At 55.0% G+C, this 115,343-nt stretch carries 98 protein-coding genes, 3 tRNA genes, 1 pseudogene and 1 riboswitch (1 of these 103 only partly in view); of the genes and pseudogenes, 63 read left to right on the plus strand and 39 right to left on the minus strand.

What is annotated here, in order from left to right; genetic code table 11:
* Positions 1-6: 6 nt before the first annotated feature.
* The 12 genes from ADN00_RS18535 to ADN00_RS18590 all read left to right on the plus strand — a co-directional run bounded on the left by ADN00_RS18535 (position 7) and on the right by ADN00_RS18590 (position 14,540).
* Positions 7-687: a formyltransferase family protein gene (locus ADN00_RS18535; RefSeq protein ID WP_075064497.1), complete on the plus strand. Its 681-nt coding sequence runs from the start codon at positions 7-9 to the stop codon at positions 685-687.
* Between the two features lie 129 nt (positions 688-816).
* A complete protein-coding gene (locus tag ADN00_RS18540) occupies positions 817-2,751 on the plus strand; it encodes an O-antigen ligase family protein (RefSeq protein WP_075064498.1) in 1,935 nt (644 codons plus the stop codon).
* Between the two features lie 64 nt (positions 2,752-2,815).
* Complete coding sequence (locus ADN00_RS18545; protein WP_075064499.1) at positions 2,816-4,111, plus strand: lipopolysaccharide biosynthesis protein; 1,296 nt, start codon at positions 2,816-2,818, stop codon at positions 4,109-4,111.
* Positions 4,104-5,270 (plus strand): glycosyltransferase family 4 protein, encoded by a 1,167-nt coding sequence (locus tag ADN00_RS18550; RefSeq protein ID WP_075064500.1) that lies wholly within the window; start codon positions 4,104-4,106, stop codon positions 5,268-5,270. The genes ADN00_RS18545 and ADN00_RS18550 overlap by 8 nt, the downstream gene beginning before the upstream one ends.
* Positions 5,260-6,057 carry a class I SAM-dependent methyltransferase gene (locus ADN00_RS18555; protein WP_082390426.1) on the plus strand — a complete coding sequence of 266 codons (798 nt, stop codon included), beginning with the start codon at positions 5,260-5,262 and terminating at the stop codon, positions 6,055-6,057. The genes ADN00_RS18550 and ADN00_RS18555 overlap by 11 nt, the downstream gene beginning before the upstream one ends.
* Complete coding sequence (locus tag ADN00_RS18560) at positions 6,054-7,238, plus strand: glycosyltransferase family 4 protein (protein ID WP_075064502.1); 1,185 nt, start codon at positions 6,054-6,056, stop codon at positions 7,236-7,238. Before ADN00_RS18555 ends, ADN00_RS18560 begins: the two co-directional genes overlap by 4 nt.
* Before the next feature lie 5 nt (positions 7,239-7,243).
* Entirely contained in the window at positions 7,244-8,026 is a 783-nt protein-coding gene (locus tag ADN00_RS18565) for a WecB/TagA/CpsF family glycosyltransferase (protein WP_236691543.1), read from the plus strand.
* Between the two features lie 9 nt (positions 8,027-8,035).
* Positions 8,036-9,445, plus strand: a complete 1,410-nt coding sequence (locus ADN00_RS18570; RefSeq protein ID WP_075064504.1) for a sugar transferase — start codon at positions 8,036-8,038, stop codon at positions 9,443-9,445.
* Positions 9,445-10,083: a hypothetical protein gene (locus ADN00_RS18575; protein WP_075064505.1), complete on the plus strand. Its 639-nt coding sequence runs from the start codon at positions 9,445-9,447 to the stop codon at positions 10,081-10,083. Before ADN00_RS18570 ends, ADN00_RS18575 begins: the two co-directional genes overlap by 1 nt.
* A gap of 143 nt (positions 10,084-10,226) precedes the next feature.
* Positions 10,227-11,033 (plus strand): hypothetical protein, encoded by an 807-nt coding sequence (locus ADN00_RS18580; protein ID WP_075064506.1) that lies wholly within the window; start codon positions 10,227-10,229, stop codon positions 11,031-11,033.
* Complete coding sequence (locus ADN00_RS18585; RefSeq protein ID WP_075064507.1) at positions 11,030-12,541, plus strand: O-antigen ligase family protein; 1,512 nt, start codon at positions 11,030-11,032, stop codon at positions 12,539-12,541. The genes ADN00_RS18580 and ADN00_RS18585 overlap by 4 nt, the downstream gene beginning before the upstream one ends.
* Entirely contained in the window at positions 12,534-14,540 is a 2,007-nt protein-coding gene (locus ADN00_RS18590) for a M6 family metallopeptidase (RefSeq protein ID WP_075064508.1), read from the plus strand. The genes ADN00_RS18585 and ADN00_RS18590 overlap by 8 nt, the downstream gene beginning before the upstream one ends.
* 70 nt (positions 14,541-14,610) lie before the next feature.
* On the opposite strand, the gene ADN00_RS18595 is transcribed toward ADN00_RS18590, so the two are convergent.
* Positions 14,611-14,829 carry a YtxH domain-containing protein gene (locus ADN00_RS18595; protein WP_075064509.1) on the minus strand — a complete coding sequence of 73 codons (219 nt, stop codon included), beginning with the start codon at positions 14,827-14,829 and terminating at the stop codon, positions 14,611-14,613.
* On the minus strand, positions 14,816-15,841 hold the full coding sequence (locus tag ADN00_RS18600; RefSeq protein WP_075064510.1) for a phosphatase PAP2 family protein: 1,026 nt from the start codon (positions 15,839-15,841) through the stop codon (positions 14,816-14,818). Before ADN00_RS18600 ends, ADN00_RS18595 begins: the two co-directional genes overlap by 14 nt.
* Positions 15,842-15,885: 44 nt before the next feature.
* Between ADN00_RS18600 and ADN00_RS18605 the strand changes: the two genes are divergently transcribed.
* On the plus strand, positions 15,886-18,228 hold the full coding sequence (locus tag ADN00_RS18605; RefSeq protein ID WP_152966421.1) for a transglutaminase family protein: 2,343 nt from the start codon (positions 15,886-15,888) through the stop codon (positions 18,226-18,228).
* Between the two features lie 45 nt (positions 18,229-18,273).
* The gene (locus ADN00_RS18610) at positions 18,274-19,995 is read left to right on the plus strand and encodes an adenylate/guanylate cyclase domain-containing protein (protein WP_075064512.1); all 1,722 of its coding nucleotides are present in this window, start codon (positions 18,274-18,276) and stop codon (positions 19,993-19,995) included.
* An 11-nt stretch (positions 19,996-20,006) separates the two neighbouring features.
* Here the strand turns inward: ADN00_RS18610 and ADN00_RS18615 are convergent, their stop codons facing one another.
* From ADN00_RS18615 to ADN00_RS19615, 5 genes are all read right to left on the minus strand, one after another.
* A complete protein-coding gene (locus ADN00_RS18615; protein WP_075064513.1) occupies positions 20,007-21,032 on the minus strand; it encodes a carbohydrate kinase family protein in 1,026 nt (341 codons plus the stop codon).
* Between the two features lie 84 nt (positions 21,033-21,116).
* Positions 21,117-21,314, minus strand: coding sequence for a hypothetical protein (locus tag ADN00_RS18620; protein ID WP_075064514.1), 198 nt, complete (start codon positions 21,312-21,314; stop codon positions 21,117-21,119).
* A gap of 17 nt (positions 21,315-21,331) precedes the next feature.
* Complete coding sequence (locus tag ADN00_RS18625; RefSeq protein ID WP_075064515.1) at positions 21,332-21,805, minus strand: hypothetical protein; 474 nt, start codon at positions 21,803-21,805, stop codon at positions 21,332-21,334.
* Positions 21,806-21,916: 111 nt separating this feature from the next.
* Positions 21,917-23,212 (minus strand): malic enzyme-like NAD(P)-binding protein, encoded by a 1,296-nt coding sequence (locus ADN00_RS18630; protein WP_075064516.1) that lies wholly within the window; start codon positions 23,210-23,212, stop codon positions 21,917-21,919.
* Between the two features lie 25 nt (positions 23,213-23,237).
* The gene (locus ADN00_RS19615) at positions 23,238-24,602 is read right to left on the minus strand and encodes a DUF389 domain-containing protein (RefSeq protein ID WP_082390430.1); all 1,365 of its coding nucleotides are present in this window, start codon (positions 24,600-24,602) and stop codon (positions 23,238-23,240) included.
* 298 nt (positions 24,603-24,900) lie between these two features.
* On the opposite strand from ADN00_RS19615, the gene ADN00_RS18645 reads away from it, so the two are divergent.
* From ADN00_RS18645 to rny, 4 genes are all read left to right on the plus strand, one after another.
* Positions 24,901-26,241 (plus strand): MFS transporter, encoded by a 1,341-nt coding sequence (locus ADN00_RS18645; protein WP_082390432.1) that lies wholly within the window; start codon positions 24,901-24,903, stop codon positions 26,239-26,241.
* Position 26,242: 1 nt separating this feature from the next.
* Positions 26,243-26,983 (plus strand): lysophospholipid acyltransferase family protein, encoded by a 741-nt coding sequence (locus ADN00_RS18650; protein ID WP_075064517.1) that lies wholly within the window; start codon positions 26,243-26,245, stop codon positions 26,981-26,983.
* 517 nt (positions 26,984-27,500) lie between these two features.
* Positions 27,501-28,148, plus strand: a complete 648-nt coding sequence (locus ADN00_RS18655) for a RecX family transcriptional regulator (RefSeq protein ID WP_075064518.1) — start codon at positions 27,501-27,503, stop codon at positions 28,146-28,148.
* A 20-nt stretch (positions 28,149-28,168) separates the two neighbouring features.
* Positions 28,169-29,704 carry a ribonuclease Y gene (rny, locus tag ADN00_RS18660; RefSeq protein WP_075064519.1) on the plus strand — a complete coding sequence of 512 codons (1,536 nt, stop codon included), beginning with the start codon at positions 28,169-28,171 and terminating at the stop codon, positions 29,702-29,704.
* A gap of 119 nt (positions 29,705-29,823) precedes the next feature.
* Here rny and ADN00_RS18665 read toward each other — a convergent pair whose 3' ends face one another.
* The 3 genes from ADN00_RS18665 to ADN00_RS18675 are packed head-to-tail and all read right to left on the minus strand — an operon-like array spanning position 29,824 to position 32,398.
* Positions 29,824-30,471: an MBL fold metallo-hydrolase gene (locus tag ADN00_RS18665; protein WP_075064520.1), complete on the minus strand. Its 648-nt coding sequence runs from the start codon at positions 30,469-30,471 to the stop codon at positions 29,824-29,826.
* Positions 30,472-30,498: 27 nt separating this feature from the next.
* Entirely contained in the window at positions 30,499-31,278 is a 780-nt protein-coding gene (locus tag ADN00_RS18670; RefSeq protein WP_075064521.1) for an alpha/beta hydrolase, read from the minus strand.
* A 13-nt stretch (positions 31,279-31,291) separates the two neighbouring features.
* Positions 31,292-32,398 carry a M24 family metallopeptidase gene (locus ADN00_RS18675; RefSeq protein ID WP_075064522.1) on the minus strand — a complete coding sequence of 369 codons (1,107 nt, stop codon included), beginning with the start codon at positions 32,396-32,398 and terminating at the stop codon, positions 31,292-31,294.
* Positions 32,399-32,662: 264 nt separating this feature from the next.
* Here ADN00_RS18675 and ADN00_RS18680 point away from each other — a divergent pair.
* The 6 genes from ADN00_RS18680 (at position 32,663) to ADN00_RS18705 (ending at position 39,468) form a co-directional block, all read left to right on the plus strand.
* Positions 32,663-32,735, plus strand: a tRNA-Ala gene (locus ADN00_RS18680).
* Positions 32,736-32,800: 65 nt separating this feature from the next.
* Positions 32,801-32,873, plus strand: a tRNA-Ala gene (locus ADN00_RS18685).
* Between the two features lie 348 nt (positions 32,874-33,221).
* Positions 33,222-35,678, plus strand: a complete 2,457-nt coding sequence (gene leuS, locus ADN00_RS18690) for a leucine--tRNA ligase (protein WP_075064523.1) — start codon at positions 33,222-33,224, stop codon at positions 35,676-35,678.
* A 152-nt stretch (positions 35,679-35,830) separates the two neighbouring features.
* Entirely contained in the window at positions 35,831-36,478 is a 648-nt protein-coding gene (locus tag ADN00_RS18695; protein ID WP_082390434.1) for an MgtC/SapB family protein, read from the plus strand.
* Between the two features lie 2 nt (positions 36,479-36,480).
* Positions 36,481-36,903 carry a GNAT family N-acetyltransferase gene (locus ADN00_RS18700; RefSeq protein ID WP_075064524.1) on the plus strand — a complete coding sequence of 141 codons (423 nt, stop codon included), beginning with the start codon at positions 36,481-36,483 and terminating at the stop codon, positions 36,901-36,903.
* Positions 36,904-37,065: 162 nt separating this feature from the next.
* Complete coding sequence (locus tag ADN00_RS18705) at positions 37,066-39,468, plus strand: VIT domain-containing protein (protein ID WP_075064525.1); 2,403 nt, start codon at positions 37,066-37,068, stop codon at positions 39,466-39,468.
* Positions 39,469-39,597: 129 nt separating this feature from the next.
* Here the strand turns inward: ADN00_RS18705 and prmC are convergent, their stop codons facing one another.
* Both prmC and prfA read right to left on the minus strand, forming a co-directional pair.
* A complete protein-coding gene (prmC, locus tag ADN00_RS18710) occupies positions 39,598-40,500 on the minus strand; it encodes a peptide chain release factor N(5)-glutamine methyltransferase (RefSeq protein ID WP_160317570.1) in 903 nt (300 codons plus the stop codon).
* Positions 40,442-41,509 carry a peptide chain release factor 1 gene (prfA, locus tag ADN00_RS18715; protein WP_075064526.1) on the minus strand — a complete coding sequence of 356 codons (1,068 nt, stop codon included), beginning with the start codon at positions 41,507-41,509 and terminating at the stop codon, positions 40,442-40,444. Before prfA ends, prmC begins: the two co-directional genes overlap by 59 nt.
* 188 nt (positions 41,510-41,697) lie before the next feature.
* Between prfA and ADN00_RS18720 the strand changes: the two genes are divergently transcribed.
* From ADN00_RS18720 to ADN00_RS18755, 8 genes are all read left to right on the plus strand, one after another.
* A complete protein-coding gene (locus ADN00_RS18720) occupies positions 41,698-42,093 on the plus strand; it encodes a RidA family protein (protein ID WP_075064527.1) in 396 nt (131 codons plus the stop codon).
* Positions 42,094-42,101: 8 nt separating this feature from the next.
* Positions 42,102-42,791 (plus strand): response regulator transcription factor, encoded by a 690-nt coding sequence (locus ADN00_RS18725; RefSeq protein WP_075064528.1) that lies wholly within the window; start codon positions 42,102-42,104, stop codon positions 42,789-42,791.
* Positions 42,792-42,937: 146 nt separating this feature from the next.
* Positions 42,938-43,945 (plus strand): glycosyltransferase family 2 protein, encoded by a 1,008-nt coding sequence (locus ADN00_RS18730; protein WP_075064529.1) that lies wholly within the window; start codon positions 42,938-42,940, stop codon positions 43,943-43,945.
* A 5-nt stretch (positions 43,946-43,950) separates the two neighbouring features.
* The gene (locus tag ADN00_RS18735; RefSeq protein WP_075064665.1) at positions 43,951-45,375 is read left to right on the plus strand and encodes a sugar transferase; all 1,425 of its coding nucleotides are present in this window, start codon (positions 43,951-43,953) and stop codon (positions 45,373-45,375) included.
* Positions 45,375-47,267 carry a polysaccharide biosynthesis protein gene (locus ADN00_RS18740; RefSeq protein ID WP_075064530.1) on the plus strand — a complete coding sequence of 631 codons (1,893 nt, stop codon included), beginning with the start codon at positions 45,375-45,377 and terminating at the stop codon, positions 47,265-47,267. The genes ADN00_RS18735 and ADN00_RS18740 overlap by 1 nt, the downstream gene beginning before the upstream one ends.
* Positions 47,267-48,262 (plus strand): lipid II:glycine glycyltransferase FemX, encoded by a 996-nt coding sequence (locus ADN00_RS18745; RefSeq protein WP_075064531.1) that lies wholly within the window; start codon positions 47,267-47,269, stop codon positions 48,260-48,262. Before ADN00_RS18740 ends, ADN00_RS18745 begins: the two co-directional genes overlap by 1 nt.
* Positions 48,263-48,266: 4 nt before the next feature.
* Entirely contained in the window at positions 48,267-48,773 is a 507-nt protein-coding gene (locus ADN00_RS18750) for an NUDIX hydrolase (RefSeq protein WP_075064532.1), read from the plus strand.
* A 10-nt stretch (positions 48,774-48,783) separates the two neighbouring features.
* Entirely contained in the window at positions 48,784-49,887 is a 1,104-nt protein-coding gene (locus ADN00_RS18755) for a lipid II:glycine glycyltransferase FemX (RefSeq protein WP_075064533.1), read from the plus strand.
* Positions 49,888-49,901: 14 nt separating this feature from the next.
* Here ADN00_RS18755 and ADN00_RS18760 read toward each other — a convergent pair whose 3' ends face one another.
* Positions 49,902-51,938 carry a protein kinase domain-containing protein gene (locus ADN00_RS18760; protein ID WP_075064534.1) on the minus strand — a complete coding sequence of 679 codons (2,037 nt, stop codon included), beginning with the start codon at positions 51,936-51,938 and terminating at the stop codon, positions 49,902-49,904.
* 30 nt (positions 51,939-51,968) lie between these two features.
* On the minus strand, positions 51,969-54,095 hold the full coding sequence (locus tag ADN00_RS18765) for a WD40 repeat domain-containing serine/threonine protein kinase (protein WP_075064535.1): 2,127 nt from the start codon (positions 54,093-54,095) through the stop codon (positions 51,969-51,971).
* Between the two features lie 248 nt (positions 54,096-54,343).
* Between ADN00_RS18765 and ADN00_RS18770 the strand changes: the two genes are divergently transcribed.
* Complete coding sequence (locus ADN00_RS18770) at positions 54,344-55,372, plus strand: hypothetical protein (RefSeq protein ID WP_075064536.1); 1,029 nt, start codon at positions 54,344-54,346, stop codon at positions 55,370-55,372.
* A 62-nt stretch (positions 55,373-55,434) separates the two neighbouring features.
* Here ADN00_RS18770 and ADN00_RS18775 read toward each other — a convergent pair whose 3' ends face one another.
* Both ADN00_RS18775 and ADN00_RS18780 read right to left on the minus strand, forming a co-directional pair.
* Positions 55,435-56,367 (minus strand): pseudouridine-5'-phosphate glycosidase, encoded by a 933-nt coding sequence (locus ADN00_RS18775; RefSeq protein ID WP_075064537.1) that lies wholly within the window; start codon positions 56,365-56,367, stop codon positions 55,435-55,437.
* A 7-nt stretch (positions 56,368-56,374) separates the two neighbouring features.
* Positions 56,375-57,328 (minus strand): carbohydrate kinase family protein, encoded by a 954-nt coding sequence (locus tag ADN00_RS18780; RefSeq protein WP_075064538.1) that lies wholly within the window; start codon positions 57,326-57,328, stop codon positions 56,375-56,377.
* A 185-nt stretch (positions 57,329-57,513) separates the two neighbouring features.
* Between ADN00_RS18780 and ADN00_RS18785 the strand changes: the two genes are divergently transcribed.
* Positions 57,514-58,221, plus strand: a complete 708-nt coding sequence (locus tag ADN00_RS18785) for a PHP domain-containing protein (RefSeq protein ID WP_075064539.1) — start codon at positions 57,514-57,516, stop codon at positions 58,219-58,221.
* On the opposite strand, the pseudogene corA reads toward ADN00_RS18785, so the two are convergent.
* Positions 58,216-59,226, minus strand: a pseudogene (gene corA / locus ADN00_RS20365) (magnesium/cobalt transporter CorA). The gene ADN00_RS18785 and the pseudogene corA overlap by 6 nt on opposite strands.
* 131 nt (positions 59,227-59,357) lie before the next feature.
* On the opposite strand from corA, the gene ADN00_RS18795 reads away from it, so the two are divergent.
* The 3 genes from ADN00_RS18795 to lysA all read left to right on the plus strand — a co-directional run bounded on the left by ADN00_RS18795 (position 59,358) and on the right by lysA (position 63,048).
* Positions 59,358-59,441 (plus strand) — tRNA-Leu (locus ADN00_RS18795).
* 196 nt (positions 59,442-59,637) lie between these two features.
* The gene (locus tag ADN00_RS18800; protein ID WP_082390442.1) at positions 59,638-61,566 is read left to right on the plus strand and encodes a formate--tetrahydrofolate ligase; all 1,929 of its coding nucleotides are present in this window, start codon (positions 59,638-59,640) and stop codon (positions 61,564-61,566) included.
* Positions 61,567-61,743: 177 nt separating this feature from the next.
* Positions 61,744-63,048 carry a diaminopimelate decarboxylase gene (gene lysA, locus ADN00_RS18805; protein WP_075064540.1) on the plus strand — a complete coding sequence of 435 codons (1,305 nt, stop codon included), beginning with the start codon at positions 61,744-61,746 and terminating at the stop codon, positions 63,046-63,048.
* A gap of 13 nt (positions 63,049-63,061) precedes the next feature.
* Here the strand turns inward: lysA and ADN00_RS18810 are convergent, their stop codons facing one another.
* Complete coding sequence (locus ADN00_RS18810) at positions 63,062-65,857, minus strand: helicase C-terminal domain-containing protein (protein WP_075064541.1); 2,796 nt, start codon at positions 65,855-65,857, stop codon at positions 63,062-63,064.
* Between the two features lie 179 nt (positions 65,858-66,036).
* Here ADN00_RS18810 and ADN00_RS18815 point away from each other — a divergent pair, with 179 nt between their 5' ends.
* On the plus strand, positions 66,037-68,421 hold the full coding sequence (locus tag ADN00_RS18815) for a glycoside hydrolase family 36 protein (RefSeq protein WP_075064542.1): 2,385 nt from the start codon (positions 66,037-66,039) through the stop codon (positions 68,419-68,421).
* Here ADN00_RS18815 and ADN00_RS20450 read toward each other — a convergent pair whose 3' ends face one another.
* From ADN00_RS20450 to metH, 8 genes are all read right to left on the minus strand, one after another.
* Complete coding sequence (locus ADN00_RS20450) at positions 68,422-70,350, minus strand: ABC transporter ATP-binding protein (protein WP_330218355.1); 1,929 nt, start codon at positions 70,348-70,350, stop codon at positions 68,422-68,424.
* Positions 70,351-70,477: 127 nt separating this feature from the next.
* Positions 70,478-71,455, minus strand: a complete 978-nt coding sequence (locus tag ADN00_RS18825; protein WP_075064543.1) for a DUF4349 domain-containing protein — start codon at positions 71,453-71,455, stop codon at positions 70,478-70,480.
* Between the two features lie 70 nt (positions 71,456-71,525).
* Positions 71,526-72,254, minus strand: a complete 729-nt coding sequence (locus tag ADN00_RS18830) for a metallophosphoesterase family protein (protein WP_075064544.1) — start codon at positions 72,252-72,254, stop codon at positions 71,526-71,528.
* A gap of 6 nt (positions 72,255-72,260) precedes the next feature.
* Positions 72,261-73,466: a DUF3048 domain-containing protein gene (locus ADN00_RS18835; RefSeq protein WP_075064545.1), complete on the minus strand. Its 1,206-nt coding sequence runs from the start codon at positions 73,464-73,466 to the stop codon at positions 72,261-72,263.
* Positions 73,467-73,492: 26 nt separating this feature from the next.
* Positions 73,493-74,638 (minus strand): DUF3048 domain-containing protein, encoded by a 1,146-nt coding sequence (locus ADN00_RS18840; protein ID WP_075064546.1) that lies wholly within the window; start codon positions 74,636-74,638, stop codon positions 73,493-73,495.
* The gene (gene coaBC / locus ADN00_RS18845; protein WP_075064547.1) at positions 74,610-75,821 is read right to left on the minus strand and encodes a bifunctional phosphopantothenoylcysteine decarboxylase/phosphopantothenate--cysteine ligase CoaBC; all 1,212 of its coding nucleotides are present in this window, start codon (positions 75,819-75,821) and stop codon (positions 74,610-74,612) included. Before coaBC ends, ADN00_RS18840 begins: the two co-directional genes overlap by 29 nt.
* Entirely contained in the window at positions 75,814-76,584 is a 771-nt protein-coding gene (locus ADN00_RS18850) for a type III pantothenate kinase (RefSeq protein WP_075064548.1), read from the minus strand. The genes coaBC and ADN00_RS18850 overlap by 8 nt, the downstream gene beginning before the upstream one ends.
* Before the next feature lie 666 nt (positions 76,585-77,250).
* On the minus strand, positions 77,251-80,775 hold the full coding sequence (gene metH, locus ADN00_RS18855; protein ID WP_075064549.1) for a methionine synthase: 3,525 nt from the start codon (positions 80,773-80,775) through the stop codon (positions 77,251-77,253).
* 88 nt (positions 80,776-80,863) lie between these two features.
* Positions 80,864-80,975, minus strand: a riboswitch (SAM riboswitch).
* A 200-nt stretch (positions 80,976-81,175) separates the two neighbouring features.
* Here metH and ADN00_RS18865 point away from each other — a divergent pair.
* The 9 genes from ADN00_RS18865 to ADN00_RS18905 all read left to right on the plus strand — a co-directional run bounded on the left by ADN00_RS18865 (position 81,176) and on the right by ADN00_RS18905 (position 87,606).
* Entirely contained in the window at positions 81,176-81,586 is a 411-nt protein-coding gene (locus ADN00_RS18865) for a hypothetical protein (protein ID WP_152966424.1), read from the plus strand.
* Positions 81,570-82,964, plus strand: a complete 1,395-nt coding sequence (gene selA, locus ADN00_RS18870) for an L-seryl-tRNA(Sec) selenium transferase (protein ID WP_075064552.1) — start codon at positions 81,570-81,572, stop codon at positions 82,962-82,964. Before ADN00_RS18865 ends, selA begins: the two co-directional genes overlap by 17 nt.
* Complete coding sequence (locus tag ADN00_RS18875) at positions 82,961-84,199, plus strand: M24 family metallopeptidase (protein WP_075064553.1); 1,239 nt, start codon at positions 82,961-82,963, stop codon at positions 84,197-84,199. The genes selA and ADN00_RS18875 overlap by 4 nt, the downstream gene beginning before the upstream one ends.
* Positions 84,200-84,221: 22 nt before the next feature.
* Positions 84,222-85,262 carry a tRNA (adenosine(37)-N6)-threonylcarbamoyltransferase complex transferase subunit TsaD gene (tsaD, locus tag ADN00_RS18880; protein WP_407944726.1) on the plus strand — a complete coding sequence of 347 codons (1,041 nt, stop codon included), beginning with the start codon at positions 84,222-84,224 and terminating at the stop codon, positions 85,260-85,262.
* Between the two features lie 53 nt (positions 85,263-85,315).
* The gene (locus tag ADN00_RS18885; protein WP_075064555.1) at positions 85,316-85,924 is read left to right on the plus strand and encodes an RNA polymerase sigma factor; all 609 of its coding nucleotides are present in this window, start codon (positions 85,316-85,318) and stop codon (positions 85,922-85,924) included.
* On the plus strand, positions 85,921-86,175 hold the full coding sequence (locus ADN00_RS18890) for an anti-sigma factor family protein (protein WP_075064556.1): 255 nt from the start codon (positions 85,921-85,923) through the stop codon (positions 86,173-86,175). The genes ADN00_RS18885 and ADN00_RS18890 overlap by 4 nt, the downstream gene beginning before the upstream one ends.
* Positions 86,176-86,213: 38 nt before the next feature.
* Positions 86,214-86,414 carry a hypothetical protein gene (locus ADN00_RS18895; RefSeq protein ID WP_075064557.1) on the plus strand — a complete coding sequence of 67 codons (201 nt, stop codon included), beginning with the start codon at positions 86,214-86,216 and terminating at the stop codon, positions 86,412-86,414.
* A gap of 61 nt (positions 86,415-86,475) precedes the next feature.
* A complete protein-coding gene (pdo, locus tag ADN00_RS18900) occupies positions 86,476-87,147 on the plus strand; it encodes a protein disulfide oxidoreductase (RefSeq protein WP_082390450.1) in 672 nt (223 codons plus the stop codon).
* Between the two features lie 42 nt (positions 87,148-87,189).
* On the plus strand, positions 87,190-87,606 hold the full coding sequence (locus ADN00_RS18905; protein WP_075064558.1) for an OsmC family protein: 417 nt from the start codon (positions 87,190-87,192) through the stop codon (positions 87,604-87,606).
* A 63-nt stretch (positions 87,607-87,669) separates the two neighbouring features.
* Here ADN00_RS18905 and ADN00_RS18910 read toward each other — a convergent pair whose 3' ends face one another.
* Positions 87,670-88,692 carry a LysM peptidoglycan-binding domain-containing protein gene (locus ADN00_RS18910; protein ID WP_075064559.1) on the minus strand — a complete coding sequence of 341 codons (1,023 nt, stop codon included), beginning with the start codon at positions 88,690-88,692 and terminating at the stop codon, positions 87,670-87,672.
* 232 nt (positions 88,693-88,924) lie between these two features.
* On the opposite strand from ADN00_RS18910, the gene hemW reads away from it, so the two are divergent.
* A complete protein-coding gene (hemW, locus tag ADN00_RS18915) occupies positions 88,925-90,124 on the plus strand; it encodes a radical SAM family heme chaperone HemW (RefSeq protein WP_075064560.1) in 1,200 nt (399 codons plus the stop codon).
* Here the strand turns inward: hemW and ADN00_RS18920 are convergent.
* From ADN00_RS18920 to ADN00_RS18955, 8 genes are all read right to left on the minus strand, one after another.
* Positions 90,121-91,197: a L,D-transpeptidase gene (locus tag ADN00_RS18920; RefSeq protein WP_075064561.1), complete on the minus strand. Its 1,077-nt coding sequence runs from the start codon at positions 91,195-91,197 to the stop codon at positions 90,121-90,123. The two genes, hemW and ADN00_RS18920, sit on opposite strands and share 4 nt — an antisense overlap.
* A gap of 132 nt (positions 91,198-91,329) precedes the next feature.
* On the minus strand, positions 91,330-92,799 hold the full coding sequence (locus tag ADN00_RS18925; RefSeq protein ID WP_075064562.1) for an HD domain-containing phosphohydrolase: 1,470 nt from the start codon (positions 92,797-92,799) through the stop codon (positions 91,330-91,332).
* Between the two features lie 162 nt (positions 92,800-92,961).
* Positions 92,962-94,461: a hypothetical protein gene (locus ADN00_RS18930; RefSeq protein WP_082390454.1), complete on the minus strand. Its 1,500-nt coding sequence runs from the start codon at positions 94,459-94,461 to the stop codon at positions 92,962-92,964.
* Positions 94,462-94,694: 233 nt separating this feature from the next.
* Positions 94,695-97,889, minus strand: a complete 3,195-nt coding sequence (locus ADN00_RS18935; protein ID WP_075064563.1) for a ligand-binding sensor domain-containing diguanylate cyclase — start codon at positions 97,887-97,889, stop codon at positions 94,695-94,697.
* Positions 97,890-98,107: 218 nt separating this feature from the next.
* Positions 98,108-98,464 carry a HepT-like ribonuclease domain-containing protein gene (locus ADN00_RS18940; RefSeq protein ID WP_075064564.1) on the minus strand — a complete coding sequence of 119 codons (357 nt, stop codon included), beginning with the start codon at positions 98,462-98,464 and terminating at the stop codon, positions 98,108-98,110.
* The gene (locus ADN00_RS18945; protein ID WP_075064565.1) at positions 98,454-98,744 is read right to left on the minus strand and encodes a nucleotidyltransferase family protein; all 291 of its coding nucleotides are present in this window, start codon (positions 98,742-98,744) and stop codon (positions 98,454-98,456) included. Before ADN00_RS18945 ends, ADN00_RS18940 begins: the two co-directional genes overlap by 11 nt.
* A gap of 467 nt (positions 98,745-99,211) precedes the next feature.
* Positions 99,212-99,757 carry a hypothetical protein gene (locus tag ADN00_RS18950; protein WP_075064566.1) on the minus strand — a complete coding sequence of 182 codons (546 nt, stop codon included), beginning with the start codon at positions 99,755-99,757 and terminating at the stop codon, positions 99,212-99,214.
* A gap of 1 nt (position 99,758) precedes the next feature.
* Positions 99,759-102,539, minus strand: coding sequence for a restriction endonuclease (locus ADN00_RS18955; protein WP_075064567.1), 2,781 nt, complete (start codon positions 102,537-102,539; stop codon positions 99,759-99,761).
* Between the two features lie 105 nt (positions 102,540-102,644).
* On the opposite strand from ADN00_RS18955, the gene ADN00_RS18960 reads away from it, so the two are divergent.
* Complete coding sequence (locus ADN00_RS18960; protein WP_075064568.1) at positions 102,645-103,142, plus strand: DUF488 domain-containing protein; 498 nt, start codon at positions 102,645-102,647, stop codon at positions 103,140-103,142.
* Here ADN00_RS18960 and ADN00_RS18965 read toward each other — a convergent pair.
* The 4 genes from ADN00_RS18965 to ADN00_RS18975 form a co-directional block, all read right to left on the minus strand.
* On the minus strand, positions 103,066-103,890 hold the full coding sequence (locus ADN00_RS18965; protein WP_075064569.1) for a hypothetical protein: 825 nt from the start codon (positions 103,888-103,890) through the stop codon (positions 103,066-103,068). The two genes, ADN00_RS18960 and ADN00_RS18965, sit on opposite strands and share 77 nt — an antisense overlap.
* A 15-nt stretch (positions 103,891-103,905) precedes the next feature.
* Complete coding sequence (locus ADN00_RS18970) at positions 103,906-105,759, minus strand: site-specific DNA-methyltransferase (RefSeq protein WP_075064570.1); 1,854 nt, start codon at positions 105,757-105,759, stop codon at positions 103,906-103,908.
* Between the two features lie 136 nt (positions 105,760-105,895).
* Entirely contained in the window at positions 105,896-106,411 is a 516-nt protein-coding gene (locus tag ADN00_RS19915) for a hypothetical protein (RefSeq protein ID WP_152966425.1), read from the minus strand.
* Positions 106,412-106,658: 247 nt separating this feature from the next.
* A complete protein-coding gene (locus ADN00_RS18975) occupies positions 106,659-107,039 on the minus strand; it encodes a helix-turn-helix transcriptional regulator (protein ID WP_075064571.1) in 381 nt (126 codons plus the stop codon).
* Between the two features lie 347 nt (positions 107,040-107,386).
* On the opposite strand from ADN00_RS18975, the gene ADN00_RS18985 reads away from it, so the two are divergent.
* The 14 genes from ADN00_RS18985 to ADN00_RS19055 all read left to right on the plus strand — a co-directional run.
* Complete coding sequence (locus ADN00_RS18985; protein WP_075064573.1) at positions 107,387-107,632, plus strand: CHC2 zinc finger domain-containing protein; 246 nt, start codon at positions 107,387-107,389, stop codon at positions 107,630-107,632.
* Positions 107,633-107,648: 16 nt separating this feature from the next.
* A complete protein-coding gene (locus tag ADN00_RS18990) occupies positions 107,649-107,846 on the plus strand; it encodes a hypothetical protein (protein WP_075064574.1) in 198 nt (65 codons plus the stop codon).
* Entirely contained in the window at positions 107,846-108,136 is a 291-nt protein-coding gene (locus ADN00_RS18995) for a hypothetical protein (protein WP_075064575.1), read from the plus strand. The genes ADN00_RS18990 and ADN00_RS18995 overlap by 1 nt, the downstream gene beginning before the upstream one ends.
* A 412-nt stretch (positions 108,137-108,548) precedes the next feature.
* Complete coding sequence (locus tag ADN00_RS19005; protein ID WP_075064577.1) at positions 108,549-109,040, plus strand: hypothetical protein; 492 nt, start codon at positions 108,549-108,551, stop codon at positions 109,038-109,040.
* Positions 109,037-109,300, plus strand: coding sequence for a hypothetical protein (locus ADN00_RS19010; RefSeq protein WP_075064578.1), 264 nt, complete (start codon positions 109,037-109,039; stop codon positions 109,298-109,300). The genes ADN00_RS19005 and ADN00_RS19010 overlap by 4 nt, the downstream gene beginning before the upstream one ends.
* Before the next feature lie 18 nt (positions 109,301-109,318).
* Positions 109,319-110,077, plus strand: coding sequence for a hypothetical protein (locus ADN00_RS19015; protein WP_075064579.1), 759 nt, complete (start codon positions 109,319-109,321; stop codon positions 110,075-110,077).
* Positions 110,074-110,301: a hypothetical protein gene (locus tag ADN00_RS19020; protein WP_075064580.1), complete on the plus strand. Its 228-nt coding sequence runs from the start codon at positions 110,074-110,076 to the stop codon at positions 110,299-110,301. Before ADN00_RS19015 ends, ADN00_RS19020 begins: the two co-directional genes overlap by 4 nt.
* Positions 110,302-110,821: 520 nt before the next feature.
* A complete protein-coding gene (locus ADN00_RS19025; RefSeq protein ID WP_075064581.1) occupies positions 110,822-111,568 on the plus strand; it encodes an ERCC4 domain-containing protein in 747 nt (248 codons plus the stop codon).
* 2 nt (positions 111,569-111,570) lie between these two features.
* Entirely contained in the window at positions 111,571-112,347 is a 777-nt protein-coding gene (locus ADN00_RS19030) for a hypothetical protein (protein WP_075064582.1), read from the plus strand.
* Positions 112,344-113,141 (plus strand): RecB family exonuclease, encoded by a 798-nt coding sequence (locus tag ADN00_RS19035; protein ID WP_075064583.1) that lies wholly within the window; start codon positions 112,344-112,346, stop codon positions 113,139-113,141. The genes ADN00_RS19030 and ADN00_RS19035 overlap by 4 nt, the downstream gene beginning before the upstream one ends.
* Before the next feature lie 166 nt (positions 113,142-113,307).
* A complete protein-coding gene (locus tag ADN00_RS19040) occupies positions 113,308-114,138 on the plus strand; it encodes a J domain-containing protein (RefSeq protein WP_075064584.1) in 831 nt (276 codons plus the stop codon).
* Positions 114,139-114,146: 8 nt separating this feature from the next.
* Positions 114,147-114,392, plus strand: a complete 246-nt coding sequence (locus ADN00_RS19045) for a hypothetical protein (protein WP_075064585.1) — start codon at positions 114,147-114,149, stop codon at positions 114,390-114,392.
* A complete protein-coding gene (locus ADN00_RS19050; protein WP_075064586.1) occupies positions 114,392-114,946 on the plus strand; it encodes a vWA domain-containing protein in 555 nt (184 codons plus the stop codon). Before ADN00_RS19045 ends, ADN00_RS19050 begins: the two co-directional genes overlap by 1 nt.
* Before the next feature lie 23 nt (positions 114,947-114,969).
* A protein-coding gene (locus tag ADN00_RS19055; RefSeq protein ID WP_075064587.1) for a VapE domain-containing protein crosses the window boundary here: on the plus strand, positions 114,970-115,343 show its 5' portion. Its footprint extends 1,117 nt past the window's final position; the window shows 374 of its 1,491 coding nt (coding positions 1-374); it begins with the start codon at positions 114,970-114,972; its stop codon lies beyond the right edge, outside the window.

Here is a 115,343-nt window from a genome sequence, read left to right on the forward strand (position 1 = left end):
GTTGGTATGGAAGAACGCAAAATTTTATTCTTGAGCAAACGGCGCGAAGATTTTTATGTGGAGCGAGCCCTTGATTTTACGCGGCAGTTGTTCCCCAACACACAGGTGCTGCTGGGGCTGCCGCGTGAACCTTTCCCGGCGGAAGGGCTGGCCTGGCAGGGGGATTATGTGATCTCTTACCTTTGCCCGTGGGTGGTGCCGGCCAGTGTTTTGGAAAGCGCCAGCCAGGCGGCGATAAATTTTCACCCGGCGCCGCCGCAGTACCCCGGCACGGGCTGCACGAACTTCGCGATTTACCACGGTGTGAAAGAATTTGGCGCGACCTGCCATCACATGGCTTCGAAAGTCGATTCGGGCAAGGTGATCGCGGTGAGCCGCTTCGCGGTGTTTGAAGAAGACACCGTCTATAGCCTGACACAGCGTTGTTACGGGTATATGCTGGCGCTGTTTTATAACATCGTCACCAAGATCGCGCTCGGTGAAGCCCTGCCTGAGTCGGATGAGAAATGGACCCGCGAGCCTTACCGGCTGAAGGATTTGAATGAATTGAAGCGCATCACGCCGGATATGACGGAGGATGAAATTCAGCGGCGGATCAAGGCGGTAACATACCCAGGCTACCCCGGCGCGTATGTGGAAATCGCGGGGGAACGCTTCACGCATACCGATAAAAATGCTCCCAAGTAGGGAGCTTTTTCTTTTGTGCCGAAGACACGCGCGGTTTGGCCGCCGCGCCTTGCGGTTTTGTAAAACATGGCGCTCACCATTCTTCGTATAATGGAAGTATTATCCATCCCCTGAAGGCACTGGAAGCGTATGGGCGATCCCGTAAGTGAAAGTAAATGGAAAGCCACGCGCGGCGCGCTGCTGGACGCGGCGCTGGCGGTAGTGCTGGTGTACCTGTATTTCTGGGGCTCCACGCAGTACAGCCTGTTTGACACGCGCCTGCTGGTGATCAGCGGGGTGGTGATCGCGGCGCTGGTCGCGGCCTGGGCACTGGCTGGCAGACACCTGCCGGCGCGGGAAGTGATGCTTCCGCTGCTGGTTTTTCTGGCGGCGCAGGGGTTGGCGGCGGCGCTGTCGATAGACGCGCGGCGCTCGCTGGTTGAGGTGTGGCTGTATGTGGTGGAAGCCAGCCTATTTCTGCTGTTCTCCGGTCTGGCGCGAGGGCTCTTCACGCCGGGGAGGATCGTGCGGTTGGTGCTGGCGGTAGGGGCGGTCTTCATGGCGCTGAGCTGGTCTGAGGCGGCGCAGTGGTATCTCAAATGGATTCAGTCGCACCCTGGTGAGTGGCTGCCCGCGGAGAGCTACCGCCTGCCGGCGCCGAATTTTGTGTGCGTAATTTTGAATGTGTGGCTGATGTTCGCGCTGGCGCGCCTGTGGTGGGCGAAAAGCAGCCTGGAACGGGCCACGCTGGGGCTGTTCGCGCTTTCGGCGCTGGGTTTGATCTACCTGACCTCTTCGCGCGGGGGATGGATTGGCACCGCGGCCGGGTTGGGCGGCCTGTTTTTGGCGAGCCTGACGCTGGCACCCGATTTCTGGAAGGTGCGCTGGCAGCAGGTTCGCGGGTCACGGTGGGGCCTGGCGGCAGTGATTGGGGGCGCGCTGGCGCTGGCGGGCGGGTTTGTCGCTCTGCTGCTGCTGCAAGAGCTGCGCCCGGGGCATTCGCCGTTTTTACAGGCGCGCGGTTATTTATGGCAGCCGGCCTGGAACGCTTTTCTGCGCTCGCCGCTGTGGGGCAGCGGACCATTTACTTTTATCAGTTTTTATTTGCAGGTCAATTCGGTGCCGCCTAGCCTGTTTTTTGATTACGCCCACAACATCTATCTGGATTTGCTGGGGGGCAGCGGGCTGCTGGGATTAGCCAGTTTCGGCTGGCTGGCCTGGGAACTGATCCGCCGCATTCTGAAAGGATTGAAAGGCGCGCAGGGCACGGAGCGCGCGGTGCTGACCGGCGCGCTGGCAGCCTGCGCGGCGTTTCTGGCGCACGGACTGTTTGACAGCGTGCATCACACCGTGCCGACCAGCGCGTGGAATCTGGCGATTCTGCTGGGGGCAGCCAGCGCGGCCGGCGGGGAGGACGAAAAGAGGCGGGGTTGGCATCCCATTGTCACGGCGGCTCTGGGACTGCTGGCGGCGGCGGGATTCTTTGTCAACGCCTGGCTGGGGCTGCCAATGGCACGCGGCGTGCGCTCCGCGGAGGAGGGTGACTGGCCGGAGGCGGCGCGCCAGTTTGAGCTGGCTGCCCATCGAGATCCGCGGCTGGCGGTAATGCACCAGCAGTTGGGTCTGGCCTATTCAAAATTATATCTGTTGGGTGAGACAGGCGCGCTGGAGAAAGCCGAAAGCGCGTTCGAGCAGGCTGCCGCGCTGGACCCGTACTGGCTGCTGAATTGGATCAATTTGGGGCTGGCGCGCGAAGCGCGGGGCGATGCGACTGGCGCGCTGCTGGCTTACCAGCAGGCGGTTACGGCCGCGCCGCAGGCCTATGAAAGTCACTGGCTGCTGGGGCGGGCGCTGGAGACCAGCGGTGAGGAACAGCAAGCCAGGCTGCATTACCAATCCGCGTTAAAAAGCTGCCCGAAATGCGCCTGCGCGCCGTTTTGGACCGAGACGGATTTGAGAAAGGACTTGAGCGCGTCTGTGGATTGCAGCGAAGTGCTGCCGGGCGCGGCGTGGAATCCCGGCTATGTGGCGTTCATGTTCCGGCGGCCCAGTTTGAATATGGATTGGGTGTTGGTGGGGAAGTAGGACCAAATCTAGATTCTTTATTGGGGTGTTACGAGGAGAGGACCCCTTATCCAAGTTGGGATTAATGAGTGATCAAGATTTCAAACATGTTGTTAATCTGCTAAAAAAACTGGGGTTGAGTATAGGCGACCAGGGCCTATATTCTGCTACGAATTTCCTACTCAATATTTTGATGGTCAGATGGCTTTCGATAGAAGAGTATGGTTTTTTTGCATTAAGTTTTTCTTTGTTTTTGTTTTTTTCGAGTATTCATAATTCGGTTATCCTAGAGCCTATCACTGTTTTGGCGACTGCGAACCATAAAGACCATTTGGGAGATTACCTGAGGACTGAAACAAGGTTAAATCTTTATACAGTGACCGCGATTGGTATAGTTTGTATCGTCTCTTCTTTTGTTGCAGGGATCTTTTCAAGCCGAATGGGAACAAGCTTAATGGTGGTGGGCTTGTCGACACCTTTCTTATTAAGTTATTGGTTTTTTCGTCGAATTTGTTATATTGAAAATCTCCCACATGTTGCGGTTTTCGGGAGTGGAGTTTACTCCGTCCTCGTTTTGACGGGTATTTTCCTCATGAGAAATTCGAATTTCTTAGGGTCAATCGCTGCGTTTGCATTAATGTCCCTGGCCAGTCTCATTTCCAGCCTGGTTATATGGGTGGGTTTCCGACGATTAAGAACTGATCGACCCGAAGAAAAAAGTGCTGCTATCCATGAAGTTATGAAAGAGCAATGGCATTATGGAAAGTGGGTAATTGGAGTTTCAATCCTTTATTGGATTAATTCCTCTATATCCATACCCTTTCTGGCACTTGACACAGGTTTTGGGGAATCGGGTGTTTATCGCAGTTTGCAAAATCTTATCCTGCCTTTGCAGCAAATTGGTGTTGCAATCGGAAATCTATTTTTGCCCTGGTTTGCAGCAATCCGGTTTTCTAACAGAAAACAAGCTAATCGACTCATATTGCAAGTGATTGCTGGTTTCTTCGTGAGTGGGATCATTTTCATCCTGCCGATTCTGATCTTCCCTGAAGTGGTTTTGTCTGCGTTATATGGAACAGGTAACTTCGAGTCTTACTTATTGGAAGCACGGGTAATAAGTATTGTCGGATTGGTGTTGATGATTAATGCAGTCCTCACATTCATTTTGCAAGCCAGAAAAAAACCGAACAGTGTATTATTCGCAAATTTATGCGGCTCCATTATCTCGATCTTCCTGGTCATTCCAATCATTCAGCAGCTTGGACTATTTGGAGCTGTGATTGGATTATTAATGACTTCAATCGCTATCCTTATCCCTCTACTTATTTTGGTCAAGAATCAATTTCAACATTACGAGAATTACATGGTGTCCAATGAGTAACGTGAAAATAAACAAGCCAAGCATTGCGATATTAACAACATACATTGCTCCCTATCGGGTCAGCTTGTTTGAGGAATTACAAAAGCGGGTAGGTAAACTACGAATATTCATTTCAACCAAGATGGAACCAAACCGTCGTTGGGGAATTGATTGGGGCAGGCTTGATGTGGTTGTGCAAAATACAATCACGATTCCGAAAAAGTGGAAACATCCACATGGGTTTATAGAAACCACCTATACCCAAATTCCAATGGATACACTCTCTTTATTAATTGATTATCAACCAGACGTGATCGTCTCAGTAGAATTTGGATTGCGTACCCTCTTTTCAGTATTTTATAAGATATTTCATTGGAGGTGTAAATTAATCATTTGGGCGGCCATTTCTAGCGTCACAGAAAAAGGGAGAAGCCGCTTTCGGGTGCTAGTCAGAAAAATACTCTTACAGTTTTGTGACGGTGTATATGTGAATGGCAAGAGTGGACGAGCTTATCTAAACTCTTTGGGTATGGATGATCAACGAATTTTTGACGCTCCTTACGCAACCGATGTTGATGTGTTCAAAGACATTTCGATTTTTAGAACTCAAGAAAATGCCTATAGACTTTTGTTTATAGGGCAATTAATTGAGCGGAAGGGATTATCTTATTTATTAAGAGGATTGTCTTGTTGGCTCGAAAAAAACCAGAATAAAAGAATTGAGATGTGGATTGCAGGATATGGTAATCAAGCTGGCCTGTTGGAATCAGAGAACAAAGCACCAAACTTTGAAATCAAATTGCTGGGAGAAGTTCCGTATGATCGTTTGGCTGAAATTTATTGCCAGTGTGGAGCTTTGGTTTTTCCAACTCTTGCTGATGAATGGGGGATGGTAGTCAATGAGGCAATGGCGTCAGGATGTATTGTGTTAGGGAGTTTGTACAGTCAGGCCGTTGAAGAAATGGTTGTTGAAGGGCAGAATGGCTGGGCTTTCCATCCTGAGAATACGGATGAAATTGAAAATGTGCTTGACAAGTTCTTCTCAAAAAGCGTTGAGCAATTGAATGAGATGAGAGTAAACGCAAAGGCAAGGTCTTTGGAGTACTCTCCCGATAAAATTGCGGATATGATGAATATCGCGATTCAGAGTGTTTTGTGCGTGGATAACGATGAGAAATAACAGATTTCACCATTTGGATCAGTGCCCGATCTGTGGAAATTATCAAGAAGGAACTACTGTTGGATCATTCTTGGAATGCCACGTTTGTGGTTTGCTTCGCAAAAAGGAAGTTGATTTCGATGAGATCGACACACAATACAAAGCGGGATGGGAATCTCCTTCGGCGCATATTCAGCAGACGGGCGCGACCGACATGGAGTTGTCTGAGAGTTATATTGCACACCTCCTCAAAGAATTGCGAATTAATAGTTTTTTGGGTTTGCGTATCCTGGATTTTGGCGCAGGCAGGGGTAATATGGCGGCAGCCCTGCGGCATGCGGGCGCAGAGGTTGTCTGTATAGAACCGTATGGGATGGAAGAATTAGAAAGGAAAGGTTTTAAGGTTTTCAGTTCAATCCCTGATCTGCCGGAAGACTTGTTGTTTGATGGCGTTGTGTGCCTCGACGTGATTGAGCATTTATTTGACCCGTGGGAAGATTTCAAACACCTCACCAACGATTTGGCCCCCAATGGATGGATTTTTGTCTCCACACCAAACAGCGCGAGCCTTAATTCAAAGTTATCGGGAGAAAACTGGCGGGAAAGAAAAAACCCAGGCCATATTTTCCTTTTTAACCCCAATAATTTGTCTCAAACCCTGGAAATTGCCGGTTATAGCGGTATTCACCGCTTGAAGTGGAATATTGTTTATCATCGAAATTTGTTAATTCAGCTGAAAGATTTTGTTTTGTTGCAATCAGGTTTGGATGGAGAATTGCGGTTTTTGGCTTATAGGGGAAGTAAATGAACATCCTGTACACCCTAACGGCTTATCCCCCCTCAACCGGCGGGGCGCAGATTCACACTCACCAGCTTGCCCAAAGAATGAACGAAGAGCATGCGGTGAGCGTCATTTGCCAATGGTCCCAAAACCGCACGGACTGGCTGCTGGGCACGACGCTGCGAGCGCCAGGCGAGCCTCATTCCTATGAGATGGATGGAATTCCGGTGCGGCAAATTGGAATTTCTCAGGCAGAAAAAATAAAGCTGGCGCCCTGGGTGCTGGCGTATCCGGTTTTTCAGGGGGCGGCAATTGAGCGAATCTCCGAAACGATCTTGAAGGAGATGAATGCGGCCGCGCCTCAATTTGACCTGGCGCACAACGTCCGCATTGGCCGGGAGGGAATCAGCGCGGCGACGAATAAACTGGCGAAGCAAAGAAATGTACCGTTTGTGATGACGCCGGTGCATCACCCGGCCTGGTCGGGTTGGTTTCACCGCTATTACCACGAGCTGTACCGCGCGGCGGACGCGCTGATCGCGCTGACGGAGGCGGAGAAGCAAACGCTGGCAGGATTAGGGGTGAACGAAACGAAGATTCATGTTACCGGGATTGGCCCGATCTTAAGTGAGGAGTATGATCCCCATCGTTTCATGGAAAAGTACGGATTGAGGCAAGCGCCGGCAGTTTTATTCCTGGGTCAAAAATATGCTTACAAGGGAATCGCTAGTCTTTTGGAAGCAACGGAAATGGTATGGAAGAAATACCCGGAAACACAGTTCTGGTTTATTGGCCCGCGGACCGATTTCTCAAGGAAATTGTTCCAGCAGGTCGCAGATCCACGGATTCTTGAGCTTGACGCGGTTCCCTTGCAGGAAAAAACGGACGCGCTGGCGGCCTGCACGCTGCTGTGCGTGCCCTCGGCGCAGGAAAGCTTTGGCGGGGTGTATACCGAAGCCTGGAGCCTGGGCAAACCGGTGATAGGCTGCCCGATCCCGGCGGTATCGGAAGTGGTGAATGCGGGTGAAAACGGTCTGCTGGCCGAGCAAAGTGGCGAGGCCATTGCGAAGGCGATCTTGCAGCTGCTGGGCGAACCGCGCGGCGCAGAGAAGATGGGGCAGCGAGGTAAAATGAAGGTGGATATGAATTTCACCTGGGAGCAGATTGTTCGCAAGACATGCCGGGTTTATGAAAGCCTGATGAGGTAATGGGTGTGAAAAAGCCGTCAGAGTCTCCGCCCTTGTTTCCCCGCCACAACATTCTGGGTGTGGCGATCTCTGCCATCAACATGCAAGACGCTCTCACCACCATTCGCGGCTGGGTGGAACGCGAGGAACCGAATTACGTTTGCGTTACCCCGGCGCACGCGGTGATGGAGTGCGTGAAAGATGGCGGGCTGCGGCCGGTTTACAACCAGGCCGGGTTGGTAACGCCGGACGGCATGGCGATTGTGTGGCTGTTGAAGCTGGCAGGTTTCTCGCGGGTGAACCGGGTGTACGGGCCGGACCTGCTGCGGGCGGTGTGCGCCGAGTCTCTTTCACGCGGCTGGCGGCATTATTTCTTTGGGGGCGCGCCGCAGGTGACCGAGAGGCTGGTGGCGCGTCTGCGGGGCGGCTTCCCTGGCCTGCAAGTGGCTGGTTGGGACTGCCCGGCGTTTGAGGGGTTTGACGCCGCGCAAGAAGCTGCGGCCATTGAACGGATTCGCGAGTCAAAGGCGGATATTGTTTGGGTGGCGTTGGGGTCTCCGCGGCAAGAGCGCTGGATGGCAGAAAATTACCGGCGCTGCGGCGGTGTGCTGGTTGGGGTGGGGGCGGCGTTTGACTTCTTATCCGGCAACAAGCCGCAGGCGCCGCGCTGGATGCAGCGCGCGGGGCTGGAATGGCTTTTCCGGCTGGCGAGCGAACCGCGGCGCTTGTGGCGGCGGTATCTTCAATACCCCAGGTTTGTGTGGCTGGTCTTCTTGCAACGGCTGGGGTTGAGAAAATTCCCGGTGTAGCGGGGTACTATGTTCAGACGATTTTCGGCAAATTTCGCGGTCTTCTCCATTTTTTTTGACATGCTTCTGGTGGCGCTGGCGCTGCATGTGGCGGTGTTGTTGCGCGTGCCGCTCAACCAGCTGCCTTTTTTGCAGTTCATCTCCGAGCCGATCACGCTTCCGCTTGAGCTGTATATTACCTTTCCGTTGCTGTGGGTGGGGGTGTTTATCCTTTTCTCGGTTTACGACGGGCGCAAGAACATGCGGGTATGGATGGAATTAGCCAGCCTGACGCTGGGCAGTCTGCTGGCGACCATCTCGATGGCGGGTATTCTCTTTCTCACCTATCGTGATGTTTCTCGTTTCTTATTTGTGTTCTTCGCGGTAACGGCTTTTTTGGGCATGGTGGGTTGGCGAATGGCTTACCGTCTGATCATCCGCTGCGGCATGCGCCCGCAGCATGAAGTGCGCCGGGTGTTGATTCTGGGCGCGGGCAAGGTGGGAAGAACGCTGCACGGCTTTGTGAAGGAAAATGTGGAAGCGGGGCTGCGCTTCGTGGGCTTTTTGGATGACGACCCGTATAAGCAAGGCCGCGAAGATGTGCTGGGGCCTTTGGACCACGCGCGGCAGGTGATTGAGCAGCAAGGTGTGGATGATGTGGTGATCGCGCTGCCGCGCTCGGCGCACGACCGCTTGAACAAGGTGGTGAGCGAGCTGCACGATCTCCCGGTGCGGGTGTGGGTGATCCCGGATTATTTTTCGCTGACCCTGCATCAGGCGACAATTGAGACGTTTGCCGGCATTCCGCTGATGGACCTGCGCGCGCCGGCGCTGAGCGAATATCAGCGCATGATGAAACGGGCGTTTGATCTGGCGATTACCCTGGCAAGCCTGCCAGTAGTGCTGCCGTTGATGGCTGGAATCGCGCTGGCGGTCCGGCTGGACAGCCCGGGGCCTGTATTCTACTGTCCAACGCGGGTGGGCGAGAATGGGCGCATGTTCAAGATGTACAAGTTCCGCACGATGGTGCAGAACGCGGAAATGCTGCAGGCCAGCGTTGAGACGCGCGATGAAAACGGCAATTTGATCAACAAACGGCGCGACGATCCGCGGGTAACGCGAGTGGGGCGATTTTTGCGGCGCACCAGCCTGGACGAGCTGCCGCAGTTGTTCAATGTGCTGCAAGGGACGATGAGCCTGATCGGCCCACGGCCAGAGCAGCCGTACCTGGTGAAGATGTATGATTTGTGGCAGCGCAAGCGCTTCGCGGTGCCGCAGGGAATGACGGGTTGGTGGCAGGTGAATGGCCGCAGCGATAAGCCGATGCACTTGCACACGGATGAAGATCTGTTTTATGTTCAGCACTACTCCATCTGGTTGGATTTGCAGATTTTACTGAAAACGATTTGGACTGTGCTGCGCGGAAAAGGCGCGTATTGATGGAACTGAAAAGGAAGATAACCATCATCAGTTTTTGTTTGGCCGGGTTGGTTCTGTCTTCAAGCGGATGCAGCCTGCTGCCAGCAGCCAACACCGCGGCAGAAGCGTCTCCAACCGCGACTGCAACCCCACAGGCGGACGCCACCATGACCATCCCGCCTACCGTGACCAGAGCGCCTACCAGCACGGCAACCGTTACGCCGGTGGTGGTGTCGGCAACCAATACACCCCAGCCCGCGCTCACGCTGGCGATTGAGAATGCGACCTTTACGCTGGCCGGGGGATCACCGGTGTATACCGTCAATTTTGCGCGTCCAGAGGCGGGCTGTGGCTGGCTGGGATTGGCCGGTCAGGTGTTCGACGCGCAGGCGGTGCCGCTGCCCAACCTGCTGGTGGTTGTGGAAGGATACCTGGGCGAGACGCCTGTGGAAGGGCTGGCGCTGACGGGCAGCAGTCCCGCGTATGGGCCAGGGGGGTATGAGGTTGTGCTGGGCAGACTGCCGGTGGAGAGCAGCAAGGCGCTGACGGTTTCTCTTTTTGACCTGGAGGGAAACCTGCTGGCTTCGCGGGTGGCGCTGGATACCTACGCGGACTGCGGGAAAAACCTGATTCTGGTCAATTTTGAAGCGGTCAGGTAATCGAGCAGCGGAGTCAATTGCGTCAACTTCCGGCTGATTTCAACAGCGGAAAGAGAGAAATGCGCGCATGGTCCAGAGGCCGGATCGGCGGGCTTACGGTATAATTTTGAAATTGTATTTGGATACTTGACCATCGAGGAAGCATGAGCCAAAGGAAACCAGTCGATTTTTCTCCGTGGCACGAACTGCAGCGCATGTCGCGATCTGCATGGTTTTTGGTGCTGACCATCCTATTGGGGGCGATTGGCGGCGGCCTCGTCCATCAATTTATCCCACCGTTCTATGAAGCTCGCTCGGTGATGACGGTGCTGATTGATTACACCCGCACCGGCTATCTTGAAGATTACCAGCAGGACCAGATCATGGAGGCGGTGGGAGACCTGGTGGCGGCCACGGATGTGAAGCAGCAGGCGGCGGAACTGGCCGGGTGGCCACAGGAAGAGATTCAAAGCGGAGCGTATCTGGAGCATTTCTTTGTGGAGCGGCAGTATTTCAAATGGATTATGCGCGTGCGCAGCGCGAACGCGGAACTGGCTGCCGCGGCGGCCAACGCGTGGGCAGACGAGACCGCTCGATCCATTAATGAGGGTCTTGAACACGCCATTCTGGCTGGCGGTTTGGAGCGCTACCAATACGCGCTGGAGAAATGCCTGGAGCAAATCGCGCTGGTCGAACCGGTGCAGGCTTATTGTTCTGTGAATAATCTGGCCGAACTTCAAAGCGAATTGGAATCATCCGCTAAAGTGCTGCGCGATGAGCGGGTATTGAGCAAGGGACTGATCCCGGCCATTACCTATGAAGTAAATGAAAAAGCTGTGGTCCCCAATGCGCCGGTGGCGCGGGGGCGCAACACGTTGATCCTGGCTGGCATGGCGGTTGGGCTGGGGCTGGGCGTTCTTGGCCTGGCGGTTGATCTGCCGGCGCGATTACTGCGGCGGAGAGAACCATGATTCAGCGCCTCTGGTCTGGTTTTCGGGAGTGGGGCTGGACGCTGTTCGTGGTCAGTATGCCCATCACCAGCATGCCGCTGGTGATTCGGCTGGTCGGCTCGGACACGGTGGCCTCACCGGCAGTGCCTTTGATGGCCGTGCTGCTGGCGGGTTGGGCGCTGCCGCTGTGGCTGAAAGGGGCAAAACTGCCCAGTCTCACGCTGCCGTTGTTGGGTTTTGCCTTGTCCGCGTTTATCTCCTGCGCGGCAGCGTTTTTCTTATTGATCCCCCCCAATAATGATATCAGCGTGCTGCGCAGCGAAATGGTGGCATTGGCGACTCTGCTGGTTGGAATGGGGTTTTACTTCTTAACCGTGATGATGGCGGCCGGGGAAGGTAAGATTATCAAAAGCCTGCGGTTGTTGAATCTGGCTGGTTTTCTGGTGATTGTGTGGTGCGTCGCCCAGGCTGTGGCATGGAGAGTTTTCGACGGGTATCCGCAGTGGATGCGCGATTTTCATGATTTGTATTCCCGCGCGCCGCTCTTCAATAACCGCGTAACCGGCTTTGCCCTGGAACCGTCGTGGCTGGCCAACCAGTTGAATTTATTGTTTTTGCCGTTCTGGCTGGCTGCCAGCGTTAAGCGCTGGTCCGCGTTTCCGTGGAAGTTCTTGCGCTGGTTTCATGTGGAAGATGGTTTGCTGGCCGGGGGGCTGATATGTCTGCTGCTTTCGCTCTCGCGGGTGGGCTTGCTGGCGTTTATGTTGATGACCGCGTTTCTGGCGCTGCGCTTGAACCTGTGGCTGACGCGCTGGATTGAAGGCAAGCTGAGCGCGCGGAACATTTTTCGAGGGTCGAATGAAGCCCGCCGCAAACGCCTCTTGCAAATATTGATCGGCGGCGGGCTGGTATTGTTTTATCTGATCGCTATTGTTGGGCTGGGTGTGGTGTTAAGCCGCACAGATCCGCGCATGGAGGATCTGTTCAACTTTTCGCTGGGAGCGCGCAATCCCATTTTGGAATACGCCAACAGCCTCAACTTTTCTACGCGGATTGTCTACTGGCAGGCTGGCTGGGGAACGTTTAACGATTTTCCCTGGTTGGGGGTGGGGCTGGGAAATGCCGGCTATTACTTTCAGCAAAAGCTGGACCCCTTTGCATGGGAATTGGTCGAAGTGCGAAATCTGGTTTACCGCTCGGGCCAACTGCTGAATACAAAGTGTTTGTGGGTGCGAATATTGGCAGAGACCGGTGTGGTGGGCTTTGCGCTCTTTGCCGCCTGGTTGGCGGTGATGTGGAAAGCCGCCGACGCGCTTGAAAGGACACCACAGCCGCTTGATTCAATCATTGGATTAATGGGAAAATTATTAATCGTTGCGTTGATTATGGAGGGATTCAGCGTGGATTCATTTGCGCTGCCCTATATCTGGTTTTCGCTGGGTCTGGTGACCGCGGCGGCGTGGTTGAACCTGAAAAAGTTGAATGTTGGAATCGCAGGACAAAGAGAGGATTTTACAGCACATGGATAAGAAAACAATCATCATTCTTGTCGTGGCGGGTATATTGGTATGCTGCTGCCTGGGGGCGTTGGCGGCAGGAGTGGCGGGCAGCCTGTGGATGATTTCGGATGACGATACGATTTTTTCCTCAGACGAGACATTCGACGTTTTCGAGCCAGAAGCGACACCAGTGGCGGCAACCTTTACAGAGATTCCCCTGCAAGATGGTGCGTACGAAACCCTCAACACCTTGCTAACAGAAGTGGTACCCAATAACGATTTGCGCGAGCTGGCCAGCCGCCTGGGTGGCAGTGGTGATATTCCCGAGACGATGGGGGGCAGCCCTACAATCTTTCGCATAGGCGACCAGAAAAGCTTTTTTATCACCAATGGCGATACCAATGAAACTGTGCCAGTGAATGCCATTCTGGAATATGAGACGGAACATGTTTATTTCTGGGTGGAAGAAGGGGTTGAGTTCGATGCCGATGATTTGAAGGCGCTGGTGGATGAGTTTGAGACCAAAATTTACCCCACCAACCGCGCGTTTTTTGGCAGTGAGTGGACGCCCGGCATTGATAACGACCCGCATCTGTTTATCCTGTACGCGAATGGGATTGGATCGAGCATTGCCGGTTATTTCTCCTCGGCCGACTCAGTTCACCCGCTGGCGCACAAGTATTCCAACGCGCATGAAATGTTCCTGCTGAGTGCTGAGAATGTGTCTTTGGAAGAGGAATTCACGTACGGGGTGTTGGCGCACGAATTTCAGCACATGATTCACTGGTACCGCGATCGCAACGAAGATACCTGGTTGAACGAAGGGTTCTCGGAGCTGGCGTCCTTTTTGAATGGCTATGACGCGGGTGGTTTTGATTACTTGTACGCCAGCCAGCCCGATTTGCAGTTGAATGATTGGCCCAATGACAGCGACGCCACGACTCCACACTACGGCTCATCCTTCTTGTTTGTTACCTACTTCCTGGACCGGTTTGGCGAAGATGCCACCAAAGCGCTGGTGGCGCACCCCGATAATGGTATGGACAGTATTGACGCGGTGCTGGCTGAACTGGGCGCAGTGGACAGCCGCAACGGCGAGTTGATCAGCGCTGACGCGCTCTTTGCCGATTGGGTAGTGGCGAATTATCTGCAAGATGCGAGCGTGGAAGACGGGCGGTTTACCTATACGATATACGATTACGCGCCCACGTTTAATAAGACTGAAACCGTTTCAGACTGTGATGGCAGCTGGCAGAACCGCAACGTTTCTCAATACGGCGTGGATTATGTGGAAATTGCCTGCGCTGGCAGCCAGGAAATTCGCTTTGAGGGTGAGGTTTCTGTGCCGGTTTTACCGCAAGACGCCTACCAGGGTAAGTATGCTTTCTGGTCAAATAAAGGCGATGAATCGGATATGACTCTGACGCAGCAGTTCGATTTCAGCAATGCTCAGGGAACACTGACGCTCAATTACTGGACGTGGTATGACCTGGAAGAGGATTATGATTACCTTTATCTGGTCGCCTCGGAAGATGGCGAGAATTGGAAAATATTGAAAACCCCCAGCGGAACGGACCAGGATCTTTCGGGTAACAGTTACGGCTGGGGCTACAATGGAACGACCGATGGCTGGATTCAAGAAAGCGTAGACATCAGCCAGTTCGCGGGCAAGAAGGTGTTTCTGCGGTTTGAATACGTCACCGACGCGGCGGTCAATGGTGAAGGTCTGTTGCTGGACATGGTGGAGATACCCGAGATTGGTTACCAGACCGATTTTGAGACGGATGAAGGCGGTTGGAATGGCGAGGGTTTTGTGCGGATTGAAAACGTACTGCCGCAGACATTCCGTGTGTCTTTGATCCAAAATGGAAACGCGACCAGTGTGGGCCAGTACGTAGTTTTCCCTGGTGATGTATTGAGCATCCCGGTGGAGATTGAAAGAGAAGGTGCTGTGCTGGTGGTCAGCGGAACGACACGTTTCACCCGCCAGGAGGCCATCTACCGCTTCGCGGTTGGGCCGCAAGAGTAAACCATCGAAACGAGAAAGAAAGGGCGGGGAACGGGTTCCTCGCCCTTTTTGGTTGGTTTGAATTGATTAGTTATGAGGACTTGGGTTCGCGCAGGCGGGTTAATTCGATTTCCAATTCCTGGCGTCGCTGAATGCCCGCGTTGCGAACTTCGCTTACGGTGTTGTCAATGTAGCCTTGAACTTCATCGCGCAGGGATTTTCCCGACGTAGGTGCCAGCAAAATGGCCAGGCCAGCGCCGATCAAACCGCCCAGCATCGCGCCAAAAATAAAATTCTCAATTTTCTTCATACGTACCTCCAGTGATAGATGGAATTATATCCGGTGATGACAGCCCAAGCTGGATGAAAAGCCACGGCGCTGCCGCGGACATCCAAAACGTGACCAGGCTGTAACGAAAAAGCCGAAAAATGGCGGGGAGCCAGGTTTCTCCACGTGGGAGCAGTTCCCCCAGCCCAAACCATAAAACCAGAATACCTGCCAGACCAACCAGAAACCGCAAAGCGCGGCGGAAAATGGAGCCAGAAACGTCGTAGCGCCGGTATTTGGAGAGGTAACAGGCCGTGCCAATCGCCATCCCCAGAAATGTGCCGGTGATGGTGAAAAGCCCGGCTGTTGATGTGGGGTGGGGCAGATGATCGGGTGAGGTGATGGCAATATTTTCCAGCCAATCGGCGGGCATCTGCCAGTTGACGAGCAGGGCGTGCGGCACAAGACCAATCACAATCATCAGCAGGGCTATCAGGCAGGCCAGAGCAATCTGGCGGGCAAGCGTAAGGGTTTTCAACCACCGGCTGAGAGAGGGTTCCACGCGCAGATACAGGATTAAAAGCAAGCCCCCCAGCAGCCATCCAAGAACGACATCGCTGGTGAAATGCACGCCGAGAAAAATGCGCGAGAAGCCAATCAGAAACACCACGCTCAGCAGGGCCGCCGTGGCCCAGGGTTTGCGGATCAGCGCGGCGGCAAGCCCCCATAAGCTGGCCGCGTTTTGGGCGTGGCCAGAGGGAGCGCCAAACGATTTCTCGCTGATGAAGGCGCGCACGGCGGGGTCGAACCAATAGGGGCGAGAGGCATGCAGCGCCAGCTTGGTGATGCTGTTGACCCAATTGCTGAGAATCAACATGACGCCAATCCGCAGGCCAAACATGGGATCAATGCACCAGAAGAGCAGGGGCATAACCAGCATGTAAAACTCTTCGTTTCCCAGCGTGGTAACAGCCTTCATGAAGGGGACGATTGAATCTCCCAGAGACTGTGCCCAAAAGGTGATGGCAATTTCTATGGCGTGAAGGGCTTCCATCGGCCTGCCTTTGGTGAAAACGATTGACGATGAAGTAAGGTTAATTGTACACTCATTCTATGAAAAATGACCATCCACGCTGGTGGGACTTATCAACCACGCTGCTGCTCTTGCTCACAATCTGGGTGAGCGTCATTCGATTAACCGCGACTCACTGGGCCGATGGTCTGGAACGGGTCGAATCTTTGGTGCTGGCCGGTCTGCTGGTAGGGGGATTAGCCGGGGCCAGCCGCCTGAGAAAGACAATCAGCACCCCGCTGCTGCTGGTTTTGACGCCGGCCGCGCTGCTGCTGGCGTTGATGGCCACGCTGCCGGGCTACCTTACATTGGAGACGCGCCTGACAGCGGTGCTTGCCCGCCTGTGGGAGACCCTGGTTCTCTTCTGGCGGAATGAAGCCATTCAGGACCCGATTTTGTTTATCGCCAGTATGGGGCTGGCGTTTTGGGGAATCAGCGTGCTGGCTGGATTTTCCATGCTGCGCAATGGACAACCGTGGGCGGCTGTGCTGCTGGCGGCGGTTGCGCTGGCTCTGGTGGACTATTATGATCCCAATCTGGAACACCGCGAGCGGTATCACGCAGTGTTTTTGCTGGCAGTGCTGCTGCTGGCGGCACGGGTCAACTTTTTGCACTCCAAGCGAGAATGGGCGCGGAAGCATATCAGTGTAGATACGGAAACTGGTGTGGGGATCACCCGCAGCGCGTTGATCAGCGCGCTGCTGCTGGTAACGGTTGCCTGGAACCTGCCCAGCCTGGGCAATTTCCTTGCTGAAACTTCGGAAACCCGCGCGGAGAATGCCCGCTCGTGGTTTGGACTGAAGGACCGCATCTCCAACCTGGTGGCTGGATTGCAGGGCAGTTCCATGTCGGTGGTGGATTACTATGGAAATTTCCTCTCGCTTGGAACGGGGAATCCGCTGGGGGATGAGACGGTTTTTCGCGTGCAGGCTTCAGAAAGCCGGGCGGGTGGGACGCGCTTCTACTGGCGGGGCAACACCTATGATCATTATGAAGACGGCGGCTGGAACAACACACTGCGGATGAGAAGAGGGATTGCCCCAGAGGATTGGCCGCCTGCCGCGGATGCCGAGCCGCCCGCGCGGGTGATTGATTTCACCTACCAGGCAGAAGTCTCTGGCATGCGTACGATTTATCTGCCCGCCTCGCCGGATTGGCTTTCGATCGCGGCGGTGGTGCAGGGCGCCGGTTTCGATGGGCAAGGGTTTGAGGTGGCTGGCGTCCAGTCCGCGGATGCGCTGAAATCGGGAGATACCTTTCAGCTGCAGGCGCGGGTGGTTTCACCTTCCGAGGTGATGCTGCGCCAGGCTGGTGAAGAATACCCCCAGTGGATCCGTGATCGCTATTTGCAGATGCCGGACGACATCCCGCAGCGGGTGAAAGACCTGGCGGCGCAGATCACCGCCGGGTTGGATACGCCCTACGATCAGGCCAAAGCGATCACCAGTTTTTTGCGCGATGAGATTGAATACCGCGCCACAATCGAACGCCCGCCAGCCGGCCAGGAGGCAGTGGATTGGTTTTTGTTTGAGACCCAACAAGGCTTTTGTAATTACTACGCAACGGCAGAAGTGTTGCTGCTGCGCTCGCTTGGTATTCCGGCGCGTTTAGCGGTGGGGTATGCCCAGGGAGCGAATCTGCAGGAAGCCTTCGCGTACCGGGTGCGGGTGATGGACACCCACGCCTGGCCGGAAGTTTACTTTCCGGGGATCGGTTGGATTGAATTTGAGCCGACCAGTTCGCAGCCAGCACTGGTCCGCCCGACCGGCGCGACGCAGGAAGCGCTGCCAGAGAACTTCAGCAGCGGGCTAGAAGGAGCAGAAACCAGGCGGCCTGAGCGCCCTGATCCTGAAGAGGACCCAATGGCGGTGGAATTGATTGAAGAAACTACCCCCGCGCCAGGTTTTTTTGAAACGCTCTGGCGGCGGTTTGGCGCGCTGCTGATTATCATTACCTTGCTGGCCGGGCTGGCTGTGTGGGCGCGGCAGCGCAGAGCGCAGGGTGCGGAGCCCATTCCGGTGCTGGTGGAGGGTGTATTGGCGCGGCGGGGATGGGATGTGCCGGAGTGGCTGAGCCGGCTGTCGGGCTGGTCAAAGCGGTCTGAGATTGAAAAGCAGTATGTGTCGTTGGGCTGGCTGATGTGGCTGATGGGAAAGCGCGCGGAAGCCGGGCAAACCCCCGCGGAGCGCGTGGCGGCGCTGCAGGAACTTCTGCCGGCTGTCAGCGATGACGCGGCGCTGTTTCTGGAAATTTATCACCTCGCAATTTACAGCCCACACTCCGCGGACCTGGACAAGGCGGCACAGGCGGTTCGCAAAGTTTGGACCAGCGGCGTTCGAGGGCGGATAAAGCAGTGGTTAGGGATATAATCGGGCACAATTCATAAGAACCCCGCAATTGATGGATGAAAAACGATGAACGATAGCCAGCAAGAGACAACCTTCGAAGATCTTTGCCAGAGAATAGACGCGCTGCTGGTGTACGCAGAGCGAATGCAACAGTTTTTAAGGGACAACCGCCCGGCATCCATGCCGTCTGTGATTTTCGAGGGGGTAGAAAGCATGGCGCTTCAATTACCCAAAATCAAAAAGAAGGCCGGGCTGCTGGCCGCCGAACAAAACCGCCTGCACGCCTTGGCTGGGATCGGGCAGGTGGTCAATTCTTCGCTGGAACTGGATGTGGTGCTGGAAATGGTGATGGATACCATCATCGGCTTGTTGGGGGCGGAGCGCGGTTTCTTGATGCTGAAAAATGATGCGGGCAGCCTGACGATGCAGGTGGCGCGCAATTGGGAACGCGAGACCCTGGAAGCCAGCGAATTTGAAATCAGCCACACGATTATTCAGCGGGTTGAGGCAGAGGGCCGCGCTGTGCTTACGACCAACGCTCAGGAAGACCCGCGCTTCACCGGGCAGCAAAGTGTAATGGCCTATAACTTGCGTTCCATTCTGGCTGTGCCGATGAACGTGAAGAACGAAATGATCGGGGTGATCTATGCCGATAACCGCATTCGCAGCGGGCTTTTCACCCAAAAAGAAAGGGACATTCTGGAGGCGTTTGCCAACCAGGCGGCGGTGGCCATTGAAAACGCGCGCTTGTTTGAGTCGGTACGGCGCACGCTGGCAGAGGTAACCGAATTAAAGAACTTGATGGATCAGGTGTTTGCGTCCATCACCAGCGGCGTTTTGACAGCGGATGTGCAAGAGCGGATATTGCTGTGCAACCGCGCGGCGGAAAGAATTATGGGCATAGCCGCACAGGAGATGATCGGCATGAATCTGGGAGATCTGTTTGCCCCCATGAACCTGTGCCTAGAAGATCCGCTGATCCAGGTCTTGAAAGAGGACGAGATGGTGGTGGGGTTGGAAACCAGTTCCGATCTTCCTGAGCGAGGCCGGGTAGATTTGCGGATGAGTTTTTCGCCGCTCAAGGATTTTCAGGAAACGACGCGCGGAGTGGCAATTGTTGTAGAGGACCTGACCGAGAAGAAACGCCTGGAGTCGCAGCGCCAGTTGTTTGAGCGGATGGTTTCTCCGCGGGTGATTGCGCAGCTCGACCCCAACCGGCTGCGGCTGGGCGGGCAGAAAGCAGAAATCACCACGCTCTTCGCTGATATCCGCGGATTCACGCAGTTCAGCGAATCGGTGGACGCGCAGGAGCTGGTGGCTGTGCTCAACCAGTACCTTGCTGCGGCCGCCGAGGCGGTGCTGTGCGAGGAAGGCACAGTTGATAAATTTTTGGGGGATGGCGTGATGGCCTGGTTTAACGCGCCCATAGCCCAGGCAGACCATACTCTGCGCGCGCTGCGCGCTGCGCTGGGCATCCGTGAGGGGATTAGTCGGCTGCACGCGAAGATGCCCTGTGAGCAATGGCTGGGATTCGGGATTGGCATTCATGTGGGCGAGGCAGTGCTGGGGCTGGTTGGCACCGAACAGCGATTGGATTACACCGCGATTGGCGATTCGGTGAACACGGCCAAGCGCATTCAGGAATATGCCAGCCTGGGACAAATCCTTGTCAGCCAGGATGTGTATGAGCGCGTTCGCGGTTCGGTGGAGGCAAGGCCGTTAGAGGCCGTGCTGCTCAAAGGCAAGCGCGATCCGCTGCGGGTGTATGAGATCACTGGACTCTGCTGAGTTTTGGGAGATTAGAGCTTGCGCACCGAAGAGCGCAGCGATTCCAGACGCGCCTGAGCCAGACCAGGAAGGGCGTCCAGCGCGTAGAGGGGGCCGCTGCCTTCGATGACGAAGGAGGCCGAAATATTGCCGCACAGCGCCGCTTCCACCGGGTCGTAGAAGGACCGGTAGCCCGCCAGAAAACCGCCGCAGAAGGCGTCGCCTGCGCCGGTGGGGTCTGTTACTCGTGCCGGGTAGGCGGGAATGATCCAGCGGGTTTTGCGGGTAGCGTCGTAGAGGTATTGCCCGGCAGCTTTGCGTTTGATGACGACAAACTCACAGCCGTAGGAGGCGATTTTCTCGGCCATTTCCCACAGGTCAGTGGAGCGTCCATGAAAGAGCGCGCGGATTTTCTCTTCATTGGTGTGAAAGGCGGTAATCCCTTTCACCAGGTTGGGAATATCATCCCAGAAGGTGGCGTCCATGCTGCCGCGGGAAGGCTCGATGGTGATGGTGGACGCATTGCCTTGCTGCACGCGCGGCAGTAAGATGCTGTGGCTGAGGAAGTCGAGGGGGGCCAGATGGACGGCGGTCGCATCGAGGTAATGCATGGGCAGGTCGGTCAGTCGGAGGGTGTGATCGTTGGAGACGGTTTTGGAATCGGGCTGGTGAACGGGGTTCTGGTAACCCAGCAGGGTTTTGGGGAAAGGCAGCCCTCGTTGGGAAAAATGGGAAATCGGGTTGTCTTGCTGCGGGGTATCAACGCCAGCGTATTGAATGAAGCGGCGCAGGTCGAGGGCCTGATCCAATATTTTCACGCCAGAGGTGTCGAAACCACGCTCCTTCCATTTTTCCAGCCAGTGCTGTGGAAAATCTTCTCCGATCCTGCCAAGCAGGCCAACGCCCTGTTCCCATAGTGCCAGGCCAACCGCGGAATAAATTCCGCCGCCCCCCGGAATATCCATGTGGGGCTGGCCTTCCAAATCAATGATAAAGTCTCTGGTGAATCGCCCGGCGATCACAAAACGCAGGGCGGATCGGCTTTCAAAGTCAAACATCACGGCTCCAGAATCAACAATTTCAGCAGCCTTGTGGTCCTGCCGCTGAAATTGTGGTGGTTATCATCCAATGATCAATCCGGTCTATTTTCCGCTGTCGGTGAGCAGGCGTAAGACTCCTAATAGCCCTAACCCCACTTTAACACCGTCGCCAGCGGAAAGATGGGGTTTGTCATTTTTCTTTTCAGCATCATTAATCAGGATCATGGCGGCGGCCAGGCCTACCAATGCGCCGGCCAAAGCGCCCAAGACAAGGGTGCGTGTCTTATCATTTTGTTCCATAATCAAATCCTTTATGCTTATATATCTACTTTTTCCGATGAAGGTTGGCCTGCTTTTCGCGGGTGGAAGACGCGCCCGGCGAGGGTCTGCCCCTGCCTGGCCCAGGCGTTGGCGCTGACAATGGGGCGGGTAACCTGGTCAGAGGCGAGACGGACGTAATTTTTGGCAATCTCAAAATAGGACCACACTTTCAGAGAGGCGGCGGGGATCACTTTCAATAGTCTGGCCAGACCGTAAATGAGCAGCGCCAGGATAATGAGGGTAATAAAGCTGAAGGTGAGGATGGGGGTGATGATGAAGATGGCGGATATGTTGGCCCAATGCAAGCCGGCTTCAAAATCGGTGCTGCTTCGGATAACGCTCAATACAGCCAGTGCCAGGATGCCCAGAATGAAAACCCCTAAAGGCACGGCAATTTGCCACAGCACCTGGCTGCGGTGGCGGGGGCTGGGTGAGGGCGGACGAGATTGAGTGAATTGAGTATCCATCATACGTTAATTTTAGCATGAATCAAGGCACGGCAAGCTGTTTTTTGAACCGAAATACTGGTCATTGGCTAAGATTTGCTTTCAAAGGCGCGACCACGCTGTGCGAGGATGCGGCTAGGCGGGCGCGGAAAGTCCTTTCTCGGCCAGGGTTTGCAGTCGGGCGCGGTAAGCAGGCATGTTGAGGGCCAGGCGGGCGGCGCCAGAATCAATGGCGGCCTGGGCCACGGCAGAAGCTTCCCATTCACACACGCGGAGATCGAGAGGTTTGGGAACAAAATACGCGCGCCCAAATTCAAGGTGGTCCACGTTGTATGCGCGCAGCACTTCAGTGGGAACAGGCTGCCTGGCCAGGGCCGCCAGGGCGTGTGAGGCGGCAATTTTCATCGAATCGTTGATGGCGCGGGCGCGCACGTCCAATGCCCCGCGGAAAATGAAGGGAAAACCCAGGACGTTGTTTATCTGGTTGGGATAGTCGGAGCGGCCGGTGGCCACAATCGCGTCTGGGCGGGCAGCTACGGCCAGGTCGTAAGAAATTTCGGGGTCGGGATTGGCCATCGCAAAGATGATCGGATTGGCAGCCATTGTTTTTAACATTTCGGGGGCCAGCACGTTGGCAACCGACAGGCCAATAAACACGTCCGCGCCTTGCAGCACCTCGGTCAGACTGGCCGGACGGCTGCCGTTGGCAAAGGCCTGTTTCTCGGGGAACATTTGCTCTTTGCGGCCTTCGTACACCAGTCCAACAATATCCGTCATCCAAATATGCTGGCGGGGGACGCCAATTTTTACGAGGTGGGTGGCGCAGGCAATGGCGGCCGCGCCGGCGCCGGAAAAGACAATTTTGACCCCGTCGAGGCGGCGGTTGGTCAGTTCCAACGTGTTGAGCAGCGCCGCTGCCAGAATAATGGCCGTGCCGTGCTGGTCGTCGTGGAAAACGGGAATATCGAGCATGGATTGCAGAGTCTGCTCAATCTGAAAGCATTCCGGGGAGCGAATATCTTCAAGGTTGATCCCGCCAAAGGTGGGCGCGAGGGCAGCGACAATCTGGATGATTTGTTGGGGGTCGAGGGCGTTGATTTCCAGGTCGTAGGTGTCGATGGCGGCGAATTTCTTAAACAAGACGCCTTTACCTTCCATTACAGGCTTGGAAGCCAGCGCGCCGCGGTTGCCCAACCCTAAAATGGCTGTGCCGTTCGAGATGACCGCTACCAGATTGCCTTTATTGGTATATTCGTAGGCCAGATCGGGGTCTTTTTCGATTTCAAGGACGGGATAAGCGACACCCGGTGTATAAGCCAGGGAGAGGTCGCGCTGAGTGAGAAGTGGTTTGGTAGGCACAACGGCCAATTTGCCGGGGATGCCATCTTGCTGGTGGTAAGCGAGCGCGTCTTCGCGAGTTATTTTGATCATGGTTTTCTCCTTATAAGCAAAGCGGTTAATCAACCACTCTTAAGGTGTTAAAGGGCAGCCAGCCTTCACGCGCGAACAGATCACGAACTTTTACCCACAGGATGCCGCGAGCCATTTGAGTTTCATTGAGCATTTCAACGGGGGCGCCTTCGGGAAGCAGGTAAAGGATGTTGCCATCGGGAGCCGAGAGCAGGTACAATCCACGGCCGTTGACGCCTATGACCACAGCCAGGGCCGGAGTTGGCGTGGCGGTTGGTGTGTGGGTGGGGGTAAGAGTAATGGTAGGCGTTAGCGTGGGAGATGGTGAAGGCGTATACGTTAGGGTGGGGGTGAGGCTGGGGCCAGGTGTGGCCGTGAGCGTGGGGGTGGGCGGGATTAACGGATCGAGGCGGGTGGCCGGTACCGCAATCAATTGAAGCTGAACGGCTTCATTCAACCGGGCAGCGACACCAGCCTGCAGGGCGACCACTTCGTGATGAAGCGGCTGGCGGGATGTGCGGGCGGTGATCTCCAGCAGAATAGTTTCAACACCGTCGATTTCTTTCTCAGTGGATTGAATTTCCAGTAACTGCTCGCCCTGGATAGTTGCCAATTCAGCCTGAACAGCGCTGCGGACGGCGCGTTGAAAACGGCCTTCGGATACAAAGCGCAATGAAACCAGAACGAGAAGAACGGTCATTACCAGTACCAGAAGCGCGCTGATAATCACACTTCTGGGGAGACCGTTTCTTTTTTTGCCGGTGAAGCCTGGGTGAAAGCCCAGCATGAAAAAAACGACAATTCCGGCGAAAGAGATGGATACCAGGTTGGTGAGAAATAGCAGGAACGCGCCGAGGAAGATGGTCTGGTCGCCCAGGGCTATTCCAATGCCCACCGTGCAAAGCGGGGGCATGAGAGCGGTGGAGATGGCCACGCCCGGCAAAGCAGCCGAGAGTTGGGGCTGGGCCAGGGCGTAGGCAGCGGCAGCGCCGCCAGCGATGGCAATCCCCAGGTCAAAGGGTGAGGGACGCGTGCGGGCGAGCACTTCTGAGGGCAGGGTGCGCAAAACTTCAAATGGCGAGTTATAGGCCAGCCTACCGACAATCGCAGAGAGGATGATGGCCAGAACAACACCCTGAACCAGCGCAATGACCGAATCGCGGTACATTTTTTGCTGGCCTGCAACCGACGCAATGGAAATTCCCAGAATGGGGGACATGAGCGGGGCTACCAGCATCGCACCGATAATGACGGCAGTGGAGTTGGTAATCAGTCCCAGCGTGGCGATAGAGCAAGACAGGACAATCAGAAGGAAAAAATCAAACCCAGGCGAAGCGGCCTTCGATAGGTTTTGTAACACTTCTTCACGGCGTTCGGGTGAAATTGGCGCAGGCCAAAAGTGGTCTGGCATAAGGGTTCCTTTGTATACGGCAGGATGATTTGCGCAGCCTTTCTTATTATACCCACGTGAAGACCAATTCTGCCGTCTGGGCTGAGGTAAAATGAGTGCAATAACTTGTGAAGCTTGATGTTAAAAAAGAATTATAATTCCGTATCTATTTCGCGTTAGTGGTGTTGTTAAGTTGGTTAATGCAACTATTTTAACCTGTAAAGGTGCCGCAGGAAGATAGGCGCGTATGATCTGGATGATCACACTTCGTCCCTGACCCGCACCTGGCCGAAACCTACTTTTTTCAGGAGCCCTTATTATGGAATTATCCTCTCCGATTCAATCTGCAAAAAAGATCAAAGAGACGCCCGAAATGGCAAAACGCGCCCGGTGGGCGTGGTATCTGTATGATTTTGGCAACTCGGCCTACGCGGCGGTGATTTTGCTGGCGGTCTACTCGGCGTATTTTAAGGGTACCGTGGTTGGTGGAGCGCGGGGATCGTGGCTGTGGGGTCTCTCGATTGGGATCGCGATGCTGATTGTTACCGTGCTTTCTCCTATTTTGGGGACGATCGCGGATTTTGTAGCAGCCAAGAAACGTTTTCTGTTTGTCTTCACGGCCCTTTCTGTAACCGCAACCTCGCTGCTCTTCTTTGTGGAAGCCGGGGACATTCTCAGCGGGATGATTTTCTTCATCATTGCCGAGGTGGGATACCGCGCGGCGCAGGTGTTCTATGACGCGCTGCTGCCAGAGATCAGCAGCCAGGAAGATATGGCCAAGGTCTCGGGGAACGGCTGGGCGATTGGGTCGGCAGGCGGTGTGGTTTGCCTGTTGATCGTTCTGCCGCTGATCATCCTCTTCAAAGGCGCGCTGATGGTGCGCGTTTCGATGATCATCACGGCGGTGTTCTACGCGCTTTCCAGCATTCCGCTGTTTCTGTGGGTGAAAGAGAAGGCAGAACCGCAGGCGCTGCCGGCGGGTGAGAATTACCTGTCGCTGGCCTACAAACGCCTGAGCACAACCATCAAGTCCACCCGGCAGTTCCGCCAGTTTATCCGCTTCATCATTGCGTTTCTGGTCTACAACGATGGCATTTTAATGATCCTGGACTTCGCGGCGATCATTGGCGCGGTGCTGTTTGGAATGAATCAGCAGCAGTTGATCATCCTGATGATCATTGTGCAGGTAACCAGCATTGGAGGAGCGTTCCTGTTCGGAATTATTGCCGATCGTCTTGGCAGCAAGCGGGCGATTGTCTACTCGCTGGTGATGATGTTGGTAACCGTTTGCAGCCTGGTGTTCATTCAGAGCCTAGTAGGCTTTTATCTGCTGGCGGCTGTGGCCGGCTTTGCGCTGACGGGTGTTCAGTCGGTATCGCGCACAATGGTGGGGCAAATCAGCCCGGAGGGCAAATCGGGCGAGTTCTACGGTTTGTTCTCGGTGGCCGGGCGCACATCTTCCTTTATTGGCCCAACCGTGTACGGATGGGTGGCAGTAGGCGCCGCGAACTATTTCCACTCGGTGGGACAAACACTGCATGTGGCCGAGCAAAGCGGGCAGCGTGCGGCTGTGCTTTCGGCAGCGGCATTCCTGGTGGTGGGTCTGATTTTGCTCTTTTTTGTCAAAGACGCTTCTCGAAATAAAAAGGAAACGGCATAAGATGGCATCTGCGCCCGTAGACATGATTCAACCTCGCAACAGGTTAGGCCGGACGGTGCTCAAATGGTTCATCCATGTGGCGCTGAATGGCCTTGGTGATATTCGCGTGATTGGTCGAGAAAACATGCCCGCCAGCGGTCCGCTGTTGGTCGTGGGGAATCATTTCAGTTTTCTAGACCCGCTGGCGGTGATTCATGTTGTGCCGTGGCAGTTAGAATTTATTGCCGGGGCGCAGGCGCCCAACGCACCAAAAGCGTTGGGCTGGATCCGCAACCTGTGGCATACCATTCCAGTGAACCGCGGAACGGTATCGCGTGAAGCGCTGCTGCACGCCCAGAGTGTGCTCAAGCGGGGCGGTGTGTTAGGCATCTTCCCCGAGGGGGGCAGTTGGGCCAACGTGCTGCGCCCGCCTCGTCCGGGAGCCGCATTCCTGGCGGCGCGGTCTGATGCGGCGATTCTGCCCATCGGCATCGATGGGCTGGACCGGTTTTTCAAGAATGTGCGTTTTGGAAAACGAGCGCCGGTAACGCTGCGTATCGGAAAACCATTTGGCCCGTACCGGCTGGACCGCAAAAGCAGCAATCCACGCGAGCAGATCAACCAGGTAGGGCATGAGATTATGCAGCATATTGCTGATCTGCTGCCGGAAGAACAACGCGGGTTCTATTCTTCTGACCCGTTGATTCGCGAAGCAGCCAAAGGCACAGAGATCTATCCGTGGGATGGCGTTGTGGAAGTGTAATACGGCTGAGAATATCTGGTTTGCGGGTCTGATCCGGCCATGTTTTTGGGTTGTATAACACAAAACAAAACAAAAATATATACGATTTGCTTTTGTTAATGTATAATATACAATTAAGTATTAAGAAACTCTGCCACTTTCTGATGAGTGAAGATCAGGTTGTGGGCTTGAAAAATACGAGAATATAGCTGGATTCAGTTACCTCCTGATGGAGTTTACGCGCCGCGAGGCGTTTGAACATGGGTTATTAGAATGATCACAAACATGCATCACCCACCCAATAAACGATTGACGGTTCAAAGGATTACATCCTCTGGTTGTTGGGGTGCGTGTGTTTGTGAAATTTTATGCCAAACCCAACCTCAAGCCGTTGGAGAGCCAGGGCAGCCAGTCTGAGGCTGGTTTCATCTGGGCTTCTTCAATGATGTCTGCCGGGTAGGGTGTTGTTTTACACCAGCTATCTCTCATATTCGTATTTTCAGCCGTGACCTGAATACCAGATCAACGGCTTTTTTTTATGATGGAGCGAAAGGTTACCAAAATTCAGGTTCAAAAAAAGAATCCCAACCGGGTGAATATTTTTTTGGACGAAGAATTTGCCTTTGGCCTTTCACGGGTGGTAGCGGCATGGCTAAAGGTTGGGGATTTGATCAGTGATGAGAAGATCGCCCGGCTGAAGCAGGAAGATGAATATGAAACCGCCATGCAAAGAGCGCTGCACTTCCTGGGCTACCGGCCGAGATCTGAGCATGAGGTGCGCGCCAGGCTCGCGGAAAACGAATACGACGCGGCGGTGATTGAAAAAGTGATTGAACGGTTGCGAGAGTTGAAATATGTGGGCGATTTGGATTTTGCCCGCCAATGGATCGAAAACCGTTCCACATTTCGCCCACGCGGCAGCCGGGCCCTGGCGGCTGAATTAAAACAAAAAGGAGTGGAAGAGAAGACCATTGAGCAAGCTCTGATGGAAATGCCCGAAGAAGAACAACTGGCTCTGGAGGCTGCCCGACGCTACAGCGCGCGGCTTCATGGGCTGGACAGGAAAGCCTTTCGAATGCGATTGGGAGGATTCCTGGGGCGGCGAGGTTTTGGCTACGAGATTATTTACAAAGTTGTGGATGAAATCTGGCAAGACCTGCAATCAGAAGACGCTCAGTATTCTTAAGGGGAACCGAAGGTGAATTTATGAACTTAACAACTGGACAATTAATCATATTCTTGCTGGCAGATGTAGTAATCATCGGAGTGGTGATCTATTTTGTCACCCGCTTATTAGTGGAGCGCTTCAAGCGCGATCAGGCATCACGGGCTGACAACGTGATCACTGAGGCGAAAGAAAAAGCGCGGTCAATGGAATTGGAAGCGAAGGACAAATCGCTGAAAATTCTGGAGGCCGCCGAGAATGACATCGCCCGGCGGAGGAACGAACTGTCGCGAGAGGAGGAGCGCCTGCAGAAACGGCGGGCAGAGCTGGATAACCGGGTAGACCGCCTGGAGCAGCGTGAAGCTACCCTTAACAAACGGCAGAGCACAATTGATCGGCGAGCCAATGAAGTGGAAAAGAAATATCAGGAGCAGGCGGAAGAGCTGCAGCGCATCGCGCAGATGACGATGGATGAAGCGCACACCGAGCTGCTGGCGCTGGCAGAAAAGGAAGCGCAGGCTGATGTGGCGCGAATCATTCGCCAGATTGAGGCGGAAGCGCGCATGGAAGGTGAAAAACGAGCCCGGCAGTTGATCGCGGACGCGATTCAACGGGTGGCTTCTGATCACGTCTCGGAAGTGTGCACATCCGTAGTTCCGCTGCCGAATGAAGAGATGAAAGGCCGCATTGTGGGCCGTAATGGCCGTAACATCCGCGCATTTGAGCAGGCGGCCGGAGTGGACGTGATTGTGGATGACACCCCCGAAGCGGTAACTGTCTCTTGTTTTGACTCGGTGCGGCGTGAAATTGCCCGGCGCGCGTTAGAGCGTCTGATTGTGGATGGCCGCATCCACCCGGCGCATATTGAGAAAATTCTCAATGAAGAACAGCGCGAAATGCAGCGCGACCTGATTGAAGCTGGCGAGCAGGCAGCTTATGACGCTGGTGTGGCGGGTCTGCACCCGGAAATTATCAAAGTGTTGGGCCGGTTAAAATACCGCACTTCTTACGGCCAGAACCAATTGGCACACGCGGTTGAGTCGGCCAAACTGGCAGCGGTGATCGCGGCTGAGTTGGGCGCCAATGTGGAAGTGGCCCGCGCGGGCGGGTTGCTGCACGATCTTGGCAAGGCGATGGATCATAACATTGAAGGCACGCACGCGCAGATCGGCGCAGATTATGCCAAACGCTATGGGGTGAGCCCGGCGGTGGTTAATGTGATTGCTTCGCACCACCATGAGGTGGAACAAGAGAGCGTGGAAGCCGTGATTGTGGAAGCGGCGGATGCCATCTCTGGCGCGCGGCCAGGGGCGCGGCGTGAAGACCTGGAACAATATATCAAGCGCTTAAAAGCGTTGGAAGATATTGCCAATTCCTTCAAAGGTGTTTCGCAAAGTTACGCCATTCAGGCCGGGCGCGAAGTGCGTATTATGGTGAAACCAGACGATCTGGATGACCTGGCGGCGACGCGGCTGGCGCGGGACATTGCGCGCAATATCGAAGAGACGATGCAGTACCCTGGCCAGATCAAGGTAACTGTGATCCGCGAGACGCGCGCCGTGGATTACGCGAAATAGATCAGCGAATATCGAATATGGAAAAGCCGCCTGATGAGGGCGGTTTTTTTCATGGTGGGAGAGTTGTTTTCACCTTTTTCGCTACGCCGGAGGCGCAAAGAAAAACGCGAAGGTAAACGCTAAAAGGCAAACCCGTTCAGATAGGGATTCGAGTCGCGTTCCAGCTCCACGGTAGTAGAGGGGCCGTGACCGGGAAGCAAAACGGTTTCATCTGGCAGGGTGAGAATTTTTTCCTGGATGGACTTGATCAGAGTGTACGAATCTCCACCGGGCAGGTCGGTGCGCCCCACGCCGCCGCGAAAAATGAGGTCTCCAACGATGGCGGTGCTGAGTGATGGGATGTAAAAGATGACGTGGCCGGGGCTGTGGCCGGGCGTGTGCAAGACCTTCACCGGGTACTCGCCTACATAGAGCTCTTGCCCGTCTGTCAGGAGCAGGTCAGGCTCGACGTTCATGGAAAATGGCTGCCCAAAAAGGCCGGCCCCGGCATCGGACTGCCACAGAGGCAGATCGGCAGGGTGAAGGCCAACCTGAACCGGCGGCGGGTTTTCTGCCAAAAGAGCTTCGACGCCTCCGAGGTGGTCAAAATGGGCGTGGGTAAGCCAGATGGCGTCAAGGTGCAGACCGTGGTTTTCCAGGTCGGCCTGGAGCATAACCGGGCGAAAAGTGGGGTCAATGATTACGGCACGTTTTTGGCCGGTGTCGGCCAGCAGATAGGTGTTATTCTGAACGGGCCCGAAGGTGCGTTCAATAATTTCTAAAGGCATACTGTTCTCGCTATTTTTGTCAATGACTTAACCAGTAAGTGCGCTATGCGCCCGTATGAAGGTGTACGCGGCATCGAAAAGCTGCTCGCGTTCTGGCTCGCGGTTGATGACATGGCCGCTGCGCTCGAGCCATAAGTGAGTTTGCGGGGCATTTTTCAAATGCTCAGCGAGATAGGGCAGCGACCGCGGACCGGCGATGGCATCCAGGCGGGATTGGGCAAGGAATACCGGAACGCGGACACGCTCCAGTTCGGCGCGCATCACCGCCATCAAGTCGCGCAATTCGGCCAGGGAGCGGGTGGGGTAGCGCGGATAGCAGATATGGTTTGCGGCAGCGTCCGCGTTGCGGAAGTCGCCAGGAGCCTGTTGCTGGTACGGCTGCAGCAGGCTGAGCGGACGAATGAAGCTTACCCGCCAGTCGGAGGGCAGGTTGACCACGCAGGAGAGGGAAATGACACCCCGGATGGGGTAAAGACCGTCCCAGCGTGCGGCCGCGACCAGAGAGAGGATGGCTCCCAGGCTGAGTCCAGCCAAAAAGACCTCGTCGCTGGCATTCTTCAGATAATTCAGGCCGTCTTCCACGTTGGCCAGCCAGTCGCCCCAACGCACGCTGCGCATATCCGCGGGGGTAGAGGCGTGGCCAGCCAGGCGGATTCCCAACACAGTCAGCCCGCGAGCGGCCAGGTTTTGCCCCATTTCGCGCATTTCAAAGGGCGTGCCGGTGAAGCCGTGCACCAGCAGCACGCCGGTGCGGTTTCCGGGGTAAAAAAAGGGCTCGGCTCCAGGGATGAGCGGGTGAAGGGCCAAATTGCGCTCCTATTTATTCCAGTTGGAATATTTCGCGTGGAAGATCGCTAAGGCATTCGGCGCCGTCGGGGGTGATGACCACATCATCTTCAATGCGCACGCCGCCAAAGCCAGGCAGGTAGATACCGGGTTCAATGGTAAAGGCTGCGCCGCGCATTAAAATCTGCTGGTTTTCCGTGAACATATAGGGATGCTCATGGGCTTCGAGACCAATGCCGTGCCCCACGCGGTGGTTAAACTGCGCTCCGTAGCCGCCTTTTTCGATCACCTGGCGGGCGGCCTGGTCTACTTTACCGGCGGGGACGCCAGGACGGGCGGCTGCCAGGGCGGCGCGGTTGGCGCGATGCACCAACCCGTGGATGGTTTGCAGTTCATCCGGCAGCGGGCCGAAGGCCATCACGCGGGTCAGATCGGAGATGTATCCGCCAGAGGAGGCGCCCCAGTCGATGAGCAGCAGCTCACCGGCCTGTAAGGTGCGGTCGGTGGGCGTGGCATGCGGATTGGCGCTGTTTGGGCCGGTGGAGACAATTGGCTGGAAGGGCAGCTCCGGGTCGGAGCCGTGCCGGAGAAGCTGGGAGACAAGCTCTGCGGCGATTTGGCGCTCGGTGATGCCCAGACGCACCTGGTTGAGGGTGGCAAGCAGCGCGTCCTGGGCGATTTTGACCGCCTTTTTCATCGCGGCGATTTCCTCCAGGTCTTTGTGCATGCGCAGCTCGCTGAGCAGCGTGTCGGCCGCGGTGATTTTGGCGTGGGGAGCGGCGGTTTGCAGGAACTGGGTTTCCAGGAAGCGGAAATGGATGGATTCCACGCCGATGACGGAGCTTTCCAGTTTGAGGTGAGCGGCAGCCTGCTCGAAGGCGGTGTGCCAGAGAGCGGGATTGTCTCCATAGGTGAAGGGGGTTACGGAGAAGGACAGTCCGGCCAGGCGGCCAGCTTCGAGAGCAGGGAGAACCATCGCGGCCTGTCCATCTGCGCGGATCAGCAGCACGACCGGGCGTTCCATTAAATGAAATTCCAAGCCAGTAAGATAGCGCAGCGAGGGGCTGGGAATGATGGCTATCGCGTCCAGCGAGCTGGACGAGAGGATTGTTTTCAGTCGGTTAAAGCGGTGAATCGTCATAGAATTATTCTCCTTCCACCAAAATTATACGCCAGAAAGCGCGACGCAAGTGAATCCGCCTGGTTTTCAAATGCGTTTTTTCCCCGGCGTTGTACGGCCTTCGGGTAAACTAATGAGCGCTGCCTGCCGGGCAAGCCTGATTAAATTGCGCGTGAAATTGAAAATTTCTGAACAGGAGCTAAACGAAATTGGGACGATTTTTAAGTCCGCCAGTTCCTTGACAGGTTCAGGGGCATCGAGTAAAATCTTGCTTACCTGAAATCGGGGCCTGTAGCGCAGTTGGGAGCGCGCTTCAATCGCACTGAAGAGGTCGAGGGTTCGAATCCCTCCAGGTCCACTTCGGAGTCACGCCCGGCAGGCCTCGATTGGAGACAAAAAGAGGCATACTCATCGAAAACATAGGGGCCCATAGCGCAGTTGGGAGCGCGTCTCAATGGCATTGAGAAGGTCGGGGGTTCGAATCCCCCTGGGTCCACAAAACGGATAATCACTCAGGGCGACATCGCAAGACCCTGAGTGTTTATTCATAAAGCAGGATATGGATTGGCGTGCAGGAGTAGTAAGCCATCTTTCAGCGAGCCGGGGAGCGTGAAAGCCCGGTAATGCGCCCAAAGAGCGCGAAAGGCTGAACTCGCCTGTTGATACGCTGTGCTGGTGAACGATCAGTAGCTGGCACCGGTCTCACCCGTTATCGTGACCCAAGCGGCCTGATGTTTCGGGCAAGCAGGGTGGTACCGCGGAGCAACCCTTCGTCCCTGATTATGGGCGAGGGGATGTTTATTTTTTCAGACAAATTTTCTGATTGACCTTCAGGGAGAAATTCATGACGGACGTAACCAACAAAAACTTTAACCCGGCAGAGATTGAACCCAAATGGCAAGCACGCTGGGAAGAGGACGGTCTGTATCATTCGGATATTGATCCGGCCAGGCCCAAGTATTATGCGCTCACGATGCTGCCGTATCCGTCGGGCGATTTGCATATCGGTCACTGGTACGCAATGACGCCAGCCGACGCGCGCGCCCGCTACATGAGGATGCGCGGTTACAATGTGTTGTTTCCAATGGGGTTTGATTCGTTTGGCCTGCCGGCAGAGAACGCCGCGATTAAGCGCAATATTCATCCCAAAGAGTGGACTTATCGCAATATTGACCGCATGCGCGCTCAACTCAAGTCGATGGGATCCATGTTTGACTGGCGGCGCGAGGCGATCAGCTCTGACCCGGAATACTATCGCTGGACGCAGTGGTTTTTCATCCAACTCTATAAGAATGGCCTGGCTTACCGCAAGAAATCGCCGGTGGATTGGTGCCCGAATTGTAATACCACCCTGGCGCGCGAGCAGGTGTGGGGCGAAGACAGGCACTGCGAGCGCTGCAACACGCCGGTGATCAAGAAGAACCTGGAACAGTGGTTCTTCAAGACCACCAATTATGCTGAAGAACTGTTGAAATTCGATACGATTGACTGGCCTGAGCGCGTGCAACTGCTGCAAACCAATTGGATCGGTCGTTCAGAAGGCGCTTCGGTTACGTTTAAGACCGAGCAGGGCGACGACCTGGTCGTCTTCACCACCCGCCCGGATACCCTGTGGGGGGCGACCTTCATGGTGCTGGCCCCAGAGCATCCGCTGGTGCGAAAGCTGACCACGCCAGAGCGCCAGGCCGAGGTGGAGGCATACACGCAGGCGGCGCTGCGGCAGAGCGAAATCCAACGCGAAGCGGCGGACAAAGAAAAAACCGGCGTGTTCACTGGAGGGTACGCGATTAACCCGGTCAACGACGAGCGCATTCCGATCTGGATTGCCGATTATGTTTTGATGACCTATGGAACCGGGGCAATTATGGCGGTGCCGGCGCACGACCAGCGCGACTTTGATTTCGCGCGCAAATTTGGGATTGAAATCCGTGTGGTGATCCAACCCGAAGACATGGCGCCGCTTAAATCCGAAGAAATGACAGAAGCGGTTCCGGCTTCGGGAAAAATGATCAATTCTGGGCCGCTGACTGGCACGCCCGGCGATCAGGCATTTGAGCAGATCATCACCTACCTGGAAGCCAAGGGCCTGGGCCACCGAGAGGTCAATTACCGGCTGCGCGACTGGTTAATTTCGCGGCAGCGCTATTGGGGAGCGCCAATTCCGATGGTCTACTGCGAAAAGTGCGGTGTGGTGCCGGAATCGGACGATCATCTTCCGGTTGAGCTGCCGGATGACGTGGAATGGAAACCCACTGGCGAAAGTCCATTGAAACTGCACCCAACCTGGAAGAAAACCACCTGTCCGGTGTGCGGCAGCCCGGCAGAGCGCGAGACGGACACAATGGATACCTTTATGTGCTCGTCTTGGTACCACTTGCGTTATTTGAGCCCGTGGTACAACGAGGGTCCGTTTGACCCCAAAGAATACGATTATTGGATGCCGGTGGATACCTATACCGGCGGCATTGAACATGCCAACATGCACCTGATCTACACGCGCTTCTTCCATAAGGCACTGCGTGATATGGGCATCACCAAAGGCCCAGAACCGATGACGCAATTGCGCAACCAGGGGATTGTGCTGGGCGAAGATTCAGAGAAAATGTCGAAGAGCCGTGGAAACGTGGTGGCGCCGGATAATCTGGTGAAGAAGTACGGCGCGGATACGGTGCGGGCATACCTGATGTTCTTTGCGCGCTGGGAGTTGGGCGCCCCGTGGAACAGCAGCGGCATCGATGGCACTTCGCGCTGGCTGCGCCGTTTGTGGTCGACGGTGTTGGACCCGGCTGGGAATGGCTCGGCTGACGAAGAGACCCTTCGACAGCTGCGCCGCAAAGTGCATCAGACCCTGCGCTCGGTGACCAACGATTTTGAGAATTTCCAGTTCAACACCATTATCTCGGCCTTGATGGAACTGCTGAATGAGATGGTTAAGGCGCGCCAGAATGGCGCGTGGGGAACTCCCGCCTGGAAAGAAGCGGTGGACATTTATCTGCGCATGCTGGCTCCGGTCGCACCACACACAGCTGAAGAACTGTGGATGCTGATCGGGAAGCCGTATTCCATTCACAATCAGGAATGGCCCAAAGTGGATGAGGAAGCCGCCGCCGAAGACCTGGTAACCCTGGTGGTGCAGGTCAATGGCAAGCTGCGTGACCGCATTTCGATGCCGGTGGGGATGGGCGAAGAAGAAGCCAAAACCCTGGCGCTGGCCAGCGAGAACGTTCAGCGGCACCTGGAAGGTAAGACGCCGCGCAAAATTATCGTTGTGCCGGATAAGCTGATCAATATCGTGATGTAAACGGTTCCAAAACCAATCGAAACCGGAAGCCGCCGCTGGCCTCCGGTTTTTGTGTTAACCGGGTTTTGCGGGCGCGCGGTAAAAAGCAACTTGCATGGGTAGAAGGCTTGCATCTATAATGGAAAAACGACTTCAAGCCAAGGAGGTGAGCAATGGCATCCTGGTTGGCATTTTCCATGCAAGACCTGACAAAAATTGGCCTGGCTTTATTGATTGGCGGGCTGATCGGGTCTGAGCGGGAATTACGCGATAAGGCCGCTGGCCTGCGGACAATGATGCTGGTGTGCGTGGGATCAACAATTTTCACGCTCTTTTCCTTTCGTTTCGCGCCGAACGGTGATGTAACCCGAATCTCGGCAGCCGTGGTAACCGGGATTGGTTTTTTGGGCGCCGGGGTAATTATGCGCGAAGGCGGGCAGATCAAAGGGCTGACAACGGCATCAACGGTGTGGTTGGTCTCGGCGCTGGGGATGGGGATTGGCGGAGGCGAATATGGATTTGTGATCGCGGTTACCTTGATCATCCTGTTCGTGCTGTGGGCGTTTCCACGCCTGGAAGCGGCGATGGGCAAATTAAACGAAACGCGCACCTACGAAGTTTTAAGTGACCGCGATGTTGAATTCTTCCACGATCTGGAAAACATGTGGAAAGAACATCGTTTGCGGATTCATTTTCGCCGGCAGGCTAAAAGCCCCAAAGGACGTTTGACGGTGTGGGTGGTCTCTGGCCCGCCATCGCAGCACGACCACGCGACAGAATGGTTGTTTTCCAATAAAAAAGTAATCCGTTTCCGGCATTAACTATGACGCCGATAGCCTATTCGATTTTTCAGACTGAAGATTATGATGAAGCGGCGGCCTTCTGGCAGCGCACGCCGTACATTGGCCTGAGCAGCGCGGACAAGTGCGAGGCTATCAGCATCTTTTTGGCGCGCAACCCCGGGTTCAGCTTTACCGCCAGGGATGGAGATACCCTGGTTGGGACGGTGTTGCTTGGGCACGATGGACGGCGGGGGTATATGTATCACCTGGCGGTGGCCGCCGAGTACCGCGGGCAGGGAATCGCGCGCGAGCTGATTCGCCTGGGGCTGGAAGCGCTGCGCGGTGCCGGGATAGAAAAGTGCCACCTGTTCGTTTACACCGATAACCAGAACGCGCTGGAATTTTACCGGCACGAGGGCTGGCAGCAGCGGGAAGAACTGGTGATCTTCTCCATGAATGTATAACCAAGAAGGCTTTATCGCTTGTCGGCAGGGCGGGAACTTCTTTCCCGCCCTGTTCGTCCTTAATTCAAACAAGCCGCTAACGATATATCCACCGCCAGCGCAGGGAATTTGCTAAGCAAGGTGGGTGGTAGAGGTTGTTTGAGGAGGAGAGCGATGAAGAGGATGAATCAATTTTTCGGTCTTTTGTTGGCGCTGGTGATGCTGCTGGCGGGCAGCTTGCAGCCTGTAAAAGCGGATGGAATTATCATCCCACACCCGCCGCTGCCCTGCCCGAATTGGGGCTGCGAGGAAATTCGCCCGATGCACCAGTTGGTGATCCGCTATCACGATGTAGAGGTGGAAATTGTCAATCAGATCGCGCGGGTGCGGGTGGACCAGGTTTTTTATAACCCGAATGATTGGGAAATTGAGGGCGTTTATCTGTTCCCGCTGCCGGTGGACGCCACGGTAACCAACTTTGTGCTGTGGGTGGACGGCAAGCCGGTGAGCGGAAAGGTTTTGGAGGCCGGGGAAGCCCGGCAGACCTACGAGACGATTGTATCTCAGATGCGCGACCCGGCTTTGCTGGAATATGTAAACCGCGGGGCGTTTCAAGCCTCTATTTACCCCATCCCGCCAGAGGGAGAGCGGCGAGTTGAGTTGGAGTACAGCCAGCCGCTGACCGCGGAAGAGGGCCTGGTGAAATTTGTGTACCCGCTGAATACCGAAAAGTTTTCAGGCTGGCCGCTGGAGAACGTGAGGGTCAGCGTGAAAATTGAATCGGCGCAGCCCATCCGCGCGGTGTATTCGCCCAGCCACCCGCTGGCCACTTTTTGGGAAGGGGAGAATGAGGTGAGCGCCAGCTACGAAGAAACTGAGGTGCTTCCGGACAAGGACTTTACCCTGTACTATTCGATTGGCGAGGAGCAGGCTTTTCATCTGCTGAGCTACCGCGATCCTTCCAACGCGGGGGACACTGATGGAACGTTTCTGCTGCTGCTGGCCCCTGCCCAGGCCGAAAACCAGGAGGCGGTGGCGAAAGATGTGATTGTGGTGCTGGACCGCTCAGGCAGCATGGACGGCGAGAAGTTTGTCCAGGCGCAAACAGCGGCGCGCTATGTGCTGGAACATCTCAACCCGCAGGACCGGTTTTATCTATCCACATTCAGCTCTGGAGTGGAGAATTTCTCCTCATCGCTGCAGCCGGCTGAACGGGCGGGCGAGGCGGTGCGCTGGTTGGAGCAGATGGGCGCGTCTGGCAGCACAGATATCAACCGCGCGCTGCTGGAAGCCGCCCGCGTGGCAGACAAAGAGCGCCCGACCTATTTGATTTTCCTCACCGATGGCCTGCCCACCGAAGGGGAAACCAACAGCAACGCGATTTTGACCAATTTTTTGAAAGACGCTCCGGCAAATTTGCGTCTGTTCAGCTTTGGAGTTGGCTGGGATGTGGACACGCTGCTGCTGGACAGCCTGGCGCAGGAGCATCACGGATTGAGCCAATACATCCAGCCGGGGGAGGACCTGGATGAGAAGGTATCGGCGTTTTATGCCAGGATCAACTCACCTGTGCTGACGGATGTGAAACTAGACTTTGGAAATCTGCGCGTAACCGATGTTTTCCCCGCGCCGCTCCCTGACCTGTTTGCCGGGACGCAGTTGGTGATCACCGGGCGCTACGCAGAGGGCGGCACCACGAACGTGCGCTTGACGGGAAAAGGCAGCGACGGTAGGCCGATGAGTATCACCTTTGAGGCGCAGCGGTTTGAAACAGACTCACGGGAGAAGGCAGCCGCGCCCGCCGATCTGCCGCGCATTTGGGCGACGCGGAAGATTGGGTATCTGCTGAACCAGGTCCGCCTGCAGGGTCCCAATAAGGAAACAATTGAGCAAATTGTGCGCCTTTCGGTGCGGTACGGCATTTTAACGCCGTATACGTCTTATCTGGTCACCGAACCCGCGCCGGTGGGCGAAGCCAACATGCAGCGCATCGCCGAAGAGGTGTTTGAATCGCTGCAGGCCATGCCTACCCAGGCGAGTTTTGGGCAGGACGCGGTGGAGAAAGCCGCCGGGCAGGGCGCCATGTCGCAGGCCGAGGTGGCCCCGTCGGTGATTGTGCAAGGTGAAGACGTTCAGCGCGTGCAGGTGGCGGGCACCAAGACCTTTGTGCTGACAGACGGTGTGTGGGTGGATACGCAGTTCGATCCGCAGAAGACGCAAACCATAAAAGTCAGTTTTCTCTCTGCAGATTATTTCGCTTTGGCGGCGCAGTCTGATGAGCTGGCAAGCGCGCTGGCACTGGGAGAGCGGGTGATTGTAGTTTCAGGTGGGAAGGTGTATGAGACAATCACGAGCGGCGAAGCGGATGAGATGAAGCCATTCTTGCAAAGCACCACGACGCCATTGCCAGATGTATCATCCACGCTGCCGCAGAGCAGAACGCCCAATCCACAGCCGGTGGTGAACCCGGTGGTGACCGCAGCACCGGAAACACCCATCTCGACAGTGCTGATCAGTTTTCTGCCGTGGGTGGGCCTGATTGGCGCGTTGTTCCTGGCGGCGTTGATTGCGTTGAAGAAGCGGTAATCCGAGCTGAAAACTTGCCGTGAAAATCTAATCATCCCCCCCATTTTTTGTCATCATCATGAAAATTGGGGGAGAAGTTTTTCTTGCGTTGGTTTCTCTCTGATGGAAGGGAATATTTCTGGTAATCCGCTATTCAAACTTGATGCTGACCAGGCGCGGTAGACCGGCCAGGTCTCGCAGCATGGTGGTATTGGCTTGCGGGAAGATTTGACACGCCAGCTCGGGCGCGGCCTGGCCGTGATCCGCTTCAACTTCCAGCAAGATCAAAAACCGGTCTGCCATGCGGCTGCGCGCCTGCAGCAAGAGTTCCTGCACCAGCACCAACCCATCTGGCCCGCCATCCAGGGCCAGGGAAGGCTCGTGGGTAGTTACATCCAGGTGGGGGAGTTTTGCCGAGGGGATATACGGCAGATTGGCGCAAAGCAGGTCGAAGGGGCCGCTGAGGGATGAGAGCAGGTCAGATTGAAGGGCAGACACCTGCCCGGCTACGTTGAGCTGGATGAAATTCTGCTTCGCCACGCGCAAAGCCTGCAGCGAAATATCCACGGCGGTGATGTGCATTTGCGGGGCATGGCGAGCCAGGGCGGCGGCAATGCAGCCGGAACCCGTGCCCACGTCCGCGGCGCGCAGGGGGCCGGGATGCTGCTTGACCCAGTTGAGCGCGGTCTCGACCAGCAGTTCGGTCTCTGGGCGGGGAATGAGAACGCTTTCATTGACCTGGAAGGACAGCCCGTAAAACTCCCACGCGCCCAGCACATAGGGTAATGGAACGCCCCGGACCAGCCGGTCTAGATCGGCTTCCAGGGCGGGTATCAGGTCCGCGGGGAGGGGATCATGGTTATGAGCGATGATCCAGGCGCGGTCTTTATTGAGGTGATGCGCGGTCAGCAGCCGGGCAGACAGGGCGGGCTCGTCCTGGCGGCCATTCAGCCGCTGGCGGGCTGTTTCCAGCCATTGGCGAATAGTGATGAGATCAGTCTTCTTCACCGATACTGGCAAGGCGGTCTGATTCTTCGCGCAGGGATAGTTCATCGATGAATTCGTCAATGGCGCCATTCATCACCGCGGGAAGGTTGTAGGAAGAAATATTGACGCGGTGATCGGTAACGCGCGACTGCGGATAGTTGTAGGTGCGAATTTTCTCGGAGCGCTCACCAGTGCCAACCTGGCTGCGGCGGGCGTCTTCGCGTTCTTTTTGCTGCTTTTCCAGTTCCATATCATAGAGGCGCGCGCGCAAAATAGACAAGGCGCGCAGACGGTTTTGGAGCTGCGAACGCTCATCCTGGCAAGCAACTACCAGGCCAGTGGGAAAGTGAGTGATGCGCACGGCTGTAGAGTTCTTTTGCACGTTCTGGCCACCTGCGCCTGCCGATTTATAGACATCAATTTTGATGTCGTTTTCGGGAATGTCAATTTCCACGTCTTCCACTTCGGCCAGAACGGCGACGGTAACAGTGGAGGTGTGCACGCGCCCCTGGGTTTCGGTGGCGGGGATGCGCTGCACGCGGTGCACACCGGATTCAAATTTGAGGCGCGAATAGGCTCCCCGGCCTTTGACGAGGAAGATCACCTCTTTCAACCCACCGATGCCGGTCTCGTTTTCGGAGATGATTTCAATTTTCCAGCGGCGGTTCTCGGCGTAGTAACTGTACATGCGGAAAAGGTCCGCGGCGAAAAGGGCGGCTTCGTCGCCGCCGGTGCCGGCGCGGATTTCCATAATGACGTTGCGGTCATCACGCGGGTCTTTGGGAACCAGCATGCCTTTAATCTCTTTTTCTAATTGCTCTGCTTTGGGAGACAGCTCTTCCAGGTCAAGAAGCGCCAGATCACGCATCTCGCCATCCTCACTTTGAGCCAGCTCGCGGGCCTCTTCGATGTGTTTGATGGTCTGGCGGTACTCCCGGGCTTTGTTGACAACCGGCTCCAGGTCTGCGCGCTCTTTGGCGTATTCCACCATCACCTGATAGTCTTCGGCCGATTCACCCATTAAGCGAGTCAGCTCTTCGTAGCGATTTTCAATACCCTGTAACTTTTCTAACATAATCCAGAAAACCTTCTGTGTTTAATTTATTTTGAAAATTGACCAATGAGACCCTTTATTATACCAGCCCTTGCGCTGCGGTTAAAGAAAGAAATTCAAATTTGTGGGATAATAAACATCGAAACGGTCGTTAATTCCCAATATCCTGAATATTAATAAGCAGGAAATCTTATAAAGGAGAAATAAACATGACTGAATCTATCGTTAAAAAGGTAATCACCACTGAGTTGGCTCCCAAAGCGATTGGGCCATATTCGGCTGGCATTGAAGCGGGTGAATTCGTATTCACCTCAGGCCAGCTTGGGCTGGACCCGGCTTCGGGTGATCTGGTGGCGGGAGGTGTGGAAGCGGAGACGCAGCAAGCGCTGACGAATTTGAAGAATGTCCTTGAGGCGGGCGGATCGGGTTTGGAGCGGGTGGTTAAGACAACAGTTTTCCTGCGCGATATTGCTGATTTCGCGAAAATGAACGCGGTTTACGCTACCTTTTTCACCAGCCAACCGCCGGCGCGCTCGGCTTTTCAGGTTGGCGCACTGCCGAAAGGCGCGGCTGTTGAGATTGAAGCGGTTGCCTTAAAAAAATAGGGATCAGAATGCCCAAGGGTCTGATTTTGCTGGTTGGCGAGGAAAAGAATACCTCAAACCTGGGGCGTCTGTACCTGGATCGCGAAAACTTTTCGGTTTTAACCGCAGAAGAAGATTCTAAGGCATTTGAACTCATTACAACTCGCCGTCCAGACCTGGTGGTGGTGGATGCATCTCAACCAGGTTTGGATGGATTGGATTTGTGCCGCAGGCTGCGTCGAAATGATGACCAACCGCCGATTGTTCTTATAACAGAAGTGAATCAACCTCAGCAAATGACAGCGGCGCTGGAGGCTGGAGCAAATGAGGTTGTCTCAGCGCCGGTTGACCCTCGCGAGCTGCTGGCGCGCGTCAAAGCTGTGTTGCGAAATCGAGCGGACCTGGCTGAGACCAGAAATGGTTCCAGCGACGTACTGCGGGTGGGTGATCTGGAGTTCGATTGCGCGCGGCGAGAAGTGATGTGTGGGCACACTCTTTTAGATATCAGACCGCTGGAATTTGAACTGCTCTGGCAGTTGGCGCTACACCGCGGGCTGGTGGTTTCACGGGAGACACTGATTCGTCTGGTATGGGGCCCGCAGCTGTCCGTTCAGACACGCACGGTAGATATGCATATTGTGCGCCTGCGCCGGTTATTAAAACAATCACGCGCGCATATCGAAACTGTCACCGGTGTTGGATATAAACTGGTGACATGAATTCTTTGGAGATCTGGTACCCCCACCAACCCAAACGGAAGATTCTGTGAATGAATTTGTATTGGACATAGGCCCAAATCTGTGGTGAAATTACCTGCCGCAACGCGGGTAAATACTCCCAACTACACAAATGAACAGGTGGATGGATGGTTTTCGTCTCAGTAATCGTTCCATGTTACAATGAACAAACGACTATTCGACTGTTGTTAGACGCGGTTTACCAGCAATCGTACCAGCGCGATCAAATGGAAGTGATCATTGCGGATGGAATGTCTACGGATGGAACGCGCGCGCAGATTCAAGCCTTCCAGGCGCAGCACCCCGATCTGCTGGTGAAGGTGGTGGACAACACCCGGCGCATCATCCCCGCCGCGTTGAACCGGGCGATTGAGGCGGCCAGCGGTAGCGTGATTGTGCGGCTGGACGCTCACTCCCGGCCAGATCGCGAGTATGTTGCCCGCAGCGTGGCAGACCTGGAAGCCGGGCTGGGAGACAATGTGGGCGGGGTATGGATGATCCAACCCGGCGCGGACACCTGGGTTGCCCGCTCGATTGCCGTGGCGGCCAGTCACCCCCTGGGAGTGGGAGACGCGCTGTACCGTTTCACGGATACAGCCAGTGAGGTGGACACCGCACCGTTTGGCGCGTTCCGCCGCGAACTGGTGGAGCGGATTGGCTTTTTCGATGAAACATTGCTGACCAACGAAGATTATGAATTTAATACGCGCATTCGCCTGAGCGGCGGGCGCGTTTGGTTGGACCCGCAGATCCGCTCGGAGTATTTCGCGCGGAAGAATTATGGCGACCTGGCGAAACAATATTGGCGCTATGGATATTGGAAGCTGCGCATGCTGCGGCGGTATCCCAAAACGCTGCGCTGGAGGCAGGCTCTGCCACCGTTGTTTGTTTTAAGTCTGGTGGGACTGGCAATTCTGGCATTATTTTGGCATGTGGCGTTACAATTGTTAATCTTGGAGGCCGGTTTTTATCTCGGCGTATTGCTGACTGCCAGTGTTCCGCTGGCCGCGCGCCATCGAGACCCGCGCTTTTTAATCGGCGTTCCCGCTGCCGTAGCGGTGATGCATCTTTGCTGGGGAGCCGGTTTCTTGTGGAGCGGAATCCAATCCATTTTTAGCCAACAGGTTGTGTCTTGATCGATATGGAAAGCGGAAAAGGAAAACCCAAACCCATCTTCTGGCGGCTGCGCCCCTCGGAGCGCCAGGCGATTTTATTGATTGGCGATATGTTGGTGGGCTTTCTCGCGCTGGCGATCTCTATCGTGATCTGGTCGCAGGAAGACTGGCTGCGCTTGAGCTTTTCCTTCCTCACCGAAAGGACACCTGCCTGGTTTTTCCTGGCGCCGTTCATCTGGATGCTTTTGACCATTGAGCTGTATGACGTGCGGCGCGCCAGCCGGCGCAGTGAGACGCTGAAAGGCGTGGCGATTGCTGCCGGGGTCAGCCTGGGATTGTACCTGCTCTTTTACTTCACCTCTGAGCCGAATTCCCTGCCGCGCCGCGGGGTCTCTGTGTTTATTCTGGCCGTGTCGTTGTTGATCCTGATGTGGCGGTTTATCTATATTCGCGTGTTCACCGCGCCGGTTTTCATGCGCCGCGTGCTGATCATTGGCGCGGGCCGATCGGGAGAAAATCTGGTACAGGTGATTGATTCCATCTGGCCGCTGCCGTTTTACCTGGTGGGGTTAATCGATGATGATCCGGCCAAACAGAACATGAAATATGGCAACCATCCCGTGTTGGGATCCAGCCAGCAATTGTTGGAGATTATCGAGCGGGAAAGAATTACCGACCTGGTGTTCGCGATCTCTGGCGAGATGAACCCGGCGATGTTTCAGGCGGTGTTGACGGCGGAAGAACGCGGCGTTGAAGTAACCACGATGCCGCTGGTTTATGAAGAGCTGCTGGGCAGGGTCCCGATCCTGCTGCTGCAGTCGGATTGGATTTTACGCTCGTTTGTTGACCAGGCACACACCAACAACTTCTTTGAGATGGCCAAACGCCTGATGGATATTATCGGCGGCCTGATTGGATGTATTGGGCTGGCTCTGCTTTACCCATTCATCGCGGTGCTGATTTTGCTGGATGATGGCGCGCCGGTTTTATATTCACAAGAGCGCCTGGGAAAGAACGGCAAACCCTATCAGATCATCAAATTCCGCACGATGGTCAAGGACGCCGAAAAAGACGGCAAAGCGCGCGTGGCGGTGAAGAACGACAGCCGGGTAACCCGCGTTGGACGGCTGCTGCGAAAAAGTCATCTGGATGAGCTGCCGCAGTTCTGGAGCGTGCTGCGCGGCGAAATGAGCCTGGTGGGGCCGCGCGCCGAGCGGGTGGAACTGGTCAACTCTTTACAAACCAAAGTGCCTTTTTACCGGGCGCGATTGTTTGTGAAACCTGGGCTCACCGGTTGGGCGCAGGTCAATTACGGGTACGCCGAAACGGTGGAAGACACGATTGTGAAACTGGAATATGATTTGTATTACATCAAACACCGCAATTTAATGCTGGATTTGTTGATTATCTTCCGCACGGCTGGAACCGTGTTTGGATTGAGAGGTCAGTGATGAAAGCGCAACCCACCATTCGAAACCGGTATATTTTTATCGGCGATCTGGCATTGATGGTTGTCTCGGTGATGGGCAGTTACGCGCTGCGCCTGGAGCTGAGTTCAGCCTTCTTTTTGTACATGTCATCCGCCTATTGGATGATGCTGGTTGTGTTTGCCGTTAAACCGCTGATCTACCATTATTTTGGTCTCTACCGGCGCATGTGGTTATATGCCAGCGTGCAGGAATTGAAATTGATCGTCGCGGCAGTCACTTCAGCATCGGTGCTGGTCAGCCTGGTGATGGTTAGCCTGTTCACGCTGGGCGCCTTCCGCGCCTTCCCGCGCTCGGCGCTCATCATCGATTGGCTGCTGTCGCTGATTCTGGTTGGCGGATTGCGCTTCTCGATGCGTCTGCTGGCTGAAAACAAAATCATGGCCTCCATCCCCAATTTGACGATCAAAGCCCATCGGGTGTTGATTGTGGGAGCCGGGGATGCGGGGGCGCTGGTGGTGCGGGAACTTCAAAAGAATCCGCAGTTGAACCTGGTTCCGGTCGGTTTTTTGGATGATAACCCCACCAAGCAGAAGCAATCCATCTACGGCGTGCCGGTGGTGGGTTCCATCTCGGATCTTTCCAAGACGATTGATAACCGCAAAGTGGATGAAGTGATTATCGCCATTCCCAGCGCGCCGGGGCGGGTGGTGAGAATTGTGGCGGATGTGTGCCGCCTGAAGAACACGCCTTTCCGCACCATGCCGGGCATTTATGAGCTGCTGGGTGGCAAAGTCAGCATCAGCCGCCTGCGCGAGGTAAACATTAACGACTTGCTGCGGCGCGAACCGCGGCAAACCGATGATGAGAAGGTAGGCATTATCCTGGGCGGCAAAACGGTGCTGGTAACCGGCGCTGGCGGCTCAATTGGCCGGGAAATTTGCCGTCAGGTGGCGCGCTGGGGCCCATCGGAGCTGGTGCTGCTGGGGCACGGTGAAAACAGCATTTTCGAAGCGCTGATAGAACTGCAAGAGAATTTCCCATCGCTGCCGCTGCGGCCGGTGATTTGCGACATTCGTGACCGGCGGCGCCTGCAAGCGGTTTATGAGCGGGTGCGCCCGCAGGTGGTCTTCCACGCCGCCGCGCACAAGCATGTGCCGATGATGGAAATTAACGTGGAAGAGGCAGTCACCAACAATATCCTCGGCACGCGCAATGTGGTTGATATGGCGTTGGATTTTGGCGTGGAAAGGCTGGTGATGATCAGCACCGATAAGGCAGTACGCCCGATCAACGTGATGGGCGCGACCAAGCGGATCGCCGAGTTGAACGTTTTGGACGCCGCGCAGCGCTCTGGGCGGCCTTTCTGCGTGGTGCGCTTTGGCAATGTGCTGGGCAGCCGCGGCAGCGTGGTGCCGCTGTTTCAGCGGCAGATCGCGCGCGGTGGACCGGTGACGGTAACGCACCCGGATATGAAACGCTATTTTATGACGATTCCTGAGGCGGTTCACCTGGTGCTGCAAGCGGCCAGCCTGACCGACGGCGGAGAGACCTATATGCTCAATATGGGCCAGCAGGTACGCATTCTCAACCTGGCTGAAGACCTGATTCGCCTTTCGGGTCTGGAACCCGGCCGCGATGTGGAAATTGTATTCAGCGGCATTCGCCCTGGCGAAAAATTAAGCGAAGACCTGTGGGATGAAGGCAATGTTTTCCAACCCACCCGGCACCCCGACATATTCCAGGTGGCGGGCGGCAACGAACTGGCGGGTTCCGCCTTGAGAACGTCTGTTGACGAATTAATTCACCTCGCGCGCGACGCAGAAAGCCAATCGATTGTCAGCCTGCTGGATGAGCTGATTCCTGGCTCGGCCGTGCGCCTGACACCACCCCCTGAAATGACCTCCATCGACTGATGCCTGAACTGACTTTTTCTGAGTGGGACCAATTCCTGACCCAATATCCACAAGCGCATGTCTTGCAAACCTCCGCCTGGGGGATTTTGAAATCGAAATTCTCCTGGCAGGCGGTGCCGGTAGTGAGCGGTTTGGCGGGCGCGCTGGTTTTGTTTCGCCGGCTGCCGCTAGGCTTTTCGATTGCATATATCCCTAAGGGGCCGCTGGGCGACAATTGGAATGATCTTTGGCCGGAGATTGACCGCGCCTGCCGGCGGCGCAGGGCCATTTTCTTGCAGGTAGAGCCAGACGCCTTTGAACCAGCCAGCGCGAGCCTGCTGGAGCGCTTGAGCGGGTTCAAGCAGGTGGAGAAGACCATCCAGCCGCGCCAGACGATTGTGGTCTCGCTGGAAGGCGGTGAAGAAGATTGGTTACAGCGCATGAAGCAGAAGACGCGCTATAACGTGCGCCTGGCGGCTAAAAAAGAAGTGGTGGTGCGCGAGACGAATGACGTGGCGCAGTTCCATGCTCTCATGTCTACTACCGGCGAGCGCGACCAGTTCGGCGTGCACAGCCTGGCGTATTATCAGGCGGCTTACGATCTCTTTTCCGCGCGCGGGGAATGCGCGCTGCTGCAGGCCGAGTATGCCGGAAAACCCCTGGCGGCGGTGATGGTCTTTGCCCGCGGAAAGCGTAGCTGGTATTTCTATGGCGCGTCGAGCAATGAGGAACGCAACCGCATGCCGGCTTACCTGGTGCAGTGGGAAGCCATGCGCTGGGCCAGCGCGCGCGGCTGCAGCGAGTATGATTTGTGGGGCATTCCCGACCTGCCTGAGGAGACCCTGGAAGCCGATTTTACCCAGCGGGAAGACGGATTATGGAGTGTATACCGATTTAAGCGCGGGTTTGGCGGCCAAATTCACCGCTCAACTGGCGCGTGGGACCGCGTGTACATGCCTTTGTTGTACCGCGCGTACCAGATCGCGGCGCGGGCGCGGTCAGGGGGCGAGAATTAAAAAGATGGACGCCTGTCATTACTGCTGCCTTTGCGGCGCAGAGCTGGAATTGAAGTGGCTGGAAGAACGCGCGCGGGAAGTGTGCCCACGCTGCGGTTGGGTGCATTATCCGCAGTTGAAGGTGAGCGCGGCGGCGCTGGTGGAAAGCCACGGCAAGCTGCTGCTGGTGCAGCGCGCCGAAGAGCCGTGGAAGGGCTGCTGGTACCTGCCGGCTGGTTATGTGGAGGCGGATGAGTCTCCAATGGCGGCGGCGGAGCGCGAGGCATTCGAAGAAACTGGTTTGCGCGTAGCCGTTACGAATCTCTTTAATATATACTATTTTGATGATGATCCGCGCGGGAATGGCATCTTGATCGTCTACCGTTGTGAAATCATTGGCGGGACTTTGGCGGGAAACGCGGAAGTGATGATGTGCGGCTATTTCTCGCCAGAGGACTTGCCAGAGCCGCTCACGGGAGCGGGGCACCTGCACGCGGTTCACGATTGGCTGGCGCACCAGAACTTGAATTGATGGAAGGCCAATGACGCAAGCAACAGATTGGAACGCCCGGATTGCCGCGCTGCCGGGGGCGAATATTTTGCAAACCAGCCAATGGGCGCAGCTCAAGCGCATCACCGGCTGGGAGGCGATTTACCGCACCTGGGAAAGCCCGGATGGAAAGCTGGAAGCGGCAGCGCTGATTTTGCTGCGCGATCTACGCCTGGCTGGCGGCCTTGTGCGCCTGCGGGTGATGTACGTGCCGCGCGGTCCGCTGCTCGATTGGGGGAATGAGAACCTGCGCAAGCGTGTGTTGGACGATTTGCAGCACCTGGCAGCAGAGAAGAAAGCGATTTTCATCAAGCTGGACGCGGATGTCGAAATTGCTTCTGGCGTGCCGGGCGAAGCCGATGAGCGTGAAAACCTGGTTGGGGCATCAACCGTGACCGAGCTGAGGCAGCGCGGCTGGCTCTTCTCTCAGGAGCAAATCCAGTTTCGCAATACGGTTTTGATTGATTTGCGCGCCGCGGAGGAAGAGCTGCTGGCGCGAATGAAGCAAAAAACACGTTATAACATTCGCCTTGCGGCCAAAAAGGGTGTGGTGGTGCGCAAAGGGGGAGTGGAAGATCTACCTGGATTGTATCGCATGTACGCGGAGACCTCGCTGCGGGACGGGTTTGTGATTCGTGATGAGTCGTATTACCGGGCGCTGTGGGAAATCTTTTTGCAAGCGGGCATGCTGACGCCGCTCATCGCCGAGGTGGAGGGTGAAGCCGTGGCGGCTTTAATGTTGTTCCACTTTGCCGGCAAGGCCTGGTACATTCACGGCATGTCGCGGGAGGCGCACCGCGAAAAGATGCCCAACTATCTGCTGCAGTGGGAAGCCATGCGGCGCGCAAAGGCTGCCGGCTGCCAGGAATACGACTTGTGGGGTGCGCCGGACGAATTCCATGAATCAGACGGGATGTGGGGGGTGTTTCGTTTCAAAGAAGGCCTGGGGGGCAGGGTGTCGCGCACGTTGGGAGCGTGGGATTACCCGGCGAAGGCTGTGATCTACCCGCTTTACACGCGCGTGCTGCCGCGTTTGCTGGATGTAATGCGCCGGCGCGGGAAAGAAAAAACCCGGCAGCAAGCCGGGCTGGGGTAGAGCGAGAATTTGCCTTACGGCTGGAGCGGCTGCCAGACCGGGTCAAAATCCTGAGCGGGGTCGTCGGTGAGGCGGGTGAGATTGGCTCCATTGCGCGTCATGCGGTAGATATCCAGATTTCCATCTTGAGTGCTTTCCAACAACAACCAGTAGCCGTCAGGCGAAAATTCGGCGTTCCCGGCCGGGCGCAGATCAGCGAGGCGTACTTCCGGCGCGTTGGCTGCCCCTACCTGGCGCGCGACAAGCACCGGTAAATTGGAACCCTGGCTGTATACCAGCACGCTGCCGGCCGCGTCCCAGGTGGGCATCGAGGCGGCTCCGTTGGACAGGATGGAAAATTCTTTGGGTGACTCTCCGCTGGCTGAAATGGTCCAGATTTGGGGCAGGCCGAGGCGGGTGCTCTGGAAGGCCAGGGTTGAACCGTCGGGAGACCAGGCGGCCTGACGGTCAAAGCTGGACTGGCTGGAAATGCGGGCGGCGGCGTTGGTAGCCAGATTGTAGACGTAGAGGTGCAAAATGCCGTCACGCAGGCTGGAGAAAGCGATGCGGCTGCCGTCGGGAGACCAGGCTGGCTCAAAATCGCCTCCGGGCACGGAAATGAGGGGGGTGAGACCGGTGCCATCCAGATTGATGATGAACAAACCAGAGCCAGGGTAGGTGTCCTGTCGCTCGCGGCATGGAGAGACAAACACCAGGCGGGTCCCATCGGGTGACCAGGAGGGCTGGCAGGCACCATCGGGGTTTTCAAAAATCTGCGCTGTCTCACCGCTGGCAGGTTCGAGACGGTAGATTTGCGGCAACCCAGACCGGTTGGAGACAAAGGCGATTGCCCCTGTGCCGCCTACCGGGGTAGCCGCCAGGGTGGGTGTGGCCTGCGGCAGAGCGGTGGCTGTGTTGATCAGCGTTGGCTCGACCGCTACGGGCAGTTCAGTGGCAGGCAATGGCTCGGTGGTGGCGGTGTTCTGGGGGGGCGGCGTCTCTGAAGGCGCGACGGCCGTGGGTGAGCCTGGCTGGCCAGCTGTGTTTCTCAGGAAGCGGGGAAGCACCACAGCCGCGGCCGCGATTCCCAGTAAACCAACAACCACAAAAATCCACAGCACCGGAAATTTCTTGCGGGGGACAGGCCGGGCCGCCAGAACGGTATTGGGCTGGTTAAGCCCTGCCACGGCGGGGCTGCTTCCCAGGCGGGTAGGCTGGCTGGCAGCTTCCTGCGACTCCTGGTTTTGTTTCAGGATTTGCCGCGCCTCTGGCGAGGCATTGAGCAGCGCGTTGCGAAACTCCAGGGCAGTCTGATAGCGGTCTGCGGCGTTGATCGACATCGCCTTTTCAATCACGCGTGCCAGTTCTTCACTGACGCGGGGATTAAGATCTCGCAGGGGAGAGAGGTGTGCCGTTTCGAGCTTGCGCGCCAGGCCATCTTCGGGCAGGCGGTTGGCCAGAATGGAATACAGGGTGGCGCCGAGGGAGTAGATATCGGAGCGGGGATCGGTGCCGCTGCCGTAATGTTCTGGGGAGGCATAACCGGGGGTAAGGGCGCGTGCGCCGGTGGTTGTTTCTGCGCCTTGTTCGGCGATTTTTGCCAGGCCAAAATCGACCAGGAAAACCTGTCCTGTTGGGCTGATTTTGATATTGCCCTGCTTGATGTCGCGATGGACAACGGGAGGTGTGCGGCTGTGAAGGAAACTGAGCGCGTTGCAAACCTCCGCGCCAACTAAAACGGCTTCGGTGGGCGTGTAGGAGCCCATCTGCTTCAGGCGGGCGCGTAAATCCTCACCCTCGATGTAATCCATCACCAGGTACTGCCCCTGCCCAGCAAGCAGGAAGTGATCGGTTACGCGCGGAAGGTTGGGATGGCGCAGGGCGGCTAGCAGAGTGGCTTCACGATGGAATTGGCGCGCGGCTTCTTCGGAAATGACCAGGTTCTCTTTGACGGCTACCTGCACTCCGAGAGTTTCATCAAGTGCGCGGTAAACAGCCCCCATTCCGCCTTTGGCAATCACTTCCAGAATCCGGTAGCGGCCATTCAAAAGACTGTCGGGTGCGATGGCCATATTGGCCCTCCTGGTGGATGGTGTGTGGGGTTATTGGGTATTAGCGATGGGGAGCGGACGCCAATCTGGATCAAAGTCGAAAGCCGGGTCGGTAGTCAGCCGTTTCTGGTTGTAGCCGTCGCGGTCCATGATGTAAATATCATGATTGCGTCCATCCGGCCAGCTCTCATAGATAATCCATTTCGCATCGGGAGAGAGAGAAGCGCTGGCTTTGGGGTCGGTATCCCCGGAGGTGAGGATTGGAATGCGGCGCTCTTCGCTGCCGCGGTCTTCATAATTCAACCCCAGCAGCCAGGGGTAGAACTGGCTTTCTTTTGAGCGGCTGAAGATGATCAATTGGTTGTCGAAGGCCCACTCCGGCCAGAGATCATTCACATTGCCGTTGGTGCTGAACTGCATGCGGTCTTCACCGGTGATGGACATGATGAAAATGTGATTATAGTTTTTCTTGCTAACAAAGGCCAGCCGTTTGCCGTCTGGGGCCCAGGAAGGCTGAAAGTCGGCGCTGGGGGAATTGGAGACTTCTGAGAGCGTGCCTTCGACCAGGTCATAATAAAAAATGTGGGCAGTGCCGTTGCGCAGAGACGTGAAGGCGATTTTTGTGCCGTCCCAAGACCAGGAGGGGTCAAAATCACCGCCGGGGGAATTTTTCATCATCGGGCGGAAATTGGTGCCGTCCGCGTCGAGCAGGTAAATTTGCGTGCCCTCGTAAAACTGGTTGCGTTTCTGCTTGCAGGGAGAAATGACTGCCAGGGTCATGCCGTCGGGCGACCAGGCTGGCTGGCAGACACCATCCGTGACGGTGGTGAGCTGGCGCTGGTTGCTGCCGTCTGAGTTCATGCTCCAAATTTGCATGCTGCCGGTGCGGTCCGAAGCAAAGGCGATTTCTCCGGTTCCTCCACCCAACTGCGGAGTGATAGGAATCGGGGTGTTGGTCGGTTGGGTTTCGGAAGTGGGTTCGGGGGTGAGAATTTCGGTAGGCTCTACCACCACGGGCAGCGCCGTGGGTTCGGGCGGGGTCTGGGTGGCCGTGTTTTGCGCTGTGGGTTTGACCGCATCAAGGGTTGGCTCGGGTGTGGAGGTTACAAATACGCTGGCCATGACGGCGTTGGCCCAATCCGGGCGCAGGATGAAGGTCGCAGCCAGCCCGCCCGCGAGGATTAAAAGCGCCAGCGGCAGCCAGCGGATTCTCTTTTTGGGTTGCCGGTGGGGTGAATTGACTTTCTTCGCGGCGGAGGGAACTTTCGGTCCGGTGCCACGCTTCATGGGCTGCTGTTCGCCTTCTTCTGCCGAACCGTTGCCGGGCGGCGGGGCAACGACATAATGCGGCCGGGAAAGCTCAGCCAGATTTTCCACTTCGATGAGCAGTTGTTCTTTGAATTCCTCTGCAGATTGGAAGCGGTCTTCCGGTTCCACCTCAAGCGATTTCTCAATGGTATCAGCGAGGTGACGGCTGACCTTCTGGTCCAATTCGCGCAGAGGGGTTAATTCGGTTTTACCGGTGGCGCGGGCGAGACTGTCTTCGGGGATGATGCCGGTGAGCGCCGCGTAAAGGGTTGCCCCCAGTGAGTAGATATCAGAGCGCACATCGGTGCGGGCGGTGCCATATTGCTCTGGGGGGGAATAACCGGGGGTCATGGCGCGCGCGCCGGTGGTGGTGTTTTGGTTACCTTCCATCACTTTTGCCAGGCCAAAGTCAACCAGCACCGCGTCGCCTGAGGGGGTGATTTTGATATTGCCGGGTTTGATATCGCGGTGTACCACGGGGGGCTGGCGGTTGTGAAGGTAGGTGAGGGCGTCGCAGATCGCCGCGCCGATCAGAACCACGTCACGTGCTGGGATGACACCCAGACGCTCGATGCGCTTGCGCAGGTCTTCGCCTTCAATGAAGTCCATGATGAGGTACTGCCCCTGGCCTTCAATGGTGAAATAATCGACCACCCGCGGCAGGTTGTTTTGGCGAAATGAGGCCATGATGTTGGCTTCGCGCTGAAACTGGCGGGCATATTCTTCGGACAGGAATAAGTTTTCTTTTACAGCTACGGGGATGGCCAGGTTTACGTCCAGGGCGCGATAAACAGCACCCATCCCGCCCTGGCCTAGAATGGATTCAATCTGGTAACGCTTATTCAGAAGTGTACCGGGTGTGAGTGCCATGAAATATTATTTTTCTAAAAACCTGTTATTCATTTTACTCAACTATGCCATAATCCGCAATGATATGGCTTTTCTGTAAAGAATTCGTAAGGATGTGGTTTGGCAAATTGAAAAACCGATTGTGCCACCTCAGCGGGTTTTTTCGGCTGGCCTGGTCTCTGGAGGGGTAGAAACCATTCTCAGATGAAATGGCGTGCTATAATACATTGGTTGTTGGTCAGAAAACTTGCTCACCCTATCGATGAATCATGAACCTGGATATTCAAACTGGCGTTAAAACAGCATTTTTCCTGGCGATTGGCGGCATCTTCCTGTTTCTCTATTTAGGAATACGCTCAATCAGCGAGGGTTCAAAATTGCTTTTCTTTCGCAAGCGGCGGGACCTGATGATGCGCGGCTGGCGCTTGATTCTGGGTGCGGTGGGGTTAGTGGGGTTGGCTTTCTTGCTCAATCAATACGCGGAACCGGTCGCGTACCGTTTCTTCCCGCCTTCTCCGACGGTAACCTTGACGCCCACCATTACCTTAACACCCACCATCACCCAGACGCCTACCATCACGGTGACGCCATCCATCACGGTAACACCGTTATACACCAACACCCCCGAATTGCCGCCCGAAATTCTACGTGAATTTTCCAGTGAAGTAACCCCAATCCCCGGAACGCTATTCAGCCCCATTACCGTGGCGCTGGAGCTGGATGAAAACTTCTTGCCGGTGAACCCGACAACGGAATATGAAAACCCGGTGCCAATGTTGTATGGCGCTTTCAGTTATGACCAAATGGCCTCAGGCGCGCAGTGGACGGCAGTGTGGGTGCGCCTGTTGGATAATGCGGTCATCTGTTACGAAACCAAGCCGTGGGATGGCAGCACCGGCGGTTACGGATACACCGACTGCGCTCCCGATTCCAACATCTGGCAGCCCGGCGAATATGACGTGCGCATCTTTATCGGTCAGCAGTTCATCACCTCCGGTCGTTTCGTTATCGCGGGCGAGGTTCCCACACTGACCTTCACGCCCACTGCGTCTCGCACGCCAACCGTATCGCCAACGCCCACCAATACACGCACCCCTACCCAGACCTCCGCGCCCACCCGCACAGCCACCCCTCGCCCAAGCGCGACCATCACGCGGACACCCACGGCAACCTTGACGCGCACAGCAACCTCCACGCCGACGAAAACGCGCACGCTGCCACCCACGTCCACCATGCGGCCAACGCTGACGCCGCGCCCCACCGATACCCAGTGGCCAACGCTGACCCCGGAAAACTAACCAAAAAGCAACCAACCGCCTGATGTTTCGGGCGGTTGGTTGCTTTTCTGAAGGATAGGGCTTTAGATGGCACGATGAGTGGGCTGCAGGCGGGAAAGCTCGATGGAAATTTGCGCGGCGACCCGCGCGTTGTTTTTTAACAAGGCCAGGTTGGCGCGCATGCTCGCCCCTTTACTCAGATCGTTGACGCGCCCCAGTAAGTAGGGGGTTACGGCGGCGCCGCGAATGCCCTTTTCTTCGGCTTCGGCAACGGCGGTTTGGATGATTGCTTCGATCTGTTCGGCGGGGATGGCGCTATCTTCGGGCGGCGGAACCACGGCCAATATCGCGCCAGGCAGCCCCATTTGCCATTGGCGCCAGGCGATCTGCGCCAGTTCTGCTGGGGTGGACACCGAGGCGTTGACTGGCAGCCCGCTGCTGCGCGAGAAGAAAGCCGGGAATTCGTCCGTCTGATAACCAATCACAGGCACCCCCTGCGTTTCCAGGATTTCGAGAGTGGCGGGAAGGTCGAGGATGGATTTTGCCCCCGCGCAAACCACCACCAGCGGATGCAGGCTCAATTCATGCAGATCGGCTGAGACGTCAAAAGGGGCGCCGCGATGGACGCCGCCAATGCCGCCGGTGGCAAAAACGCGAATACCGGCCAGGTGCGCCGCGATTAGAGTGCCGGCCACGGTGGTGCCGCCGTTTTCGCCTCTGGCCAGCGCGATGCCAAAATCGCGGCGGCTGATTTTTCGGGCGGCCTGCTGCGGGTCAGCAAGGCGCGCTACTTCGTCGCCCGTAAGGCCAACGCGTACTTTGCGGTCTAGAATGGCGATGGTTGCCGGAAGAGCGCCCGCTTGCCGTACTTCCTGTTCCATATCGAGCGCCAATTGAAGGTTATGCGGGTACGGCAAGCCGTGTGTAATCACGGCGCTCTCAAGGGCAACCAGCGGCGTGCCGTTTTTCAGGGCGGCGGCAACGGCGGGTTGGATGACAAGAGGTGTCGTTTCCATAGTCTCCTTAAAACATGAGATGGTCGTAAAGTTTTTCCAGAGAAAGTTCTGGAACAACCGCGCCCGGATAGCGCAAGGTCAACGAAGCGGCCGCGATGCCAAGCTGAATAGCGTCATCCAGGGGAATCTGGTTGATGAGACCAAAAATGAGGGTCGCGGTGAGCGCGTCGCCCGCGCCAGTAGGGTCGAGGATGGACGTGCGAATGGCTGGGATGTGACCGCTGATATCTGAATTGGCGTAGCACACGCCAAACTCCGCCATTTGGATCAGGGCATAATCGGCGCCCTTGGAGATGAAATGCCGGGCGGCCTGAATAGCCGATTGGCGCCCGGTTACCTGGCAAGCGCCATCACATAGAATAGAGGCTTCATCCATGTTGGCGGTAACCAGGTGCAGTTTGGGCAGGAAGGGAATCAGGCGCGGTGCCAGTTTTTTCGAGGTGGCGTCTGCGGCAATTGGCACTTTGGCGAGGCGCGCCTGGCGAAAAATGGAACGCAAGGTAGCCGGAGAAAGGTTCATATCCACAAAAACCATACCGGCGTCTTTGAAAAGATGGGCGTTTTGCTCGATATGTTCCGGTTTTAGGGTGGAAATCGCGCGCATATCGTCCAAACCAAATTGAAGCTGGCCGGATGGGTTCACCACCGCCAGGTAGGTAGACGTGCGGTATTCTTCGGTGTGGATGGTTGCGCTGACGTCCACACCGGCCGCCGCGGTTTGCTGGAGAAGTTGTTCTCCAAAAATGCTGGGGCCAACAACGGTGATCAGGCTGACCTTTTGACCAAGACGGGCCAGGTTTTCGGCAACATTGCGAGCGACCCCGCCAAACGTGGGCCGAATTTTCGCGGGGGTTGATGTGCCCGGCTCAGGGATGACGTTGAGACGGCCGACGATATCCAGGGTGGACGCGCCGATGACCAGGATGCGTTTATCGGAATACGAAGGTTCTTCGAATGTCATAGCAAGCAGCCTTTAGTTGGAATTAGGAAGGGTAGGACGCGCAGAAAATATGATCCAATTCGATTATAAACGAAAAACACTCCCGCGCCGGTTTTCCCTGCCAACCAAATGAGAGTCGAGTATAATCGTCGGTACGCCGGTTCAAAAGACCGGGCGGGCACACTATTAATCAACGGACATTGACCATGACACCCCCCCTCTGGAAAGTCGAATTTCACTGCCATACCGTATATTCTCCAGACAGCCTGAACTGGATTCCCGCTTTGATCAAAACGGCGCGGCAGCGCGGTCTGGATCGCGTGATGATCACCGACCACAACACAATCCGCGGCGGCCTGGCAGCCCGCAAAGCCGACCCTGACTTGTTTGTGGTGGGTGAAGAAATCAAAGTCCGCGGCGGGGCTGAAATTTTGGGCTATTTTGTGCAGGAAGAAATCCCCGCGGGGCTGCCTTTTGAAGAGGTGGTCGCCCGGCTGAGAGAACAGGGAGCGGTGATTGGTCTGCCGCACCCGCTGGACCGCTATCGGGGGAGATGGAAAGCGGAAGAGCTGCAGGCAGTCCTTGCCCTGGTGGATGCCGTGGAAGGGTTTAATGCCCGCTGCCTGGTGAACGAAGACAATACCGCGGCAGAGACGATGGCGCTGCGCCGGGGATTGGCAGTCTTTTCGGGATCAGACGCGCATCTGCCCTGCGAGGTGGGGGCTGCCTACACGGTATTGCCATCTTTTTCCACGCCAGAAGAGTTGAAGGTGGCCTTGCGAAGCGCGCAGCTCGTGCGCCGGCAGTCTTCCAACCTGGTGCATCTGGGATCGCGATACGCGGTACTGTATAAACGCCTGTTCAAAGGATCGCCGCAATTGCAAGACTCGAATGAGCCGGACGCCAGGCTATAACCAATCCCGGCGCTTGAAAAACATAACCATTCCAATGGTGATGGCAACAAAAAGAACCCAGGCCAGGGGATAGCCCCAGGGCCAGTTCAGTTCGGGCATGTATTTGAAATTCATACCAAATACACCGGCAACAAAGGAAAGCGGCAGAAATAGCGTGGAGACAATGGTGAGGGCTTTCATCACCTCATTCAGGCGGTTGGAGGTAACTGAAAGGTAGGTGTCGAGGGTGCCGGAGACAATGTCGCGAATGCTTTCTGAAAGGTCCTGAATGCGGACAACGTGATCATAAATATCTCTGAAGTAGATGCGGTTGGATTTCTTGATTAACTCCAGATCGTCCCGGCTTAGGCGGTTGAGAATTTCGCGCTGGGGATTCAGGAAGCGGCGCAAAGTAACGATATTGTGCTTCAAGGCAAGAATCCGCTCCAGAGTGTCTTTGTGGGGGTCTTCGATTACTTAATCTTCGAGAAGATCAATTTCATTATCCAATTCGTCCAGGTACGGCATATATTCATCGACAAGGTGGTCCAGCAAGGCATGGCATAAGAAATCTGCGCCGTTCTGCAGCAAGCGTTGGTCACGCTTGATTCGTTCCCAAACGAAGGAGACCGGAGACATAAATGCGCCATGATATGAGGTAACAAGAAAATTGCGCCCCAGAAAGCAGTCTAGCTCGCACGTCTCAAGGTCTCCATCCAAACGGGTATACGACAGTGCGTGAAAAATCATGAAGAGATAATCTCCGAAATCATCCACTTTGGGGGGCTGGTAACCCTCGGATTGGCAGTCTTCAATGGTGAGCGGATGAAAGTGGAATATGTCTTGCATGATGGTCTGAAAATCGTCGGGCTGCGCATCTTCCATGCTGACCCATAAGAGCCCATCCTGAACAGCCAGGCAGGCCTGAATATCGGCTGGAGATTGGATATATTGGATGGGAGACTGGGGAGCAAAGAATACGGCTCGAATCATGGCGGCGTTCTCCAAGTAAGGAAAGATTTGCATAATTGTAGCCCATATCAGTGAGATGCGCTGGTTTTATGATTCACAGAACGGCCTGCAACCGGAAGAAAAATGAATGCTCGTTAATATCCTTGACGAATTTGGCAGATGGGATAAAATGGTAATGTCTGCGCGGGGCGGTGGCGGAATCGGCAGACGCAGTGGACTTAAAATCCACCGGTGGTGACACCTTGTGGGTTCGACCCCCACCCGCCCCACAGATCGAAAATCGTCAGTTTGTCTGGCGATTTTTTTGTTTTTCACGGTTTGACAATCTTCTTGCAATTGTCAGACAAATTGTACTATACTACTATTATGCGAAAAATTGGCTGCCCGAATGATTGCTGGCAATTCATCAGGCGCGGTGATTTTTGATACTTTCCGATTGATTATTTTTTGAAAGGAGTGGTAAAGATGACGGTAAAAACATCTCCATCTGGAAAGGGTATTCCCGAAGCGGTTCAGCTCAAAAGAAGAAACCCGGTGCCGAGCGATATTGAAGTCGCGCAAGCGGCAGAAATCAAACCCATTTCTGCGATTGCTGAAGCGCTGGGCTTGCTGCCGGAAGAAATTGAGTTTTATGGCCCCACCAAGGCGAAGGTGAAGCTGGAAGTGTTGGATCGGCTGAAGGATGTGCCCGATGGAAAGTACGTTGATGTTACCGCCATTACCCCAACTCCTTTGGGGGAGGGAAAAACCACCACAACGGTTGGCTTAAGCCAGGCGTTGGGGGCGCACCTGGGTAAAAGCGTGATCACCTGCATTCGCCAGCCCAGCCAGGGTCCTACCTTTGGGATTAAAGGCGGGGCAGCCGGCGGCGGCTACAGCCAGGTGATCCCGATGGAGGATTTTAACCTGCACCTGACCGGCGACATTCACGCCATTACCGCGGCCAACAACCTGCTGGCGGCGGCAATTGATGTGCGCATGCTGCACGAATCGACGCAAACCGATGAGCAGTTATTCGACCGCCTGTGCCCGAAAGATAAGCAAGGCAAGCGTCATTTCTCGATTAATATGTACCCGCGCCTGAAAAAACTGGGCATTGACAAAACCGACCCGGAAGAGCTGACCGAAGAAGAGCGCGGCCGCTTCGCGCGGTTGGATATTGACCCGAACAGCATCACCTGGCGGCGGGGCATCGATACCAGCGACCGTATGCTGCGCTCGATCACGATTGGCGAAGGGCCGAAAGAAAAGGGCAACTCGCGCAAAACCGGTTTCGACATCACCGTTGCCAGTGAGGTGATGGCCATTCTGGCGCTGACGACCAGCCTGCAGGATATGCGCGAGCGGTTTGGGCGGATTGTGATTGGGGTGAGCCGCAATGGCGAACCGGTCACCGCGGACGATCTGGGTGCGGCCGGGGCGATGACCGTGCTGATGAAAGACGCTATCAAACCGACTCTGATGCAAACCCTGGAAGGCACGCCGGTGTTTGTGCACGCCGGGCCGTTTGCCAATATTGCCCACGGCAACAGCTCCATTCTGGCGGATTTGATCGGCCTGAAACTGGCCGATTACGTGGTGACAGAGTCCGGCTTCGGCGCGGACATGGGCATGGAAAAGTTTTTTGACATCAAGTGCCGCTATTCGGGGCGAATTCCGAATGTGGTGGTGCTGGTAGCGACGGTGCGCGCGCTGAAAATGCACGGCGGCGGCCCGGCGGTGGTGGCGGGCAAGCCGTTGGATAAAGAGTACACGGAAGAAAACCTGGAACTGCTGCGGGCGGGGATTGAAAACATGCTGCACCATATTAAGACGGCGCGCAAGTTTGGCATCCCGGTGGTGGTGGCGGTGAACCAGTTCTTCACCGATACCGAAGCAGAGCTGGAGCTGGTGCGCAAAGCGGCCGTGGAAGAGGGCGGTGCGGAAGCGGCGGTGGTGTGCAAGCATTGGGAGCTGGGTGGCGAAGGCGCGATTGACCTGGCCAAGGCCGTGGTAGAAGCCGCCGAGAAGCCTTCTCATTTCCAATTCCTGTATGATCTGAACCTCTCGATTAAAGAAAAAATTGAGATCATCGCGCGGGAAGTTTACGGCGCCGACGGCGTGGATTACCTGCCGGAAGCCGAAGCGCGCATCGAAGACTACACCCGCCTGGGTTTTGACAAGCTGCCGATTTGCATGGCGAAAACGCACCTGAGCCTGAGCCATGATCCCTCGCTGAAGGGTGTGCCAAAGGGCTACCGCATTCCGATCCGCGACATTCGCGCCTCGGTGGGGGCGGGCTTTATTTATCCGCTGCTGGGGGCGATGAGCACCATGCCCGGTCTGCCGACGCGCCCGGCGTTCTACGATGTGGATATTGATATGGAAACCGGCCGCGTGGTGGGACTGTTCTAAACCCAATCTGAAGGACTGCCAGACCGGCCTGCGTTCAATCGCGGGCCGGTTTTTTATTGTGCATAAGGTGCTGGAAAAAGAGCATCTGAAATATTGAAAATCATGGAATTTCCGGCCCTCAAAAAGAGGATTTGTGGTACATTGGAGGCATTCCACCTGCCAGGAGACCAGACAACGATGAATACGAACGCTGATATTTTCCCGATGAGCTATCAACGAGACAGCGCGGGCAGGATGCAGATCGCCGGTTGTGATGTCAACGCGCTCTGCGACCAGTGGGGAACGCCGCTGTATTTACTGGACGGCCGTACGGTACGCGAACAGGCCGCGAGCCTGGCGCGCTGGGGCGCAGCGCACTATGCAGGGAAGTTCACGGTCGCGTACGCCTCGAAGGCGTATTTGTCGCTGAAATTTGCCGAAAAACTGGCGGCTATGCCGGTAGGAATTGACACCGTGAGCCTGGGCGAGATGAAAATCGCGCGCAAGGCGGGTTTTGATGGCGAGCGCGTGCATTTGCATGGCAACGGTAAAACGGAAGCTGAGCTGCGCTTCGCGTTGGAATGGGGCATCGACGCGATTGTCGTGGATAGCCCGGAAGAATTGCAGTTTCTGGCCCGCCTGGCCGAAAATCGGCAGACCCAGGCGCGCATCTGGCTGCGGATTACCCCAGGGGTGGATGTGGATACGCACCCGCACGTGCAAACCGGGCAAACGGGTAGTAAATTTGGCATTTCAATCCCTGACGGGCAAGCCGAAGCGCTGATCCGACAGGCGCTGGGCGAGCCGTGGCTGGCGCTGACCGGGCTGCATATTCACCTGGGTTCGCAAATTTTTGACGCCGCGCCGTACCAGAAGGCTGTGGAGCAGTTATGTCTTCTGGCGGAGCGGGCGGGATATATCCCGCAGAAGATCAGCACCGGTGGGGGCTGGGGCGTGCGCTATGTGCCGCAACATGCCGAGAATGATGGCGAGCGCTGGATCCGCGCGGTGAGTGAGACGCTGATGATGGAAAGCGGCAAGCGCGGCTGGCCGCTGCCAGAGCTGGTGTTGGAACCCGGCCGCTGGATGGCAGCGCGCGCGGGCGTGGCGGTGTATTCGGTAACCACATCCAAGACCAATGGTGAGGGCGTGTATGTCATCGCGCTGGATGGCGGCATGGCCGATAATCCCCGGCCGGCGATGTATTCGGCCAGTTACATAGCCGAACTGGCAGCGCGCGAAATGCCGGAGGCGCGGCGCGAAAGCATGCTGGTGGGAAAGTTCTGTGAGACGGGGGATATTCTCATCCCTTCGATTCAAATGCCGGAAGTGCGGCGCGGAGAGCGGATCGCCATGCCGGCGGCAGGGGCGTACCAGATCAGCATGGCGTCCAATTACAACCTGGCAGCACGCCCGGCAGTTTTGTGGCTGGAGGACGGCAAGGCGGAAGTTCTACAGCAGCGCGAAGACCCCGGCGAGCGGGGCTATTGGATGGGGGAATAAAGAAAGCGGAAAATTAGATGTTCAACCAGCGCTGCGCCTGGCCGGGCAGGTCGCTCATTTTGCCCACGCGGCGGGTGCATTCGGGCAGCGATTCGATGAACATGCGCCCGTAGCGTTTGGTGAGGATGCGCTTATCGAGCACTACGGCAATGCCGCGGTCCGATTCGGTGCGGATGAGTCGGCCAAATCCCTGGCGGAAGCGCAGAATGGCTTCGGGCAGGCTGTATTCGTTGAAGGGGTCTTCAAAGGTCTCTGAACGGGCGGCGATGATCGGGTCGGAGGGCACGTCGAACGGCAGGCGTGTGATCACCAGCACGGAAAGAGCCTCGCCGGGGATGTCCACGCCTTCCCAGAAGGAGCGCGTTCCTAATAAAACCGCTTTTTCCGAGGCTTTGAAATTTTCCAGCAGGCTGCTGGCCGACGCGCCTTCGCCCTGCTCGTAAACCTGAATCCCGTGGTCGGCCAGGAAAGGCCCGATGCTGGCAGAGGTTTTTTTGAGTTGGGCGTATGAGGTAAACAGAACCAGCATGCGCCCGCTGGTGGCCACGGCAAGGCTGCGAACGGTGTGTTCCAGGCTGCGCTGATAAGCGCTGGCATTGGCCGGTTCGGGAATGTCGTCGGTGATATAAAGCAGGGCGGCGGTTTCGTAATCGAAAGGTGAGCCTAAAGCAAGCTCATCGGCGTCGGAGGCGAAGAGGCGGTTGCGCAGGTAGTCGAACTCGCCGTTGGCGGTGAGCGTGGCCGAGGTAACGATCACGCTGGTTTTCTCCAGCCATAAGTATTTCTCCATCAGCGGGCCGATGTGCAGCGGGGCAATGTTGAGCGAAAGCTGGTTGCGGTTGGGCTTGACCTCGACCCAATAAATGGAGTCGGTGTTGGAATCAGTCACCATCGAAGCCATCTGCTGGTGCGTTTCACTCAAGCGCCGAAAAACGTTGGACAGGTTGCCCAGGCTGTCTTCCAGATCGTTATCCGAGGAGTCGGAATATGTTCCCAGCGATTTGATCAATTGGGTCAGCAGGTTGAGGAGCAGCTTGAAGGTCTCGCTGGCGGCGTCCCAGGCGATTTCCACTTCCGTCCAGGCAGGCTGGGTGCGGGTAGCCGGAGTAATGCGTTCCTGTTGGCCGTAGGCGCCCACCGGGCGACCTTCGCGCTGTTCTTGCAGGAAGAGATCGAGCGATTTGAAGAAGCTGGTGATGTCGTGCTCGAGGCGGAAGTTGAGATCGGTCTGGCGCACAACGGCCTGATTCAAGGCCGCGCCTTCGGCCGGGTTGATTTTGCCCATCAGCAGGCGCTCGATGTGGCCGAGGACGCCGGTGTTGGTGCCGCCCAGCTCTTTGAGCATGCGGAAAAGATCGGCCTGATTGACTTCAAAGCTCAACGAGCTGGTTACCGCCGATTCGAGATGGTGGCCTTCGTCGATAATGAGGTATTCGTATTCGGGCAGCACGCGGTTGCCGGTAGCTACATCGGCCAGCAGCAGGGCGTGGTTGACAATGACGATGTGAGAGCTTTCGGCCGCGCGGCGCGACTGGTAGAAGGGGCAGACCCCGCCCAGCTTGCTCAGGCACTTTTCCTGCTTGCAGCCTTCGTTTTCGGCGGAGAGGCGCATCCACACTTCGCGCTCAATCGGTCCGTTCAGATTAATCTGGTTGCGGTCACCGTTGCCGCCTTCATCCAACCAGACCAGAATCTTGGCCAAGACGCGCATCTCTTCCACCGTGTCGGGACCGCGCTGACGCATGGCTAACAGGCGCTGCGGGCAAAGATAATTGGAGCGGCCTTTCAATACCGTGGCGCGCAGATCCAGGTTGAGGGCGGCGGCCAGGTCGGGAACATCTTTGTTGATCAACTGGTCTTGCAGGTTAATGGTGTTGGTTGAGATCACCACGCGCATACCATTTTGAATCGACCACAAGGCAGCCGGAATGAGATAGGCAAAAGATTTGCCGGTGCCGGTGCCCGCCTCAACCATGAGATGGCGGCCATCGGAAATGGCCTTTGTAACGGCGCGCAGCATTTCTACCTGCTGCTGGCGCTGCTCGTAGCCCGCGAAGTAGGCCGAGAATGGCCCGCCGTATTCCAACAATGCCGAGACCTCTTCTGGGTCGAGGGGCGTGATCTGCCCGGCTGGCTCCAGGGGAATGCCATTATCAAATGGATGCAGCACCTGACTGGTGAGGATATGGCTTTTCTCGCCGGCTTTGACCGGTTCATAAGCGCGGTTTTTAAGAATACTTTGGAAAACATAAGACGCGCCCCAATCAAAAGGCTCGCTCAGGCGCACAAACTCCGCGATGCGCTCGAGGGGCAGCTGCATGGCGCGCTGCACCAGCGCCTGGTAGACGGCAGTGGTTAGCTGAGCGTCGTAGAGGGCGCGGTGCGCGTCGCCGGGAAGAATGATGCCCAGCGCCTGCCCCAGCGCCGATAGATTGTAACGCCCGGCGGTGGGCATCAGCACAGAAGCCAGCTCGTAGGTGTCGATCACCTGGTTGTTTTGCAGAATGCGGTTTCGCTGCAAAAAGGAAAGGTCAAACTGGATGTTCTGCCCAAGAATGGGTGAATTACCCACAAAATCGGCAAATTCCTGGATGACCTCTTGAATTTCGGGTGCCTTATAGACCATCTCATTGGAAATGCCAGTGAGTTGGGTGATGAAGGGCGGGATGGGCTGGCGGGGTTTGATGAGCGTGGTCCACTCATCTTCGACGCGCTTGCCGTTAAATCGGACAGCGCCGATCTCGATGATTTCGTCCCGATAGGGATCCAGACCGGTGGTTTCAATATCCAGGGCAACAATGGAAGGCATGCGAGGATTATACCACTCCAAAAGAGAGAAAATCGACGGATTTCAGAACAGATTTTCTGAACTAGCCAGGCGGCAGCGGCGATCTTGATTGTGATATGATATTGGCAGTGGACTGCCTGGCGCGGTCCTGGTTTTCTTCCCTTTTTTCAACTGAATCCACTTCACAGGAGCAGACAGGTATGCCAGATTACCAGACAGAAACGATGCGTTTGGCGTGCAATCCCGAATCAGGTTGTTTTGATATTTTCCCCCTGGGAAGTGGTAGAGAAGATCTGCCGCAAGTGGAAGACGCGCACATGCGGGTGGTCTATTGGCGAGAAAAGAAGCGGGTGGAATGGCTGAGCCGGAGCTGGACGCCAGTGAGCCGCTATGCCAACCAGGTAGAAGAGACCGCTCACGGGGAGACTGAACTGATTTTACTGGATGTGGGCGCGGATGAGGCGGGGTTGGCCGCCCAGATAACCTTTGGTTTGCCGCTGGAGCAGCCTTTTGTGATGTGGAAGATTAAAGTGACCAACCAGGGCGAAACGCCGCTGCGGATGGAACAGATGGATTTGCTGCGCATTGGGCAGGCAAGAGGGGGGAAAAAAAAGGGCAGCGTGTTGTTCCCCGGCGGGGGAAAGGCGCAGAACCTGGCGTTTTATTCGCATGGCTGGCAGTCGTGGTCGTGGACGGCGGCTTATGGACACGACGAAGCGGAAAAACGCAGCCGGCTGAAGTGGATTCAAAGCCCGCTGTTTATCAACGCGGGCACGCCCCAGCCGCGTCGGGCGGGCGATTACGCGGGCGATTTTTTTGGCGTGCTGGGCGACCGACAGCGGCGCGCGGCACTTTGGGTGGGCTTTTTGTCGCAGCGCGAGCAGTTTGGAACGGTAAAAGTTGAGCTAAACGATGAAATTAATTTGCGGGTATGGGCGAACTGCGACGGCGTGCTTTTAGACCCTGGAGAAAGCCTGGAAACCGACTGGGTGATGCTGCTGCCGCTGCATGTGGACTGCCCGGAAGAAGCGGCTGTCTACTTTGACGCGGCCGCGCGGGAGAACGGCGTTGGCGCGTTGAAGGAAATCCCGGCCGGGTGGTGCTCGTGGTATGAGTTTTACCAGAACATCAGCGAGGAGAAAATCCGCGCCAACCTGACGGTGATTGAAGCGATGAAACCCCGCCTGCCACTGGGGCTGGTGCAGATTGACGACGGTTTTGAGCACGAAGTGGGTGATTGGCTGACCTTTCGCGCGGGTTTTCCTGACGGTGTGGCGGGTCTGGCGGCGGATATTTCGCGGGCGGGCTGCCAGGCGGGGCTGTGGCTGGCGCCATTTATTGTGCATCCCAGGTCGGATGTTTACCGAGACCACCCGGATTGGCTGCTGCGTCAGCGTAACGGCCGCCCGGTGAATGCCGGATTTATCTGGAATGTGTTTACCAGCGCGCTGGATCTGACTCACCCACAGGCGCAGGCGTATGTGCGCGAGGTGGTTCAAACCGCCGTTCGGGAATGGGGCTTTGATTATTTGAAGCTGGATTTCTTATACGCAGCGGTGGTGAAGGGCGGTTGTTACCACGACCCGAAAAAAACGCGCGCTCAGGTATTGCGGGACGCGCTGAAACTGATTCGCGAGGCGGCCGGCCCGCAGACGACTTTGCTGGCCTGCGGCTGCCCGATCGGCTCGGCGCTGGGGCTGTTCGACGCGATGCGCGTGGGCGCAGACGTGAGCGGAAGCTGGCGCCCGGCCTACGGCGGACTGGATTTTCTGTTCCGCGAAGAGCCCAATATGCCCAGCGCACGCAACGCGATTCAAAATGTGCTGACGCGCGCGCCGATGCACCGGCGCTGGTTTATCAACGACCCGGACTGCCTGGTGGTGCGGGAGCGCAGCCAGTTGAGCCTGGCAGAGGTGCAGTCGCTGGCAACGGTGATCGGTTTGAGCGGCGGGTCGCTGCTGCTGTCTGATGATCTGCCGGGGCTGCCGGTTGAGCGGCTGGAAATCGCGCGGGCGCTGCTGCCGACCCTGCGTGAATCGATGGTGGTGACGGATTGGTTTGACCGGGTAAGCCCGGAGCGCGCGCGGGTAGATTTGCGCGGCGCGGCCGGGGAATGGTGGGTGGCCGGGGTGTTCAACTGGAGTGATCAGGCAAAAATGATGGAGGTGCAGCGCAGTGAACTGGCTTGCCAGCCCGGCCGCGTACTGGTGCGCTCGTTTTGGGATGGGAAAAGCTGGGTGAGCGAGGCGGATGACGCGCTGTTCCGCGGGTGGCTTGAGGCGCACGGCTGCGCTCTGTTGGCGGTGCGCCCTCTGCCGGAAGCCGCGCCCGCGTACGCGGGCAGCAGCCTGCATTTTTCCCAGGGAATGGAAGTGCAGGAGTGGCTTGTTCATAAGCAGAGCCTGTCCGCGCGGCTGGGTCTGGGGCGCAGCCTGGGCGGCGTGGTGGACCTTCACCTGCCGGGGCGCTTGACCAGCGCCGAGTGGAACGGACAGCACCTGCACGCTGAGCAGATGCCGGGCGGCGTTATGCGGTTTTCCGTCCCTGAAAGCGATGGCGGCTGGCTGACCGTTGCCTGGGAATGATTACTGGCCGTTCGCAGCGGGTTTGTGACCTTCGGCGAACTGGGTCTGGTAGAGGTGCGCGTACAGCCCGCCAGCCGCCAACAGACTGGTGTGATTGCCGCGCTCGACAATGCGCCCGCGATCTATCACCAGAATCTGATCGGCAGCCAGAATGGTGCTGAGACGGTGAGCGATGACGATGCTGGTGCGGCCAGCCATCACGCGGCGCAGAGCTTCTTGAATCAGGGACTCCGATTCGCTGTCGAGATGGCTGGTGGCTTCATCGAGGACGAGGATGCGCGGATTTTTGAGGATGACGCGCGCCAGGGCAAGTCGCTGTTTCTCGCCGCCGCTCAAGCGGTAGCCGCGCTCACCGACGATGGTGTTGTAGCCATCCGGCAGGGCGGCGATAAAATTGTGAATGTTGGCCGCGCGGGCGGCGTCTTCAATTTCCTGGTCGCTGGCGTCCAACTTCGCGTAGATTAAGTTGGTGCGGATAGTGTCGTGAAAGAGGTGCGTCTCCTGGGTGACCATGCCGATCATTGAGGAGAGAAAGTCCAATGACAGCTCGCGAATGTCCACCCCGTCCAGGCGCACGCAGCCAGCGCCAGGGTCGTAGAGGCGGGGAATCAGATAGGTGAGGGTGGTTTTGCCGGCCCCGGATGGGCCAACCAGGGCTACCAACTGGCCGGGATGGGCAGAAAAGCTGATATCTTCCAGGGCGGTTTCCCTCGCTTGCGAGAGCGCTGGGGCTGTCTGCGGCGCGTCTCCGGAGAGGACAGCCGAAACCTGGTCTACCTGGCCATATCGGCGCACGTCTTTAAGCAGGTTTTTTTCATCGATGCCGTAATGAAAAGTTACGTTCTCAAATGAAAGCTCTCCGCGCGGTTGGGTGATCGTTACCGGATGCGGGCTTTCCTGAATTTCCAGGGGGAGATCGATGACTTCAAACACGCGCTCAAAGCTGACCACTGAGGTGGCAAATTCCACGGGTGCGGTGGCTAATCCCTGCAGCGAACCGTACAGTGAAGAGAGATACGAACCAAAAGCCACAATCGTGCCGACGGTGAACGCTTTCTGGATGACGAAATACCCACCCAAACCGTACACCAGGGCGGTGCCCACCGCGCTGAGCAATCCGATGATGACGAAAAACGAATTGCCCACCACGGCGCGGCGAATACCCAGGTCGCGCACGCGGCTGGCGCGTTCGGTGAAACGCTCGTCTTCCAGGGTGGTGCGGCCAAAGAGCTTGACCAGCAGCGCGCCGCCGATGCTCAAGGTCTCGTTGATCATGGCGTTCATGCGCGCGTTGTGATCCATCTGCTCGCGGGCCAGGTCGCGCAGGCGGCTGCCCAGAGCGCGGGCGGCCAGCAGAAAGAGGGGCAAAATGACGATCGAGACGAGGGTGAGTCGCCATTCGAGGGTGAGCATCACCGCCAGCACCCCCACCACTTCAATCAGATCGGTGATGATGTTGACAATCGTGTTGCTGATGGCGTTCTGCGCGCCGACCACATCGTTGTTGAGGCGGCTCATGATTTCGCCGATGCGGGTGTGGGTAAAGAAGTTCAGCGACATGCGCTGGATATGGGAAAACAGCGCGACGCGCAAGTCAAAGATGACGCCTTCCCCGACTTGGGCGTTGAGCTTGCGGCGAATAACGTTGACCCCGCCGCCAATAGCCGGAATGAGGAGCAGTCCCAGAGAAAGGAGTACAAGCCGGTTCAGGTCTCCGGCGGGGATGGCGCGGTCAATCAGCTCGCGGATGATCAAGGGGGTAAGCAGGGTGAAGCCGGTGCCGACCAGAATCAGCAGGAGCATGCCCAGTATCTTCCAGCCGTAGGGACGGGCGTACGCGAGAACGCGCTTCATCAAAGCCCAGGTAACTTTGGTTGGTTCCGATTCCGAGCGGAAATAGTGCATCAATCCCATGCCGTGTGTGCCCATGTTTGCTTCCTTTCTATCCGTGGGTTGATTGTAACCGAATCAACCAAATGCGTCAGGTGAAATGTCCAAAGAAAACCGCCCGTTTCTGGCGTTGAAACGGGCGGAGAAATTCTTATTTCAGGGCTTCTTATTCAACTGGCTGCTTGGGTTCTTCCTGCGGGGCAGCAGCAACCTTGCGGGCTTTCCGCCGGCGCACCAGGGCGCGAATGGCGAGGAAGACCAGGTAAATGGGCAGTAAGATGAGCAGCAGCACCGGCAGGATGAAGAGCACTATCCAGATCAGGGCGTTGACAATGAACTGGAAGGCGTCGACCAGGGCCTGCAGGGCGTCGCGCGCCACACCCACGGGCTGCCAGCCGGCGACGGTGAGGGGTTCGACGGAGGCCTTGCTGATGATGCTGACGCTGATCGAAGACAGGCGCGAGGCTTCGTTGTAATAGTTGATCTGGCCTTGCAGCACTTCAATATCCTGGCGAACGCGAGTCAGCTCATTGAAGATTTGGAGAACGTCGTCGGTCTTGGTGGCAGAGGCCATGATTTCACGCAGTTGGGCTTCGGCTTCTTCCAGATTGCGCAGGCGGGACTGCAGGTCGGTGTATTCCTGGGTAACGTCCTGGCCGGATACGTTCTCATTGCGAATGTCGGTTTTGGGGTCTTCCACCAAACCTTTGACCCGATCGAGGGCGGAGGTCAGCCCATCAGCGGGCACGCGGATGGTGATGTCTCCGGCGGGGACTTCGACTCCCTGGCTGGTGTAGGACTTATACAGGTTGGAGCTGACGATGAAGCCGCCCATTGACTCGGCCATCTTGCCAATGGTATCCATCGCCACGGCGGGGTCGACCACCACAATCGACAGGCTGGCATTCTTGATGACGATGCGTTCCACGGCCTGGGCCTGAACGGTATCGCCGCTGTAGCTGTTAGCGGTAAAACCGGAATCCATTTCCATTGCAGGCGCGGCAGCAGCCGGGGCTTCCATCGGCATACTCTCGTAGCCTTTTTCTTCGGCGACCGCGTTTAAGGACCGCGTGGACGCGGCCGGAGAGCAGGCAGCCAGGGTCATGGCCAGGATAACAAGGGCGATCAGGGTTTTCTTTTTCATCTAATTTCCTCCTTTATTCCGCATGGGCGTTGTTTCTACTGTGTAGACGGTCAACCCGTAAAAAAGTTCCCTACCAGCCATAAGAAAGGCGCAGCGCGTGCCGGTCTGGCAGCCCGGCGCGGCGGATGCGTTCTTGCACCGTGGATACAGCGTATGAAGCCCTGCGGAATTCCCAACGTTGAGATGTGGTGTCATAAATGGCGTACGAAGAGCGGGGGTCGTGATCGCGGGGTTGGCCCACCGAGCCGGGGTTGATAATGGCGCGCGGTTTGAGGGTGATGGTCTGGTCTTCGTGGAAAATCTGCATCATCACCTCCGATTGGTCTTCTTTTTGAAAGAAAGCCAGTGGAAGGTGCGAATGGCCCACAAAGCAGAACGGTGTGGAAAAGAATTGAAAATTGGCGCGGGCGGTGTAGGTGTCCAATACATATTCCCACACCGGGTTGCGCGGGCTGCCGTGCGCCAGCGTTACCTGGTCCAGCGTTTGCGCCTCTGGGAGTTTGAGCAGAAAGCGCCGGTTTGTTTCGGTCAGTGTTTGCTGAGTCCAGAGGGTGGAAAGCTGGGCGTCATAATTGAACGATTCCAGTTCCAGTTCACCCAAAGCAGCGGCGTCGTGATTGCCGAGGATGCAAACCAGGTTGGGTAGCGAGCGCACCAATTCAACGCATTCATTGGGATCGGGACCGTACCCCACAACATCTCCCAGACACCAGACGGCGTCAAACGAGCCGCAGTCGGCGAGCACAGCCTCCAGGGCGGTCAGGTTGGCGTGGATATCGGAGATGATCAGTACTTTCATAAAGGATCAGGGCAGGCGGAACTGAAGCTCGTATTGGGCGGTATCTTGCTCTGCCAGAAGGGAATTTTCTCCGGCGATCATGATCCACGAAGTGCCCGGCTTCAGCGGCAGCGGATTGCCGTCGCTGGTGAAGAACTGGATGGGCTGGTCGGTGCCGGGGGTTTTCCAGATGGCCTCGATCATTTGTCCATCGCGGAAGAGCACGGCGCGTTTGCCTTGGGCGTTGTTCCACAGGGCGATCTCGTGCAGCGTGGGGGCCAGTTCGTTGTAAGGCGCAAAGAGGATGATGACGTTGTCGCGGGTGAGCTGCTGGCCGGTGTTGCGGTCCGTCAGCTCTACGGTGGAAATATTATTGTTGACGTCAGCAGTCTCCATCCAGGCCAGGTACTGCCCGCGTTCGGCGTCGTAGCGCCACTGGCTGAAGTTATAGGCGTTATATTTGAGGGTAACTTGCTGGCCGGGCTGGCCGCTGGGCGCTACCGAGTAGAAATACATCCCGTCCAGATTCTGGCGGGCCACATCCACGCCGCGGTTGGCGGCATATTGGCTGAAGGCGGCCGAATTGGCGAAGACGCTGATGACGGTGTGCTGGCCGTCGTCGCAAATCGCCGGGCAGCTATCGCCCATCTGGGTGATGGCGCGCAGGCCGAGATTGTTGTACAGCACCGGAAATACTTTGTTGGGGTCGGCGCTGACAAAGCCAAGCACGCCCTGGTAAAGGCGGGTGAGCTGGGCATCGACCAGACGGCCGGAGCGCATCGGGCCGATCTTCTCCGCGTCTTGCCCGTAGTAAACGGCCATGAAGCGGTTGGTGCCTTCACCGATATAGTAATCAAAGACAATATCGGCCGAGGAGAGACCGGCGTGCGGGCGGCCTTCGCGCGGGAAGTTGGCGACTTTAATCATCAACGGCCGCCGATTGAGGATGGCGGGGTCTTCCACTTGCAGGCCGGTGAGCGGGTTGGTGTTTTCGGAGAAACCAGAAGGCCCAACCTGAATGGGTGTGGCGGTGGGGGTGGGAATGGGTGTGGACGTGGGCACCGGTGTGTTGGTTGCTGCCGGGGTTACCGGCTGGAAGGGTGTTGAAGAAGCGTTGACCGAAGCGTCCTGGTCGCTGCCGGAGGCGTCGGTTTTGGGGCCAACACCGGCGGCCTGACAGGCGCTGAGCAGAAGGAGGATCAATACGGCTGCGATAGTTGTTTTCTTGAACATAAATTCCTGCCTGTATTCGGGTCCTTTCAGGGAATGTCAAACAAGCATTGCCATTGACCTGGTGAGGATTGGTTGAACTCTGAACTCTTTCCGGCCACCACAACCCATGTGTTACCGGGTTTGAGCTGCATGGGGAGCCCTTGCTGGTTGAAGAACTGAATGGGATGGTCGCGCAGGGGGGCTCGCCAAAACCCATCGACCATCAATCCGTCGCGAAAGAAAACCGCACGCTGCATTTCTGTATTATCCCAGATTTCCACATCGTGCAGACGATAATTGTACTCAATATAGTTGGCAAAGAGAATAACCACATTGGAAAATGCCAACTGCTCGCCGGTGAGTTGGTCTACCAGCGGGATGAGGGGGTATTCATCGCCCTGATCCCAGGACTCAATCCAGCGCAGGTATTTGCCGCTCTGGTCATCGTAGCGCCACTCGCCGCGATTCCAGCGGATGTACTGCACCAGCACCGACGCGCCGTACTGGCTGGTTTGGGGCGGGGTTTCGCTGAAGAGCATGCCGCGCAGGTCGGGGCGGGTGTTCTCGACGCCGTGGCGCGAGGTGAATTCGGTTACGGAGGCCGAATCGACATAGACGCCGGTGGCGCTGTGGGTCAGCTCGCCGCAGATGGGCGGGCAGGGGGCGTTGAGGTTGGAGATGGCGCGCATGCCCAGTTCGGTGAGGATCTTTTCGTCCACGCGCTCATCGGCCGAGCCATAAACGAGGACGCCGTGGTACATATTGACCAATTGCGGGTCGATCAGGCGGCCCGAACGCAGCGGCCAGGCTTTGGGGGTGTCTTGTCCATAAAAGACTGCCAGAAAGCGGTTCATGTATTCGCCGATGTAATATTCAAAAACCAGATCAGCGTACGAAAGCCCGGCGTGCGGGCGGCCAGGCCCAGCCGGGAAGTTGGAGACTTTGATCATCACCGGCAGGCGGTTCAGGTTTTCGGGGTTCTCGACCGGAAGGCCGGTGAGGGGGTTGACCTCAGGAGACAGGTGGGCGGCGGGAGCGTGGCAGCCGGCGCCTGGGGGGTTTCCAGGGGAGAGGAGCCGAGCAGCGCGGGCAGCCCGGCCTGGCAGCCAGCCGCTGAGACCAGCGTGGGAAGGAGGAGGAGTGTCAGCAGCAGGCGGGGCAGCTTTACAGCCATTCCACCAGCCTTTGCACAATGCGACCGGCGACTTCGCTTTTGGATAAGAGCGGCAGGCTTTCGGGCTCTGCCGTGGGGGTGAGGAACACAACGCGGTTGGTGTTGACCTCGAAACCGGCATCGGCAGCCGAGATGTCATTGGCGACAATCATCTCCAGGCGCTTGGCTTGCAGCTTGGCGCGCGCGTTTTCCAGCAGATTCTGGCTTTCGGCGGCAAATCCGATGACAACCCGCGGGCGCTGCAGCGTCTGCCTTTGGGCGGCAACCGCGGAAAGAATGTCGGTGGTGGGGCGCAGCTCAATGGCGGGCGGCGCGCCGGATTTTTTGATCTTCTGCGGCGCGGCCTGCACGGGTTGAAAATCGGCAACGGCGGCGGACATGATCAGCGCGTCGGCCTGGGCTGAGGCAGAAAGCACCGCGTCGCCCATCTGCGCGGCGGTTTCCACCGAAAGGACCTCTGCGCCGTACGGCAGCGGCAGTTGGGTGGGCGTGGTGATGAGGGTTACCTGCGCGCCCGCGTCGAGGGCGGCCTGGGCGACGGCGTATCCCTGGCGGCCGGAGGAGCGGTTGGTGATGACGCGCACGGGGTCAATCGGCTCGCGGGTGCCGCCGGCGGTGATCACAACCTTTTTGCCCTGGAGCGGACCGCCGCGGCTGAGGGTAAAGCGGATGAGGCCGAGAATCTCCTGCGGATCTGCCAGACGGCCAACCCCCACCAGACCAGAGGCGAGATGCCCGGCCGCCGGGCCGACAAAGAGCGCGCCGCGCTGCTGCAGCGTTTCCACATTAGCCTGGGTGGCGGGGTGGCTGTACATGCCGGCGTCCATCGCCGGGGCGATGATCAACGGGCAGGACGCTGCCAGATGCGTAACGGAGAGGAGATTGTCGCCAATGCCATTGGCCAGTTTGGCCAGGGTATTGGCCGAAGCGGGGACGATGACCAGCAGGTCGGCGCCGCGGGCGATGCCAATGTGGGTCACATGCGCCTGCCCGCCCCACAGGTCGGCCTCGGTGTAGGCGGGGCGGCCGGTAACCGAGGAAAAGGTGAGCGGGGTAACAAATTTCTGCGCCGATTCGGTGAGCACCACGTCCACCTGCGCGCCCCATTGGGTGAGGCGCGAGGCGATCTCAGCGGCTTTGTAGGCGGCGATGGAGCCGGTAACACCCAGGACGATTTTTTTGCCTTGAACGGGATTATTCATGCTGGTTCATTTCCCATAAAATGCGCAGCCCGTCCAGGGTGAGCCAGGGGGCGATGATATTAATCACGTCTGTTTCTTTGGCCACAATTTCCGCCAGGCCGCCGGTGGCGATGACCTTCATTTCTGGCCCCAGCTCGGCACGAAAACGAGCCACCATGCCTTCCACCAGGGCGACATAGCCAAACAGCAGGCCGGATTGAATGGCGTGCACGGTGTTATAGCCGATCACCGAAGGCGGGCGCTGCAATTCCACGCGGGGCAGCTTGGCGGCGCGCATGAAGAGCGCGTCCGCGGCGATGCCAATGCCTGGGGCGATGGCCCCGCCCAGGTACTCGCCCTGCGCGTTGATCGCGTCGAAGGTGGTGGCGGTGCCAAAGTCGACCACGCAGGCCGGGCCGCCATAAAAGGCGTTCACCGCGACCGCGTCCACAATGCGGTCTGCGCCGACGGCTTTGGGGTCGTCGTAGCGGATGGTGATGCCAGTATTGATTTTGTCATCCACGGTGAGAATGGGAACCTGCAGATAAATTTCGCAAGCCTTGACGATGCGGCCGGTCAGCGGGGGCACGACCGAAGCCAGGCAGATGCCGTCCAGTTGTTTGGGGGAGCAGCCGCTGTGCTGCAGCATGCCGAGGATTTGCAGGCCGTATTCGTCCGGCATGCGGTCATGATCGGTGGCGAGACGCCAGCGGTTGCCCAGTTTGGAGCCTTCGTATAAACCCAGGGTCAGGTTCGTGTTACCAATATCGATGGTCAGCAGCATGGGTGTCCTCATTCGTTTGTATTGGATTACGTTCTTAATTCTAACCCAAAATGAGGTTTATACAATTGTGGGAAGAAGAGGAAAGTAAGTTGCGAGGTCTGTATCCCCATATCAACAGGATTTTCAGAAAGATATGAAGCCCTCGCAAGATTGAAAGGGATGGTCTTGCGCTGCGGTAGACATTCATGTTGCCTGCGCGCCATTGGCAATTCATGGATGGTGGGTTACGGGCGGAAGTAACGTGATTTTTGACTCACGGTAGATTTTCCGCCCTCCACACCACCCTACGCAGGCGATATTTGGTTTTATCCGTCGGGTTTCGGACGTTGTGTCCTCAACCCGACCTACAAGAATCGCGACTTCCATATTACCTGAGCCCCATAGGCAATTCATTGCTGGTGGGTGTCGGGCGGAAGCAAAGTATGTTTTTGACTCACAGGAAATTGTCCGCCCTTCACGCCACCCTGCGCAGGCGTGATATCGTTTCGATATGAATTTCCCCGCCTTCTCGTTCATTTACGAGTTTCATCAATCTGGATTCATCTGCATTATACAAGAGCTATTCGATCAGCGAAAGCCGGGGATGCCCAAACAGAAATAAAAAAATCAGTCCTCCCCGGACAATCAGGAAGGACTGAGTCTCAAATCAGCAAAAGCTGGATGCGGTTATTGGTTTTTCATTAATTGCTCGATGCGGGTCTCACCGGTGTTGTAATATTTGGCCTGCGGGTGATGGATGACAATCGCGGCGGTGGACTGCTCCGGCACAAGCTGGAAGGCTTCGGTGAGGGTCATACCCAGTTCTTTTTCGGCTGGCAGCAGGGCGAATACCTTTTGGTGATCGTCCAGGTCGGGGATGGCCGGGTAGCCCCAGGAGTAGCGCTTGCCGCGTTCCGGCTCGAGCGCCAGTTCGCTGCGGATGTGGCGGTGCAGATATTCGGCGGCGGCTTCGGCCACCTGCACGCCCAGGCCGTGAACGAAGTAGGCTTCGGCGTAATCGCCTTTGGATTGCAGCCGCTCAAAGCGCTCGGTGGCCTGCTGGCCCACCGTCACCACCTGGAAGGCGGCCACGTCCATTTGTGATGAGCCCACCGGCAGGAAGTAGTCGGCCAGGCAGAGCTGTTCGCCGCTCTCCTGGCGCGGGAAGGCGAAACGCAGCAGCTCTTCGGGCGTGGATTCCAGGTCCGACTGCGGGTCGTAAATCACCAGCTCGTCGCCGTCCGATTGGGCTGGCCAGTAGCCGTAGATGCCCTGCGGGCGCAGCCAGGGGTCTTGCAGGGCTTCGCGGCGCATGCGGTTGAGGCGGGCTTCAAATTCGGCTTCCAGGCGGGTCCATTCTTCGCCGTGGGTGTTTTTGGCGCCCCACGAGAGGCGGTAAAGCTCGTTCTTTGAAATGCACTGGAAGACGGCATCCAGGGGCATATCGCGCACCACGCGCACGCCCCATTGGGCAATCTGTGGTACGCTGGGGGCTGGCTGCACGGAAACAGAGCGCCGTCCGGCGCCCGAAGCGTTTCGCGGGCGCTCCACGCGGTTCAATTCCATCTGCGATTCGCGCTGAATTTTTTGCACCAGACCGGCGCGTTTCTGCGGGTGGATGAGATCATCCATTGTGGAGAGGCCCTCAAAGGCGTCTTTGCAGTAGAAAACGCCCGGCTGGTAAACCTGGTTGTCTTCCGTAACGAGGATGCGGCGGCCAAATTTGCGGTTGATGGCCGCGCCGCCAATCAGGACGGGGAATTCCAGTGAACGGCGGTGCAGTTCGTTGACGATCAGCGGCATTTGTTTGCTGGTGTTGACCAGCAGGGCGCTGAGGCCAATGGCAGTGGCATTCACTTCCACCGCTTTGGAAATGATGGTTTCGGCGGGAACCTGCTTGCCCAGGTCAATGACGGTATAACCGTTGTTGGCAAGGATGGTTTTCACCAGGTTCTTGCCAATGTCGTGCACGTCGCCGTAGACAGTGGCGAGGACGATGGTGCCTTTGGTAACGCCTTCCACTTTCTCCAGATAGTTCTCCAGGTGAGAGACGGCTTTCTTCATCACCTCGGCCGATTGGAGCACGAAGGGCAGGATCAATTCCCCCGCGCCAAAGCGGTCGCCCACTTCTTTCATGCCGGGGAGCAAAACATTGTTGAGAATCTCCACGGCGGTTTCGTGGCGGGTGGCGCTGGTGGGCCGGGCAATGATTTCGTCAATGTCCTGCTCGATATTGTCTTTATCGCGGTGCAGGATGCGCCACTGCAGGCGTTCTTCGGGCGTGAGCGCGGCCAGAATGGCTGCCCGCGATCCGCTGGCCTGATCGCTGCTCACGCTGACCGACTCAAAGTGCTGGATGAGGGCCTGCAGGGCGTCGGGACGGCGGTTGAAGATGAGGTCTTCGGCCAGAGCGCGCTCTTCGGCAGAAATTTCTGCGTAGGGGCGAATGGATGCCGGGTTGACGATGGCCATATCCAGGCCGGCCTGCACGCAGTGATAGAGAAAAACGCTGTTCAGCACGCCGCGCGCGGACGCGGAAAGTCCAAAGGAAACGTTGCTGACCCCCAGCGAGGTGAGCACGCCGGGGAGCTCCTGCTTAATCAGGCGGATGCCCTCAATCGTCTCCATCGCGGACTGGCTGAACTCGGCGTCGCCGGTGGCGAGGGTGAAGGTGAGGTCATCGTAGACCAGGTCGGCGGGCTGCAGGCCGTGCTCATTCACGGCGATGTCGTAAATGCGCCTGGCAATTTCCAGCTTGCGCTGGGCGGTTTTGGCCATGCCCTGCTCGTCAATGGTCAGCACGATCACGGCGGCGTTGAAGCGTTTGGCCAGGGCAAAGATCTGATCGGCTTTTTCGCGCCCAGCTTCCAGGTTGGTGGAGTTGATCAGGCTGCGGCCGGGGTTGGTCTTCAGCGCGGTTTCAATCACGTCCAGCTCGGTAGAGTCGATGACCAGCGGCGCGGTCACTACCGGTGAGAGCAGCTTAATCACGCGGCGCATGATGTCTTTTTCATCGGCGCGTTCGGTGAGGGCCACGCACAGGTCGAGGGCGTGCGCGCCGCCTTCCAACTGCTCATTGGCAATGGAGAGGACCTCGTCCCATTTTTCTTCGAGGATGATGCGCTTGAATTTGCGGCTGCCCTGGGTGTTGAGCCGCTCGCCGATCAGCAAAGGTTTGGGCTCCTGGTGCATGGGCGAAGCCTGAATGGCCGAGGCCAGGCGCGGCTCAGGCTGCTGGGTGCGCGGCTGGGGCTGATGCCCGCGCAGGGCTTCGACCACTTTTTTAAGGTGTTCGGGGGTGGTTCCGCAGCAGCCGCCGACGATGTTGACATTAAACTTGTTGACAAAGTCCGACAGCTCCAGGGCGAAAGGCTCAGGTTTGAGCGGGTAAACGGCCTTGCCATCCACATTAAGGGGCAGGCCGGCATTGGGAATGCAGGATACGGGGATGGGCGAATTTTCGCCCAGGAACTGGATCGGTTGGCGCATGTGCTCGGGGCCGGTGGAGCAGTTGAGGCCGATCACGTCGATGGGCAGGCCTTCCAGAATGGCGGAAACGGCCTGAATATCGGTGCCGAGGAGCATGCGGCCGGTGGTGTCGAGGGTTACCTGGGCCTGAATGGGCAGCCAGATGCCGGTCTGCTCAAAGGCCAGTTGAACGCCCTGAATGGCGGCTTTGACTTCGAGAATATCTTGCGAAGTCTCAATCAGAATCAGGTCGGCCCCACCGCTGATCAGCGCGGCGGCCTGCTCGCGGAAGAGATCGGCGAGCTGGTCGAAGGTGATGTTGGAAAGCTCGGGGTCGTCCATTGAGGGCAGCTTGCCGGAGGGGCCAATGGAACCAGCCACAAAGCGCGGTTGTTCGGGGGTGCTGAATTCGTCGGCCACGCGGCGGGCAAGCTGCGCGGCGGCAAAGTTGATTTCGGTTACGCGGTCTTGCAGGCCGTATTCGCTGAGGGTGAGACGGTTGGACCGGAACGTATCGGTTTCGATGACATCCACGCCCACCTCAAGAAAGGAGCGGTGTACGGCTTCGACCACCGCTGGCTTGCTGATCACCAGAAAATCGTTGCAGCCTTCCAGTTTCTCGCCGCCGAAATCCGCGGCGGTGAGGTTGAAATTTTGCAGGCTGGTGCCCATCGCGCCGTCAAAGACGAGAACGTGATCCTTCATGCGATCCAGATAGCGCCGGTTGGTATATTTTCGTTCCATTCGCATTGCTCCGCTTAACAGTTTGAAGTGAAATATTAAAAAATGCCCCTCACGCCCAAGGTGAAAGAGGCAGGATATGCTGAGAACACATTCATCTTTCAGATACCCTACCGGGAGGTAGTCTCTGCCGGAATTGGCACCTGCAAACAGCGGTTGCCGAGGTTTCTACGGGCCGGTCCCTCCACCTCTCTGGATGATGTGGGGAAAATTCATCCGTATTGAATTGCTTTCGATTGTAACACAAGAAGAAAGAATTGGAAGATGGTTCGCGGAGCCGCAAAAAAAGCACTTTGGCAATGACAGGCGTGAGCTTGTTTTACCGTCCAAGCTGGTGAAAGCCGTGAAGCCTCAACTGCGCGGGATGGGATATAATTTACTAAAATGACAATCAGGTGAATGCATGAAGTTTCCTTCATTGAGAAAAATGGCCCTGAGCGGGCTGGTTCTGGCGCTGGTCGGCTGGATTGGGCTGTATGTCATCCTGTTTCAGACCTTTCCAACCCTGTGGCCGCGTTGGTTGTTCTTCTTTTTCTTAACGCTGGCCTTGAGCGGCACCGCGCTGCCGGTGATCGGGTTTTTTCACCGGCGGTTTCCCACCACACCACCCGCGCGCGGCGATACGATTGTGCGCCAGGCGATCTGGGTGGGGGTGTATGGGAATCTGCTGGCGTGGCTGCAGTTGGGCCGGGTGCTGAACCTGGCGCTGGTGGTGTTTATGGCGGCCGCGTTCCTGATCATCGAATTTCTGCTGGGATGGAGAGAGCGCAGCCAGTTCCACCCGGAAAGTGAAGCCCATGACGAATCCGCGTGATCTGCCGGCGGTGGACAGCCTGCTGCAGCACAAACAGGCGGCAGAATTGGTGGCAGAATACGGCCGGGGGCAGACGCTGAACGCCATCCGCGAAGAGCTGGCAGCCTTAAGAGAGAGCATGCTGGCCGGTGAGGAAATCACGCTGCCCAAAAACGGCGGAATTTTGGAAGCGGCCAAAAAGCGCTTGCAGAAGCAATTTCAGCCCACCCTGGAGGCGGTGATCAATGCCACCGGGGTGGTTCTGCATACCAACCTGGGGCGGGCGCCGCTCTCAACCGTGGATATGCAGCAGCTTGCCGTTTTGTTGAGCAGTTACAACACCCTCGAATTTGACCTGGAAAGCGGCAAGCGCGGCTCGCGCAGCGTGCACGCCGAAGCCCTGATCCGCAGGTTGACCGGCGCTGAAGCGGCGCTGGTGGTGAACAACAACGCGGCCGCGGTGCTGCTGGCGCTTTCGGCGCTGTCGAAGGGCAAGCGGGCAATCATTTCGCGTTCGCAGTTGGTGGAAATTGGCGGGGGGTTCCGCGTGCCGGATGTCATGCGGCAGTCGGGCGCGAAGCTGGTGGAAATTGGCACGACCAACCGCGTAAACCTGCAGGACTATGAAGAGGCGCTGGAAGAGCCGTCCGCTCTGGTGGTGCGGGCGCACCATTCCAACTTCAAGCTGGTTGGGTTCACCCACGAACCTGATTTCGCGGCGATTGTGAAGGCAGCCCACGCGCGCGGCGTTCCCGTGCTGGATGATCTGGGTTCGGGCGCGCTGCTGGATACGAGCCGTTACGGCCTGGCGCACGAGCCAATGGTGCAAGAGTCGCTGGCGGCCGGCGCGGACCTGGTGTGCTTCTCCGGCGATAAACTGCTGGGCGGTCCGCAGGCCGGCATTCTGGTTGGCAAAGCCGATCTGGTGGCGAAGGTCAAACGCCATCCGTTGGCGCGGGCCGTGCGGGCGGATAAGTTCTGCCTGGCGGCGCTGGCGGTGACGCTGGAACATTATCTGAAGGAAGAGGCGGAGCGCGCCATCCCCATCTGGGTGATGATTTCCGCTCCGTTAAAGCAATTGGAGAAGCGGGCCAGGCACTGGCAGGCAAGCCTGGGCGCGGGCGAAGTGGTGGAGAGCGTTTCCACGGTAGGGGGCGGCAGCCTGCCAGAAGAAACCCTGCCCACATACGCTCTGGCGCTGCGTCCGCCCAAGCTGGCGGCATTCCAGAAAGCGCTGCGGCAGATGAGCCCGCCGGTCATCGCGCGGGTGGAAAATGACCAGGTGCTTTTCGATCCACGCACGGTGTTGCCAGAGCAGGAAGGCGCGCTGTTGGTGGGTTTGGCCAACGCGCTCGCGATGGGCGCGGGAGGACGGTTCAAAAAGGAAGAACAGGAATGAAACAAGAGCTGGATGCATTGATGCAGGTTGAAAATGTGGACGCGCTGATGGTGCTGGGCGCCGGATTTCACAACCCCTATATGGTGTATTTGACCGGCGGAGGGCACCTGACCCAGGCGCTGGTGATCAAAAAGCGGGGGCAATCCCCGGTTTTGTTTCATGAATCGATGGAGCGCGGAGAAGCGCAGAAAACCGGATTGAAAACAGTCAACCTGAAAAACTACCCGGCGGCTGTCTATCTGCAGGAATGCGGCGGAGATCACTTGAAGGCCAGCGCGCGGCGCATGGAAAAAATCCTGCAGGATTTCCATCTGACAGAGGGACGAGTGGCCTTGTTTGGAGAGCAAGACGCGGGCCTGACCGCCAGCCTGTTCGCTGAACTACGCGTGCGGATGCCGGCGTTGGAATTCTTTGGGGCGTCGCGGGGGGGGATTCTGATGCGGGCGATGGCCACCAAAGATGAAACAGAACTGGCGCGCATCCGGCGCGTGGGGCAGGCGACTGCCCGCGTGGTGGGCAACACGGCCGATTTTTTGAGCGGCTGCCCGGTGAAGGCCGGCGCGCTGGTAAACCGGGATGGATCGCCGGTAACCATTGGACAGGTGAAGCGCAAGATCAACCTGTGGCTGATGGAAGAGGGCATGGAAAACCCCGAAGCGACCATCTTTGCGATTGGGCGCGACGCGGCTCTGCCGCACAGCAGCGGCACCGACAGCGATCTGCTGCAATTGGGCAAAACGATTGTCTTTGATATTTTCCCGTGCGAAGAGGGTGGGGGGTACTTCCACGATTTTACGCGCACCTGGTGCCTGGGGCACGCTCCCGATGAGGTGCTGCGCCTGTATGAGCAGGTGCTGGATGTTTACCAGCGCGTGACTCACGCGCTGACGGTGGACACGCCCTTTTCAGCCTACCAGAAACTGGTGTGCGAATGGTTTGAAGAAATGGGGCATAAAACGGTGCTGAGTGAACCGGCCACTGAAGAAGGCTATGTGCATGGTCTAGGTCACGGTGTGGGTTTGCATGTGCATGAGCTGCCGTTTTACACCCCTTCGGAGGGGAATGAGAATATGCTGCGGCCGGGCAATGTGATTGCCGTGGAGCCGGGCCTGTATTACCCGGATTTGAGTATGGGCGTGCGCCTGGAAGACACCTATTGGATTGACGACCACGGCAGTTTTCAAACGTTTGTGGATTACCCGAGGGATTTGATTTTACCGGTAAAGCAATCATGACTGATGCAAGCAAAGGATATCTATGATGGATGAGCAGATTTTTCCCCCCGCGCGAATTTTGGGTATTGAAAGCTCTTGCGATGAGACCTCGGCGGCAGTGATTGCCAACGGGCGTGAACCGCTTTCGATTGTCACCGCGACCCAAATAGAAATGCACGCCCAGTTTGGGGGCGTGTTTCCCGAGGTGGCTTCGCGGCAGCATATTAAAACTGTGTACGGGGTGATCGAACAAGCCTTGCAGCAGGCGCACATGAGCCTTTCGGACGTGGACGCAATCGCGGTCACGCTGGGGCCAGGGCTGGCCGGGTCACTGGTGGTGGGAGTGAACGCGGCCAAAGGGCTGGCCGTGGCTTCTGGGCTGCCGCTGGTGGGCGTGAATCACCTGGAAGGGCATATCTACTCGGCCTGGCTGCGCCCACCCGAAATGGCGGATCTGCCGCCCGCCCCACAGTTCCCGCTGCTGGCGCTGCTGGTCTCAGGCGGTCACACGGAATTGAATCTCATCACCAACCATCTTGAATACCAACGTCTGGGCGGAACCCTGGACGACGCGGCCGGCGAAGCCTTTGATAAAGTGGCGCGCCTGCTCGGGCTGCCTTATCCGGGTGGGCCTTCGATTCAGGAGGCAGCCAAAAACGGTAATCCGCGCACCTTCCAGTTCCCGCGCTCGATGTTGGAAGGCACTTGGAACTTTTCGTTTTCGGGGCTGAAAACAGCAGTGCTACGCGCGGTGCAAAACTTTAAGAATGACCCCGAAAACCTGCCGGTGAACGACCTGGCGGCCAGTTTTCAGACCGCGGTGGTGGATGTGCTGGTGTCGAAAACGTTGGCAGCGGCCAAAGCCTACGGTGCTAAAGAAATTTTGCTGGCCGGCGGCGTCTCGGCCAACGCGGCCCTGCGCGAAGGCTTTCGCAAGCACAGTCCGATCAAGGTAAATATCCCTGATTTGTCTTACTGCACGGACAACGCGGCCATGATCGCCGCCGCGGGATACTTCCGCTTTGTGGCCGGGCATGTGAGTGACCTGGATGTGGATGTGCTGCCCAATCTATCGCTGTCGTAAGCCTTTCGTTTCCTGACAGCCATTTGTAACCTTACAGAGAGACCTGCATCTAAATGACAGAACCATTAGAACTTTCCATTTCCATCGATGTTCTGAAGGCCGGCAATAAAGCCGAGTTCGCGAAGCTGGTCAACCAGTATTCCAATTCGGTGTACCGCATCGCATTGAAAATTTTATCGGACCCCAGTGATGCTGAAGATGTGCTGCAAGAGACGTTTATTAAAGCCTTTCGCGCGCTGCCCGGTTTTGAGGGCCGCTCCAGCATCTCCACCTGGTTGTTTCGCATCGCGACCAATGAAGCCCTGATGCTGGTTCGCAAGCGCAAACCGGATTTTGTGCTGGTCGACGAGCCGGACGCGCCGGACGAGGACGAAAACAGCGGGCAGGTACAGCTCACCGATTGGTGCTGTATGCCTGAGGCCGAACTGATGAGCGATGAATCGCGGCGGCACCTGGAAGAGGCCGTGCAAGACCTGACACCCGCGCTGCGCGCCGTGTTTGTGCTGCGCGACATTGAAGGTCTTTCGATTAAAGAAACCGCGGAGGCGCTGGACGTGAGCGAACAGGTGGTCAAAACCCGCCTGCTGCGCGCCCGGCTGCGCCTGAGAGAAGATTTGAGCCGGTATTTTGGTGGCAAGATGGCGGAGAGGTTGGAAAAATGAGCAAGAAAAAGTGCTGCAGCGAGCTGCTGAATACGATTAATGATTACCTGGATGGGGAATTAGACGGCGAAAAATGCCGTGACCTGGAACAGCATCTGAAGGATTGTGTGGATTGCAGTACCATTACCAACACCATGCGCAAAACGTTGGAGCTGTATCACGAAGCGGGCAAGCAGGAATGTCTGCCAGATGACGTGCGTGACCGCTTATTTGCCTGCCTGGAATTGGGTGATTTCAAAGAATCGAAGTAACTTTTCTTCACGGGGTGCATCTAAAGAGAAATTTCAATATGGAAAAGGAACAAGAAGACAATTCAGGAACACCCCCAATGCGGATTGAAATCGCGCAGATTGCGGAGACCAAGGATTGCCAGAGCTTGAAAGCGGGAAGTTTATGCCCGAAATGCAAAGAGAACTTCCTGGATTACGACGGGATGCTCAACCTGGTATGCGCGAAGTGCGGTGTGATGGATAGCGGGGGCTTCACCTGATAGTCTTCTACCTCTGTCCGGTGCGGACAGCCTGATCCAAACCTTTTGTGGAGAAAAACCAATGGAAAAGATGCTAAACCAAGATATTCGCAAACAGATTAAGGACTTATTTGCTGATCTCAAAGCGCCCGTAGCTGTGCTGTTTTTCGGCAGCAAAGTTCAGAGTTGTGATTACTGCAAAGAAACCGTTCAACTGCTCGAAGAGGTGAGCGAGCTTTCTGACCTGATTGAATTAAAACAGTATGACCTGGAAGAAAACGCCGAGCTGGCCAAACAGTTCAGCGTGGACAAAGCCCCGGTTGTGGTGCTGGCGGGTAAGAATGGTGATGAAATTGTTGATTACGGCGTGCGTTTCGCGGGTATTCCAGCGGGGCACGAGTTCACCTCTCTGATTCAAGGTTTATTAATGGTTGCGAACAGCGATTCGGGATTGGATGACAAAACCAAAGCCATGCTGGCGAAGGTGACTGAGCCGCTGCATTTTTATGTGTTTGTAACCCCCACCTGCCCATACTGTCCGCAGGCAGTGATTCTGGCGCACCGCATGGCTTTTGAAAATCCGCTGGTGCAGGCCGAGATGGTGGAAGCGATGGAATTTCCTGAGCTTTCCAACCAGTTCGGCGTGAGCGGCGTGCCGCATACGGTGATCAATTTTGGCGCGGATGAAGTGGTTGGGGCCGTGCCCGAAGCGCATATGCGCGAACGTTTGACCAAATTGATGCAGAGCGCGTAACTTACTGGCTAGCGCAGTCAAAGATCACAAAAGGAGAGACTGATGGAGGGAAAAGTAACCTGGCGGCAGGGTATGAGCTTCACTGGAGAAGCCGCTTCCGGATGGCGGATACCGATAGGAACTTCACGCGATCACGGCGGCCATGATGATGGCGCGGCGCCAATGGAACTGATGGCGATGGGACTGGCGTCTTGCAGCGGCATGGACGTGATTTCCATTCTGAAAAAGAAACAGCAAGCCGTTACCGATTTTGAAGTCAAATTTCAAATTGAACGGGCCAAGGATCACCCCAAAGTCTTCACGCACATCGTATTGGAGTATGTGGTGACCGGTCATTCGGTTGACCCGGCGGCTGTGGAACGCGCGGTGGAACTTTCTACCACAAAATACTGCCCGGGGTACGCAATGATGAAACAGGTCGTGCCGATTGAAGTGAAAATCAGCGTGCTGGAAGCATAGAAGCAAAAAAAAGAAAAAACTGTCCGATTTTCGTCGGACAGTTTTTTTGTTGGTTGAGTGAACTTATTGGGCTGCCGGTGTTTCAGCCGTGCTTCCGGAGCCCGTCCAGCTAAACACACGCTGTTCGCTGGTTTTGCCGAAGGAAACCCAGAGCGGCTCACCGTCTTGCGTGGTGCCTGATTGGCGAACCGCATTGACATACCAGCGGATAATGTGCGGGGCATTGTCGGTGGGGCGCATGGATGCGGGGACAATCAATTTGGTGTCGGTAACATATTCCACGACCTTCAAATTGGTGCCGGCGGTAACGTCTTCAATGGTGACCGCGTAAGCTTCTCCGGTGCGCAGCGTTCCAACCGAAGCCCATTGGAGGGTGATGGTCTGCGAGCTGCCGGCGAAGGATTCGCCGTCGGTGGGCAGCAGCAGGTTGGGCGCCGGGTACGGGGGCGGCAGGGTAGCCGTGGGGGTCGGGCCGGGGGTGGGGTTGCGCCGGCAAAGCGGAATGAGCAATGCCTGGCCAGAGTAGACCACATCGCTGGGCAGGGAGTTGAATTCTTTAATGGCTTCCATGCTGACGTTGAAGCTGTTGGCAATGCCCATCAGGGTGTCATTCTCATTCACGGTGTAAGAGTATTTCTCGCAGGCATCTTCGGTAGCTGCGACGCCGCTCAGCGTCTGGGTGGGCTGCGGCGAGGCGGTGGGGGTGGGCTGCGGAATGAGCAGTTTCTGTCCGACCGAGAGCACACCGCAGTCTGCCGGGAGGTTGTTCAGTACCACAATGCTCTGGATGGAGACATTGAAGAAGGCGGCAATCGAGCTGCAAAAGTCGCCAGCGGCAATGGTGTATTCAATGGGGGGCAGGGGTGTCCAGGTTGGTTCTGGGGTGGCGGTGGCGGTGGCGGTGGGAGTTACCGTGATGGTGGGGGTAACGGTGACTGTGGGAGTAACCGTGGGTTCGACCACGCGCCCGGAACTGCGCAGTACGGTGAATACCACACCGGCGCCAATCGCCATAAAGATGACAATCAACCCCAGAACGAGAGGCAAGGAGAGGGTCAGTTCGGGGAGTTTGGGAGCTTTTACCATTTTTTCCCCCGCGGATTTCGCGGCGGATTTGGTTTCGGCCTCGGTGAAGGTGCGGCCACATACCAGACAACGGGTGGCGTTTTCACTTAACCGGGTACCACAAGTAGGACAAACTCGAGTTGAGGTAGTATTTTCTGGACTCATATTGTTTTCTTTTCCTTCAGTTGAAGGGTGATTTTACCACAAAGGCTTTCTTTTCGTTTTCACTTGCGTGTGGTATGCTCTAGCTACAATGCAGAATTATAGCCTATATTTTCATATCCCATATTGCCGCAGGCGCTGCGGATATTGCGATTTTAACACAACTGCGGGCATGCAACATACTCTGCCTTTTTACTGGCAGGCGCTGCTGAAAGAAGTCCGGCAGGTGGCGCAATCTGCGCCAGAGCGGCTGGCAGTGCATACCATCTTTTTTGGCGGCGGGACGCCGTCTTTAGTGCCTGAAAATGATTATAAGCGCTTATTCGTGGAATTAGAAAGCCTGTTTGACTTTCAGACGCCGATCGAAATTACCTTGGAAGCCAATCCTGGCACGGTTTCGCCGGATTATTTGAAATCGCTGCGCGAAATTGGGTTTAACCGCATCAGCTTTGGGGCGCAATCGGCGCGCACGCAAGAACTGGCGCTGCTGGACCGCGACCACCAGTTCCAGCAGGTGATCGAAGCAGTTGGAATGGCGCGGACAGCCGGTTTTGAGAACCTGAGCCTGGATTTGATCTACGGCCTGCCAGACCAGACGGTGGATCAGTGGCTGTTCTCTTTGGAGTGCGCGGCGGCGTTGGAGCCGGAGCATCTCTCGCTGTACGCGCTGACGGTTGAAGAGGGAACCCGCATGGAGCGCATGGTTTCGCACGGCCTGGTCAATGCCCCAGAAGATGACACCGCTGCCGATATGTATGAGGCTGCCAGCGCGTGGCTGCAAAGAGCCGGCTACCGGCAGTACGAAATCTCGAATTGGAAGCTGGAAGAGAAGGGCGGGCGGGATTTGGCCTGCCGCCATAACTTGCAGTACTGGATTTTTGCCCCCTACCTGGGGTTTGGAGCCGGGGCGCACGGCTTTGCTGCCCAGATGCGCACGGCCAATGTCGCGGACCTCGAGAAATATATTCGCCAGGTCTCAACCAGCCAGGGGACGAGCCGTTTTCCACAGGGGCCAGCCACGCTTGAATCGCAGGAGCTGAGCCTGCAAACGCAAATGGGGGAATTTATGATGGTGGGGCTGCGTCTGACAGAAGTGGGTGTGAGACCAGCGCAGTTCCGGCAGCTTTTTCAGCGTGAAATTGCGGAGGTGTTCAACGCGCAGGTACGCAGGTTGCTCCGGCAAGGCCTCATTGAGCAGGTTGACCTGCCAGACGGGGAACATCTGCGCCTGACCGAAAAAGGCCGGTTGTTGGGAAATCAGGTGTTTATGCAATTTGTGGGGGAAGACTAAAAAACGGTTACCTGGGTGCCAAGGCCGCGCTTTTCCCAGTCGGTGGGGTTGGCAACGGGGGTTGTCCAGCGGTAAAGCCATTTGGCCTCATCAGAAACCATATTGATACATCCGTGGCTCATGCGGTTGCCCCAGTTGGTATGCCAGTAGGTGCCGTGGGTGGCAACCCCGGTTTGCTCAAAGAAACACACCCAGGGAACGCCAGGCAGCTCGTAGTCTGCGTCGGCAGCAAGGTTGCCGTCGCCCATATGTTTGGACGGCATTTTGGAGTAAATGTTATAGGTCCCGGTGGGGGTGTCCCAGCGCAAACCGCCTTTCGGCTTATAGTTGAGGCCGGAAGAGATTTTGGTTTGAAACACGGCGCGCTCTTCTTCAAAGGCAGTGAGGGTTTGCTGGGCAATAGACACTTCAATCCGTTTGAGGTGCGCAGGAACGTCGGGTGAAATGGGCGTCAGCTCTTCGTCGGGGATGACACGGAAGTTTTCGGCGGGCGCGTAATACACATAATACTTATCGAGCTCGTCTTCGATTTTATACCAGGGCTTTTTGTCGGGGCCTTCTTCCAGGCTGCGGATCCAATGCACAGATTGGTAATAAAGGCGGTAGAGCGGCTCCCAGCCGGCGTAAGTGGTATAGCGGTATGAGAGGGTGTAGGGAGTGGTCAGTTCGACCAACTGGCCGGTCTCGGGAATGTCGCTGACGATGCTGTTTAGCCGGTTTTCTACCAATTGCAAATGAGCGGAGTGAACGTAGCCGCCCCAAACGCGGTACCAGACCGGATTGGTCTCGGGCCCGTGATCAGAGATGGTGGGGAAATAAATATTGAGAATGTCGTCGAGATAGCGCTGGTAGAGAATCTGGCTTTCATCCCAGGGCAGGCGGTGAATACTGACCGAGTCGGTCGCCACGCGGGCGCTGCTGCCGGCTGCCGGCATCAGCTTGGCCCACCAGTCTTGTGCGGCAGATTGCCCCGCATAGCGGTTGATCTGCTTCAGGTAAGGGCTGAACGCCAGGCTGGTTAAGCCAAGGGCGGAAAGCTTGAGAAAGTCTCGGCGAGATAGGTTTTTCGACATGCAGAAAATTATACCAAGTTATCCCGCCGCCGCAAGACGCTGTACTGGGTGGGGGTCGCCGAAAGGCTGGTGATTATTGCGGTAATTGGTGGCCAACCTTGAGATATCCGCGCCGGTTATGAGATTGACGCCTCAGGAGGGCTGGAAGCTCAAGAATGCATTCACTACCTGAGGGTCAAACTGCTTGCCCGCTTTGCGGCGCAGCTCACTAACGGCTTCTTCGGGTTCACGCGCGGGGCGGTACACTCGCCGGTCGATCATGGCGCCATAAGCATCAACCACGGAAAGGATTCGCGCCCCGAGCGGGATTTGCTCGCCGGACAGGCCGGCGGGATAACCGCTGCCGTCAAAGTGTTCGTGGTGGTGGCGAATCAGCGGAATGGCTGTTTTCAACTTTTTGATATTGCTGACGATATTGGCGCCGATCTCGGGGTGCTGCTTCATGCGGCACCATTCCTCATCGGTGAGGGTGGACGGCTTGTGAAGGATTTCATCGGGGATGCCGATTTTGCCTATGTCGTGCAGCAGGGCAGCCCAGCAGATGGCTTCAATCTCCTTTTCGCTGCATTGCAATCTGCGGGCAACCATCTCCGCCCAGAGGACAAGCTGCTGGCTGTGATCGGAAGTGTAAGTATCGCGGGCGTCAATAGCTTTGGCCAGGGCCAGAATCGATTCGAGGTAGGCTTCTTCCAGTTCGGAACCGAGGCGGTTGTTTTCCAGCACAATGGCCGACTGATAACAGAAGGCCTCAATGGCGGCTTTTTCATGCTCTTTCAGCAGACATGGCTGGTGGTGCGAGCAAAAACCGACCGCCAAGAGGTGTTTTTCGTAAGCGAAGGGGGCAATAATCACCGTGTGGCTGTTCTTGTTGCGAATGGCGATGCTTGAAAATGCGTGAATGTCACGTTCTGGGATCAGGTACAGGGTCAGCTTGTTGATGTTGCGGGATTCGAGTAAGGATTGCACATAAAGAATGATTTCGGGAACATCGCTTTCCTGAAAGCCGTTCAGCCAGATGGGGTAAGGATCCGCGTCTTCGGGGAAATTGATGATCGCACACTGGTCGGCGTGCGAAAGCTCTTTCAGGCCGGTGCCAATCATCTGGCCTAAATGGCGCAGGTCGGTGGTCTTTGAAAAATCTTCGCTGCTGGAGAACAGGAAGGGAATCAGGCCGCTCTCGGATTTGGAGAGACTTTCCACGCTGGACTTGCGGTGTGAAATGTTTCTGGCAATGCCCTCAATGGCGATGATGTTGCCGTGCTCGTCAGTGACCGCTACACTGCAGTGTTCCGTCCAAATGACTTCGCCATTCTGACACACGAAATGGATGATCACTGGTTCGTTTTCGGGGTTTTTATGGACCAGTTCATCGGTCAGGTTCAGCCCCAGAGGAAGGATTAAATTCAAACCTAGGTCTGGATTCTTGTAATGCTCTTCGGGTGTGTGCCCGGTGATGGCCGTAATGGCCGGGTTGAGATACTCGAATCCGCGGGGTGGAACAACACGGTAACGGTAAATAATATCCGGAGTCGTTTCCAGAATATGTTGAACGGCCTGGAGGTTCAATGGGCTGCTATGGGTGTCGTCCTTGCTTTCAATCATGGGCACCTGAGGTTTTATGAAGTGTATCCATATAAGTGCAAGAATCAGGCCAAACTAAAAAATTACCAGTAATTAATTACCAAAAAAACCGCCGCGTTTTAGCGTTGCGGCGGATTGCGTTGGCGGGTATGGTCTGAGTCTGTGATGGTTGTGGCTGATGAGTTAAGGTGTTCTTCGATCTCGCTTTCGAAGTGGATAGAAAAGCAAGCCAGTTCCCAGCGCGATGATGAGGAAGAGCGGGAGGATCGAGGTAATTCCGCGCAAGCCGAGTACCATGCCCCAATTGCGGGCGACATTCCCGGCCAGAAGGTTGGGAATGGAATAATTGAAGAGCGGGTTGAGTGTCCAATCGGGAAAGGTCTGCCCGCCAAAGGTCTGCGCCCAAATGTTCAGCAAGGAAAGCACAGCGAGAAGGGCATATACAATTTTTGCCCAGGTCTTCGCGCCGAACTGCTCAGCAAAGATGCCCGCGGCCAGGGTCAGGAACGGCAGCATGGGCACCAGGTAGCGCGGCCCCACCGCATAGCCGCCGTTCCACATCACCGACGAGGCATAAAATAAATAGAAACTGAGCACCGCCCACAGGCTGACCAGCCATTCGGCGCGGAATTGTTTCTTCTTCCACCACACAATGAACCCCGCCACGCCAAGGAGCAGTACTGGCGCACTGAAAAAAAGCCCGCGGAAGGAACCGAAGGTCAGCCCCCAGAGGGCTTCGGGGTGCGGGTAGGTGATGGAAAGGAAGCCAGTGCTGTGCACATCGGTGTAAAGCTCCGAATATTCATAACCCACTGGCAGGGGCGTGCGGAAGATCGCCCAGTTATAGGCCATCATCAGCGCACCGGGCGGTACTCCGGCGGCGACAAAACCTACCAGCCAGCGGCTCTTTTTGAGAACGTAGAGGGTGTAAACGAAGATGCCCAGAGCAATCAGAGCCGATGGATATTCGGAAATAACAGCCAGCCCGAGCAGAAAGCCGGAGAGGATCACCCAGGCGGGGTGTCCAAGTCCGCGATGGATGCGGAAAGCCAGATAGAAGGCTGTAAAGAGGCAGAAAGCAACCAGTTGATGGCTGAAGAACACGCTGGAAAAGGCAAAGGCATTGGTCGCGAACGCAAAGGTGAGAACCACCACCAGGCTCCAAGACCGGTTAAGACCGAGCAGGGTAAGGAAATCGAAAAGGAAGACGCCCAGCAACGCCGATGGCACGCAGGTGATGAAAAAGGCGACAACCATTAGCGCAACAAAATATTCCACCTTCTCGGTTCCCAAGCCGCTGCCTTCTTCATTGAGTGTGTTTTGAAAGGCTGAGGTCTGGCTGACCTTGAGCAGAAGAGCCTGTATGGGAGCAGAGCGCAGGATCGGGCGGAAAGCGGCATAGACGGGAACGCCAAGGAAGGAAGGGCCGGGGGCTTTGTCAGAGTAATAATGGCCTTCAAACTTCGCGTAGTCGCCAGTATTGCCAAAGTAGGGGTCTATGGAGAGCGAGTGATGGTCTACAATGGCGAGGGTGAGGTTGAGACGTGAATTTTGAGACCAATCGGCCCAGCGTGGAAAGATGAAAGTAAACCCTACCAGCAACGTAAGGAATAGAAGAATCCGTGTGGCGCGTGGTGATAAATCACCGCTGCGAAAGAGAATGAATTGGTTTTGATCGTTCAATGGAAAACCCGCCTAATCTGCTGCGAAAGGAACTTTCTCTTATCATAGTCACGCGGGGAGGGCTGTGTCAAGAGAAAACCGCCGGGGAATCTGAATCTGTAAAGTTCGGTCAGTTGTGGTTTGGGTCTGCCGCGCTGAGACGACGGAAATTTAATTATAAACCGGGCCGCAGTCCATGCGGCCCAAAAAGTGTACTGTAGATCAGATTTGAAATTTCCCGCGAGCGTCTCTGCCTAGATGGTCATACCTTTCTGGAAGGTTACAACCCGGTTGCGGCCAAGTCGTTTGGCATTGAAGAGGGCGATATCGGCGTGTGAGAGGATGGTTTCATCGGAATCTCCGTGTTCGGGGTAAACGGCCAGCCCAATGGAGACGGTAACATTCACCTGGCGTTGGTCGTGCAATGCAATGGATAACTCCTCAACAGCGGCGCGCAAGTCGTTGGCGCGTTGTTCTGCCTCGGCGCGGGATATGTTGGGCATTATGATGATGAATTCTTCGCCGCCATAACGGCAGATCACGTCTCCGTGGCGGATGAGGTTGGAAAGCAAGTCGCCCACCGCTACCAGAACCACATCGCCGGCGCGGTGTCCGTAGGTGTCGTTGGTGCGCTTGAACCAGTCGATGTCGCACATTAATACGGCCACTGGGTAGCAGCCGCGCTGGGCGCGGGCAATCTCCCGTTCGAAGATGTCTTGCAGGTAGTAACGGTTATACAAGCCGGTGAGCGCGTCGCGCAGGGCCTGTTCTTTGAGCTGTTCCTGTAAAAGCTGGTTTTCTTCCAATTGATCATTGAGCAGCTGATTGGCCTGGCTGAGCTCGAAGGTACGCGCCTGGACGCCCTGTTCCAATTCGCGGTTGCGGTTAATAATGGCGCGCGTGCGAATCTGAATCACTGTAAACATGAGGCCCGAGCCGAATAAGATGAGCAAGATGCGGAACCAGCTGGTTTGCCACCAGGGCGGTAGAATCGTGATCTTTAATTCGCGGGGTTTGCCGGTCCAGACACCGTCATTGTTGGAGGCGCGCACCTGGAAGGTGTAGGTGCCCGGGTCGAGATTGGTGTAGGTCGCGCTGCGGGCCGAGGATTCGGGCGACCAGTCTTTGTCAAATCCTTCCATTTTGTACTGGTAGTGGTTTTTTTGCGTTAGGGTATAGTTCAACGCGGCAAATTGGATGGTGAATACGGATTGGTCTGGCTGGAGGATGATTTCATCCAGCAGGTTGAGTGGCCTGGGGAGGGTTTCGGAGCCGGCTTGAACAGAGCGGTTGAAGAGCAACAGGTCGGTGAAGATAATACCGGGCAGGTAAGGATTATCGGTAATGTCCTCGGCGAAGAAAGAGTTCAGGCCGTTGGGGCCGCCAAAAAATATCTCACCTGTGGAACCATAATGGTACGCAAATAAATTGAACTGGTTGCCTTGCAGACCGTCGGATACATCGAAATTGCGGAAGCGCTGCTCTTGCGGTTGGAAGTGGGAGATGCCGTGGCCGGTGCTGATCCATAAACCCGTCTCTGGATCACAAACGATGCCATAGATCGACTCGCTGGGTAGTCCCTCCTTCTTTCCATACGTGGTGAAGGACTGTGTGGAGTGGTCGAAGCGGCTGAGGCCGTTGAGCGTGCCTGCCCATAATTCGCCGTTCTGGCTGAGACAAAGGGATTGAACCGTGTTGTTGGCCAGGCTGGAGGGGTCTTCGGGATTGTGGAGGTAAGCGGTGAAGCGGCCGGTCTGGGGATCATAATAATTCAAACCGCCGCGGGCGGTGCCAATCCACAGGCCGCCTTCCGCGGTGGGAGCCAGGGCGTATATGGTGTCTTCGCTGAGGCTGCTGCTGTCTTCGGGGTTGTGCACAAAATGCTCTGTAGCGCCAGTGCGGGGGTCGAACAGATCGAGGCCCAACCCAAGCGTGCCAACCCACAGCTTGCCATTGGGGGCGGGCGCAAGCACGGTCAGATAGTTGCTGCTCAGGGAGCCGGGGTCTTCTTCGTCTAACTGGTAAGAGGTGGCCTTGCCCGTATTGGGATTCAAGCGGTTGAGGCCGCCGCCCACGGTAGCAATCCATAACTCCCCGCCGGGTTCTTGATAGATGGCGTAAATATCATTGGAGGAGAGGCTGTCCGGGTCTTCTGGGTTGTGTTTGAAGACGGTTACCTGGGCGTGGTCGCGATCCAGGCGGTTAAGCCCTCCGCCGATGGTTCCCACCCAAATTTCACCCTCCTGCCCCTGCCAGATGGCAGAGACATTATTGACGGTGAGACTGAGCGGATTCTCCTGGATGTGGCGGTAGAGGTTAAATCGCTGCAGCGCGGGATAGTATTTGTTGACCCCGGCGCGGCGGCTGGTGATCCACAATACACCGGAACGGTCCTCAAACAGCCAGAAGAGGTCGTCGCTGCTGAGGCTGAAGGGGTCGTTGGGGTTATGCTGGTACGAGATGAAAGAATCGGTTTCGGGATGATAACGGTTTAATCCGCCGCGCTCGGTGGTGATCCACAGCTCGCCGCGCGAGTCTTCCAGAATGTTCCAGACGTTGTTATCGCTGAGGCTGGCCGCGTCTTCGGGATCGTGCTGGTAATGGGTGAACTGCCCCGTCTCGGCGTCAAAGCGGTCCAGGCCGGCGCCGCGCGCGGCGATCCACAGCGCACCGGTATGGTCCTGGTGCATTCCCCAGACGCGGTTGCCGATCAGGCTGTTGGGATTTTCAGGGTCGTTTTTATAAACGGTGAAATCGTCGGTGTGAGGGTTGTACTGGTTGAGGCCTTCACGCGTGCCCACCCACAGAACGCCCTGCGGATCCACATACAGGCGGTAGATGGTGGCGCTGCTGAGGGCGCGGGGGTTATCGGGATCGGGCAGGTAGTGGGTGAACTGGCCGGTTTCCGGGTCCAGGCGGTTGAGGCCGCCCAGAGTGCCCACCCAAATGTTGCCGCGCCAGTCTTCGGCCAGGGCCCAAACATTGTTGTTGCTGAGGCTGGTTGGGTCATCGGGGTCGTTAAGGTAAGCGGAGAAAGTATCGTTTTCGCGGTTGTAGCGGTTGAGGCCGCCGGTGTCGGTGCCGACCCACAGCGTACCGTCTGATGACTGGAGAAGGGCAAAGATGTTGCTGCTGGAGAGACTGTTGGGGTTGCCGGCTTCGTGGTGGTAGGTGGTGAAGGTGTAGCCGTCGTAGCGGTTGAGACCGTCTTGCGTGCCAAACCACATAAAGCCTTCGCTGTCTTGCAAGGCGGCGAGCACGGTGGATTGGGAGAGACCGTCTTCAACGGTGAGTCGCTCAAAACGGGCGTACGGGTTTGCGTCGCCGCTGCCATATAGCGGCTGGGCAGTCTCAGATAAGGGGGCGGCCTGGGTGGGGTATACCTGGCCGATGAGGATGAAAAGGAGGAGAAACACACCAGCGCGCTTGAAAATGGTTGAACGTCGCATAAACCCCTAATCTCGCTAACTTTAGGTAAGGGAGGTCGATTTTTTGAGTATACAGGAGATTGGTGTTTGGTGGAATAAAAAAGGGATAAATCTTAGGGAGATTGGAAGAGAAAAAATGGATAAACAAAAAGAGCCTCACAATGAGACTCTTTGCATTCACTGGTCGGGGCGAGAGGATTCAAACCTCCTGCATCTTGCGCCCTATGTGATTGACTACATCACTTTTCTTGCCTCAGTATTTCATTCATGCCTTCTGCTAGTGGTGCCAGGTCACGCTTTATGGTTTGCCAGATAATAGAAATACTCACACCAAAATATTCATGTGCCATAATGTTCCGCATTCCCCGCATCTCAAACCAAGCTAAATCCGGATACTTTTGTTGTATTTCGATAGGAATATGACTTGCGGCTTCTCCGATGATTTCTAGATTGCGGATGACGGCATCAATTCTCAAAGTGTCTTTTTGAAAATCATCGAGAGATAACCCTGAAGTATATTCCTGAATCCTCGCAATACATTTTAGGATATCTTGAATGCGGATTTTCCAATTTCTCGGTCTATCCTCAATGAACATGAACTGCCTCTTGCAATATCTGATCCTTCATTTCGGGACGAAGCGCGTCAATTGTAACCAAATCTACGCGACGGTTGGTTAATTTCTCAAGATACGCTTTAAGTCGGATAAATTCAAAAAGCCCTACAGGTTTGCAAAAGCTCACCAGAATATCCAGGTCGCTGTCATCGTTATACTGGCCACGCGCCACAGAGCCAAAGATAGATATTGAATTGACGCCCCTGTTGTACAATTCAGCTTTGACATTTTTAAGGGTTTCAAATATGGCTTCTTTTTCCATTGAGCACCTCATAATTCAATTGTATAAAGGTGTGTGTGGATGTGTCAAGAAAGTAAAAAAACTGGTCGGGGCGAGAGGATTTGATGTCACCCCTCGATGGGGAGCGGCGGCCTGCAAACAAAAAGAGCCTCACAATGAGACTCTTTGCATTCACTGGTCGGGGCGAGAGGATTTGATGTCACCCCTCGATGGGGAGCGGCGGCCTGCAAACAAAAAGAGCCTCACAATGAGACTCTTTGCATTCACTGGTCGGGGCGAGAGGATTCGAACCTCCGGCCTCTTGCACCCCATGCCGAAAGGCGAAAAACGGGACCTCAAACAGCCATACACGCCAAAAATGGGGGGTTATTGTCCTTGAGGTTCAAGCAAGGTAAGTGATTTCCGGTTGTTTTTTGGCGTTTTTAATGCTCAGTATTTGGCTTTTTGATTATTTCTATCTCTATATTAATAAATAAATAGTGAGTTGTCTATAGGAATAATGGGTCATTTTGAAATTGGGATTTATAAAAACCTAACCAGTCGATGAAATAAACCAAGTTTTCTACAGTTTCCAAATCAAAATATCTCTTTTTAAACCGATTATCTTTTTTAATGTTTTCAAAACTTTTCAATATCTGTTTGGAGATGGACTCATTTGTACTGTTCGAGAGAATGTAGAATTCAAACAACTTGTCTCGATATCTAAACAGCTTATTCTTTGGATCACGAAGAATTCTTTTTTTATTAATCCACCAGTACTCAGCACGAATTCTTGTGCCGTCACAAAGTAATTGAATATAACCTATGATGTCATTGTATAAATAACTGCGAGAAATTGGGTTAATTGAGAGCCAATAATCTGCCTGTGTTTCAAATTCAGTAATTTTCTCTGGTGCTAAATTTGCAAGTTCATGGGAAGTGCAAAAAGTTATCTCATCCTTGAATTCCGATTCGATTCTTTCTAATTCTTTATCAAAATCATCAGGTGAAAGCCTGTAAATAGGTATTTCAAAAAGTTTTAATCCCCAGAGCATTTTAGGGTAGTTCCTTTGCAGAAGTAACAACTTTATAATCAACTTTAAGGGCATCTTCAAAGTGATGCTCTCCGCAAGTGATTTTCTTCTTTTCATCCCCACGAAGACCGCCGGCGCTGGTTGTGCCTTTGGTTTCGCGCACCAGGTAGAGAACTGGATCGCTGCTCTCCAGCTCGCCTTCTTTCCAGACAATAGCCCAATCAGGATTATAGGTGCCAATGGGGGTGTCTACTTTGAACCAGCCTGGCAATTTGACATAATACAATACCTGCTCAAGATGCTCCATATCTTCGACAAATTGTTTTTCTATTTCAGAATCATATTTGATATGGTCATAAGGAGATTTTCTTGAAGGCACCAGGTAATTCTGCCAACTATCGAATTCACTTTCAAACTGGGTCATTTCATACCAATCAGTGATCTTTTCATATTGGATGCCTTCGATCAGTTGATCAGAAAGCTTTTCCTGAATGATTTTGACTGCCTGAATGGCAAACTCTTGCGGATTCTCCAGCATGGCCTGTTGAGCCTTCTCAGGCGCCCGGCGAATGATTTCTAAAAGGGTTCTACGGGTCAGGCGAACCGGGGGGTTGAGCTGCTTCATTCGCTCTGACATTAATTCAACCAGGTTGGGCAGTGGGTAGCGGTCTTGAAGCGATTTCAGAGATTTGGCCTGGCTTTTTACCAGGGCTTGAAACAGGTTGTCATCGTCTTTCACATCCAAAGCCACTTTACTCATAACCAGGCGCGGCGGTTTTACTTCCACTCTGCCGATATCTTTCAGAACGTCTTGAATAAGCTGCTCAGTATCCACTTTGACGGCATAGCGGGTTTTGTGTTTGATGCGCTCCCAAAGCTCTTTGAAATTTGGATCCAGCTCAAAGCCTTTTTTGAGCGAGACCTTCACCCGCTGGTTGGCATTGGTTGGCCTGGGCGGCAGGATCTCGGCGCCATATTCTTCGGCGATTTGGGCACGTTCTTGTTCTGTCAGTTTGCCAATGGGCTTGCCATACCGAGCTTCAATTTCTTCGATGTATTCCAGGGCGATTTCACTTTGTAGAGAGGTGACAAATCGGTCATAGCTCTCATTGGCAATGACGGTGAGAATATTCACCTGGGGATTATGGTCACGCTCGCCGGCCTGGTTCACTGCCAGGCGGATGCCGCGGCCAATTTCCTGACGTTTCTTCACATCTGAAACGGTTTGATTGAGGGTGCAGATCTGGAAAACGTTGGGGTTATCCCAGCCTTCTTTGAGGGCGGAATGGGAGAAGATGAATCCAACTGGTTCATCAAATGACAGCAGCTGCTCTTTGTCTTTCATAATCAGGTCATAAACCGCTTTGTCATCCTGAGAATCACCGGATGAACTATCTTTGAACTGCAATTCCCCTTTGATTTTCTTCTGGGCGAAGTAGGCGGCTTTCACCTGGTTTGGATCTGCATTCTTCCAGTCTGGGTAATTGGCTTTGATACGATTGAAAACACGGTCAAAGGTTTCTTGAATTGGGCCGGGTTTGCCATCTTCACCCTGATAATTTGCCACACGGTCAATAAAGAACAGGGACAGCACCTTGAGGCCATAGGGTTTCAGCCAGGCTTGTTTTTTGAAGTGCTCTTCAACCGTTTGGGCGATTTGGGCTTCAAAAATATCTTCTTTATCCGCGCCAATTTCCATGCCTTCAAAGATGACTTCTCGGTTGGTGAACACCACGGCTTTGCGGAATGGTTCAATTTCATCCACCACATAACCTTCGTATTCTAAGCGCTTGGCTTTTTGCTGCAGGTCATCACCGGGTTTGATGGTGATGGATTTTTCTTTCAAGCTGCCATTGGCCTGGCGCTGGTGGATGATTACCTTTGCGGTCACAGTTCGTTTGTCCGAATCCACTGAGACCAAGCGGATATATGGCTTTGCCTGGTCATCTTCCTTGGTGATGGAATAGACTTCGATGCGCTTAACCAGATTCTGACGATAGGCCTCAAACGGGGTAAGGCGGTAGACGATGTTATAAGGGTTGCGGTGGGTGGCACTGTACCGCAACGTCATCAGCGGATTCAAGCTGGCCAGCGAATCTATGCTCTTATCGCTTTCCATGTTTTGTGGTTCATCCAGAATCAACACCGGGCGGGTGACCTGAATCAGATGGACCGGGGTTTCGCCCTGCAGCCGGTCAGTGGATTGGTAGATGACGTTCAGATCCTTATTGAAGGATGCCAAGGTCATAACCATGATTTCAATGCTGTTGGTAAGCGCAAACCCGCGCACCTGGGTTAAGTTGCCAGAATCATATTCATACGAATGGATCGGCAAGTTGCCGTAAAGCGCTTCGAAATGCTTCTTGGTGATTTCCAGGGTCTTGATCACGCCTTCACGGATGGCCACCGAAGGAACCACGATGATGAACTTTCGCAGTCCGTATTGCTGGTAAAGCTCCAAAGCAGTGCGCAGGTAAACGTAGGTTTTACCAGTGCCAGTTTCCATTTCCACAGAGAAGTTATAGAACTGGCAGGTGGTTTTTCCATTTGCCGTGGTGATGTCGGCGCTGATGGTTTTAAGTTCGGTATCTGGAGTGATGCCGTTGCGCGTCTGAATGGCTTGCAGATTGGCAAGGATTTCATCTGCTTCCAGCTCGAGCTGGTTGGGAACGGCTGCCAAGGCAGAAGACCCCAGGCTGAATTGTGGGGCGGCTTCTAAACGCGCCTGGCCGTGAAACAGGTCTGTAATCGCCTGGATGGCGTCTAGTTGGAAGGGTTGATTGGGGTCGAATTTGAATTGCATGAGCTTACATTTTTCTTGATTAATTGGGATAAATGGGATTTGACTTTATAATGCTTTGATTATATAACGGTGAAAAGTAGTTTGGATGAAAGTGGGAGTAACATCATGGTGCTGGCAACGATTGGTTATGAGGGTTTGAATATTGAAGAGTTTTTTGAAATCTTAAAGACAAATGGAATTGAGACGCTAGTAGACATTAGAGAACTCCCTTTAAGCCGTAAACCTGGTTTTTCGAAAAAATCTTTATCTGAGAGAGCAAAAGCACACCAAATTAAATATTTGCATTTATCATCTTTGGGTTGTCCAAAAGAAATTCGGCATGATTACCGAAAGGATAATGATTGGATTAAGTATTCAAAGCGATTCCTCGCTTATCTGCGAACTCAATCCGAAGAAATTCGGAAGTTAATCGGATTAGTTCGATTAGAAAAATGTTGCCTGTTATGTTTTGAAGCTGATTACCATTATTGTCATCGCCGATATGTGGCCGATGAGGTGCTTTTTAATTGCGATTACGAGTTGGACATCAATCATTTGGGCATGGTAAAAACAGAGCCTGTTGCCTGGCTTCGACCTTCGGTGGATATATCAAGCCTACGATAAGCCACTTATCACGAAAGCGATGCATTGTGCCCATCAAGAAGATCAAGTCCTTGGTTTGTGAGAATTCGTCTTGTAATTTATTTCTGAAAGCGATCTCCCAATCATTTCCATAATCTCGAATACAACGCCAATAAAGCGCACAGACTTCCCAATCTGTAATTTTATGAGTGTACTCTATTGGCAGGCTTCCATCAGAAAAACTCTCGTATGTGTAATAAAAGTCATAGGGGACTTTTCTCAATGGGTTTCGCTGCCTGACTTCTTCAGAATCAAAGAGACCATCTTTGATTAGTTTTTCGTTTTCTTCGGGTGTCCAGTCAGGTTGATCAGATTTTTTGATTATCAGATTCACCTTTGAAGGGCGAATAAACCCCAAAGTCTCCCCGGTTGCCTGGCGGCGTGCTTCAATTGCATCAAAGCTGCAGATCATGTGTGGGCTGATCCATTGAATTCGTTCTGCCCAGGCGTTTTCTGTGCCTATTTTTGATAATCTTTGAATTGAATCAACATCAATGCGATAGCTTTCCGGTCGGTTGTCACCCGTTGCCTTTGCTACACGTGCTTTTATCCACTCCCACCTTTGAAATTGCTGTTGGCCGTCTAATAAGCGGAATGGCACTGGAAAAATCCTTCGCATTTCGCCTTTTTGATTGAGGGCTGCAACGCAAGAAGTCTCTCTGTATTTCAAAGACGGTGACGGGTATGTTTTGGTAAGAATCAACAATTTTTCATAGTGGTATATGGACATTGAACTCCCCCTTTCTCATATCGTCTCCAGCCGGCAGACCAGCGCCAGGTTTGCAGCAGTCTCATCATCCAACGCGGAATCGAGACAAATGAAAATCGTTTCTTTATCCAGCTTCAATTCATTGAAGGCTGCCAGGTCAAAATGGCTATCCAGGCAGACAAAGAGACTTTGTTCTTTTTCTGGATCTGTCAGTTTATAGACGGTTCCGCCCAGGATTGCGATTTTCTCAACCTGATAGGTGAGACAAAGACCATGTTTGATAGCCAATTCGGTGAGAACAGCATCCACAGTCCAGCCTTCTACCAGAGCGTCATTGAAGGCTTGCATCTGGTGCATGTAGGTTTCTGGATCTTTCTCTTGCACACCCACCCAGGGTTTGAAGTTGGATTCTTTGAGTTTGTAGACGCGAAAGCCTAAATCCTCTGGAGTGTCACGGGTTTCAAGGGGAAGTCCTGGTTGACCTGTTGATGATTCAGATTGAATTTTATTGATAACACGTCGAATACGTTCTTTACCTAATTCGGCTATTGTTGAAAAGGATTTATTATTTGTTGGTTCAGGTAATTGTACTAGTATGAACTTTCTATTTCCACCATCTTTATGGTTTAGTTCGAGAATGGAGTGTGCGGTGGTGCCAGAACCACAGAAAAAATCGACGATAATATCATCTTGATTATTTTCTGTAGATATTTCAAGGATGCGTTTTATAAGACGAACGGGTTTTGGAGAATCAAAATCATATATTCCCAATTTCTTTAACTCTTGTGTTGCTTCTTGGTTATGTCCAACTTCTTTATATAACCAAATAGTTAAAGGCGTTATTCCTTGTTTAACTTCGGAAAGAAACCTTTTGATTGCTGGTACATTATTTCCGTCAGAACCAAACCAAATTCGATTGTCATTCACAAGTTCTTGAAATCTTTCTTTGCTCACTCGCCAGCAAGCACCTTTTGGCGGCTTTACAATTCTTCCAGAGGGTACTGTTATTTCATAATCATATTCCGCTGAATATGTTTTGACATCCAAACCGCTTGGTTTCCAATCCCCTCGAGGGTCCATATCGAGATTGCTGTAACGAGAATTCGCTTCTTCAGTGCGTGGTAATAGCTTAGGTCGCCAAATTTCTTTGTTTTTGCTATACAACAAGATGAAATCATGGTTATCTGACAACCATTTTGAGTCGTTGGAAGGAGAGTATTTTTTCTGCCATATCACTGAAGCTATAAAATTTTCTTCTCCAAAGACTTCATCGCATAATTTTCGTAAGTTTGAGACTTCACGATCATCAATAGAAATAAAAATCACTCCATCATCCCTCAATAATTGCCTTGCCAAGAACAACCTGGGATACATCATACTGAGCCAGGCAGAGTGATAACGCCCGGAAGTTTCGGGATTAGATGTAAGAAGGTTCCCCTCAGCATCTTTTTGGCCGGAGATTTGCAGATAGGTTTCTATCGGATCTGTATAGTTATCAGGATAGATGAAATCATTCCCGGTGTTGTAAGGGGGATCGATATAGATTAACTTTACCCGGCCAAAATAGGATTTATACAGAAGCTTGAGGACTTCAAGATTATCCCCTTCGATGAAAATATTTTGTGTGGTATCAAAGTTGATTGATTCTTCCGGCGCCGGTACCAGGGTGGCGCGGGTGGGGATTTGCAGAATGCCAATGGCATCCCGCTTGCCGGCCCAGGTGAAGTTGTAGCGCTCTTTGCCGCTGGCCAGGTCTTCACCCAGGGCGGCTTTGAGCTTTTCCAGGTCAATTTTGCCTTCGGTGAAGGCCTCGGGAAAAGCGGATTTAAGGATCTCTAATCGATCTTGATTGGGTACTGCGCTGGTGGTGGGGATGGTAGATTTGGTCATGATGATTTTGTGGTTGTAGAAAGAGTGACCATAATTCCCGAGTGGGAAATTTGGTAAAAATTGGAAATGATAAGATGGTTACGAATATATACTAAGTTCTCTGCTTGCTGATTGGATTCTTATCAACTTCAGAAATCTATTGACCCAGATAAACCCATTCTCCACAATCAGCATTCAGCTCTACTTGAAAAGCGCCTGGACTTATATACATGGTTCCGCCAGCCATTCCAAAATGGTTATCAATAATATCCCCGGTTTTTGTGTTGATAGACCAATAGCATCCATCAGAATCACCCTGGGAACGCCATATGCCAGGTGCGATATCAATGCCCACAAGATAAAAACCGGGACCTTTATTGGTTTGGAGTGGATTTGGCGTAGAAGTTGCTGTAGCGGTAATAGTTGGTGTAAACTCAGGAGTCGGCGTTTCGGTAGGGGTAACAATAACGGTCTGAATTACAGCTGTTAATGTGGGATATGCGGTAGATGTTGGATACGGTGTGAAGGTTGAATATGGAGTATTGGTAGGAATCGGTGTGTAAGCTGCAATTGTCTGAGAAACAATTTCTTGAAGCTGTTCTTCAGAAGGCACGCAAGCTGAAAAAAGAATCGATAAAGCTATAGCGAATATCAATGCATAGGACTTTTTCATATTTTCCTCCCCGTTGTCTCATCTGATGCACATAACGAACGCCATTGACAATCCCCCTCCGAATGCAGCCGGAATAGCAATGGGATGAGTTGGCATGATTGTAAGCAACCCAAAACTAATCAGTGAAGCCCGAAGCGAAAAAGCTACAGGCTTTGGCATGGCCTGTAGGATACTCAGTATCCCCGCTACTTTCTGACGTTTTTCAAAGTACCAAGTCAATTTATTGATGATCGATCGATCAAACTTGCTAAGCTGACGGAGCTTCCGTGTTCGATATATTGTTCTTCTCATTCGTGAAAATTCCCCGCCTGGAAAGCATCGCCTGTATTAGGTCATCGATAATCTGTTGGTCTTCCGCTGGAAGTTTGGATATTCGGTAAGCTAATTGCTCAATTTCGTTTTCTTCTTTTGGAATTGGGGGTAACGCACCGTATAGTCTCAAAAGAAAATCAGGCCTAACCGCAAGCACATCGCCAATCAACGCCGCGGTATCGATACCAAGACCCCTACGGCCATTGACAATATTGCTGATTACAGCTGAGTCAAGTCCAGTGAATCTGGCGAGATCGGCATACTTCCAATTGCGATCATCCAGTGACTTGTCCAACCATTCTTTAAATTTTTCCAACGATCCGCTTTCCATAGAAAACAATTTACGCCTTTCGTGTATATCTATGGATAGTAAAAAATTGACATATTGACAATAAATAAATAATTTGTATAATATAGCTATCTAAAGAAAATAAAAAGATGACATAAAGAAAACAATAGAGAGATCAAGTAATGAAAATCCACTTCTACCGGAGTTATCAAGCCCCACACTGGAAAAATGCAACTTACATCCAATGGTTCACCAGGGCGAAGTATGTAATTCACAGTTTTACAGCTTCTCTCAAAGTGGGGCGGTATGCCTACCAAATGGTGATTGAGTGGCAAAATCGCAACCCCTGGGCGCGCTACTAGGAGTAATGACCAATGAATCCAAAAGAGGAAATTCGAAAAGAAACGGAAAATGAAGTGGTTTTTCAACTGGCGAAGCAGATAAATGCCAGGCGATATCTCTCGGATGTATTTGTAACAAATTGCCCTTTCTGCAAAGAAGAAAACAATTGGCTCATATTTAATGCGCGTGGCTATCACTGCATGAGCTGCAAAGCGGATGGGGAAATTGAAGAATTGATTGAAAGATACCAGAAACACAATTTGAACAAGCATTTTTAGAAAGGAGTATTCCAACATGCCCAACGTGATGAGCACATTTTCGCTCGACATTGATACCATCCAGCGTTTGGACCGCATTGCCGATGCGCTGCAAGCGGGCAAAAGCGAAACCATCCGCAAGCTGGTAGAAGAGAAATTTGAGCAACTGCAGGCTGCCGGTGTCTTTGAACCGGCTTTGGCGGCCAGCAAAACCTTAACTGAAACGGAGGAATGATGAATAACCCAACCACAACTGACCAATTTGTAACCATCCCCACTGTATTGGGAGAAGTTGAACTCAGTGAAATTAATTACCGGATGGGTGGTCCCAGCCGTGCGCAGCAGTGCCGAAATATGCTGGAAATACTGAAGCCTCAAAAAGCGACCATTTTTGAAATGCGGGACAAGAAGGAAGCTGAAGACTATCGCTCCATGCTTTACACGATGGCCATTCTCAAATTCAGTGAATCTGGCCGAATTGGTACCCGGATCGTAGATAACCTGCTGTACGTTTGGCTGACCTGATTTCATACCTCAACCATAACAGAAAGGAGGTGGGTAGTCTCAAAAAGATGGCAAACCGGCAGTAATGGGGAGTTGAAACGGTACTTTTACAACTGAATAGAGAAGGAAGGGGTGTAGAGATGACAAAGCGTTTACGATGGCCAAACACGGCCGAACACGCCAGACAGGCAGCGCTAGGCGATGCGAATCGGGGTCTAATCGCCCTCTCTACGGTGATCCATGGCAAATGCGCCGGACGTTCCGAAGAAATGCGGCAGGTGGCCATTGCAAATGACTGCCTGCATCGGATTAGGTTTGAGCTTGAAGCAGTTGGGCCTGGAAAAGAGAAAACCCAGGCTGAGGGGGGCAGCCGGGGCTTTCTACAAGAGGTGGCACAAGCCACGCGAAAATTATAACAAAACAAGAGGTGAATATGCAAGCAAAAACGCGAAGTTTAATTCTTTCTATCTCGCTAGTGCTCTCGTTATTCATTGGAGCATGCGGGGCAATCAGCAGCGCGGCACCCGCTGGTACTCTGGGAGCGGCGGAAACAATTGAGGGAATGCGCATGGTGGTAGCCAATGAAGCGGGAACCTTTTTGATGCAGAAGGGGGAAGTGTTCTTGATGGCCTGGCCAAGAGGCACAAACTATGCCATGACGGTATTGAGCCAAAGTGGCGCTTCAGATGCGTTGAATGGCATGCGTGTGAATGCGGTAAGCCTGACCGAAACGGTGAAGGCTTTGGAAGCGGATGGTTGGAAGTACATTACCCCAGCCGCACTTCCAAAGGCGATTACTGAAGCACTAGCGGCCTATTCGGTTGAGATGGCGGTTACAGCCTTGAAAGGGCTGCCTACCGTGTTCATTATGCCCATTTTTATGGTGACGCCCGATTTTCTGCAACCTGAGGTGGTGATTCAATGATTGGAAATATTCCGCTCAAAATTCTGCTGCTGATTTGGTGGCTTCAGCGAAAATATGTGATTGGGATAAAGCCCCTCAATATTGAGAAGCGCTTACGCATGCTGAATGAAATTTATTACAGCCTGCCGGTAGTGCAATTGAATGATTGGCTTGGCGGTAGGTGTGTTGAGAAGGTAATCACCTGGATTGATTGTGAAAAACAAAGCCTTATTGAACTGCAAAGCCTGGGTGTGCAGGCGAGCGGTGTGATCAAACAATAATTTGAAGGAGAAACCGAAATGACTTTTCCAAATAACCAAACTGTAACACAACCTGATCCCTGGGATATTGCCGATAATCCGCCAGTGAATCATGGTGAGTATTGGGGCCAGGTTGAAATTGCGCTCTGGTACTGTGTTTTACAAAAAGGTGTGGGCAAGGTGCCTTTTGACCCTCAGCAGCATTCGGTAGACCAGCGCCGTACTTCTGTGGAAATCAAGATCTTCCCGATCCCTGAGCAGAACGTGAGCTTCGATATCAAGCGGGACTTGATTGCAGAAAGCCGTGAATGGGCTGGCATTGTGCTGAAATCCATCAAGGCGCTTGGGCTGACCGCGAAAGAGATCAATGGCCGTTATGTGCGCGTGAAGCTAGCCAGCACTGGTCAGACGTACACGAATGGTAATGGGGAAGATCGCGAGCGGACCACCTTTGAATTTGTAAAAGCATTTGCCAGTGAAGCCGAATGCAAAGCAGATTTTCTCAGTGGTGGCGCCGCCCCGGTGAATACTCAGCCGCAAGCCACCGCTCATAATTCGGCGCAGGGCACGAATGGCAATGGTCACAACAATGGAAATAGCAATGGCAATCAGGAAAAGCAAACAGCTTTGAATTTCTTGCGCATTTACGTTCAAAATGCGGCCCGCGGCCAGACAGACCTGAATGTGATTCGCAGTTCCCTGGCTGCCAATATTTCCACTCAACCGCTGCTGGCAAAGTACTTTACGGTAGACAGCCCTGAAACCATGCAGTTACTGGCAGAGGAAATGACAAAATGACCACTACGAAAGTCTATCCATTTGAGACTGTTGAGGAACAACGAGCGCGCATTGAGTACGAGGACGCTTTAATTTCTGCCTATGTGCCGGAGTCTGACACCATGACCCGAGAAGAAGCCCTTGCACTTGCGAATGAGCGGGATCTGCAAGCCGCTATGGCTTTGCGAGATGATGTGATCACGCTTGAAAACCTGCAAATCGCAATCAGTCGTTCCCGAACTTAATTGCCAGTTGCTTTGGCAGTGCCCCCCTCACATGCCAACCCGGATAGAGTAACCGGGAAAAAGAAACAGATAGCGGGTGCAGCCATACGCTCGACATCAATCGATTAGCGGTAGGTTGGGTGCGGGAATCGCGGCGGTGCTCCTCCACACTGCAACAGAGGTTCGAGGCCTCTGTGCCCAATTTGCGAACTTCTGGGGCTTGCTGGCCCAACAGCACAGAAGGGCAGCCCGTAAGCGCTAGGTAGCGGGAAAAAGCAATCATACCAGCTTGACAATTGAATAGCGCCCCATTTTTGTATGTATGCAGCGGAGAAATCCGGTCTGTTGGCAAGCGTAGCGAATGGCATGGGGCGCATTCTGGGATTTGCATTGGCAGGTGTTCCCCCCGCACCTGGCAACGGGCAAAGCGGGTTCGATCCCCGTAAATCCCTCTGCCATATTAACCATTCCCTTCCTTTAGGGGCCCGGTTAAATGAACCCCGACATTTGCCGGGCCCCGCCAACCTAAAGAGGTTTGTATATGAGCATTACAGCAGTGATGATTGATTCAAGAGAGCCCGAATGGGTGAAGAATTTGCAGTTCAATAACGCGCCTGCAGCGGTGACCTTCTTGGAAAGCGGTGATGCGTGGGTGGCGTGTGACGATGGAATTACGCTCATTGTAGAACGAAAAACTCCTGATGATTTTTTGAATTCACTCAAGCAAGAACGTTTGATGGTCCAGATTGCTGACCTGGCTGAATATCGCAAAACACATGGATTTTGGCCTTACCTGGTTATCACTGATGAAATCATCCGTGGCACAAATGGAAAAGCAATAACCAACCGGGGTGAAACCGGCTGGAACTGGAACGCTGTACAGGGAGCTTTGCTGACTGTACAAGAAGCGGGTGTGTTTGTTCAGTTCTGCGCCGGTGATGCGGATTATGGGCCGTGTTTGGCACGGCTGGCCAGCCGAAAACGAGACCCCAAAATGCTGGTGATGCCGGCTCGCGAAGCGCGGATTTTAGGCAATCAGGCGGCTTTCATCGCTGGTCTTCCTGGGATAGGTCTGGAAAAAGTGCAAACGGTGATGCAGTATTGCGGTACTCCGGCATGGGCGCTGGTAGCGTTGACGGATGCCACTTCTCAGATCCCTGGCATTGGAGAGGGAATTAAGCGCGGAGTACGCTGGACTTTAGGGTTGAAAGAATCTGAACAGATTGGGGTTGTGTTGGGTGAGAATCACCAGGAAGAATTAGCCATATTGAACTTGGGAGAACAATAAAAATGGACCTATCTATTCAAGAAAAGCAAAATTCGTTTGCATTGGCGCCTACAGAACGGGTGATTACTCCCGGTATCTGGAAAATGATCAATGAAATGGCGCCAGTAATGTACCGCAGCCGCCTATTTGGTGTGACCAGCCCGGAAGCGGCGGCTGCCATCATGCTGAAGGGATTTGAAATGGGGCTTTCGATCACGGCCAGCTTTGAGCTGATTCAGGTTGTGCAGGGAAAGCCAGGTCTCAGCCCGCGGGGAGCGCTGGCCATGCTGTTAAACAGCCCGAAAATCAAGAAAATTGAGATCAAAGAGTTGACGAAGAATGGTCAATATATTGGTCACTCCTGCTACATGCAGCGCGATAACGGATTTGAGTATTCTGTGAGTTTCACAATTGAAGATGCGAGAAACGCAGGATTGATCAAGCCACAAAGTGGATGGGAACATTACCCCAAAAATATGTGCCAATGGCGCGCAGTAGGCTTTACAGCAGACGTGGTAGCACCGGACATTGTAGCTGGTATGACTTCCATCATGAAAATGCCTGAAGAATTTGGGCTTGCGCTGACAGAAGATGGTGACATTATCGATTTAAAAAGCATGCCCACGATCGAACAGAGCCAGACTCAGAGCGTTCAGGCGGAAGCTGATATTCCGAGCCTGGATGAATTAGTGGCTCAGTATGGGGCGGAAGCTGTTATGGTTGCCAATGAGGGGGCCATTCCAAGGACCAATGAAGAACTTGTCAAAGCTGCCGCAAAATTGGCCGGGGGTGTTCAATGATCGAGCACCTTTCCTATTCCAGTATCTCAACTTACCTGACCTGTGCAGCAAGCTGGAAGTTTCACTACCTGGACAAGGTGACTGCGCCAACCAGCACTGCATTGATCTTTGGATCTGCATTTCATAACACTGTAGAAGGGTATTTGGCAGGAATCGCCAATGGTGGAAAGCCGGATTTGATGGAAATCTGGCAGGAAAAATGGCGTGAGCAGAGCACTGTAAAAAATGAAAAAGGTGAACTCATTACCCGCGAAGATGTTGACTGGGGAGCTGATACACCGGAAAGCCTTTGCAATGATGGTATTCGGCTGCTTTCCCATGATGATATTCATTCAGGCATACTCAGCATCATACCAGGCGTGGATTCGAGCGGGGTAAAAATCGAACGCAAAGTCACTCTGCAGGTGCCCGGTGTGCCAGTGCCAATAATTGGCTTTATTGATATCGTCACAGCCGATGGGATTCCGGGAGATTTTAAAACAAGCAACCGGAGCTGGTCAGCTGAGAAAGCATTGGGCGAAACGCAGCCATTATTCTACCTGGCAGCTCTCAATCAAGCGGGGATCCAGACACCCGGTTGGAAATTCAGGCATTTTGTATTCGTGAAAACGAAAAAGCCGCAGTTTCAGGTATTGGAACATGGTCATACTCCAGGCCAGATGATGTGGCTGTTCTCAATGATTCAAAAGGTCTGGAAGGGAATAGATGCGGGGATTTTCCCGGAGAACCCAACCGGGTGGAAGTGTGACCCTCAGTATTGTGAGTATTGGCATTTATGCAGGGGTAAGTGTTGATATTTCGTATAACCAAGAGGTGGCAAATGTTGTTTGAAGAATGAAAATCTGAAAAAGAAAAGGAATTCACAACCAGAACTGGGGAATCGATTCGCCTGATGATACAGAAATTAAGCCCCTGGGATGCTGATTTTCCGTCTTGTGGTTTGTTCAAAAAGGGGGATGAATGAATCAGTGCACACTTGTGAATGATAGTGGTGTGTTGGCTTTTTATAGCCCATTTAACCCGGCGCTGGTCAATGATCTGAAGATCAGGATTCCAGCCACTGACCGGCGCTGGGATAATCAGAAACGCTGCTGGTTGATTGCTCCCCAACATGGTCAGACGCTGGCACACCTGGCGGCACATTATTTCAATGATCAGATACCCGTTCCGCATGTACAAGAATTTCAACAAACAATTGACTTGAAGTTGATTGAAGTGAGATATATTGGCCAGTGTAAAACTCGCGAGGATGGAAGCAGTTCTGCATTTGGTTTGGTTGGGGAACAGTGGTCAGTCGTTTTTCCCGAGGAAGCATTAAGAACCTGGTTTGAAGCAGGCCCACCCCAACCTGACCAGCAGATCTCATTGTTTGCAGTACTCGGAGTAAAGCAAAGCGCCACCCCGGAGGAAATTAAGACCGGTTTCAGACGTATGGCCAGGCAGTGGCATCCAGATATCTGTAAAGAGCCTGATGCGGCTGATCAATTCATGCGCATTCAATCTGCTTATGAGATTCTGAATGACCCCATCAAACGGCTGAAGTATGAAGCTGGTTTGGCTCTTCAGGCAACTCTAAAAGTAAATAAAGCAGATCAAACTTATCAACTATTGCACAGAAATTACCGGGCGCCTTTGCGCTGTGGTCATATTCTGGTTGAAGGCAGTGAAGTCTTAGGACGTTTCACAGTTTCAAAAATCATCCACTGGGAAGATATTATCAATGAGTGTGGCCAGATTCTTGTCGTTTCATGGCCAGCCGGCTCTGATCATCCAGTGGAGTCTTGGATATAGGTGAAAAGATGAACCAAAGAAAGATTATGAAAACTTTTCGAAGGTGCACACCAACTGAACGAAGGGAACTACTACAGCCACTTGTGGAAAAAGCGCCAGAAGAGATTTGGGAGATTGCCCGGGATTTGAGAAAGGAGCTGCGGATAATTTATCCTTACACAATGGTCAGTGAGAAATCTATTGTTGAAATGCTGACGCTTATGGGCTTGCATTTGGCGGCTGGCACGTTACCAACTCAGAAAGAGAGGATTTGATGACCATAGTACAAGGTTCGCTGAGCTCAATTGCAAAGCAAAACCAGATCTCAATTGCCGAGAGTTTTATCAATGCGGACTGCATCTGCATTGTAGATACTTCAGGATCAATGGAAGATAAGGATAGCCGTGGTGGCTTGAGCCGGTATGAGGTTGCCTGCCAGGAACTTTCTCAACTTCAGAAAAACCTACCTGGAAAAATTGCAGTGATTTCATTCAGTTCAGCGGTGCAATTCTGCCCAAATGGGGTTCCGGTTTTTCTTGGCGCAACAACAGACTTGGCCAAAGCACTCAATTTTGTCAAAGTAGCGGATGTGCCAGAAATGCGTTTCATCATAATCAGTGACGGGCAACCCGATTCTGAGGAGGAATCCTTGCGAGTTGCAGCGACTTTTAAAAATAGAATTGATGTCATCTATGTTGGTCCGGAAGATAGGCCGCAGGGGCGTGAATTTTTGCAAAAGCTGGCCGCGGTAACTGGTGGCAAGTCAGTTACGGTTGATCGAGCAAAAGAGTTGCAGGCTGGAATCATGGGCCTGCTTCATGCCGGATAGCGATCCATAAGCGAGGGGACCACATGACAACCAGCACAACAATGAATCTATTTAAAACACTACTCAATGCTGGCGTGGCGCCCACGGACGCGGAGGAACTGGAAAAGCACTTTGAAGGGGAACCGGATTTTTTGGATGGGCTTGAGCAAATTGCCCAGATTATGGCACTCAAGGAACTTCCGGGATTGGTTCCCCCAACCGGCGAACCCTGGCGGTCAATCCATGAGAACATGTCACAAGATATGGCCAACGGGGAAGACGCGGACACTGCCTGGCGCAACGCAATTGCAAAATTTGACCCTGCTGTGGCAATCGCCATAACGGGAGCACTTAACCTGCGAATGAAGGTCATTCTTGACTTTGAGCAGCAGAAGGGCAAAAAAAAGCGGGTTAAAAC

It is taken from the genome of Ornatilinea apprima, from assembly GCF_001306115.1.
Lineage (GTDB): Bacteria > Chloroflexota > Anaerolineae > Anaerolineales > Anaerolineaceae > Ornatilinea > Ornatilinea apprima.

Coding starts and splice junctions, on each gene's coding strand:
- ADN00_RS18535 (WP_075064497.1), top strand. CDS start 7: ATGGAAGAACGCAAAATTTTATTCTTGAGCAAACGGCGCGAAGATTTT.
- ADN00_RS18540 (WP_075064498.1), top strand. CDS start 817: ATGGGCGATCCCGTAAGTGAAAGTAAATGGAAAGCCACGCGCGGCGCG.
- ADN00_RS18545 (WP_075064499.1), top strand. CDS start 2,816: ATGAGTGATCAAGATTTCAAACATGTTGTTAATCTGCTAAAAAAACTG.
- ADN00_RS18550 (WP_075064500.1), top strand. CDS start 4,104: ATGAGTAACGTGAAAATAAACAAGCCAAGCATTGCGATATTAACAACA.
- ADN00_RS18555 (WP_082390426.1), top strand. CDS start 5,260: ATGAGAAATAACAGATTTCACCATTTGGATCAGTGCCCGATCTGTGGA.
- ADN00_RS18560 (WP_075064502.1), top strand. CDS start 6,054: ATGAACATCCTGTACACCCTAACGGCTTATCCCCCCTCAACCGGCGGG.
- ADN00_RS18570 (WP_075064504.1), top strand. CDS start 8,036: ATGTTCAGACGATTTTCGGCAAATTTCGCGGTCTTCTCCATTTTTTTT.
- ADN00_RS18575 (WP_075064505.1), top strand. CDS start 9,445: ATGGAACTGAAAAGGAAGATAACCATCATCAGTTTTTGTTTGGCCGGG.
- ADN00_RS18580 (WP_075064506.1), top strand. CDS start 10,227: ATGAGCCAAAGGAAACCAGTCGATTTTTCTCCGTGGCACGAACTGCAG.
- ADN00_RS18585 (WP_075064507.1), top strand. CDS start 11,030: ATGATTCAGCGCCTCTGGTCTGGTTTTCGGGAGTGGGGCTGGACGCTG.
- ADN00_RS18590 (WP_075064508.1), top strand. CDS start 12,534: ATGGATAAGAAAACAATCATCATTCTTGTCGTGGCGGGTATATTGGTA.
- ADN00_RS18595 (WP_075064509.1), bottom strand. CDS start 14,829: ATGAAGAAAATTGAGAATTTTATTTTTGGCGCGATGCTGGGCGGTTTG.
- ADN00_RS18600 (WP_075064510.1), bottom strand. CDS start 15,841: ATGGAAGCCCTTCACGCCATAGAAATTGCCATCACCTTTTGGGCACAG.
- ADN00_RS18610 (WP_075064512.1), top strand. CDS start 18,274: ATGAACGATAGCCAGCAAGAGACAACCTTCGAAGATCTTTGCCAGAGA.
- ADN00_RS18615 (WP_075064513.1), bottom strand. CDS start 21,032: ATGTTTGACTTTGAAAGCCGATCCGCCCTGCGTTTTGTGATCGCCGGG.
- ADN00_RS18620 (WP_075064514.1), bottom strand. CDS start 21,314: ATGGAACAAAATGATAAGACACGCACCCTTGTCTTGGGCGCTTTGGCC.
- ADN00_RS18625 (WP_075064515.1), bottom strand. CDS start 21,805: ATGATGGATACTCAATTCACTCAATCTCGTCCGCCCTCACCCAGCCCC.
- ADN00_RS18630 (WP_075064516.1), bottom strand. CDS start 23,212: ATGATCAAAATAACTCGCGAAGACGCGCTCGCTTACCACCAGCAAGAT.
- ADN00_RS19615 (WP_082390430.1), bottom strand. CDS start 24,602: ATGCCAGACCACTTTTGGCCTGCGCCAATTTCACCCGAACGCCGTGAA.
- ADN00_RS18645 (WP_082390432.1), top strand. CDS start 24,901: ATGGAATTATCCTCTCCGATTCAATCTGCAAAAAAGATCAAAGAGACG.
- ADN00_RS18650 (WP_075064517.1), top strand. CDS start 26,243: ATGGCATCTGCGCCCGTAGACATGATTCAACCTCGCAACAGGTTAGGC.
- ADN00_RS18655 (WP_075064518.1), top strand. CDS start 27,501: ATGATGGAGCGAAAGGTTACCAAAATTCAGGTTCAAAAAAAGAATCCC.
- rny (WP_075064519.1), top strand. CDS start 28,169: ATGAACTTAACAACTGGACAATTAATCATATTCTTGCTGGCAGATGTA.
- ADN00_RS18665 (WP_075064520.1), bottom strand. CDS start 30,471: ATGCCTTTAGAAATTATTGAACGCACCTTCGGGCCCGTTCAGAATAAC.
- ADN00_RS18675 (WP_075064522.1), bottom strand. CDS start 32,398: ATGACGATTCACCGCTTTAACCGACTGAAAACAATCCTCTCGTCCAGC.
- leuS (WP_075064523.1), top strand. CDS start 33,222: ATGACGGACGTAACCAACAAAAACTTTAACCCGGCAGAGATTGAACCC.
- ADN00_RS18695 (WP_082390434.1), top strand. CDS start 35,831: ATGGCATCCTGGTTGGCATTTTCCATGCAAGACCTGACAAAAATTGGC.
- ADN00_RS18700 (WP_075064524.1), top strand. CDS start 36,481: ATGACGCCGATAGCCTATTCGATTTTTCAGACTGAAGATTATGATGAA.
- ADN00_RS18705 (WP_075064525.1), top strand. CDS start 37,066: ATGAATCAATTTTTCGGTCTTTTGTTGGCGCTGGTGATGCTGCTGGCG.
- prmC (WP_160317570.1), bottom strand. CDS start 40,500: ATGAACTATCCCTGCGCGAAGAATCAGACCGCCTTGCCAGTATCGGTG.
- prfA (WP_075064526.1), bottom strand. CDS start 41,509: ATGTTAGAAAAGTTACAGGGTATTGAAAATCGCTACGAAGAGCTGACT.
- ADN00_RS18720 (WP_075064527.1), top strand. CDS start 41,698: ATGACTGAATCTATCGTTAAAAAGGTAATCACCACTGAGTTGGCTCCC.
- ADN00_RS18725 (WP_075064528.1), top strand. CDS start 42,102: ATGCCCAAGGGTCTGATTTTGCTGGTTGGCGAGGAAAAGAATACCTCA.
- ADN00_RS18730 (WP_075064529.1), top strand. CDS start 42,938: ATGGTTTTCGTCTCAGTAATCGTTCCATGTTACAATGAACAAACGACT.
- ADN00_RS18735 (WP_075064665.1), top strand. CDS start 43,951: ATGGAAAGCGGAAAAGGAAAACCCAAACCCATCTTCTGGCGGCTGCGC.
- ADN00_RS18740 (WP_075064530.1), top strand. CDS start 45,375: ATGAAAGCGCAACCCACCATTCGAAACCGGTATATTTTTATCGGCGAT.
- ADN00_RS18745 (WP_075064531.1), top strand. CDS start 47,267: ATGCCTGAACTGACTTTTTCTGAGTGGGACCAATTCCTGACCCAATAT.
- ADN00_RS18750 (WP_075064532.1), top strand. CDS start 48,267: ATGGACGCCTGTCATTACTGCTGCCTTTGCGGCGCAGAGCTGGAATTG.
- ADN00_RS18755 (WP_075064533.1), top strand. CDS start 48,784: ATGACGCAAGCAACAGATTGGAACGCCCGGATTGCCGCGCTGCCGGGG.
- ADN00_RS18760 (WP_075064534.1), bottom strand. CDS start 51,938: ATGGCCATCGCACCCGACAGTCTTTTGAATGGCCGCTACCGGATTCTG.
- ADN00_RS18765 (WP_075064535.1), bottom strand. CDS start 54,095: ATGGCACTCACACCCGGTACACTTCTGAATAAGCGTTACCAGATTGAA.
- ADN00_RS18770 (WP_075064536.1), top strand. CDS start 54,344: ATGAACCTGGATATTCAAACTGGCGTTAAAACAGCATTTTTCCTGGCG.
- ADN00_RS18775 (WP_075064537.1), bottom strand. CDS start 56,367: ATGGAAACGACACCTCTTGTCATCCAACCCGCCGTTGCCGCCGCCCTG.
- ADN00_RS18780 (WP_075064538.1), bottom strand. CDS start 57,328: ATGACATTCGAAGAACCTTCGTATTCCGATAAACGCATCCTGGTCATC.
- ADN00_RS18785 (WP_075064539.1), top strand. CDS start 57,514: ATGACACCCCCCCTCTGGAAAGTCGAATTTCACTGCCATACCGTATAT.
- ADN00_RS18800 (WP_082390442.1), top strand. CDS start 59,638: ATGACGGTAAAAACATCTCCATCTGGAAAGGGTATTCCCGAAGCGGTT.
- lysA (WP_075064540.1), top strand. CDS start 61,744: ATGAATACGAACGCTGATATTTTCCCGATGAGCTATCAACGAGACAGC.
- ADN00_RS18810 (WP_075064541.1), bottom strand. CDS start 65,857: ATGCCTTCCATTGTTGCCCTGGATATTGAAACCACCGGTCTGGATCCC.
- ADN00_RS18815 (WP_075064542.1), top strand. CDS start 66,037: ATGCCAGATTACCAGACAGAAACGATGCGTTTGGCGTGCAATCCCGAA.
- ADN00_RS20450 (WP_330218355.1), bottom strand. CDS start 70,350: ATGGGCACACACGGCATGGGATTGATGCACTATTTCCGCTCGGAATCG.
- ADN00_RS18825 (WP_075064543.1), bottom strand. CDS start 71,455: ATGAAAAAGAAAACCCTGATCGCCCTTGTTATCCTGGCCATGACCCTG.
- ADN00_RS18830 (WP_075064544.1), bottom strand. CDS start 72,254: ATGAAAGTACTGATCATCTCCGATATCCACGCCAACCTGACCGCCCTG.
- ADN00_RS18835 (WP_075064545.1), bottom strand. CDS start 73,466: ATGTTCAAGAAAACAACTATCGCAGCCGTATTGATCCTCCTTCTGCTC.
- coaBC (WP_075064547.1), bottom strand. CDS start 75,821: ATGAATAATCCCGTTCAAGGCAAAAAAATCGTCCTGGGTGTTACCGGC.
- ADN00_RS18850 (WP_075064548.1), bottom strand. CDS start 76,584: ATGCTGCTGACCATCGATATTGGTAACACGAACCTGACCCTGGGTTTA.
- metH (WP_075064549.1), bottom strand. CDS start 80,775: ATGGAACGAAAATATACCAACCGGCGCTATCTGGATCGCATGAAGGAT.
- ADN00_RS18865 (WP_152966424.1), top strand. CDS start 81,176: ATGAAGTTTCCTTCATTGAGAAAAATGGCCCTGAGCGGGCTGGTTCTG.
- selA (WP_075064552.1), top strand. CDS start 81,570: ATGACGAATCCGCGTGATCTGCCGGCGGTGGACAGCCTGCTGCAGCAC.
- ADN00_RS18875 (WP_075064553.1), top strand. CDS start 82,961: ATGAAACAAGAGCTGGATGCATTGATGCAGGTTGAAAATGTGGACGCG.
- tsaD (WP_407944726.1), top strand. CDS start 84,222: ATGATGGATGAGCAGATTTTTCCCCCCGCGCGAATTTTGGGTATTGAA.
- ADN00_RS18885 (WP_075064555.1), top strand. CDS start 85,316: ATGACAGAACCATTAGAACTTTCCATTTCCATCGATGTTCTGAAGGCC.
- ADN00_RS18890 (WP_075064556.1), top strand. CDS start 85,921: ATGAGCAAGAAAAAGTGCTGCAGCGAGCTGCTGAATACGATTAATGAT.
- ADN00_RS18895 (WP_075064557.1), top strand. CDS start 86,214: ATGGAAAAGGAACAAGAAGACAATTCAGGAACACCCCCAATGCGGATT.
- pdo (WP_082390450.1), top strand. CDS start 86,476: ATGGAAAAGATGCTAAACCAAGATATTCGCAAACAGATTAAGGACTTA.
- ADN00_RS18905 (WP_075064558.1), top strand. CDS start 87,190: ATGGAGGGAAAAGTAACCTGGCGGCAGGGTATGAGCTTCACTGGAGAA.
- ADN00_RS18910 (WP_075064559.1), bottom strand. CDS start 88,692: ATGGTAAAAGCTCCCAAACTCCCCGAACTGACCCTCTCCTTGCCTCTC.
- hemW (WP_075064560.1), top strand. CDS start 88,925: ATGCAGAATTATAGCCTATATTTTCATATCCCATATTGCCGCAGGCGC.
- ADN00_RS18920 (WP_075064561.1), bottom strand. CDS start 91,197: ATGTCGAAAAACCTATCTCGCCGAGACTTTCTCAAGCTTTCCGCCCTT.
- ADN00_RS18925 (WP_075064562.1), bottom strand. CDS start 92,799: ATGATTGAAAGCAAGGACGACACCCATAGCAGCCCATTGAACCTCCAG.
- ADN00_RS18935 (WP_075064563.1), bottom strand. CDS start 97,889: ATGCGACGTTCAACCATTTTCAAGCGCGCTGGTGTGTTTCTCCTCCTT.
- ADN00_RS18940 (WP_075064564.1), bottom strand. CDS start 98,464: ATGTTCATTGAGGATAGACCGAGAAATTGGAAAATCCGCATTCAAGAT.
- ADN00_RS18945 (WP_075064565.1), bottom strand. CDS start 98,744: ATGGAAAAAGAAGCCATATTTGAAACCCTTAAAAATGTCAAAGCTGAA.
- ADN00_RS18950 (WP_075064566.1), bottom strand. CDS start 99,757: ATGCTCTGGGGATTAAAACTTTTTGAAATACCTATTTACAGGCTTTCA.
- ADN00_RS18955 (WP_075064567.1), bottom strand. CDS start 102,539: ATGCAATTCAAATTCGACCCCAATCAACCCTTCCAACTAGACGCCATC.
- ADN00_RS18960 (WP_075064568.1), top strand. CDS start 102,645: ATGGTGCTGGCAACGATTGGTTATGAGGGTTTGAATATTGAAGAGTTT.
- ADN00_RS18965 (WP_075064569.1), bottom strand. CDS start 103,890: ATGTCCATATACCACTATGAAAAATTGTTGATTCTTACCAAAACATAC.
- ADN00_RS18970 (WP_075064570.1), bottom strand. CDS start 105,759: ATGACCAAATCTACCATCCCCACCACCAGCGCAGTACCCAATCAAGAT.
- ADN00_RS19915 (WP_152966425.1), bottom strand. CDS start 106,411: ATGAAAAAGTCCTATGCATTGATATTCGCTATAGCTTTATCGATTCTT.
- ADN00_RS18985 (WP_075064573.1), top strand. CDS start 107,387: ATGAATCCAAAAGAGGAAATTCGAAAAGAAACGGAAAATGAAGTGGTT.
- ADN00_RS18990 (WP_075064574.1), top strand. CDS start 107,649: ATGCCCAACGTGATGAGCACATTTTCGCTCGACATTGATACCATCCAG.
- ADN00_RS18995 (WP_075064575.1), top strand. CDS start 107,846: ATGAATAACCCAACCACAACTGACCAATTTGTAACCATCCCCACTGTA.
- ADN00_RS19005 (WP_075064577.1), top strand. CDS start 108,549: ATGCAAGCAAAAACGCGAAGTTTAATTCTTTCTATCTCGCTAGTGCTC.
- ADN00_RS19010 (WP_075064578.1), top strand. CDS start 109,037: ATGATTGGAAATATTCCGCTCAAAATTCTGCTGCTGATTTGGTGGCTT.
- ADN00_RS19015 (WP_075064579.1), top strand. CDS start 109,319: ATGACTTTTCCAAATAACCAAACTGTAACACAACCTGATCCCTGGGAT.
- ADN00_RS19020 (WP_075064580.1), top strand. CDS start 110,074: ATGACCACTACGAAAGTCTATCCATTTGAGACTGTTGAGGAACAACGA.
- ADN00_RS19025 (WP_075064581.1), top strand. CDS start 110,822: ATGAGCATTACAGCAGTGATGATTGATTCAAGAGAGCCCGAATGGGTG.
- ADN00_RS19030 (WP_075064582.1), top strand. CDS start 111,571: ATGGACCTATCTATTCAAGAAAAGCAAAATTCGTTTGCATTGGCGCCT.
- ADN00_RS19035 (WP_075064583.1), top strand. CDS start 112,344: ATGATCGAGCACCTTTCCTATTCCAGTATCTCAACTTACCTGACCTGT.
- ADN00_RS19040 (WP_075064584.1), top strand. CDS start 113,308: ATGAATCAGTGCACACTTGTGAATGATAGTGGTGTGTTGGCTTTTTAT.
- ADN00_RS19045 (WP_075064585.1), top strand. CDS start 114,147: ATGAACCAAAGAAAGATTATGAAAACTTTTCGAAGGTGCACACCAACT.
- ADN00_RS19050 (WP_075064586.1), top strand. CDS start 114,392: ATGACCATAGTACAAGGTTCGCTGAGCTCAATTGCAAAGCAAAACCAG.